The sequence below is a fragment of the Schaalia sp. ZJ405 genome (genome assembly GCF_011038885.2).
GTDB lineage: Bacteria > Actinomycetota > Actinomycetes > Actinomycetales > Actinomycetaceae > Pauljensenia.
On sequence record NZ_CP064952.1, the window covers coordinates 1,725,899 to 1,841,241 of the forward strand.

Consider the following 115,343-nt stretch of genomic DNA (forward strand, 5'->3'; position numbering starts at 1 on the left):
CAGGCTCCATCCTGAAGTCCAAGAATGGCAACGACCTGCCAATGCCGCCCCATTGCTTGAGCGGGGGTGAGCACCTCGACTCCGGGAGGACGAATACCGATTCTCGTTACCGTATCGACGGGGATATCGTCTGCGAGCTGTTCACGGGCAAAGGTCACCGCGTCCGCTGTGAGGTGACGCTGTTCCCAAATGTCCGCCACACGCATGAGGGCAACGACGGCATCCAACTGATCATCGCACCACGGAGCATCCTCTCCCCCACTCATGGCGCGATCCTGCCATTGGGCAGCGACCTGTGCCGCGTCCCAGAGATCCCACAGTGCACGTCGTGGACGGATGCCTGATCGTCCTCGTAAAGACCACAGCTTCGCCGCAGTTTCCAGCGCCTTGATCGTTGGGGGATCCGCATGTGGGTGGATCAGTTCCGGGTTTTCCACAACATCAACGAGGCTGATCCGCGATGGGCTGGAGGCGTTTTCCGCATCGGCAGATTCTGTATGTGTCTGAGCTGGCTCTTGGGGGCGGATTGATGCTGCTGACGAGGCTGAGGCGTGGCAGGCACGGAGTGTCCGATACATCGTCAGCGGGTCAACTCCGATAAGCGGAGAGGTCACGAGATCGGAAGCAAGCTCATTGAGCTGATCGGCCTGTGAGGAATCCACTGCGGACACTGGTGCGGCAAGGAGATCCAGGAGCACGCGTGTGACGGGCTGTCGAGCAAAAGCGAACGCCCGTGACGCTGTATCAACGGGGATGCCCGCGCGAACAAGGTATCGGGAGAATTCCTCAGCCATCGCCGCGGACCTGACGATGACCGCCTGGTCATGCCACGCCACGCCCTCGTGGAGGTGATGACTGCGGAGTTTCCGGGCGATCAGCGCCCCCAGTTGTGCATTCGTTGCCGTCACATGTACATCGACGGACCCTGGAAGATCTGAGTCGACGACTGAGGCTTCGCGCCTGGTCGAAGGTCCGGACTGAGTGATGGAACTGGCCAGACGCTGGATCAGACCGCGGATTTCACGAGGCTGACGAAAAACATCACCGAGTTCACCCATGCGACAGTTCAGAGCTGATTGCAGACGCAAATCAAGGTGTGGTTCGCCGCCACGATATGACGCAACGGCAACGTCGGAATCTGAAAATGCAACAATTCGGCAGCCCTGTGCATCAAGCGCCCGTAGAAGAGTGATCGTTGTGGGCGTGCAATCGTGGAGGTCGTCAACGACAACAACCCGAGGGATCGTTAGGTGACCATCCACGTGATGATCACCAGCATCACCGTGCCGTGAAGAGATGACCTGAGCTGCAAGTGACTGGATACGCGACAGATCAACGCGCAGAATGTCGGGATATTCAATCGAATGTTCTGCTCCATCGAGGTACTCCGTCAGAAGCGTCCCCGCAGCCTCCCACTGGGGCATTCCATAAGTCTTGCCCGCCGCAATGAGTTGGGGGCCGTCGATATCGGCTTCCCCTGCCCGAGCAAAAAGAGAGCGTAGCTCTGTTCGGAATCCCTGCATCTGTCGCATCTGTAGGGGAATCTGTTCTTCTGGCCAGGGCGCAGGCACTGTGGCGATGAGTTCGGCAAGAACCTGGTCTTGGCGTGCCCCCGTCATCAGTTCAACGGGACCACGAGGGTCACGTCGATGTGTTCTCCACTCAGAGACGATGTGGAATGCGAATGCGGCTGGCGTGCGCACAGGCCGAACCGTGGTTGGGGCCAGGGCCTGGGCACGTGCCATCAGCGCATCCGCGCGGGTTCGATCCGGAACGAGAAGAAGAGGGTCGAGGCCGCGCGTGTATGCATCGTGAAAGACGGCGAGGGCGGTCGTTGTCCGCCCGGAGGAAGGGGCACCGCGGACAACGAGATTTTCCTCGCGTGCGCCGTCAACCACGTTCTGCTGTTCGTTGCTCAGCTGTGGCAGCGCGAACCACCCCTCGGGTCGCGACTGAATCCGAACCTCTGTTTCGCTCATAGTGGAATGATGACAGAGACCATTGGCATTTGCGGCACGTAGCATAGGAACAGCGAGTTAACCATCGAGGAGGAAACGATGAAGGTTGTTATTGGTGTGCGAGATTCCGTCAGAGAAATCCCGCTGGACCTTGATCTGGATGCCAATGCGCTGCGTTCAACCGTAGAGAGGGCACTCCTGGACGGAGCGCTCATTGATCTCACCGACACCAAGGGGGACCGCGTCCTTATTCCCGCAGCATCAGTTGCATTCATCCAGATTTCGGAGCAGGAATCACGCCACGTCGGATTCCAGCTGAGTTAGCACGTGCGCAACCCGCACGTGCACACCCCACCAGACGCGCCGGCTATCCCTTGAGGGAAATCTCCGTCATCCGCTGACGATGCTGCTGTGTAATCCACTGAACGAGTTCGTCTTGGGCATCGGGGTCAGGGAGGAGATTCGGGTGGGTAAAAAGCGTTGACCGCACGAGGCCGAAGACCTCTCCGGCAACGCGCCGCGCCCACAGTGACAGGCGCGCCGCAAGTTGCTCATCCTCTAAGGTCTGAGGACCCAGGTGGTTTCGCGTCCACTCCCCCTGGTTGACGTCCCACCCCTTGCCTCCCAGCTGAGTCAGGTCGTGGTACTCCGCAATTTTCGACAGCATGTCCCCGAGGATTCCCACGGTGACGTAGGTTTTCACCAGGCGTTCAACCCAGGCGGTCGGTCGCGTTCGCGCATCAAGGTCGTCGTAGAGCCCGGAGAATTCTCCCGCGGCAGTCGCCAGATCGACACCGTGGGTTTGAGCCCATTTCTCCAGCTGCTCGAAGAGGCTGAATGCCTGCGCGGACATTCGCGCATTCTGCACGTGTGCCTCAATGGTGGGAGCCTGATCTCCGTCTTTCGCTAGGCGCGTCATCACGGCTAACGCAGAGTAGGCAACGAGTCCGAGGACTTCAGTATCGGCACCTGACAGTGGGTTGTGTTGAGAAGCCATAGAGCAACAGTAACGCTCAACGGCCTTTTGTGACACATGACCCACACGGTCATTTCTCATCACTGTGACCGGCTCCTCGCGAGCCGATCATGTGTTGACACGTAGAATGGCACTGACCACGGTTGACCGGTCGCTTGTGACTACTAGGCTTCGCGCCGGCACGGCGCTCAGATAATGCGCGATCGGCTGCCACCCCCACCCCGAGTGTTTTCGGGAGACAAGGCGATCGTCATGGCCACGATTTCTTCGGATGCTCCAGCGTCCACAGATACAGATTCTCAACGTCCCGTCAAACCCGTGGAGTATTCCGCAGGAGTCGTACGACTGGGCAATATCCGCGCGGTAACCACCGACGCAGATGCTACTCCCGATGTTACGAACACGGGAGACGAACATTTTGAGCAGAAGTCCTTCGCGGACTTTGGAGTCACCGATCCGATCGTTGACGCATTGGCAGAACGTGGGATCACGCATCCCTTCCCGATTCAAGCTCTGACGCTGGGCCCCGCCTTGGATCGTCACGACATCATCGGCCAGGCGAAAACCGGAACTGGAAAGACCCTAGGCTTCGGTATTCCCGTACTTGAGGACGTCATCGCCCCAGATGAGCCGGGTTTCGACGATTTGCTCAACCCGAATAATCCCCAAGCCTTGATTATTTTGCCGACCCGCGAATTATCCAAGCAGGTCGCTCAGGATCTGCGCGTCGCGGGGGCTAATCTCTCGACGCGCATCGTCGAGATTTACGGTGGTGTTGCTTTCGAGCCGCAGATCGACGCTCTTGAAAAAGGCGCAGACATCGTTGTTGGAACCCCCGGGCGCCTCATTGATCTGCTGCGCAAGGGCTATTTGCATCTGTCCGGCGTTGAAACCGTTGTTTTGGACGAGGCCGACGAGATGCTTGATCTCGGGTTCCTTCCCGACGTCGAGACGCTGCTCGCCCGCGTCCCGTCGAATCGCCACACGATGCTGTTCTCTGCAACGATGCCTGGACCTGTCGTCGCTTTGGCTCGGAAGTTCATGGAGCATCCAACTCATATCCGCGCGCAGGATCCGCAGGATCAGAATCAGACCGTTAACTCGGTCAAGCAGGTGATTTACCGTGCGCACGCGATGAATAAAATTGAGATTGTTGCGCGGATCCTTCAGTCCCAGGATCGAGGCCGCACGATTATTTTCTGCCGAACGAAGCGCACGGCCGCGCACCTGGGTGAGGATTTGACCGAACGCGGCTTTGCCGTGGGTTCACTCCACGGAGATCTCGGTCAGGGAGCTCGTGAGCAGGCGTTACGTGCCTTCCGCAAGGGAAAGGTGGACGTCCTCGTTGCCACGGATGTTGCGGCGCGCGGCATCGACGTTGACGATGTCACTCACGTCATCAATTACCAGTGTCCCGAGGATGAAAAGATTTATATTCACCGGATTGGCCGTACTGGTCGCGCAGGTCATTCCGGGACGGCGGTCACTTTCGTGGATTGGGATGATACGCCCAGATGGTCGCTCATTTCTAAGACGCTGGGGCTTGGCGTTCCCGAGCCCTTGGAGACCTATCACACCTCGCCCCACCTGTACACGGACTTAGATATTCCAGAAGGAACAACCGGGCGTCTCCCGCGATCGCGTCGTACCGCTGCAGGGCTTGGCGCTGAGGTTCTGGAGGACCTGGGTGGGCCTTCATCCAGGGGACGAGGACGAGCGCGCTCACCGCGCGCAGGCTCCCGGTCTGGTGGTCGTGGGAGCTCAGCTGGACGCTTCGGACGTGCCCGGTCTTCACGTGGTTCTTCGGGTGGTTCAGGGTCGGAACGTGCACATTATGGTGACCGTAACAGGACGTCGCGTGATGGCGATTCGAGTATTCAGCCGGGCACCCAGGGTCATTCTGATCGAGGGACGCGTGGCCGTGGTCGCGGCAACCACACATCCGCCGTGGATTCACCTCATGCATCGACCGGTCGGACTCGTCGACGCATCCGTAAGCGCGGCTCATCCGCTAGCGGATCGGAAGGCTAAACACGGTAGCCAGGTGTTCATGAGCGCCTGAATAGTGATCCAATGCTTCTGCCCTCAGTTTCTTGCGAAACTGAGGGCAGAACAAGCGGCTGGGAACCTTCGCAGCGAGATATTTCCAGCCGCCAAAAAGTGCAGCTGACACAGCCTCGTCCTGACGATCGGGGCTCCACAAGCACCCCGGCTCATCCACCGGTGTTTTACCGCAGCGAGGTCTTCCGGTTGATTGTTCGGGCACCCCACAGCGCCATGAAGAGTGTCCACAGCGGAAGAACGATGAAAAGACCAAGAGGCATCCAGCTGCCCTCACCCAGCCCGCTCGCACCGGGTCCAACGGTCATCATGAATATCGAGTCAAGTCGAAATTCGCGGGTCGTCATATTGATATTCATCGGGATGAAGAATGACGCAAGGGATATCACAAGTTGATTGGCGATGTAGGCAGCAATGATCGCGATGAATGCGGCTCCTGCTCCGAGGTGATTCCACCGTGCTTGTGCGCCGATAGTCATGGCCGCGGACATCGTGATCACCATGCATACAAGCCAGATGAAGGCAAGGAGGATCGCGAGGGACAAGGGGAGTGTGCCCGCATCTGTCAATGAGTCGACGACCGTTGTGATGATTGTCGAGACCTCTACTCCCCTATTCGTGGCGAATGCCCATGCATCGAAAAGCCCAAGAAGAATGGCGACAGCTGTCGAATAGATGCCGGCAATGATCGCGCGGAGAATTTTCACTGCAAATATCGTGTGCCCTTTGATGGGGAGGGTCATCGTGAAGTAGCCGCGTTCTCCGTACAGTTCCTGCCAGTAGTCGATCGCCGCCTCAACGAGAATGACAATGGGAATACAGAACGTGATCATGGCCATCAGCGGAAGTGCGATTGCCGCGAGCATCGGAACTTTCAGGGCGTGGATGCCACCGAGAACAAGGATGATCAGCGCGAGAGCACCCAGGTCCCGAAGGTCGCGTTTCCCTTGCTTGACCAGCTCATATCCGAAGTAGGTGCCAAACATCAGCGGTATTCCTTCCTGAAAATTGCGTCCAGAGACATTCCGTATTCGCTTCTGAGGTCATCTGCGTCACCGGTGAGCAAGATGGACCCGCCTCGAACGAAAACAACCTGATCAACAAAGCTTTCAATGTCCGTGATGATGTGAGTGGACATGACCATGAGAGCGTTGGGATCAAATTCGTGGAGGATTCCGTCGAGGAGAACCTCACGGGCCGCGGGGTCAACTCCCGAGATTGGTTCGTCAAGCAGGTAGACACGTGCGCGACGAGACATGACGAGGGCGATGCGCAGCTTCTCCCCCATGCCCTTAGACATTTCTTTGAGTGTTCGATCCTGAGGAAGCTTGAAGAATTCGACGAGATCACGAGCCTTTTCGGCGTCAAAGTCGGCAAAGAAGCGCTGGTAGAGATCGATCGCAGCGGGTGGAGTAAGTGCGGGATTGAGGAACTCCGCATCGGGAAGGTAGGAGACCATCGCCTTGGTTTCGGCTCCGGGAGCGCGGCCATCGATCGTGACGTCGCCGGTCCATTCAGCCAGGACACCGGCGAGGATCTTGAGCAAAGTGGTTTTCCCCGAGCCATTCTCACCGAGTAGTCCGACAATGTGCCCCGCCTCAAGGTCGAGAGAAACATCGGTCAGTGCCGGAATTTTTCTATAGCTTTTCGTTAGGTGAGAGATGGAAATAAGCGGTGTGGATGTCTGCATCATTGTGCGCCTCCTGTATCTGCGGTGTCGTCCCATCGGGTGGAAAGAAGTGCGAGAACTTCCGCTTGTTCAAGGCCGATTGCCGTGATTGCAGTAATGAACGTGTCGGTGGCTCCGACAGCGAGTTCATTGCGTGCCGCGGTGATTGCCTCTTCTTCACGGGTCACGAATCGGCCTGCGGTTCTTTCGGTTGTTGTCAGTCCTCGGGCGTCGATTGCTCCCAGGGCTCGCTGAACGGTGTTGGGATTGACTCCGGCTTCAAGTGCCAGGTCTCGGACACTGGGAATTTTGGATCCGATGGCCCATTCACCACTGACGATTCGACGAGTGAATTCTTCGGAGAGTTGAATCCAAATGGGCCTGGTGTCGTCGATTTTCACTTGTCCCCCCTTCCACCCACATCTGTATCACTGAACTAATACACTCATACAATGACACATCTCGCCCACTGTGTCAATCGATTAATACAATCAGCCGCCGATGACCACCCGTTAGAGTTGAGAATCCCAGGAATCGCGCAGGTGACCTGCGGCGATGCTCGTCCTCGTCAATGGGGAACGAGGACGAGGCGCCCGCCTTCAACACCCACTCTCGCCACATCACACACGTGCGGTGGCGCGAAGAACACCTTCACACCACCGCACTATTAGTCCCAGCAAGGGAACCCCACCGGAGAACTCTCGACCTCTAACGGCTCAGCTCATCGACCAACCGTCCGACGCGCACTCACTGACGAACGAGGTTGCGATTCTTCAATCGGAACACCACATCCGCTCTGTGTGCCAACTGCTTTGAGTGCGTCACCACGATCACACATTTGTCCTGTTCATGGGCGAGGCGCCGGAGAATCTCAATCATCTCCGCAGCCGTATCACCGTCGAGATTACCGGTCGGCTCATCAGCGAGAATCACAGGCGAATTCGACGCGAGCGCTCGAGCAATCGCCACACGCTGCTGTTGACCACCCGAGAGCTTCATGACATTACGTTTGGCTTCATCCTCAGAAAGACCAACATTGAGTAGGGAGTCGATTTTCGCCTTGGGATCAACCAATTTCACGTTTTCCAACGGCGTGAGGTAGTCAATGAGGTTGTAGTTCTGGAAAACCAGGGAAACATTGTGCTGGCGATGGTAGGCGTACCCACGCTCAGCCACGTCCTGACCATCGAGGAGAATCTTGCCTCGGGTCGGTTCGTCAAGACCGGCGAGTAGGCCCAGAAGCGTGGACTTCCCAGCCCCGGAATTACCAACGATGGCGTAGAAGGTTCCGGAGGTGAATTCCGCGTTGACGTTATTCAACACGCTTTTCTTCAGGCCGTGGTAGACGAAGCTGAGATTGTCGAGTTTCAGAGTGGTCATGATGATATTTCCTCTATTTCACGTATGAATGTACGAGCGCTTAGCTCATCTTGGAGAGAATCTGCTTCGGATGCAGACGTAGGATCGGAATCATCGCGATCAGCAGTGAAACCACGACAATTGCAAGGACTGCCACGAGAGAGAATGCAGCCGTGAGAACAAGGGCACCCCGTGAGACGCTCACATCACCAACGGCGGCAGTATTGACGGTATTGAGTACGTAACTGGATAAGGCATATCCAATACCTTCGCTGATGAACATCCCGATGACAAAGCTTGGGACCGCAAGCATCGTCAACTCAGTAACAAACTGAGCGAACAGCCGACGCTTGGAGTAGCCGATCGATAGGAGAACACCAACTTCGTGGATGCGCGAACGCGTCCAGAAAGTCAAGACCAGCACAAGGATTGCTGCGCCCGCAGCCAGTACCGCCCACAGAAGGCGCGAAATCAACGTTGTCACTCCAGCCACAGAGTCAAGGACAGCGGCCACACTTGAGTTGTTGTTCTTGAGCTCCAGTCCTTGCGCAAGATGCGCCTTGGCCTCTGTGATTGCCGCGTCAAGATGATGACGCGAGTCCGTGTAAAAGGTGGCAGTGCTCAGGGCATCTTTTCCGGCGAGTTTCTGCGCGCTCTTGAGGTCGGTGTAGATCGGCAGTTCACTATCGGAGGGCGCTGTTTCGGTGAGTGCATAGATCCCCACGATGCGACACGTGATGCTCTCATCGTCCCTGGTCAGTGTCAGTTCGTCACCGATTGTTAGCTTCTGTGCAGCGGCAAAGGGTTCAGCGATCACCGCGCCCGTACCGTCACGAAGTTGAGTGACGGCGTCGTCACCACCTTGTTTGAGTTCAGACTCTTTCTTTGTGAAGGTGGGGAGTTCTAAAAGATCACTGACTCCCAGTACCGATTGGAAATGCCCTTCGGCATTTTCTGCTGAGGTATCGAGCGTGAAGTTGTGGCCGGACACATGCGGGGTAGACAGCAGGGCGTCGACAGCTTTCTGCTGAAAATCCCCCGCTGGGGATGTCACCGTGAAACCAGGCCTGATCTGGTTTTCAGCGGCTTGAGTAATTGCGGTTAACGTACTTGTTATCACTCCTTGTAAGACAAACACCCCTGAAATGAGGATGATGATCAGAGCGAGGACGACGCTCTTCGTGCGTCGGCGCGTTACAGCGAAAAACGCTTGGTTCCAGAATGTCATGGACTATCCAATCTGCGTCAGGAGCTGCTTGGGCTCCTTGGTCAGCATCGGCAGAGAGGCGATGAGAGTAGCGATGACGATGAGGACCAAACCCGCGATACCCACGGTGATGAGGTAGCTCGGATCCACTGTGACATCCACGTGATCGATGGTCTTTTGGAAGGTCGACGTTGTGAAGTCCGCGCCGAGGTTATAGCCACCTCTTCCTCGTTCAGCAGCCTCTGCGGAGGCACGTGAAACGATGTTGTTTCCTAGGGCTTGAGCAACCAGCTTGGATGTTCCAAATGATGCGGCTAACGCCAGAACAAATATCATCACGTTCTCGGTGACGTACTGGGCAAAAATTTTGAGCTTGCTGACCCCGGTTGCCAAGAGAATTCCTGTCTCTTTGCGACGCTCATTGAGCCAGAGGAAGAGGACGAGGGCGAGTGCGGCAACCGCAAAAAGGGCCGTACCGATGAAAGTGGCTCGCAGCAGCGAGTGAATTCCTTCCAGCGCGGCGCCGATTCCACCGAACAGTTGAGAGTTCTTGTGGAGGAGGTATTTCTCCCAATCAAAGGGCAGCTTCTGCGCTTCCTGCATGACTGAGTCGAGATCACCCACGCTCTTCACAAAGAAGATGGCTTCGTGGTAGTACTCGGTCTCCGGATTTGTTCCGTTGATCGTGCGACCGGTGTCAAGATCAGTAAAAACCGCATTTTGGTACAGTTCCGTGCGCAGCGTCGCACTGGGGCTTCCTTGGCCAGAGAACATCCCCACGATTTCAGCATCGACAGAAGCCGTTGAATGGAAACGATTTTCCGCATCGTATTCATTGGCCTTAAACGTCAGGGAGTCGCCGATCTTCAAGTGATTTTTAGCGGCGAACTCCTCATGTACCAAGATTTTGTGGTGGTCTTTCTCAGTGAGGTGACGCCCTTTCGTCAGGGTGAATGTTCCTGCACGGAATGCGGTTGACAAGTCAGAGCGACTGACAGCGTTCATCGGTACCGCATTACCGTATTTCTCTTCTTCTGCCCTGGAATAATCCTCTGCCTGACCCGGGAGTCGGAAAATTTCAGCGTTGACAACGTCAGCAACCGCAGAGTTCATCGTCGCAACATAGGATTCCACCCCCGGAAGCTGAGCGATTGCGTCGATCTGGGCGCGCGTGACCGTGCCTCCTCCACGCGCCGTACCGAGGTTCGTCATCCGATTGTTCTCAAGCATGAAACCCGACAGGAGCTTGGAGCTGAGATCATCACCTGCATTCGCCGCTGACTCACGCACAGCGAAAGTTGAGAGCAGCAGCGTTGATGCGATGAGGAGGACTAAAAAGATGGTCAACGATTTGACCAATTTACGAGAAGTGTGAAGCCACGCTCGCCGAAAAAATGACATCTGAGAGGAATCTTTCGTACTAGTTTCAGTATCAATCGGCCTCATCGTATGAAGCACCTCTGTGAATTCGCTGTAAGACACCGGGGAGATCACCAGAAAGGCAACGGCCTACCGTTACGAACCTTCATCGGTGCCCGCTCGTGACGACGAACCGACTGGGCATCACCTCGGCAAGGATTCCTTCACCGCACGCACGGCAGGAGTACACGTCTGAACAAGAGGGACTTTAGTCTCACATTTCCTACCCTCTGAGCTTTTCCGTCCGTGAAATACACACATCTCACTGGAAAAGTCCTCACTTACACAAATTTTCAAGGAATTTTCTCAGAAATTCCCGTATGCTACGACGTGCATCTGTGGGCTCATCTAAGTGGCCGCGACCTGGCTTTTTACTGCTAGAGACCCCACGTGGATTGACCGGAGAATGTGCATGAACCACACCATCACTCATCGCTGCCGCCCCGCTGCGGCTGCGATCCTCACCTTGGGACTCCTCATATGGATCACACTCCCAAAATGGTGACATCATCGCCTCCGGATATTACGATCCCACGGAGCATCGAGCCGTTTACGTCTTGACAGACAAGGTCAATAGCCGCGAATCGATCACACTTCGCTTCCAATCCGGTGACACCCTCAATTATCAGAAGTTCACCAACAGCGGCACCTACACCTTCACCAATAATTTCGCAGGGACAGATTACAGCTACACCTACGATGTTCCTTTCGATGGGAACACCTACTACGCCGAAGATCGGATGAACGAGGGATACGGAATTTCCCCCTATCTCCCCGAGTACGATCCGCGTTCAGGTGACTACACCCAGCTCTTCCACCTCAAAACTCTCGCTGAGCCGAGGACAGGCGTAGATCTCAGCGTCAGAGCCCGTTCCCTCAGTGACAGCGGTCCTGCACCTGAGGTCTCAGTGTATGAAGTACCTGCCGGCTACACCTTCCCAGACAGTTTCAATGCCGACATCAGTGCACTCACAAACGTGACTGGAGAATTTACAGTTGCCGAACGCGGAAACGGTTTCTACACACTGCGCTCGACGTCAACAGCTGCCAGCGAATACTTCGTGGTGGTGCGAGGCCAGCAGAAGGGAGTCAACACGTCAACGTGGGAGCAGGTATCTCTGCGCGCCTCTTTCACAGGATCCGATGTTGAGACGCAAGCTAACTCCTCGGTGTTCTACAGGGGTGCCGAAGCTTTCGGCGAACTCAGTGACATCATCCCTGCGAAGTACATCACGGTCACCAAAGTGGATGCGAAGAACGGAACAGGACTTCCTGGCGCCGAGTTCGATATCCGCAAGAACGGACACGTTGTCGCTCACCTGGTCACAGATTCAGAGGGAAAGACCACAAGTCCGCTTCTTCCTCTCGGCGAGTACACGGTCGTAGAGACGAAAGCACCTGTCGGATACGTGCGCGCCCCCTCAACCAGTGATGTGAACCTCATTAACGAGGGCGATTCCCTCGTTAATAGGGTTGTGAAAAACGAGGCCGAACCCGCTCCGGAGCCAGAACCGACACCTCCACCGACACCGGAGCAACCGGTGGAGCCGAAGCCCACACCCAAGCCGACTCCTCCCAGCTCGAAAACTCCCCCACCTGCGACTAAGGCTCAGGCAAAATCCACCTTGGCGTCCACAGGTGTCTCGTCCGTCAATGGACGACTGGCGGGTGGAGCAGCTGCTGGCCTGATCACGGGCGCTCTCTTCCTCCGCTGGGCAGGCAGACGCAAACCCTAAAAACTCCCCACGACACGCCGCCAGACACATATTTTGTTCATTCCCCCTCGCTGAGAGCACGCGGGCCCTACAATTGGAAAGGGAACGAGAATTAGAAGTGCTTCCCGGAAGGTCGACTGGATGATCCAGTTCTTCCTTCTGGGAAGCACTTCGTTTTGCACTGAGGCTGCACTGCTGACTCAGTCTTATGTCGCAGGAAGTTCGCCCTCGCTGTCACCCTCAGCCACGAGGGTGGCCGAGCGCGGCTCGTAGCCGTCGGGGTTGTGACGGGTAACCTCGCGAACCTCGGCCACCGCCTCCACGTGGCGGCTCCAGTCCTTCGTCAGCTCAAGAGCGGTCTCGAACTCTTTCTCAACGATCGGGTTGGGCCGATAGATCAGCTTCGAGATGACGACCGTAACGACCAAGTTGACGACGAAGCCGGGCACAATTTCGTACAGGTCGAACATGCCACCTGCGATGTTGCCCCACACGGCGACGGTCACGGCGCCCATGACCATACCAGCGAGTGCTCCAAAGCCGGTGAGCTTGCGCCAGTAAAGAGCAAGGATGATTGTCGGACCGAAAGATGCGCCAAATCCAGCCCATGCGAAAGCAACTAGGCCCAGGATTGTGTCATTCGGATTGAGTGCCAAACCTCCGGCGAGGAGGGCGATACCCGCCACCGAGATGCGCGAGAGCAAGACGCCCGCCTTGGCAGAGAGCTTGCGCTTGGTGAACGTCATGTAGACATCTTCGATGAAGGCTGAGGAACTCACCAGGAGCTGGGAGGAAATCGTGGACATGATGGCCGCGAGGATGGCGGCGAGCATGAAGCCCGCAAACAGCGGGTGGAAGAGCATCTGACCAAGGACGATGAACACTTGCTCAGAGCTGGCCAGAGCGGACTTGTCATGCTTGAAGATCGCCACACCCACGAGCGCCGTTAAGAGCGCACCGAAGACGGCCAACAGCATCCAGCCAATGCCGATACGGCGGGCCGAGGTGGACTCTTTCGGATTGCGCAGCGCCATGAAACGCACGATGATGTGAGGCTGGCCAAAATAGCCCAGACCCCAGGCCACCGCGGAAATGAGGCCCATGACCGTTGCACCCTTGAGCGGTTCGAGGAGCCCGGGATCCACGCTGCGCACACCCTCAAGCATGTTGTCGAAGCCGCCGACGTAGATGATTCCCATGACCGGGACCATGACGAGGGCGAGCAACATGAGGAACCCCTGCATGGCGTCGGTATACGAGACCGCGAGGAAGCCACCGACCAGTGTGTAGAACACGGTGATTGCAGCGATGATGAGCATTCCGACCTTGTAGTTCACACCGAATGCGCCCTCGAAGAAGGTGCCGCCAGCCACCATGCCGGAGGAGACGTAGAAGGTGAAGTAGAACAGGATGATGAAGCCGGAAATAATACGCAGAGTGTGTGAAGAATCACGTAGGCGGGAATCCAGGAAGGATGGGACGGTGATCGAATTGTTCGACACCTCGGTGTAGGAGCGCAGGCGCGGGGCCACAAACTTCCAATTCAGCCATGCACCAACCGTCAGACCGATCGCGATCCAGAACTCGAATACGCCAGATAGGTAGAGGGCACCGGGTAGGCCCATGAGGAGCCATCCGGACATGTCAGAGGCTCCGGCGGAAAGCGCCGCAACCGCGGGGTTGAGCTGGCGTCCGCCAAGCATGTAGTCATCAACGTCGGAGGTGCGGCGATATGCCCACAACCCGATTCCGATCATGACGAGGAAGTAGATGATCATCGTGATGATCTGCCACGTGGTACCGCTCATCAATAACCTCCCTAAAGGTTGTTGGACTGTGTTGTATCGTTGCATCATTGCGTCATTGCCTCATTGCAATGTTGGGAACACAGTCGGTATAGTTGTCTCGTAACCTTACATCACAAGCTGCACCTTGCGATGTGAAACGAAGGCTTGCGAAAGCGAGGATACAGGAAAATCCCTCGATGTCGAGAGAGTTTCGAAAATTCGTTCTCAAGTCGACAAAAAGTGACCCTCTCGCCTTTTAGAATCGAACAACTGTGACGGCCCTAGCCGGACGCCACTGACTGCAAAGATGGAGAACCACGTGGCAACGTTGAAAAATGACGTCGATTTTTCGAAGGTGGCGAACAGCGCCATCACCCAAGCAAAGACGTGGGCACGCCGCTCCGCGTCTTTCCCAGAAGACCGCGCCGGGAACCTACTGTCTCAAGTCCTCAAAGATGAGGGCGGACTAGACTTCACCGTCCAGTTCGTTGACGGCGTGATCCGACCCGAAGATCCAAAGACCCGCGCAAAGAATCTGCGCAAGCTCACCACGAAGCCAGCACGATTCCTGCCTTCCTACCTCTCGCTGCCGGCGAAGGTCGGCGGAGTCCTTGCCCCGGCTTGCCCTTCGTTCATCACGGACGCCGCCTTTCGTGTCTTCCGTATGCTTGTGGGTAACCTCGTGCTCGATACAACGCCGAAGAAGCTCGGCCCGGCGGTCAAGAAGCTCCGCGCCGACGGCTCACGACTGAACCTCAATCTGCTCGGGGAAGCCGTGCTCGGAAAGAAAGAAGCCGCACACCGCCTCGCGGCCGTCACCGAGCTACTTGAGTACGACTTCGTTGACTACGTGTCGATCAAGGTTTCCTCGGTGCTTGGCGTTCACAATCCTTGGGGGTATCAGCAGGCCGTTGACCAAGCAATCGAGGCGCTCTTGCCGCTGTACCGCACCGCGAAGAAGGGCAATAAGTTCGTCAACCTCGACATGGAGGAATACCACGACCTCCATCTGACCATCGACGTCTTCACCGGGATCCTCAACCGCGAAGAGTTCAAGAACCTCAAAGCCGGCATCGTGCTACAGGCCTACCTGCCCGACGCCCTCGGCGCGATGGAGGAGATCCAGGACTGGGCTGCCAAACGCGTGGCTGACGGCGGTTCACCGGTCAAGGTACGCCTGGTTAAGGGTGCGAACCTGCCGATGGAACACGTCGACTCCGTCATGCACGGCTGGAAACTGGCCGTCCAGCCGTCCAAGGCCGCAACGGACGCCAACTACATGCGTGTTCTTGAGTTCGCGTTGCGCCCCGAGCATGTCAAGAACGTCAATCTCGGCATCGCCGGGCAGAACCTCTTCACTCTCGCTTTCGGCCTGAACCTCGCCAAGGAACGCGGCATCAGCGAAGGCTTCGAGGTGGAGATGCTCAAAGGCATGGCCACCAACCAAGCTCAGGCTATTCGCGAGGACGTCGGCCAGATTCTGTACTACGTGCCCGTGGTTGACCCATCCAACTACGACGTGGCGATCTCTTACCTGGTCCGCCGCCTAGAGGAGTCCGCGGCGCACGAGAACTTCATGTCCGGTGTCTTCGATATCGCCACGAACGATGCCATCTTCGCCCGCGAACGCAACCGCTTCGCCACCGGCGTTGTGGCAGCTTTCCCGGAGGCCGACCTGGCCGAGAAGATGAGCCCGGTCAACGAGGTGCCGCAGTTGAGCTTTGGCCCCAACCGCCGCCAGAACCGTTTGACGGACGAGGTGGAGCTCATGGACAGCTTTGCCAACACGGCCGATTCGGACCCGTCACTGCCGGCAAACGTCGAATGGGCAAACACAATTTTCGCCAAGATGGGCAATTCGCAGCTGGGCGTTGCCGAGGCAGATGCAGCGCGCGTGCGCACCGTTGCTCAGATGGAGGAGATCGTGGCCGAGGCCCGGCAGGCTGCGCCGGGATGGGCGGCCACCACGGGCGCTGAGCGTGCCAAGATTTTGCGCCGCGCAGCCCAGGTGTTAGGTGAGCGCCGCGCCGAGCTCATCGAGGTCGCTGCCTCCGAGTGCGGCAAAGTCGTCGGCGAGGCCGATATCGAGGTCTCCGAAGCGATCGACTTCGCCAACTACTACGCGGACTTGGCCGAGGAATTGGACGAAATCGAGGGTGTGCGCTTCTCCCCCGCCCCGGTCACCGCGGCGATCCCGCCGTGGAACTTCCCGCTCGCAATCCCGGCTGGTTCGGCGCTCGCGCCGCTGGCCACCGGTTCCGTGGTCCTGTTTAAGCCTGCCGAGCAGGCGCGCCGCTGCGGTGCCGTGGTTGCTCAAGCCCTGTGGGATGCGGGTGTGCCCAAGGATGCGTTGTATCTGGTAGATATCCATCCGGAGGAGATTGACGAGGTCGGTAAGTCCCTCGTGACAGCCTCTGATCAGGTGATTCTCACTGGATCAATCGACACAGCCAAGCTGTTCCGCTCCTGGGAGCCGGACCTGAAGATCTTTGCGGAGACCTCGGGGAAGAACGCCATCATCGTTACCCCGCAGGCCGACATCGACCTCGCAGCGAAAGACGTTGTTCAGTCCGCCTTCGGGCACGCCGGCCAGAAGTGTTCGGCCGCATCACTGTGCATCCTCGTGGGTGCGATGGGTAAGTCAGAGCGCTTCATCAACCAGGTGGTTGATGCTGCCGAGTCACTTGTGGTGGATTGGCCAACCAATCCCAGCACCGAAATGGGACCGATCATTGAGCCTGCAACAGGCAAGCTCAAGCGCGGCCTCACTGAGCTTGAGCCGGGTCAGACGTGGTTGCTCAAGCCCCGCCAGCTCGACGATTCAGGACGCCTGTGGTCTCCCGGTATTCGCGACGGCGTACGCCGCGGTCAAGACGCTCACCTGACGGAGTACTTTGGTCCAGTCCTAGGCATCATGCGTGCGGAAACCCTGGAGGAGGCCATCGCCTTGCAAAACGAGGTTCAGTTCGGCCTCACAGCCGGCCTGCATTCTCTTGACCCGGAGGAAATCACCCGGTGGCTGGCAAAGGTTAAGGCAGGAAACGTCTACGTCAACCGCGGGATCACGGGTGCGATCGTGCGTCGCCAGCCCTTCGGTGGATGGAAGCGTTCACAGGTGGGCACCGGCTCAAAGGCAGGAGGCCCGAACCACCTCATCGGCCTGTGCCGCGTTGAACCGGCCCCCGTGGGTCCTGCGGACGACAAGCTCACGGCGCTGACTTTCCCCGCCCTGGCCGGCTTCGACAAGGTCGCCGACAAGGTTCCTTCCGAGCATGTTGATGCCTATCGCAGTGCACTGCGCAGCGCAGAGAAAGCTCTGAAGGAGCACTACCTTGCCAGGCGCGATGTGTCGGCGCTGGGTGTGGAGAAGAATGTCTTCCGCTACATGCCTACTGCTGTCACGGTCCGTCTCGAAGACCCAGAGACATGGTGGGAGGTTGCCCCGATGGTCGCAGCATCCCTTACCGGTAAGACGAAGATCGAGCTCAGCGTAGGAGATGACCTGCGCGACACCATTGCCCAAGCTTTCCGCTCCGCGGGGGCTACGGTCAATGTCGAATCGACCGACCAATGGCTGGCGAACATCGCCCGTCGACCTGATGTGGGCCGCAAGATTCGTTACTTCGGCCCGAATCCGCACTCCGTGGCCGAAGCCGTGGGTGGCTCAGTGGACGTGACGATCTATTCCGATCCGGCCACCGGAAACGGCAGGGTGGACCTGCGTCCGTTCTTCCTTGAGCAAGCGGTTGCGGCCACAAACCACCGCTTCGGAGACCACACCAAGCTCCTTGATGGCGTGATCTAAGGCCGGCCCCGGCAGTCATGACATGCTCCCCGGAGGTTGGACTGATTGAATCAGTTCCTTCTTCCGGGGAGCATCCATGTCACGGCATTACACAACTTCAGCGACAACATCGTCATCCGCACCGATCCTGCCGGGAACGTCAAACCCGACGGAGAAAAGTCCACCGAGAAAATCAACGGCGTGGTGGCCACCATCATGGGACTTGGACTGCAATCACAACCGCAATTTCTGCCTGGAATTGGGAAGTAGCTGCTTCTACGATTGCACGAGCTTTGGGGCCGGCTTTCATCGAGAGATTTGGAAAAGCTACTGGAGGTCCGGCCCTCATCGCTGCTGCGCAAGCTTACGCAGCAGTATCCTGTACTCTTTAGTGCTAGAGGAGGTCCAATGCGCACAAAGACTATATTCACGCTAGGGTTTTTCTCCACTATTGTGCTCGTGCTTTGGGTGATCATCTCATTTGCTAGAGATTGGGAATTCTTTACTCCAGCATCAATTCTGGGTGCAATTTTAGGGGGTTTCTTGATCACTCTTGTCGCGAGAAAAGCACTTGAGAGTGACTCAAATTTCCCTAAAGGACCTAGTGCGTAAAGCATCACTGACATCTCTATCAGCAGCGCGAAGGAACACCTGGCGAGTCCGAGCGGGCGTTGAGTCATCCTTTGTATCGGGTGCTGCATGATGAGCCCAACAGCGAGATAACGTCCTTCGCATTCCGCGAAACGTTGATGACCCATTTGTTGTTGTGGGGTAACCGGACTTAAGACATGGGCATGTGATCGGGTGAACTGTCCACCCAAGACGAGGTGGGGTCGAACAGGAAGCTGTATCCGGCTGAGAGCTGCGTGTTGCTAATGGAATGGTGAGGACCATCGAGCAGCCATTGAGGGAACTTCATCAAACTCTCGAAAAGAAAAGGAGCTTCACTGAGGGACGCTCCTAGTGCGAGCACTTTTATATCTATGCGAGTAAACGTCCAGGATCGGGACACCTCGAGCGATCAGGTAATTGCCTATCCCATTCTCGATGTCATCGCGCGTCAGACATTTCGGGATCCCGATTAATGGGAACTTTAAGATGAATTGACGATTCCAGGACTTACCGAGAGAATGGACGATGATACCTGCGGTAGTCCGTTGACGAACATCCTCTTCTTCCTCTTCAGGAATATCGAAGTTGACATCGTTACTGGCTGCCACCACCCCCAGGAAGCCATCAGCGGTAAATTTCATCCAGACCAAGTCTTTTTTGCAAGACGCTCCTTTCTCAGGTAGAGCTGCATAAAGTTTTTCATTCAGATAACCGTAAAGCTCTTTATCTGTCATTCCTTCCGGAATTTCCAACTTAGGACCCTCTTCAGTCGTCATTCCGAACACTGCTAGAAATTCATTGACATAGAGACCAATTGTCTCTACTTTGACAGGAGGTTTTTCTGCTTGCCTGCGAGCCTCCTCGATTCGGTATGCTTTCGGATTAATTGTGACTGGTAATTCATCCCATGATTTGACAGTCGCTTCATCCTTATTAAGGTCCCAAGTATATTTTTTTATGAGCTCTTGAGCCTTTTCCTTAGTGAGGGGCTCATCTTCAGCCATCTGTGGTGGTAAACGCATGTTCCAATTATAGAACGCGTGGCCTCTTATTGTACGCCGAATGCGAGTGCGACTGATTGCCGTTCCTGATTACCCGGTCCAGGGCCATGATGGTAGCCACCACCCCGGCGTTCTTCTCAGCGCTCTTTTACTTGTCGGGTTTGACGTTGCCGGCAGGGTCAGTGCGGATGTGGATATTGTCGACCATGCAGCGTTCGAAAAGGCCCTAGCCAAACACCTGCGTACAGGCAAAGTACCCAAAACCCGTTGCGAACAAGCCCCGCCAAGGAACCTCACAAGCAACGAGAGTTAAAGGTCAAGGTCAGAGGATCCCAGGAGGCTTCGACGTTCAGTGGTCTGTGCTGCTTCCTCCGTTACTCGTACAGCTTGGTCTGCTTCTTGGTTTTCCACCTCACGCAAACTGCGTCCATCTCCCAGATGCCAATTCTCCGGTCCGCTCACAGATGCCCCTGTGACGAAGGCCGCCGCCGCGCTAGGTGACGAGAACAGTAAATGTCGTGTCGTTACCATCTGTTCATTGACTGCGTCGGCGTATTTCTCACGGTTACGAATCGCGGACTTGGGGCAGGAAGTTTTGATTTCCCCATCCAACTGACTTCCCGCATGCACGACAAATCCATCAGTTGTCTGGCTGCCTTGAGCTTCGAGATTCTTATAGCGCATGGTCAGTACCTCATCATCAGACCATCCATCTGTCATGACCCCAGGCTCGTTCGTCTTTGAGGGGACAGACAGTGGTGAGGTAGTTAAGGGCTCAAACACCTTGTAGCCGAGGGAGCCGATCACAATCTTGGCGTAGGCAATGAACTCATTGAGTTCGGCCTCTTTTTCTTCGGTTACTTTCCCGGCAGAGGGCTGATTGCCATTTGTTACTACGTATCGACCAGCATCGGTAGCCATCCGGTAGAAGGCGTTTTCTAGGTAACTGATTTCAGTTGGACCAAACGAGTCGTTCTGTGTTGTTACGGCGATGACATGGGTGAAGTAGTCCAGTTTCTCTTCGCCCACATGTTCGGCTACACGTCCCAGTATGCCTTTGCCATTACTGCGTTCGCGGGCTTGACCAACGTAAACCTGATCAGCTCCGGTCTCGTCATTTGTGCCGAAGAGAAGGTAAACACCGGTTTGGTTAAGGTCGGCGCGCGCTGGAGTCCAATCGAGGCAGGTTCGAGGCATGAGGTAGACCAGGCCAGTCCAGTTACTCAGTGTTGCCTTGATTCGATATTTAGGGTCACCATCGATTAAGAAGAGTTGGATGGTGCGCGCCGGGGTTCTCATGTGTTCTATTTTAGAACCAGCACACACCGTTCTCAGGAGGAAAGTGCCCGCGTTCTCCGCGTAATCATGCGGCAAAAACGGCCTCCCCCCACTCAGTGCTGAAAAGTGGGGGATCGCGCCGATGTATCGAAAGTGCTAGGACCTGGGAACGGGCCTGACGCTCAGGATTACTTCTTCCCACCGGATGCCAGGCCGCTACGGAATTCGCAGATGTCCCCGTCAGCCATGACGTAATCTTTCCCTTCCATGCGGACCTTGCCGGCCGCGCGCGCCTCGTGCATTCCACCCAACTCAACCAGGGTGTCGTAAGAGACGATTTCAGCTTTAATAAAGCCTTTCTCAAAATCAGTGTGGATCACACCGGCAGCTTTCGGAGCAGTATCACCCTTGTGGATAGTCCACGCGCGCGATTCCTTGGGACCGGCAGTGAAGAAAGTCTGTAAGCCGAGCGTATTGAATCCAACACGGGCGAGCTTATCCAATCCGGATTCGTCCTGACCGGATTCGGCGAGCATCTCGCGAGCGTCGTCCTCGTCAAGCTCAACGAGTTCGGACTCAAACTGCGCGTCAAGGAAAATTGCCTCAGCGGGCGCAACGAGAGAGCGTAACTCCGCCTGGAGGTCCTCATTCTCCATTCCATCCGCATCCATATTGAAAACGAAAATAAATGGCTTCGTTGTCATCAGCTGGAAGGACTTCAGCGCATCCTGATCAAGCTTCGCCCCCTCGGGCCCAGACAGCAACTCGCCTTTCTCCAACAGGGCAAGCGCCTGCGTTGCTGTCTCAAGAACAATAGGTTCGGTCTTCTTCGCACGAACCTCTTTTTCGAGCCGAGGAATCTGCTTATCCAATGTCTGCATGTCGGCAAGGATCAGCTCGGTTTTAATCGTCTCAATGTCGGATTCAGGGTCAACTTTGCCGTCAACATGAACAACATCGGGGTCAGCAAACGCGCGCGTTACCTGGCAAATCGCATCGGCCTCGCGAATGTTGGCAAGGAACTGATTTCCCAAGCCCTCACCCTCGGAAGCTCCCCGAACGATTCCGGCGATATCCACGAATGACACGGTGGCGGGGACAACCTTCTCCGAAGAGAACATCTTCGCCAACACACCGAGCCTGGGGTCAGGCAGCGGCACAACACCGACGTTCGGTTCAATCGTCGCGAAAGGATAGTTCGCAGCGAGGACGGTCGCGCGAGTGAGCGCGTTAAACAGGGTCGACTTACCGACGTTGGGCAGTCCGGCGATTCCAATAGTCAAAGACACGCTGCCAGTTTAATCGACGATCGCGCCACTCCCCACGCGAGCAGTCATTAGGCCGGTCACCTTCTACGTTCTTCTCTTGACGAGGACGAGGCGGGATCTCACACGGGATATATCAGACCCTGTGTCCACTACTGCGTGTGACCCGGTCCGGCCTTGCGGGGCGCATGGGGACGTGAATCCACAAGCCCCGACTGTGAGAGCTCGGTACGGAGGTTGCGCGGCAACGCGAAAGTTGTCGTCTCCGTTTGTGTTCGCACAACGTCGACGGTTGGGAACCCATTTGCTTGGAGCCACTCAATCACTTCGCGGACAAGGATTTCGGGAACAGAGGCACCCGACGTGAGTCCCACGGTTTGAGCTCCTTGAAACCACTGTGGGCAAAGCTCATCTGCCTTATCCACGCGGTGAGCGCTACCGGCGCCAGCCTCTATTGCAACCTCGACAAGGCGCACGGAATTCGAGGAGTTCGCCGATCCGACGACGATCATGACATCGACATCCGGTGCGATGTGTTTGACCGCGACCTGACGGTTCTGTGTGGCGTAGCAGATGTCATCAGAGGGTGGGTCGATGAGATTGGGGAAACGTTGACGAAGACGGTTGACGGTTTCGCGGGTTTCATCAACGGACAACGTGGTTTGAGAGATCCACACGACACGATCGGGGTCGCGCACCTTCACGGAATCAACCTCATCGGGAGTTCCCACAACCTGGATGTGATCGGGGGCTTCACCGAAAGTCCCTTCAACTTCTTCGTGTCCTTGGTGTCCCACGAGGATGATGTCGTAGTCGTCTTTGGCAAAGCGGACGGCTTCGCGATGAACCTTCGTCACCAGTGGGCACGTTGCATCAATGGTTGCCAGGTTACGTTGAGCGGCCGCTTCGCGGACCTGCGGTGACACTCCGTGAGCGGAGAACACCACTCGTGCGCCCTCGGGAACCTCATCAGTTTCCGAAACGAAAATTGCTCCGCGACGACTGAGGGATTCAACAACGAATTTGTTGTGAACGATTTCTTTGCGGACGTACACGGGCGCGCCGTAGAGATCCAGGGCCTTTTCAACGACGTCCACAGCACGATCCACGCCAGCACAGTATCCACGAGGTGCGGCCAGAAGTATTCTGCCGCCGCCTGAATGATCCGATCGACCGGAGACGGTTGATGCATCGAGTACTTCATCCGCTGTGGCGTGAAGATCCACGGGAACACGAGTCATGGGTTCTAACTTATCGGTGTTGGAGCCTCAATGCTGGGGAAGGCGACTGACTCCACACAATGTTTCCCAAACTTTGAGGCCGATAGGAGAAAGGGACAGCGGGAGAAACGGGAAGGACACTGCTGCGGCTAGTGTCAGTGCCTCCCCCTACAATGGTGTGGTGTCTGAAATGAAAGCGCCTCCGGCAGCGAAAGCTGCCGACACCACGCGGGACAATCCGTGGCCGCTGCGCCGCCTCACTGAGAACATTGCACTCTATGTTGACCGCATGTCTGCTCTGTGGGTCGAGGGGCAGGTCGTTGAGTACACGAAGCGTCCGGGCGCAAAAATGCACTTCCTGACCTTGCGCGACCTCGAAACGGACACGTCAATGACGGTGACCGCCTGGGCGGGCGTCATGGACAACGCAGGCCCCGGCCTTGAACAGGGATCACGGATCGTAACCCGGGTTAAACCCGTGTTTTGGGAAAGAAGCGGTCGCTTGAACCTCCAAGCCGCTGAAATTCACCTTCAAGGTCTTGGAGATCTACTCGCCCGAATTGAGCAACTCCGCCAGCAGCTTGCAGCGGAAGGATTGTTCTCGTCGGATCGGAAGAAGCGTCTTCCTTTTCTTCCTCGCACAATCGGCCTTGTTTGTGGGCGCAACGCGAAAGCCAAGGATGACGTCATTGTCAACGCAACAGATCGCTGGCCGACTGCGCATTTTGAGATCCGAGAGGTTGCTGTCCAGGGGGATCATGCGGTTGCCGAGGTCATCGCCGCTTTGCGCGACCTTGATGGGATCGACGATGTAGATGTCATCGTTGTTGCTCGCGGAGGTGGGGCCGTTGAGGATCTGCTTCCCTTTTCCGACGAGCGCCTCGTGCGCGTTGCCGCCGACATTCACACTCCCCTCGTCAGCGCAATCGGACACGAGGGGGACTCGCCCCTCCTCGACCTGGTCGCGGATTTCCGCGCGTCAACTCCCACGGATGCGGCACGGAACATCGTTCCCGATCGCGCCCAGGAATATGACGGACTCGCCCACGCGACAACGCGGATGCGCACCGCGATTTCCCAGAGAATCAGCCGCGAACGCGACACGCTCAGCCTCGTGATGACGCGACCGGTCATGCAAAGTCCCGCGGCCGTCCTCGTCAATCATCTTCAGGCCGTCGAAGCTCAGGTGACGGCGCTACGCCAGCGTGTTGAACGTCGGCTCTTTGCCGAGCAGGAACAGCTCACCCGAGCACAGGCAACGCTGAGGGCACTGTCACCTCAGGCAACGCTCGACCGGGGATATTCACTGCTCAAGCTCCCCGGCGGCGAACTCATTCGTTCAGCGGCCCAGGTTCCCAAGGGGACACTCATTGAGGGAATTCTCGCTCAGGGACGCATGGTCGCGCAGGTCGTGGGGTCTACCGCAGGAGGAACACCCCCGGAACCTGAGGATTCCCCCTCGTAACCGCTCTTAGCCACCGCGACGACTGACAACGCACCACACACTTAGACGAAGGAACTGAACTCATGGCCGATACCACCCCACTCCCCGATCCCTCGACTTTGGGATACGAGGCCGCACGCGACGAACTCGTGACTATCGTGCGTACTCTCGAATCGGGACAGTCCCCACTTGAAGACACTCTTGCGCTGTGGGAGCGCGGTGAAGCTCTCGCGCAGCGCTGCCGAGCGATTCTCTCCGGCGCCCAGGAACGTCTCGACAGTGTGACCGCCAAACAGGCTGGAACCTCTACGGATGCCTGATGAGGCCTCCTGGATGGACGGCGCGAGAATCTGTCACGAAAAATCTGCTTCGCCCAGTAAACTGGGATGAAAAGGCGCGTTGCGTCACCGGTGCCGCATCTTAGAAAGAGTTCTCATGGATCTGGAAAAAGACCCTCATGTCCTCGCGATCGGCGAGTCTCTCATCGATATTGTCTACCCCGCAGGCAAGCCTGAAGAAGCGGAGAAGCACCCCGGTGGGTCTCCCGCCAATGTTGCGATGACGCTCGGGCGTTTGGGGCGTCCCGTTGTGCTCCAGACGTGGTTTGGTCAAGATGAGCACGGTCGGATGATCAACGACCACTTCACAGCGTCGAACGTTGTCATCACCGCTGAGTCGCATGGGGCTCACCACACGACCACCGCAGCCGCCGAATTGGATGAGAAAGGTGCCGCAACGTACACCTTCGATTTCGATTGGAATCCAACAACACCGATTCACGTCGGCGCTGGTGCACGTATCATCCACGCCGGGTCGATCTCCGCTGCTCAGGAGCCTGGTGCTTCCGCTGTTCTTGAGGCACTTGAGCGTGGGCGTTCTCGCGCCCTGATCACCTACGATCCCAATGCCCGGCCCTCAATCATGGGGTCTCCTCACCAGGCTCTGGCGCTTGTTGAAAAGTTTGTTGCTCAGTCTGACCTGATCAAAGTGTCTGACGAAGACATCGCGTGGCTGACAGGATCGCATGACCTCGACACAACGATCGACCGGTGGCTGGGAATGGGACCGTCCGTAATCATTGTGACCCGCGGAAAAGAAGGCGGCCTTGCAGTGACGCGCTCGGGCATCCGGATGGCTCACACACCCAAGGATGTCACCGTCGTTGACACCGTCGGAGCTGGTGACTCGTTCATGGGGGGTATCCTCGATTCCCTGTGGAGTCTAGGGCTGACAGGAGCCGAGGCTCGCGAAGCTCTCAGCAGGATCAGTGAAGACACGGTGTCGCAGATCCTTGAACGTGCGTCCAGTGTTTCCGATGTGACGGTGTCACGCGCGGGAGCAAATCCGCCGTGGGCGCATGAGCTGAACTGATTCTGTACTGATTGTTCGCAGTCGCTGACGCAGTAGGTGGCGTCCGAGGCTTTCCTTAGCCTCGGAGGCCACCGTCATCGTCCTCGTCGACGCTCCCGTTGGGCGTAGGAACGGAGCGCACGAAGGAAGTCGATTCGGCGGAAATCAGGCCAGTAGGCCTCACAAAAATAGAACTCCGAATGAACAGACTGCCACAGCATGAACCCGGAGAGGCGTTGCTCACCCGATGTGCGGATCACTAAGTCGGGATCAGGTTGGTCCTTCGTGTACAGGTGGTCTGCGATGTCCCCATCCGTGAGCGACTGAGCAATATCGTTGAGAGTGCGCCCATCCGCTGCGGCCTCCCGTAGGAGAGAACGCACGGCCTCGGTAATTTCATGACGACCGCCGTAGCCAACTGCAACGTTGACTTGCAGCCCCTCGATTGTTTGAGTCGACGCAACGGCATCCCGCAGAGCAGCGGCAACTGGGTCGGGCAGGAGGCTGAGGTCGCCGACGATCCTCAAGTGCCATTTCTTCTGTTGCGCGAGCGCTTCAACGGCCTGCACGATGATCGCCAGGAGTTTGTCTAATTCTTCGGCGTTACGTTGGAGATTGTCGGTCGAAAGCAGCCAGAGGGTCACGATCGACACGCCTGCGTCCTCGGCCCATCCGAGGAATTCTGAGATTTTCCCCGCACCCGCGCGGTGTCCCTGCGACGCGGAGGCTCCCAGCGCTTTTGCCCACCGGCGGTTTCCGTCAAGGATGACGCCGATATGCTCGGGAACTTGGGCGCCGTGAAGTTCGGCGCGGAGCTGTCGTTCGTAGATGTCGTAGAGCACGTTCCACCGCGTCATCTATCGCTCCGTTCTGCTCGTCCCGTACACCCGGCTCATTCTGGTGACTCGCGCTCTCGCGCTTCAACGGCCATACTACTGGCTAGGGTAGCGCGGATCACCAGGGAGCGCGTCACACCGACGGTCGGTGTGCGTCGAAGAGGTCGCGGTTGTGTCTCGTATTAACCTACGATGGAGTAACTTACGATATCGTAGGTTGTAACATCGTCGGTTCAAGGGAAGACCTATGAAGAACGCTTCTTTGACTCCCAGATCATGGATCCCCGATCAGCTCGTGGCAATCAAGCCTCACCTGCGCGGATGGTTCCATCTCGTGACCGCACCCCTGTCTCTTGCGGCCTCGATCGTCCTCATTTGCCTGGCTCCCACGGCCGCAGAAAAATGGGCGTCCGCTGTCTACCTGACAACGTCGCTTGTTCTTTTTGGCGTGTCTGCGACCTACCATCGTTTCTACTGGGCCCCGAGGTGGGAGACCGTGTGGCGGCGCCTCGACCACTCAAATATCTTCCTCCTCATTGCCGGCACCTACACACCGCTGACGATTTCGCTTCTCAACCGGCACGACGCAACGGTCCTCCTCCTCATCGTGTGGATCGGCTCCATCATCGGCATCCTTCTCCAACTGTTCTGGCCAACCGCACCGCGACTGCTGTCAACGCTCGTTTACGTTGCTCTCGGATGGGTTGCCGTTGCCTACCTTCCGCAGCTGTGGATGGCTGGCGGGCCCGTCGTGGTCTGGTTGATCATCGCCGGCGGCCTCCTCTACACCCTCGGCGCCCTTGTGTACGGATTCAAGAAACCCGATCCGTGGCCCACATGGTTCGGATTCCACGAGATTTTCCATACATTCACCGTTTTGGCGTGGGCCTGTCACTGCGTGGCCGTCTACTTCGCAGTTCTGAGTTGAGTGTTAATTGACGAGGACGAACAGGCGCCTTGTCCGTCCTCGTCCCCTTCGCCCGTTGATGGGCGACAACACCCGCCGCGTTACAACTCCCAGGAAAATTGTGGCCAACCGGTTATAATAGTGTGGATTCTTACGCCGGCACCCCAGCGGTGCCGGTCCTTTTCTTTGGAGGAAACAGTGGCCGATACACAGTGGCTGACACAGGCGCAGTACGACCTGCTCAAGGCCGAACTCGCTGACCGCATTGTCAAGCGCGGCGAAATTGCACGCCTCATCGACGCTGCACGCCAAGAAGGTGATCTGCGCGAAAACGGCGGCTACCACGCTGCTCGCAACGAACAGTCGATGAATGAAACCCGCATCCAGGCTCTTGAGGAGATGCTCGAACACGCCGAAGTTGGGGAAACCCCCGCAGACGACGGCATCGTTGAGCCAGGCATGGTTGTTCGAGCGATTGTTGCCGGTCGTGAACAGGAGTTCCTCCTGGGCTCGCGCGACGCCGGCGGCGATCTTGGAGTTCAAGTATTCTCAGCTCAGGCTCCGCTTGGTGCAGCCGTCATCGGGCATAAACCCGGCGATAAGCTGAGCTATGAGGCCCCCAACGGTCGCGTCATCGAGGTTGAAATCCTCGCAGCCACGCCTTTCAAGGGCTGATGCCCGCCGTCATCCTCATCGCTCAACGCGGGCATTTGCCTTCGTGAGCGAGAGGTGAAAACCCCTGATCATATATACGTGTGGCCCTCGGACAGTGTCCGAGGGCCACAGTGCTTTCCGATTCACCGTCTAACGCGTCGGCGACTCAGGCTCATCTGATGGAGCGTCACTCGCAGCGCTGCTCGATCCCGTCGATGTCTCCCCCGTCGACTGTGAGGCCGATGAAGAAGCATCCGACGACGATCCCGGCTCAGCATCGTGGGATGCACCCGAACCCGAAGCGTCAGACGACGTCGAGGATTGAGTGTCAGCCGCGTTGTCTGCGTGTGCATTATTCGCGGACTCCGCTCCGTCGTGGGCCTCGCTCGCAGCCACCTGATGCTCTTTCGTGCCATAGGTGGCGCTCACCATTTCCTCAAGCAACCCCGGAGCCCCACCTGGGCGACGCTGATCTGTCTGAAGATCCGGCATCGGATCGTAGCCGTGCAGGTAGAGGAAGGTTGCGTTGATGAACGCCGCGATCGGCACACCGAAAATTGCACCCGGAATACCTGCGATTGATCCCCCGGCTGTGACAACCAGGAGCACCGCCATCGGGTGGAGGGACACGGCGTGGGACATGAGGAGGGGCTGAAGAATGTTCGATTCGACCTGCTGGACCGCCAGAATAATGACGAGCATGATGATGCCGGCTGTCAGCCCTTGGTCAACGAGGGCCACAAACACCACCATTGCACCGGAAACCAACGCACCAATGATCGGAATGAATGAGGCGAAGAAGACGACGACAACAATCGGAATGACCATCGGGAGACCCAGGAAGAACGCTCCCAGGCCAATGCCGATGGCGTCGATTGCTGCAACCTGGATCTGCGTGCGCACGTAGGACCCGAGAGTGACCCAGCCGCGAATCGCTGATTCGTGCAGCGGGACACGTGCCGGAGCCGGGAAGAGTCTGACAACCCACAGCCAGATACGGCGACCGTCTTTGAGGAAGAAAAACAGACAGAACAGGACAATAAGCGTCGAGGAGAGGACCCCGGCCACCGAAGACGTCACCGAGAGAGCACCCGAGGCCAGAGTGGAACTATTGGACTGCGCCCACTGCGTGATCTCCTCTTGGGCTGTTTTCAAGCCGTTGTCGATGAAACCGGAATCGAGTTTCAGAGGACCTTCTTGGATCCACGTGACGAACTTCTGAATACCGTCCGTTGTTCTGTTGAACAGGCGTGGCATCTGCTGGAAAATCTCGTTACCCGCCTGAGACAGCGCCGCAACGAGGAGGACGAGGGTGCTCAGAAGGCCGAGGACGGCAGCGAGCGTGCGCGGCAGGTGGAGTTTACGGACCATCCAGCCGACAAAGGGTTCAAGAAGAACCGCCAGGAGCAATGCCACTGCCACCGGCATGATGACCATCGAGAGCTGCATACCGGCCCATACGATGCCCACCGCGGCAACCGCAACGACAATGACCCGCCACGAGAAGGCTGCTGCAACCCTCAGTGTCCACGGGACCGCCGTGCCCGCATCACCGTGCGGAGTCTCCGGCCCCTCTCGGAAGGACACTTCTTCCTGAATTCCTTGGCTCCCACGATCTGAAAGCTGAGAAACGAAGCGGTCAAAAACCTGAACCAGGTTCCACTTCGCCCGAGCAGTTTCACCACTCATTGACTGTCTCCCTTCGGCAGTCGGTTACATCAGCCTAGCGGGGATGGAATACCCCCGCAGAAAAGCCCATCACCGTGGGAACCTCCCCCCGGAAACATCCGTTTCCGGGGCCGTCCTCGTCCTCGACAATACGGCGATGGAGCGTGAAAGCTACTCGGAAACTCCGATGATGTCGGTGACGAACACGAGAGTGTCACCGCCGCGAATCCCCGCCTGCGGGACTCCTCGGTCCCCGTAGCCGTACTCGGAAGGGATCGACAGAAGAACCCGTGATCCGACGCGCTGACCAACGAGGCCGTCATCCCATCCGCGAATCACCATGCCCACACCGATCTGGAAGGACAGTGCCTGGCCGCGGTCGTAGGAATTGTCGAAGACCTCGCCGTCAAAGACCTGACCGAGGTAGTGGCAGTGGATGGTGTCGCCGGCTTCAACGACCTGGCCATCACCCTCTAAGAGAACCTCAACGAGGAGCTCATCCGACGGGGAATTCTCGAAGGACAGCTCTGGTTTACGACCGAAATCACCGGTCACCGTAATGTTTTCCATTGTTCCTCACTTGTGAGACGACAAATTACTTTGCGAGTCACTCGCTGCGTAGATAGGACAGGATACGGAGAATTTCCACGTACATCCACACGATTGTCAGCATCAGACCGAAGGCACACGACCAGGCGTAGCTGCGGGGAACTGCGCGTTCGACGCCCTCGCGAACGTTATCGAAGTCCTGGATCAGGCAGACCGCACCGACGAAAACGGCGAAGACTCCGATGATTACTCCCAGCGGAATCCCGAGGATCGACATGGACTCGAAACCACCGATGAGCCCCGGGGCAACAAAAGACAGCACCCACGCGGCGAGCCGGTAGACGACGATGCCGATGAGCGAGATCAAGGCGAAACGTGCGAGCTTCGGAGAGTTACGGACCTTGCCGGAAGCAAAAAGCCCCAGCGTCACGAGGAAGACAACGAGCGTTGCGAGGACCGCTTGGATGACGATTCCGGGGAAGACTGCTTCCAACACCATCGAGATCGCACCCAGTGCAAGGCCCTCGAGGACGGCGTAGAGAAGAACCATCGCCGGACGAATTGTCTTCGAGAAGGTGTTGACCAGGGCGACAACGAGCGCGAGGATCGACCCTCCTGCCGCGAGGACCACAGCGAGGCCGGGGTTCGTCAGGCACAGCCACCCACCCACCGTTGCCCCGGCAAGGAGAAGCAGCAGAGAGATCCCTGTTTTGACAATGACGTCGTCGTAGGTCAGTGCACCGCGATCAACAGCATCGGCCGATGGGGCGCTCATCATGTGCTCGAAGGAACGCATGTCCTCAGCTGAGGTGGCGTTCCCCGGAACCGGAGCCCCGGCGTTTCCTTGCGGGTTTTGCGAGGCGTACTCAGGGACGTTCCCTGCGACGGCTCCCCCTGTGGAAGAGGGGTGTGCCTGACCTGGCTGGTATCCGGGCATCGTGGGGTACCCGTTGGGGGTACGTGATGGTGGTGTCGTACGTGCCCATTCGGTTTCAAGGCGGTCAAAAACGGGGTTTGCCATAGGCGTGCAGCCTCCTGGGGTTGCGTGATGATCTTGCGATACTGTGCTCTATCGTCGCACGTTGACACGTACTGGCGCACAACGAAAACTTCCTCGGCACATCACTCCGGGGAAAACCAGGGACGAAACCGCCCGCGCATCCTCACGTACCCCCGGCGGGATTCGAACCCGCAACACGCTGATTTTAAGTCAGCTGCCTCTGCCAATTGGGCTACGGGGGCAACGCCGGCAAGTCTAGCAAGCTGCGGCTTGATCTCCTCGACGTTCACATCATGGACAGAGCAATCCCGTCGAGAATGTCATGTTCCGACGTCACTGTGTGATCAATGACCGTGCCCTCAGTTGCGGCTTCGGCGACAACGCGTGCAACGATCCGACTCCAGATCAACGAGCCAGCGGCGATGACGTCCTCGCGTCCCTGCGGCATAAATCCCAGTGCTGCCTTGACTGGAATCGGTTGATCCACCATGAAACGCACGGCCTCGCTCACCGTGTCGAGGCTCAGACGCGCCCCGTGGATACGTTCAGGCTGATAGGAGGTCAGGCCCAGCGCCTGCGCCGTCACCGTTGTCACAGTTCCTGCCACTCCGACGAGGGTTTTGACTTTCGGGAAGTCAACGACCCGAGCCGCCGCATCTAACTGGCCATCAATCCATTCAATAGCTTGATGTTGAGCAGTTTCGGGGATTCCCTGATCCGGTGGGCACTGGGAGAAGAATTTCTCCGTGACTCGCACCCCTCCCATATCCACCGAGATTGCCTGCCGGACGCTTGTTGATCCGAGAACAAATTCCGTGGACCCACCGCCGATATCAACAACGAGCATCGGCATGGCAGCTCCATCGCTCAGACCCGTCACCGCTCCGGCGAAGGAGAGAGAGGCCTCTTCCGTTCCCTCAATGACTTCGGGTTCAACTCCAAGCACCTGGCGAATGGCCTGCACAAAGTCATCACGGTTGCGAGCATCCCTGCTAGCTGACGTTGCAACAAAGCGAATTTTTTCCGCTCCGAGCCTCTCAATCATTCGGCGATATTCGGTCGCCGCTTCCACGGTGCGTTCAATGGCCTGCGGATCAAGCACCCCCGTGCGGTCGACATCTTGTCCTAACCGCACGATCCGCATCTGACGCGTGAGGTCCGAAATGCGGGGACGACCATCGGGGTCTCCCGGTTCGACATCGGCAACAAGAAGCCGGATCGAATTTGTTCCACAGTCAATAGCAGCTACGCGAGTCACCCGAAGATTCTCCCACACGCTGCCCGAACCACGGATTCAATGTCACCGCATCGGCATGTGAGAAGACTCCAGTCACAGGTAGGTCACGTGCGGACATTGACTGCGCGAGGAGCATCTATTGGTCTATATATTGCGAGGTTCGTCATGATCGCACCAGATTGCGGCGTCGTCCTCGTTAATACCACGGCAGCACCGCGTCACCCGGCGCTCAGCACGAACACCTGTCGGGATGCCACAGTCCCCGCCTGACCATCTCGTCTAGCGCCCAGTCACCAATGGGATTGACGCCGCGCCCTGCGGCAAGCGCATGACCCACAAGCGCATGAAGACATTTGACGCGCGTCGGCATTCCTCCGGCAGAGATCCCGGCGATTTCCTCGACCTCACCAAGGGCTGAGCGCCGACGAAGATAATCTTCATGCGCCAGCGCGTAGCGTTCCCGAATTGACTCATCGCGAGCAAGCATCTCGTTGAGAAATTCCATCACCTGCTCAGCTTCCAAGGTCGAACATCCCTTCACCGCCCCCGGGTGCGTGAGGTAGAAAGTCGTGGGGAACGGAGAGCCGTCCTCAAGCCTCGGCGCGGTGGCAACAACCGTTGGCCGTCCACACACGCATCTCGCTGCGATGCCTACAACTCCTCGGGGGATGCGTCCCAGTTGTTCTTCAAGTACCTGGAGGTCAGCCTCCGTGAGCGTCCACGACGCATCGTGCGTGCCGGTGTCCTCGCTCGTCAATCCGTCAGCCGTTGTCACCGCAGTTTCCTCCCGCACTTCACCTGATCATTGACCCTTTTGAGGGGCCGAGGACGAGTCCGCCGACTGCCCCTCATTGAGTCCTGAAACAGGCTGAGCCGTCTCTTGAGGCTGATCCGCCTCGTGAAGAAGAATACCGACGACCTGGAGCCACGGGCGAGCGGGGCCGGCGTCAGGTGCGGCGTTGACCTGAGCCTCATCCTGGTAATCATCACCGGGGTCAACAACCGTGTACTGGGTTTCCCCCCTCTTGACATATCCCAGGCGTTCACGTGCCTGCGAGGCGATGTAGTCGGGATTTTTCCACAAATCAAGATCCCGTTCCATCTGTTTATTACGTTCCTGAGCGGCAGCAACACGCGCCTTGATGTCGCGTAAATCCTGCTCCTGATTCCACCACTGAACGAGGTTGGGAATCAGAAGAACTCCAAGCACAGCGGCAAGCATCCCCACAACAAGGAAACGCACAGAGATTTCAAGCCCGCCGACAAGGAAGGAACGCCCTTCTCGAACCCGACGGGAATTTTTTCGGTCGCGGCCCGCTGTGCGCTCGCGGCCTGATGTGTGCTTTTCTGGATCCGTTGTGTGCTCACCACCCGCCGTTCGCCCTTGGGAACGCAGGGCCTGGCGTTCCCTAAAACGCGCACGGTGCTGCTGACGAGACGACGCAGCTTCGCGGGTCTTGCGCCCCTGAGAGGACACAGCCTCACGGGGTTTGCGTTCATCAGAGGAACCGGATTCACGAGGTTTCCGCTCACGCGGAGTTTCCCTCTGAGAGGGCGTGAAAGTTCCCGTGCGGCGAGGACGCTTGGGGGCGTGCGGGCGTCCGCTTCGAGAACTTTCGGTCATGGTGAACATCGTGCCGCAGGAATGAGCCGATAGCGCGGCGACTCGCGGGAATCTCCCGGTCAGCGACTTTTCCCACGAGTTTTCCGCGTTGACGTTTTTAGTCAGCTTCGGTGGTTGACTCCGCGTCACCATCATCTGACCTGAGGCGATACCTAAACAAGCAGTGATCGTTTCCCATCATGATCGAGGGCGAGCGATCCAACACGATATCGTCGTCATATCCTTCGATGAACTCATAGTCACGCTGGCACGAAAGGATCGTCCCTAAGTCACGTAGACCCAGACGCTCGTACATGTCTGCGTAGGCGCAGTGAGTGACCTTGTAGTCGTAGTGCTCATCATCGGCGGTCAGCACATCGTGAGTCAGGGCGTTATCCGCGGTCCACAGGTCCTGAATGTCGATGAACGTCCGCATTGATGTCTGTCCATCCACCCGATCAGCGAACGCAGCTCCCTCGGCAATGGCAAGCTCCCGGACGGCCTCGGAGAGGATTGCTCGGGCACGTTCCTCGCCGAGTTCACGAACTATTGCGCGATACACCGGGGCGAGCGCACGCGCCTCAATCTCTCTTTTGACAAGGATCGGGACATCGCCGATGCCATTCGTGTGTGCAGACATTGGTGATCCTTTCATTTCGTTGCAACAGCGACACGCAGACGGTTCGCTGTGTTTTTCCCTTCGAGGCGGCGAACCACATGCATCAGAGGAATGCAGACGAACGCGTAGAGCACCCCGGCTGCTGACAGTGCGGGAAGGAAGTGAAAGGTCCGCGTTCCAATGTCGTACGCACGTGAGAGAAGCTCTGGGACTGAGAGTGCAAAAGCCAGCGACGTCGCCTGGAACATTTGGACGAGAAACCCAAGGAGAGGTGCTGCCGCCGTTGTGGCCGCTTGGGGGATTACGACATCGCAGAGCACGTGGCGACGACTCATTCCCAAGGCGCGTGCCGCCTCACGTTGTCGAATCGGCACTGCATCCATCGCTCCACGCAAAATCTCGGAGGAGTACGCCGCCGTCGTTGCGCTGAGCGCAACCCATGCAGCCGGCAGCGCGTCCAGAGTGAGTCCGGCCTGAGGGAGGCCAAAATACACCAGCTGGAGCATGACAATCACCGGTGTCCCTCTTCCAACTTCAACGAGAACCACGACAATTGCCGCGAGGATGCGCGAACGCGAACCCACCGCTAAGGCCGCAAGGAACCCAAGAATCACGCCAACGAGGGATGAGACGGCAGTCAGTTGGAGGGAGACAAGCAGTCCGTGGAGAAGATCTGGAAATACATCGACGAGGCTGAGGCTCATTGTTCTGACTCCTGGCGTGCAGGTGCGAGGGTCCGCGAGACAAGAGCAAGTGGGATCGATGCGATGAGATAACAGACCACGGCTGCAAGATAGGCATTCAGGGGGCTACCCGTTGTTCGTGCCACCTGGGTGGTGTGGAAAGAAATATCCATGACACCGATTACCGAAGGGATCGACGTGTCCTTGAGGAGAACCAACGCGAAGGTCGTTACGGATGGCAATGCGATTCGTGCTGCCTGTGGGGCAAGAACCCGCCAGAAGGTGTCTGATCGACTCAAGCCAAGTGCACGCGCGGATTCCCACTGGTGTGGAGGAACAGCCTCGAGGGCGACGCGTCCTGTTTCGGCAAGATGAGCACCTGAAGTCACGCCGAGAACCACAAGTGCTGCGGGCAGCGGATCAAAAACGAAGGTGCCGATCTTGACGCCGAAGTAGAGCAGGAAAAGCCACACGAGGATGGGAATGCCACGCAGAAGGTCAATGAGGATCCGAGCAATCCACCCGATCGGTGCGATTCGGGTGCGCTGCGCGAGGATGAGGATCAACGCGACCCCTATTCCCAGCGCGAATGAGACACCTGTCAGTAGCACTGTCAACGGCAGCCCCTGAATGATTGCGAAGAGAATCTCTTTCATGATCGGGCCGCGATTCGTTGAATGTAGGCCCGAGCGCGCAACCGCTGATCTCCACACTGCTCATGCTCCTGCGATCGATTCTCGATTGCCGGGGCCTCGGACAACAGTTCCTCCCGAGTGAAGAGCACGCCGTCAACCATCACCGTCAAACGGTCAGCAACGTCCCTGGCGAAGTCTTGATCATGAGTCACAACGAGCATCGTGCGTCCGTCTTTTGCGAGATCACGGATCACTGCACGAACCTCTGCTGAGAGTTCCGGATCAAGAGCCGATGTTGGCTCATCAAAAAGCAGGACCTCTGGATCAAGGGCCAGGGTCCGCGCAATGGCCACGCGCTGTTGCTGACCACCTGATAGCTCCCCGGGTGAGGAATCGGCTTTGTCAGCAAGACCGACCCGTTCAAGCAGCATCCGCGCACGTTCGGTTGCTTCCTGTGGGGTTCGTTTAAGGACGCGTCGCTGAGCCAGGGTCACATTATCGAGGACGCTGAGATGCCCGAAAAGCTCATAGCTTTGGAACACCATCCCTGTTTTTGCTCTGAGTTGACGTAGCTGAGCCTCGGGAATTCTCTCCCCTCCGCGGTGCACGCGCTCACCGATCGTCACGGTGCCACTGTCTGGCGTTTCCAAGAGGTTGATGCATCGAAGCAGAGTGGATTTTCCACCCCCGGATGGCCCGATGATCGCTGTCACTTGTCCTCTTGGAGCGTCAAAGTTCACACCATCGACAACGGTGACGTCCCCATATTTCTTCGTCAGGTGACGAATCGACAGGTGAATATCAGAGAGGTTTGACGTGGTCATCGTGCTAACTCCACAACTGTCTCAAAGAGGACCTCGGCTCCAGCGTGTGCCCACTCATCGGTGATGTCCTCAGCTTCCGCATGGGAGATGCCGCCAACACACGGAATGAAGATCATTCCCGTTGGAGCAATCGAACTGATCTGCATGGCATCATGGCCAGCGCCCGAATCGAGAACGGTCCCCGAAAGCCCCAGATGGTCGATTGCCCTCTGAATGATCTCGATGATGGATTCATCAAACGAGAGCGGAGCCTGATCGAGGACGTGGTGAACATCGACGGTGACTCCAGATTGTTCCGCTTCCTTACGCGCGCGCTCCACCAGCGTGTCAACCCACTGGCGCTGTGCACGCCGGTCGGGATGCCGCAGGTCGATGTGCAAGCTCGCCTGAGCGGGAACGACATTGCGCGCTCCGGGACGAACCGAAAGGTCTCCAACGGTCACCCGAAGTTTCGCGTCTTCACGCATCGCTTGATCTGCGGCAATGACGACACGTGATGCGACGACAAGCGCATCCCTTCGGAGCTCAACCGGAGTTGTTCCTGCGTGAGCTGCCTGCCCTGAGAAGATCAGATCGAACTGGCTGATCCCTTGAACACCACGGACCGCCGCGACGACCTGCCCACGACTTTCAAGAATTGGCCCCTGCTCGATGTGAAGCTCAACATAGGAGTGTGGGGCACGAGGCTCAGCCCCTGACGGTAGCTTTCGCCAGCTAGCAAGCGCCTCGGCGACGCTTAAACCATCGCCATTAACTGCGTTCTTCGCCGCTGATGATGCGAGCTGTCCGGCGTAAACTGCCGAACCCATCATTGACGGAGAGAACACTGCGCCCTCCTCGTTTGTCCAATCAACAACCGTCACTGGTCGCCGCGTGACAATTCCGCGCATCTCAAGGGTTTCAAGGACAAGCAGCCCAGCGATCACTCCGTACGATCCGTCAAATCGTCCACCGCCAGGTTGAGAATCCAGATGGGAACCAATGAACACGGGTGCAGCCTGGGGGTCGCTTCCCCATCGGGTGATGAAGATATTTCCCATTTCATCGATTCCCCATTCCCAGCTGTGACGCTGCGCGATTGACAACAGGTGATCACGCACCGCGAAGTCGTCTGTACTCAGGGCAGTACGGTTAAGCCCACCAGCGGGGGTCGAACCGAATGATGAAAACTCGTTGATGAGGGCTCGTAGGCGGTGGATGTCAACGTGATGGTCAACGCTCATAGGTGTCAACGGTGAATCGCTCATAGGAAGCTCGGTTCCCCAATGGTCGCGGCATCCGGATCGAGACCGGCATCTTTGAGAACCTTCGCGATAAAACCGTTGTCATGGAGCGTTGCGATTGCGGAGTTCAGTTTCTTGGCAAGCGCAGCATTGCCCTTGTGCAAAATAATCCCTGTTTGACCGGGGTTTGTTGACGCTTCGATCTCGTCATCTGGCTCAATGACTTTCACCACATAGTCCGAGCCTGCATAAAGGTAGAGGGCGGTGCCGTGAGAGTCGATCGCCGCATCCAAGCGGCCCGATTCAAGGTCGGCTTTGAGTTCAGCCGACGATGGATACTGTTTGAGGTCTCCGCCGAGGACCGTATTGACATCGTCCACCCAGTTGAAGCCCTGAACCGTACCGACCTTGACGTCAACGAGATCTCTGACCGAGGAATACCCTTCCCTCGAAATAATCGAGCCCGGTTCGATATAGATCGGGTCGCTGAAGTCCACCGATGCGGCACGCTCTTTCGTTCTAAACAACGACCCCATTCCAATATCAATACGCCCCTGTTGGACCGCCGGGATCAGGGCGGCAAAGTCATAGGGCTGTGCCTTAATGGTCCACCCATTAAGGGAGGCAATTTCGTTGAGAATTTTCCCTTCCGGTCCGGTGATTTCACCGTTGTCCAGGCCGATGAACGGCGGGAATGTGGGAACGCCGACGGCGAGAACACCATCGTCAATGAGTCCGTCTGCTGAAGTCCTCTCCCCATTCTTCGCCTCGGCTGACTCATTGGTCCCGCTACCTGAACCTGTGGAACATGCGGCAAGGCCGAGTGTCACGAAAAGTGCAGTGATGACAAAGATGGCTTGGCGTCGAAGGTTCATGGTTTCCTGCTTGAGGCATCGGGGCACCCGGTTAGTGCCCGTTCACCCAGCGACCCTACGTGGCATATCGCGTGGCTTCACGGCCAAACCCGTGATCTGAAACTCTGTGACAACCGGGCGTCAAACATCACATTTCCAGGGATTTTATTCGATACGCTCCATCAAAATCCGTGAAAATACAAAGGAAAGGCCTCTGGGGTTGCTTTAGCAACCCCAGAGGCCTTTCGCTCAAGCAGCCAGGTGTTCTCAGCTCTGAGCGATCACCGCATCAAGCTGATCGCAGGAGCCGAGCATCGAAAACTCAGGCCTTGAAACGCGGGAACGCGGAACGGCCCGCATACTTCGCAGCCTCACCGAGCATTTCCTCGATGCGGAGCAGCTGGTTGTACTTCGCGACGCGCTCGGAACGAGCCGGAGCACCGGTCTTAATCTGACCGGAGTTCGTGGCCACAGCGAGATCGGCAATCGTCGTGTCCTCGGTCTCACCGGAGCGGTGAGAGGTCATCGAACGGTAGCCGTTGCGGTGTGCTTCCTCAACGGCTTCAAGGGTCTCGGTGAGGGAACCAATCTGGTTGACCTTGACGAGCAGAGCGTTCGCTGCACCCAGTTCAATGCCCTTGGCCAGACGCTTCGGGTTCGTCACGAAGAAGTCGTCACCCACCAGCTGAACCTTGTCACCGATCTTGTCGGTGAGGGCCTTCCAGTCTTCCCATTCGTCCTCGGACAGCGGATCCTCGATGGACACGATCGGGAAGTCAGCGATGAGCTTCTCGTAGTAGGACACCATGAACGCGGTGTCGCGGTCTTCGCCCTCGAAGCGGTAGGTCTTCGTCTCGGCGTTAAAGAACTCGGTGGAGGCAACGTCCATCGCCAGAGCAACATCTTCGCCCGGCTTGTAGCCGGCCTTCTCGATGGCTTCGACAATGAGTTCAAGAGCTTCACGGTTAGAGTCAAGGTTCGGTGCGAAGCCGCCCTCGTCACCAAGACCCGTGGACAGGCCGCGCTCCTTGATCACGGACTTGAGGGTGTGGTACACCTCGGCGCCGCAACGCAGGGCCTCACGGAAGGAATCGAAGCCGATCGGCGCGATCATGAATTCCTGGATATCAACGTTGGTGTCCGCGTGGGATCCACCGTTGAGAATGTTCATCATCGGAACCGGCAGAACATGTGCGTTCGGTCCGCCGAGGTACTGGAACAGCTCAAGACCGGCCGAGGTCGCGGCAGCGCGAGCCACCGCCAGGGACACGCCGAGGATCGCGTTGGCTCCCAGCTTGCCCTTGTTGTCAGTGCCATCCAGGTCGATCATCAGCTGATCAATTGCACGCTGGTCAGCGGCGTCCTCGTCAATCAGTTCGGGAGCAATAATCTCTTCGATGTTGCTCACGGCGTTCTCAACGCCCTTGCCAAGGTAACGGCCCTTGTCGCCGTCGCGCAGCTCAACCGCCTCGAAAGCGCCGGTGGAGGCACCGGACGGAACCGATGCGCGTGCCACCACGCCGTCCTCAAGCAGCACCTCAACCTCAACGGTCGGGTTTCCGCGCGAGTCTAGAATCTCGCGAGCGCCAATAGCCTCAATCCTTGCCACGTCATTCTCCAATCGATCAATTGCGTGGACTGTATCCAGTCACAACGTTAGTACGGGCTTTGGGTTTGGGCATACCCAGGACGGGTATCCCCAACAATTTGCCCAGGGAGCATTCACGCACGTACTCATATGTGCGCTTCCCGGGGTAGGACGTAAGTCTTGCATGGGGGCGTGATGTCCCCTCATCGCCGGTTCTTCCGGTCACTCCCCTGTTTCAGGAGATTGAGAATTCCCGCTATCGGAGTCAGCTCCGTCACCCGGGTTCATTTCGTTGGCCTGCGAGCCGAAAGCCTGGAGGGACTTGACGTCACCGAAAGTTGGGGGAACAAGCTGACGTGTGATCTGATTGACGGTCCCATAGCGCGGGTTCATCGTCACGTCCTGCTGCTGAGCAATCTGCTTGAACTGCTCGGCGATTTGGTCGACCGCTGGGGAATTTCGCACCTGAGCAACCAAAAGCTGGTTACGCAAAAGCATGATCGTTGTTGGCGTCAGCTCCGATGTCGCTTTCTTGAGATTTCCCGCAGCGATGGCCTCGTCAACAGTTTTGACGACGTCCTCATCGGAAACCGACAGATCTGTCTGCGCCGCAGCCTCTTCGAGAGCAACAATCGACGGAAGGGCGGCAACAATTGCCGAGGGCGAGGCCGCTTTTCCGGTGAGTTCTGTGAACTGCGCAGCGGCGTAAGACACATCTGCGTCCGTGTAACGGGTTCCATTGATTTCAGCAGCGGTGCCAGGACGAGCCGAGCATGCGCCCACACCCAGAGCCACCGCCGCAACGGCGGCGACAAACGCCATTTTCTTCACACTGATCACGCGTGATCCTTCCGTTTTCACCCTCGTTGGCCACTGACAGTGTAAGGCAGTCACCCTGAGAAAGGCACCAACACCCGAGTGACCAGATGATCAACCCATTCCAAGAGAGCTTCATCGCTCACAGGTGTTCCCCCGATCTTCTGGGTGAGCGGAGCGGGAACAAGTACCTGACGAACCGCCGCCTTAATGACGGCACCTGGGAAGAGACGTTTGAGACGCATCACCTGGGAGTCGCGTAGTTCAACGGGCCCAACGCGAATGAACTTGCCTTGAGTGGCGACCTCCTCGATTCCCAGTCCGCGCACGGTTTCACGCAAACGAGCCACAGCGAAAAGCAGATCCACCTCGCGCGGAATCGGGCCGTAGCGATCCGTCAGTTCCTCGCGCACATCCGCTTCCTCTTGCGCAGTGGTCACTGCGGCGATCTTCCCGTACACCTCAAGACGCAGACGCTCACCCGTGACATAGTCCTCGGGGATGTGCGCATCCACGGCAAGATCAATGCGAACATCGGCTTTTTCTGCGGGTTTCTCACCCTTGAACAAGGCAACCGCATCCGCGACCATCCGCACGTACATATCGAAGCCAACCCCTTCGACATGACCGGACTGAGCGCCGCCCAGAAGATTACCCGCCCCACGAATCTCCAGGTCCTTTTGAGCAACAGCCAAACCCGATCCCAGATCCGTATTCGCCGCGATCGTTTTCAACCGCTCATGAGCCGTTTCTGTCAGCGTCTGATCAGCCGGGTAGAAGAAGTACGCGTAAGCGCGTTCTCGCCCTCGTCCCACGCGGCCTCTCAACTGGTGGAGCTGCGACAGTCCGAAACGATCCGCCCGATCAACAATGAGGGTGTTTGCGTTCGAGATATCCAGACCCGTCTCAACGATTGTTGTGCAGACAAGGACATCGAACTCGTGATTCCAAAAGTCAACGATCACGGCCTCAAGTTGATGTTCGCTCAGCTTGCCGTGTGCAACGCGGACACGAGCCTCCGGCACGAGGGTCTGGACATGTGTGGCAACCCGATTGATCGTGTCGACGCGATTGTGAACGAAGAACACCTGACCGTCACGCAGAAGTTCACGGCGAATCGCCGCAGAAATCTGTGCGTCCGTAGACGCCCCAACGAAAGTCAACACGGGTTGACGTTCCTCCGGTGGGGTCTGCAGGATCGACATTTCACGAATCCCCGACACCGCCATCTCCAGGGTCCGCGGAATTGGTGTGGCCGACATAGATAACACGTCAACGTCCGTGCGCATGGCCTTGAGCGTTTCCTTATGCTCAACACCGAAACGCTGTTCCTCGTCAATAACAACGAGCCCCAGATTCTTAAAAGACACCGCGCCCGTGAGCAGCGCGTGCGTGCCGATCACCAGGTCAACCCTGCCTGATGCCAACCCTTCCTTAACTTCCGCAGCTTCCTTCGCACTGGAGAAACGCGACAGCGTCCCGATCGTCACGGGGAAACCCGCGTAGCGCTCGGAAAAGGTCTCGTAGTGCTGCTGAACAAGCAGGGTCGTGGGCACAAGGATGGCGACTTGGCATCCGTCCTGGATGGCCTTGAAAGCTGCGCGCACCGCGATCTCTGTCTTCCCGTAACCAACGTCACCGGTGAGAAGACGATCCATCGGAACGGGTTTTTCCATGTCAGCTTTGACTTCGTCAATTGTCACCAGCTGATCGGGAGTTTCAACGTAGGGAAAGGCATCCTCTAGTTCACGTTGCCACGGGGTATCAGGAGCGAAAGCATGCCCTTTCGTTGCTTGACGAGCGGCGTAGAGGCGGATCAGTTCCTTCGCGATCTCGTTGACGGCCTGACGGGCCTTCGCTTTGCGTTTAGCCCAATCAGCACCCCCCATTTTCGTCAACACCGGCTGCTCCGAACCGGAATACTTCGAGATCTGATCAAGGGAATCCGTGGGAACATACAAGCGATCCCCCGGTTGACCGCGCTTGGACGGCGCGTATTCCAAAACGATGTAGTCGCGAGTTGTCTGGGAGTTTCCGCGTCCCATCGTTCGCGTCGCAAGCTCGATGAAGCGCCCAATGCCGTGCTGCTCATGGACAATGAAATCGCCCGGATGAAGAGCCAGCGGATCCACACCCTTGCGGCGTTTCGACGGCATACGGCGCATGTCGCGAGTCGTTGCACCTGCTCGTCCCGTGAGATCGCCCTCGGTAATGATCGCCAGGCGTAGATCTGAGGCAACGAAACCCGAACCGGCCTGCGCGGTTGTGATCGTCACCGCTCCAACGGGTGGCTGGCGTGAGATGTCGTCAACGACGCGCGCGCCGATCCCTGCTTCTGTGAAGATCGTCCGGATTCGACGGCCCGGGCCCGGACCTTCCGTTGTTACAACAAGCGTCCAGCCATCGCGTGATAGCGCCTTGAGATCACGGCACGCCAAGTCGAAATCCCCGCGATACGGATGAACATCACGCGTCCCGATCTGCATGAGCGTGGTCGATGCGATCACCGGTCGCGCGTCCACGGATGTTGCCGCCTCGTCCTCGTCCCCAGATCCCCTAAAAGACGCCAGCTCAGCCGGAGGTAGGGACGTCATCTCCCACCACGCGCGCTGCCCCAGCCCCCACAGCTCACTTAAGGGAATGAACGAGGCCGCGCCCGCTTCCAGAGGGACGTCACCCCCGCCGGCGGCCGCCGACCATGCTGCCTGGAGGAACTCTTCAGTCGTCGCGATAAGGTCGTCGGCCCGTGCGCGAATACGCTCAGGGTCGCATGCGATCACCGCAGAGGTCTCGGGCACGAGGTCGATGAGGCGTTCCATGCCGTCGGCAAGAAGTGGAGCAAGAGATTCAATGCCCGGAGCGGGAATTCCCTCGGTTGCCAACTCCAGCATTTCCGCTGCCCCGGGGAGTTGATCCACAAGGTCACGGGCCCGCGAGCGCACCGCCTGCGTCAACAGGAGTTCACGACATGCCGTTGCCCACAGTCCGTCCGGAGCCTTCCCCAATGCTCGTTGATCCTGAATGGAGAACGCTCGAATGTCGTCGACCTCGTCACCCCATAGCTCGACGCGCAGAGGATGCGGTTCCTGAGGGGGGAAAACATCGAGGATTCCGCCGCGCACGGAGAACTGACCGCGCCCCTCGACGATATCGGTGCGGGTGTATCCCAGGTCGCTGAGCTGTTGCGTGAGGGTCGGGAGGTCAACAATGTCGCCTTCGCGCACACGAATCGGTTCGCGTTCACCGAGGCCGGCGATCACCGGCTGCAAGAATGCGCGGATCGGAACAACCAGCACGCGCAGTGGGCCGGCGTGGGAGTCCCCGACAATTGGATGGGCGAGCCTGCGGAACACGGCGATACGTCGCGCCATTGTGTCGACCTGCGGGGACAGTCGCTCGTGTGGGAGGGTTTCCCACGCTGGGAGCATATCCACGCCATCACACCATGACTGGAGGGCAGCGGTCATCGCTTCAGCGTCACGGCCCGTTGCGGTGAGGACAACAACCGGATGCGTGGACATTGACGCCTGATCCGTGTTGATGTGGCGGGCGATTGACGCGATTGCTGCGGCTCGGATTCCCCCGGAAGCCACAACCGTGCCGCTGCGCCCGGCGTTCACCGAGTCAACGAACTGCATAAGTGCTGCGTCCGTTTCGATGAGTTCGGACAATCCGCTGAGTTTCACGCGCAGCGCCTTCCTTTTGTCACGGATTTCGTGTGGTCCACCGCTTGTCGGGCGCGGCCGACTGATCCGTGTGATCCACTGTTGTCTCAGGTGATGTTGGCCCCCACTTTAGCGTTCGTCCCGGTTGCCCAGAGGCGTGGAATGATCGAGGTCACCGGGAGTGCAGGCTCTGCTGAGCGGCAAGGAAACCGCTGAGGACAACGTCTTCAACAGCGTCAGCTGCCTGCTCGAATGTCACCTCCCAGTCGGGCCGATCTTTGACCGGGAAAGCTGAGAGCACATAGTCCGCGGGGTTTTGCCGACCCGGGGGACGCCCAATTCCGATGCGGAGACGATGGTAGTCCTTCGTTCCCAAGTTTTGGCTCAGCGATTTGAGGCCGTTGTGTCCGCCTTCGCCGCCGGAGAATTTCAGGCGCAGATCGTGGGCTTGAAGATCGAGGTCGTCGTGGATGACGAGGAGCTTTTGGGGGGGAATCCCAAGGAAAGACATCAGGCGCCCCACTGGCCCACCCGTTGTGTTCATGTACGAGTCCGAGCGGGCAAGGATCACGCGCGGCCCTGGGATCCCCCCGGGAAGCATTCCTAAGCGTCCATCGGCAATGTGTGTGCGCGACCGGTGACTTTTCAGGGACTCTCCCATGCGTGTGGCGAGGACGTCGACCGTCAGATATCCGACGTTGTGCCGCGTATTGGCATATTCGGGGCCGGGGTTTCCCAATCCAAGGACAACCCAGGGAGTGTTTTCAGGCATGGAGAAATTGTGCCATCACTTGGGCGCAGCTTCATTTTCCGCGTGTCAATGACTGCGCGTCGATATGCGTCGGTGATGTCCTCGACCGGTGATGCCCGCTCGTCCTCGTCACTCATCTTCCCGAGCGGCAGGACCACTTGGTCGCGCCTGGATGAAGCGAGGCGAGTGCCACCCGCGCGCATCGTAGGCGTCGGCGACGGCCCGAGTCACGCTTTGAGTGATCTCCGGTGTGACGAGGGCGAAGGCGGATCCCCCGAATCCTCCTCCTGTCATGCGGCTTCCGTATGCTCCGACAGCGCGTGCCGTATCGACGGCAACATCGAGCTGGGGGCAGGACACCTCGAAGTCATCTCGAAGAGAGTCATGTGAATCGTCAAGTAATAGACGCGCAACGTCTCTGCGGGTCCCCGTCAACGCCCCCGCGTCAAGGAGATCCCCGAAGGCACGAGTCCGAGCAATTTCGGAGAGGACGTGGCGGACACGGCGACGAAGCCGCTGAGAATCTAGCGCGCGCATCGCCGCCTCGACGTCGTCAACATCAACGAGCTGGTGAACGCCGAGGATCCGAGCGGCCTCTTCACAGTCAGCGCGTCTGGCGGCGTAGTGTCCGTCGGCGAGGGAATGGGAGACCTGAGTATCGATGATGAGGATTTCAAGGCCATCGGCTGCCAGGTCGAAGGGAACGTCTCGTGCGGAAAAATCTCGGCAGTCCAGCGCGAGGGCGTGGCCTTGACGGCAGCGCAGTGACGCGTTCTGGTCAAGCCCGCCGGTGCGTGCTCCCGCCACCTCATTTTCTGCGCGAATAGCGAAATGAGCGAGGTGTGTGCGGCCCGGGCCATTTGGGGATGCCGATGAACCGGCAAGTCCGATGCCCCACACCTCGTCAAGGGCCACAGCGAGTGAACATTCAATGGCCGCAGAGGAGGACAGGCCCCCGCCCTGTGGGACGCACGACCACAGGGCAGCGTCGAAACCTGGGTGGTCACGCCCGTACTCTTCTTCAAGAGCCCAGGCAACGCCTGCAAGATAGGCGCTCCACCCGGACACTTCCCCGGCACTCCTTTTCGGACCGATGTCATCGAGATCGAGAAGGGTCACAGCTGCCTGAGATTGGGCCGATACCAATCGGATCTTGCGGTCTGTGCGCGCAGACAATGCGAGATATGCCCGATGCGGGAGCGCAATAGGAAGGCACGGTCCACCGGAGTAGTCCACGTGCTCCCCGATGATGTTCAGTCGTCCCGGAGCTGACCACACTCCCGTCGCGTCCGAACCGAAGGCCTGACGGAATGTCTCGCGGGCATGCTGGACTCCGTCGGTGGGTACCGCTGCGCGCACGAAGAGAGGAGCGCTCATTGTGTGCCTCCTTGCACTGCTTCCAGGGGTTTCACGCACCCACCGTACCTGACGTGCGCCTGAGGGTGTCGTTGCTCGTGGCTCGTTGATGTACGAGGCCGACATGCAACGGCCGAACCCTCTACACTTGACCTTCGTCCCAGATTCCACGCAGATGCCGACGAGGTGTTGATGTTCCTCCCTCAGCTGTCCCCGGGCCAGGAATGGTTTGGCGTTGTCATTGCCATCCCCGAACCCTGGGTTACGGAGCTGACGGAACTACGCCTGCGACTTGGTGACCTTCAAGGATCGATCGTTCCCGCGCACATTACGTTGCTTCCCCCGATTCCGGTTCCCGCTGACGGGCGCGAACACATCATTCGTCACCTGCGTTCCGTTGCCAAAGCCCACCGGCCATTCCGTATCACGCTGCGCGGCACCGATTCATTCCGTCCCGTATCCCAAGTCGCCTTCATCAATGTTGCTGAGGGCGCTGACTCGTGTACGGCCCTCGAAGAAGACATCCGCAGCGGACCGCTGAACATTGATCTGCGTTTCCCCTACCATCCGCACGTCACCCTCGCCCAGGATATTCCCGATCCGGCAATGGACTTCGCTATGGATATCACTGACCAATTCGAGGCGTCATGGATGGTTCCGGGTTTTCGTCTTGATCGGGTTGACGCCAATGGAATGTACTCGTCAATGGCGATTTTCGACTTCGAGGCCGCCTCGTAGAATCACGCAACCTCTCCACCAGCTCATACTGTTCTCCACGTCTCAGTGATCGTCGCCGAGCATGATGGCTGCGGCCTCGTGAAGCTCATCGGGCATGACCTCACCGGAAATCGCATTGTGCGGCCACTGAAGAGTATGGGGTGCCGACAGGGACACATAGTTTGGGGTTTCCATGAAGTGAACCTGACGTGGGGTCGCAGGCGCGTGCGCTTTGGGTGGGTTGGCCATCCACGCGCATCCGGTAAGGACCACCCGTACTTGAAGATTAAGCCACAGCACCAGAGTGATCAGGGTTGCCGCGGTTGCCAGAAGAGGACCGGATACCGCTCCAACAACGCTGGTCCCGAGGTTACGCAACACGATGGAGATCAGAGCGATGATTGCCAGTCCCCAATACAGGTCATGCTTGGGGACACGCACCCTTGAGACAACGCGGATGAGCAACCATGTGACAAAGAAATACACCCCGAAGGAAATCACCTCGGTGAGGATCCGCAGAATAACCGCGGAAAAACCCGATCCGGCAAGGCCAACGAGGCCGAGCAACCAGTCTCCGGCAAAGGACACGAGAATACCCAAACCCGCGCTGGCGATCAGTCCGACTCCCAAGCCAAGAGCACCCAGAGCATTCATGAGGATTTTGATAACGGGATTTCCGGGGGTGATCCCGATGGAAAACATCGCGCGGATCGAGTTCCCCAGCTGTCCAACAACACCGATTGCCGACCATGCCATGATCGCTAAGGCGACGATGCCGGTCACCGACACGGCATTCGACATGATCAGGGCGTGCGGATCAACGAGACCATCAGGCGTCGTCGGCGTTTTCAAGAGGTTCGGCACCGCCGAATCGATTGTCTCGAAGAATGCCGTGCGCAGCTGTTCGTTATCGCCAAGGACAAGCATGAAGATCGTGATCGCCACGGTCAGCGCCGCTGTCAGCGAGGTCAGCGCGGTCAATGCCATGCCGCCGGTCAGCAGCGTTCCGTTCCGCTGGTTGTATCGAGTCAGGGCACGAGCAAGCCGCGTCGCTGCCCACCATTGTCCAAGGGCCGCGGCTTTCGCGGGGAACCCTTCGGCTCCCAACGCCTCTGTCAGGCGCGGGGCTTCGAGTCCGCAATCCTCGGGCGTTGTGTATAGACCAAGGTCATCGACTGTTTCACTGTCGCGAGACTGAGGCTGCGTCGTGGGAGAGTTCATGCTCTCACGATAGGGGGCACAGCCCGGTCACGCAGCGTGACCGCTCCCCGCTCGTCCTCGTCCCCAGGCTCAACGCGCCCAGTCGTAGTCAACGGTCACGGGAGCATGGTCAGAGAAACGCGCGTCATAGCTGTCGGCGCGTCCAATGAAAAATTCGCTCGCAGTGGCGCCAATCCCGGGGGTGGCGTACTGGTAGTCAATACGCCATCCTGCGTCGTTGACGAAGGCTTGGCCTCGCCACGACCACCACGAGTATGGCCCCTGGACATCTCCTGCTAGCTTCCGAACAACATCGACCCATCCGGCGTCAGCCCACGCGTTGAGGAACTCAATCTCTTCGTCGAGAACCCCGGCGCGCTTGTTATGGTTCGGTTTCCAGTTCTTGATGTCACGCTGAGATCGAACGATGTTGAAGTCACCGCAGACAATGCTCTCAACCGGGGAAACGCCACTGGCTTCGTCCAGAAGCACCCGCATACGCTCAGCGATCCTCGGCAAGTGAGCCATCTTCGCTTCCTGCTTGGGTGTGTCTTTCTCACCGGAATGGAAGTAGGCGGACACAACCCGAATGGGAGTGAGAGTATCAACGCCTCGAACCAGTGTTTCAAGCCATCGACCCGAGTCAACGTCACTTTCCTCATTGTCGAGGACGAGGCGCGCATCACCAACGAATTCTGCACGATCCTGATGAACAGCAACCGCCACACCTGCGCGGCCTTTGATCCTCGACGGAACAACTCGAAGGTCCCACGCATCAGGCAGAAGCGAACGCGTGATTGCTTCATCTGCCCTCACTTCCTGCATGAGGAGAACCGCGGGGGCATGGGATTCAAGCCACGAGGTCAGTCCGCGTTTGGAGGCGGCACGCACCCCATTGAGATTCACAGTGGAAATTCGTAGCGTCATCGTTCATTTACCTTGGTGTGTCCAGCGAAATAGCGGCGTCACCCGTATCGGCCTCGTCGAGAACAGGATCGGGAATGACCATCGTTCCATTTCCTTCGTCAGTCATCAGTTCGACAAGCACCGAATGCGGCATCCGTCCGTCGATGATGTGGACAGCTCCCACTCCCCCGGCGATTGCTTCCACACAGGCATCAACCTTGGGGATCATTCCCGAAGAAATGGACTCACCGAGTTCACGTAGGTGCGAGACCGTGATCTTCGTAATGAGTGACGACGGGTCGGGGTAGTTCGCGTAGATTCCCTCAACGTCAGTCAACATCAGGAGCTTAGGCGCGTGCAACGCCGCCGCAATTGCCGAAGCAGCAGCGTCAGCATTGATATTGAGGACCTGCGTGGGATCCTCATCATCCAAGGCGATTGAGGAAATCACGGGGATACGACCGGCTTCCAGGAGATCAATGACAGCTCCCGTGTCAACCCCGCAGATATCACCCACAAGGCCAAAATCCCTGGCGGATCCGTCGCTGCCAATTCGCCTCCGCTGGGCGCGCAGCAGAGCTCCGTCCTCGCCGGAAATCCCGATGGCGAGGTTGTCGCGACGGTTGAGTAAGCCAATGAGTCGACGCTGCACGGACCCCGTGAGGACCATCCGGACAATCTCCATAGCTTCGGGGGTGGTCACCCGCACCCCGTCAACGAAGGGAGTCTCAATCCCTAGGCGGGTGAGCATCGCCGACACCTGGGGTCCCCCTCCGTGGACGACGACGGGAAACATCCCGGCCTGGTGGAGGAATTGGACATCGGCAGCAAAGGAGAGCTGAGCGTCCGGATCGGTCATCGCGTGACCGCCGTACTTGATGACGACGATGGATCCGCGTAGTTCCCGCATCCATGAGAGTGCTTCAACGAGGACTTCTGCTCGCCGTGGGGCGCTCAGTGAGGCGATAGCTTCGTGCATTGCCGAGGGCGTGTCAGTCATGCTGTGCTCTTTTCACTTGCCGTCGGAGAAATCACCCAGGGTTGCCACCATGACGGCTTTGATCGTGTGCATCCGGTTTTCCGCCTGATCGAACACAATGGACGCAGGCCCCTCGAAGATCTCGTTCGTCACTTCGATCCCGTCCATCCCCGTGGCCTGGTACATCTGCTCGCCGATCACCGTATTGCGGTCATGGTAGGCGGGCAGGCAGTGCATGAACTTCGCCTGCGGCCCAGCCGTGCTCATCAGGGACGCATTGACTTGGTAGTCACGTAGCAGTGCGATCCGTTCGTTCCACACATCCGCAGATTCCCCCATCGACACCCAGATGTCGGTGTGGACGAAGTCAACTCCGGCCACGCCCTCGGCAACAGATTCCGTGAGGGTCATACGAGCCCCGGTTTGCTCGGCGATCGTCCGCGCGGCGTTAATACATTCGTCATCGGGCCACAGCTGCTTGGGGGCAACGATTCGCACGTCCGCTCCGATGAGCGCCCCGTTGACCAACAGGGATCGCCCCATATTGAATCGGGCATCACCAACATAGGCATAGGACACGTCAGACAGCGGCTTTCCCGCGTGTTCACGCATCGTCAGGGAATCACAGAGCATCTGCGTGGGATGCCAGTCATCGGTGAGTCCATTCCACACGGGAACGCCGGAGAGCTGAGCAAGCGTGTCAACCTTCGCTTGGTCGTCACCGCGGTATTCAATGCCGTCAAACATCCGTCCGAGAACACGCGCCGTGTCCGCCACGGATTCCTTGTGTCCGATCTGCGAACCGGTCGGATCCAGGTAGGTCGTATGCGCCCCCTGGTCGGCGGCAGCCACCTCGAAAGAGCAGCGCGTCCTCGTTGATGTTTTCTCGAAAATCAGCGCGATGTTCTTCCCCACGAGACGCTGTCTTTCACATCCGTTTTTCTTGTCGTCTTTCAGCTGCGCCGCCAGGTCAATGAGCGACATCCACTGCGCGGGAGTGAAATCGAGTTCGCGCAGAAAGTGGCATCCGTGAAGCGGGTGGGTCATATGCGTCGTGCCTTCCATTCGTTCTGGCGTTGCTATTTCCTTATGCGGCGCGTGCCCAATTCATTTTATGGGGACGAGGACGGGGCCGCTGCGCGGCCCACCACCGGGTCCTGTCTCTTCAATCGTCACAGCACATTCGCGCCTGATGAGTTTTTTCGCTGTCACACTCATGATCCAAGAGCACCTGTGGGTACACCCCGCGCGGGGTGTACCCACAGGTCAACAACACACAGCGGTATTGTGGTCTGTTCCAGCGTCAGGCGCTTCGCTCAGCGGCCTCGACAACATTCGTCACAAGGAGCGCACGCGTCATCGGGCCAACCCCTCCGGGGTTGGGTGACAGCCAGGAAGCCACCTGGTCAACGCCGTCAGCAACGTCACCCATGAGGCGCGTCTTCCCGTTCTCCAGCTGCACGCGAGAAACACCGACGTCGAGGACAACTGCACCCGGCTTCACCATGTCTTTCGTGATGAGCCCAGCGAAACCAGCCGCCGCAACAACGACATCCGCACGTTTGACATGCTCTGCGAGGTCACGGGTTCCCGTATGGCATACGTCAACCGTCGCATTGACCTCCTTACGAGTGAGCAGCAGCCCAATCGAACGACCAACGGTGACGCCGCGGCCAACAACGCACACGTCCTGACCCGCAAGGGAAATTCCGTGACGCTCAATGAGTTCAATGACGGCGCGCGGAGTGCACGGCAGCGGTGAGTCAATCGGCCCGTTCCCTCGCAGGACCAGGCGACCAAGATTCATCGGATGCAAGCCGTCTGCGTCTTTCGCCGGGTCAATGCGTTCCAGCACAGCATTCGTGTCGATGCCACGCGGAAGCGGCAGCTGAACGATGTAGCCGGTGCATGCGGGATCGGCATTGAGCTGGTCAATAGCCGCTTCGACCTCGTCCTGTGTGGCACTCTCAGGCAAATCAACTCGGATTGATTCGATCCCCACTTCCGCGCAGTCTCGGTGCTTACCGGCAACGTAGGCAACCGACCCCGGGTCTTGGCCAACAAGAACGGTACCCAAACCGGGAACAACGCCGCGAGCGCGCAACGCGGTCACACGTTCACGCAGCTCATCTTTGATGGCTTGAGCGGTGGCTTGACCGTCGAGGACCTGCGCCGGTCCCTCCCAGGGGGCCCTCACTGCTCAAGTCCTGCGTACAGGGGGTGACGATCCGTGAGGGCACGCACGCGAGCACGCAAGCCCTCGACATCAACGCTCCCACCGTCGGCTCCCTGAACAAGGGTTGTGCCGATGATGTCGGCAACTTCGCGGAAATCTTCCGCATCGAAGCCGCGGGTGGCCAGAGCCGGGGTTCCAATGCGCAGACCCGACGTGACTTTCGGGGGACGCGGGTCAAAGGGAACGGCGTTGCGGTTAACGGTGATGCCAACGTCGTGGAGGAGATCTTCTGCTTGCTGTCCGTCAAGCTTGGAGTCCACAAGGTCAACGAGGACGAGGTGGACATCTGTTCCACCGGTAACGAGTTTGACACCGGCTTTCTTCGCGTCATCCGCTCCGAGGCGTTCGGCGAGGATTTGCGCGCCTTCGAGTGTGCGGCGCTGACGCTCCTTGAATTCCTCCGTCTGAGCGACCTTCATTGCGATGGCTTTCGCGGCGATGACGTGCATCAGGGGGCCGCCCTGCTGTCCGGGGAACACTGCGGAGTTGATCTTCTTGCCCCACTGCTCGCCACGCGAGGACAGAATCATGCCCGAGCGCGGGCCGCCGAGGGTTTTGTGGACGGTGGTCGTCACGATATCGGCGTGAGGGACGGGACTGGGGTGTAGTCCGGCAGCAACAAGTCCCGCGAAGTGCGCCATGTCGACCCACAGGGCAGCACCGACCTCGTCAGCAATCTCGCGGAATGCCTGGAAGTCCAGGTGACGGGGGTAGGCGGACCATCCGGCGATGATGACTTTCGGGCGTTCCTTGAGAGCAGCCTCCCGGACCTGCTCGGGTTCGATTCTCATGGTCTCGCGCGACACCTCGTAGGCGACGGCGTTGTAGTTCTTTCCGGAGAAGTTGATCCGCATACCGTGGGTCAGGTGACCACCGTGGGCCAGCGACAAGCCAAGAATGGTGTCACCCACATCTGCCATAGCCATGAGGGCTGCGGCGTTTGCCTGAGCACCGGCATGAGGCTGGACGTTCACATAGTCCGCGCCGAACACCTGCTGAGCGCGTTCAATCGCCAGGCTCTCTGCAACGTCAACGAATTCGCAGCCACCGTAGTAGCGGCGCCCAGGGTAGCCTTCAGCGTACTTATTTGTCAGGACCGACCCCTGTGCTTGAAGGACCGCACGGGGAACGAAGTTCTCCGACGCAATCATTTCCAGGGTGTGGCGTTGACGGTCAAGCTCAGAATCCAGGATGGATTGAATTTCCGGATCGAGCTGCGCCAGAGTCATGTCATTGAGGGAATCCACGGGTTCTCCTGTTCGTCCGAACTCTCCGCGTATGCGGTCGACATCCGAGCCCAGGCGGGCGGCTAGAAATGTCTGGTCATCGCTTCCCGGTGGTTTCCCACCTGTTCGCCAGTCACGACGCGTACAGTTTAGCGTCTCATCCACGACCGTGGCGCCCGAGCACAACAACCGGACAGCGATCTTCGATGACCTCTTCCGAAAATAAAGCGACCCCCGAATACGGGGGTCATAGGCCAGGCGCGTCTCCCAGCCAAGCGTTGCGAAAGCCGGCGTCGTCCTCGTCCCCAGGCGATACTGGCGAACAGGCGAAGGCGACGGGCCAACTCCACGAAAAGCGGAGAAAACCGGGGCGGCTACTTGGAGAAGACGACCGTGCGAGTGCCGTCCATGAGGACGCGACGCTCAACGTGCCAACGTACCGCCTGGGCGAGAACTCGACGCTCAACATCCTGCCCAAGAGCCACCATATCGGGGGTTGAATCGGCGTGGGTTACGCGGGTGACGTCCTGTTCAATAATCGGCCCCTCGTCAAGATCAGCGGTGACATAGTGGGCGGTTGCCCCGATGAGTTTGACTCCGCGGTCGTGGGCCTGGGCGTAGGGGCGCGCCCCCTTAAAGGACGGAAGGAAAGAGTGATGGATGTTGATCACCCGTCCCTTCATTTCGCGACAGACCTTGTCGGAAAGGATCTGCATGTAGCGGGCGAGGACGACGAGCTCAACATTTTCAGAACGCACGAGGTCGAGGAGCTGGCGCTCCGCCTCGTCCTTCGTGTCCTTCGTTACCGGAATGTTGAGGAAGGGAACGCCGTAGAACTGGGCAACGGGAGCCAAGTCTGGATGATTGCCCACCACAGCAACAACATCAATCGGAAGCCCCTGCGAACGCTGACGGTACAGCAAATCCGTCAGGCAATGACCTTCACGAGACACCATGATGATGGTGCGCAGGGGGCGTCCAAGCAGATCAATGTTCCATGTTGCACCAAAGCGCTCAGCGACCTTCCCCAGCCCCTCTTCGACGGGGTCGCGCCCGGCCGGTGAGTCAACCTCGACTCGCATGAAGAACAGACCCGTATCCGGATCGCCGAATTGTTGAGACTGAATGATGTTGCCACCAACTTCACCGATAACGCCCGTGACAGCGTGAACAATGCCCGGCTGATCCGGGCATGACAGGGTGATGACAAGTTTCTTCGAGGTCACAACATCTACAGCCATGCCTCTAAGGGTACTTCGTTGCGACCTATGGGCGAATTCGATGCCCATCCTCAGGGCGTCTGAGACAGGATCGCCTCGGCAGTGACCTCATCGGCCACAACAATCGACGCAAGCCCAATCGACAGGGCAATCCACATGGGGAGAACCTTTTGCGGACCCGATCCGACAAGCATCTTGCGCTTCGCCCGACGAACAGCATCAAGGGACACCCCGATTGTCCGAGCTTCCAGCTCCTGCGACACCGGGTTGCCTTCCCTATCGACGAAGTGGGAGAACAGGTCAGTCGCCGCTCCCATGTTCCGCAGTTTGTCCATTCCCGCAGGAGAGAGAAAACCCGAGCGCACAAGCACGGACTCGTTCTCTAAGACACCCGGAGAGTAGAGGAGGAGATCAGATTTCGGCCCAGCTGTCAGGGTCTTCGCCACCGACGGCTCCCGGCGCAACCTGCGGCCGAGCTCCGCGTCCGTCACAATTGCGGGGGCGGGAAGCATATGGCCGATGCCGCGAGCTTTGCGTGCCATGAGGCCAATAGAATCAGCAACCTCGTCATCGTTGGAGCGGACCAAACCACCATATGTCTGATAGATGTCAACACCCGAAGCCCAGTCGTCCGGCATCGCGTGTGACACCTGAGTAATCGTCCGACCCCACGCAACCCCTATGGACTGCGGACGCGGGCGGATCGCGGTAATGAAGTCAGCGCTGGCCTGCGCGACAAGACGTTTCGTTGCACCCACCGAATCCTGCTCGCGGACAATGATGGCATCGGTGATGTCGAATGCGTCAAGGAAACGCTTCTCCAGGGAACGCACGCGGGCCTGAGGGTGGGCAATCGTGATGCGCACGATGCCGGCTTCGCGGGCTTCCTCCAGGAGACGCCCAACAGTCCACCGGGTGCAGTGCATGCGCTCTGCGATAGCCCCCTGCGTGAGATTTTCGTAGTAGTAGAGCTGCGCAGCACGCAGCGCAAGCATCTCGCGATCGCCTTCCACAGCTACTTCCTCCTGAAATCTGTCGTCCTGCACATCTGTTCCACGGGGATATCCCCCGCCACGTGCGAACACGTGGCGGGGCTGGTGTGTTGTGCGCACGGATGAGCTAACGGCCGCGTGAACACCGAGACATCCCCGGAGTCATGGAACCGCGCTCACCCGACGAAGCGGATTCGTTAGCGGTGAGATTCAATTCCCTCCGTACGCAACTGACGAAGCTCATGCATCATGTCACCCTGACCGAAGAGATCGTAAAGCGCCTTGTACTGCGCGTAGAGACGGTCGTAACGCTCGCTCGCGTGAGCATTCGGGGTGTACACCGTCTGAGAAACTCCGGCCATTGACTGAGCAGCCTCGGGAACATCCGCATACTCTCCCGCAGCCACAGCCGCAAAGATCGCGCTCCCGTGAGCACCGGCCTGCCCTGTTCGCGCGATCCTCAACGTACGCTTGGTGACATCCGCATAAATCTGCATGAGGAATGCGTCCTTAATGAGGCCACCCGCAATAAAGATCTCATCAACCGGCACTCCGTGTTCCTCGAAGTTCTCAATGATCACGCGCGCCCCGAAGGCCGTGGATTCCAGCAGCGCACGGTACTGATCCTCGGGTCGGCTCGTCAGCGTCTGACCCACAATGAGACCGCTGAGACGTGAATCCACCAGTGTCGAACGGTTACCGTTCCACCAGTCGAGGGCAACCAGCCCGTGCTCACCAACCTCCTGTTTCTCAGCAAGACCGCCGAGGATCCGGTGAATGGACACTCCCTGTTTCTTGGCCTCGTCGAAGTACTCCTGTGGAACGCAGTTGTCAATGAACCAGGCGAAGGAATCACCGACGGCGCTCTGACCTGCCTCGTACGCCCACGCACCCTCACAGACGCCACCATCAACAACACCGAAAACACCCGGAACTTCTTCGAGGGTGGTCGACGGAAGAATCCAGCACGTTGAGGTTCCGAGAATACCCGTGAGTTGGCCGGGCTTGACTGCTCCAACCGACACGCACTGAACATGGGCATCAATGTTGCCGGCGGCGATGGCGATGCCCTCGGGAAGGCCAAAGACCTCAGCCCATTCCTTTGTCAATCCACCAACCTTTGAGCCGAGCGGAACGATCGGGTGACTCATCTTCTCCTCGAAGATGTTCTCAAAACCGGGCGCAAGCTCCCTGAGATACTCGCGGGAAGGATAGGTCCCGTCCTGATACATCCGCTTGTAGCCAGAGTCCCCCGCCGCATACACGAGCGTTCCCGACAGTTGCCATGTCAACCAGTCAACGATGTCGAGGATCTCAGCGGTTTCGGTGTAGAGTTCAGGGGCCGTCTGAAAAAGTTCAAGGGCCTTTGGCATGAGCATTTCGGAGGAAAGAATCCCACCGTAACGAGAAAGCCATTTCTCTGCGCGTTCTTTTGCCAGCGCAACGATCCGGTCGGTCTGTTCCTGAGCTCCGTGATGCTTCCAGAGTTTGAGGTATGCCTGAGGTTCGTTGACATACTTCGGGTTTTCACACATTGGTGAACCCTGAGCATCCGTGATGACAACCGACGCGGATGTGCAGTCCAACCCCATGCCGATGACCTGATCAGCCGGGATACCCGCATTCTTCAATGCCTCGGGGACAACACGTGCGAGAGCAACCAGGTAGTCTCCGGGAACTTGCAGGGCAAACTCCGGGGGCAGTGCGCGCCCATCCCCCGCAGTCAGGGTCCGATCCATAATCGGCGTCGCATATTCACTCACCGCATCGGCCACCAACTCGCCATCGCTGACGCGAACAACGGCGGCACGAACGGACAGAGTTCCAAAATCCAGACCAATGACGTACGTCTGATCGTCGTTGACCATGATGTCTTTCCTTCTTTGTCGTGTGTAATTAACGAGGACGGACCCGCTTCGCGGGCCTGGCGCCTCACCGAGGATCACTGCGGACATTCCGGGGGCGCACAGACAGTCACACCCCTGATGATGGTCGCCGCGGCGGACCGGCTGCCACGGACCGCCGCTCGTCCTCGTCAATGGAATGATCACGCACTCTGATGCGGGTGACGGCCCCAGTAGCCGTCGGGAGCGAAGAGAGCGTCGATAACGGAATCCAGCAGTCCCAGGTCCATCAGCAGGTCGAGCACCGTGTAGCGGGCACGAATCATCTGGGCCTTGATGTGGGTCGTGCGGAAACGCTCCATGTCGATGCCGATCATCTCAGGGTGGAACGGTGCCCCAACTTTCTCAAGGCGCTCGGCAGCTTCCTCGGGACTAATGAGCTGGGGGCGCACGCGTTCAACGATCCTCGGCCACGCAGCCTGAATCGCTTCGATGCGTTGACGCAGCTCATCGCCCTGAAGATTCTTGAACACGGAATGTTTAACTGCTTCGTCGGCGATGCGCGGAATGAGGAGTTCGCGAACGGACTTCTCAACTTCCTCGTCAGTGCGAGCAGCGGCAACAATGGCGTCGACGTCCAGCGCGTTCATATCGATCGCGAGGGCTTCCTCCCAGATCGCACAGGATGCGACGGTGCCCACACCAACTTTCATGCCATGAGACAACGGCGGTTCCCAGTCGAGGCCGTGGCCTTCCATTTCCCACACGTGGGAGAATTGGTGGCCCGCACCCGAAGCTGGGCGCGACGATTGGGCAGCCTGCATGGCCAACCCCGACATGATGTTGCCTTCTGCTAATCCGGTGATTGCTTCGACGTCGCCCTCGCCAATTTTCTCGGGATCGGCAAGTGCTCCGCGCAACGGACCCTGAACCAAGGACCAGACGTAGTCGTCAATCGCTTCGATTCCCAGTTCGTCGGCAAGGATCCAGTCGGCACCCGCTGGGATTTTCTCAATGAGGTCACCGTAACCCGTGGCGATGAGGCGCTGCGGTGAGGCGGCGATGACGCGCAGGTCCGCGACAAGGGCAGTCGGCGCGGGGCAATTGCGGGTGATCTTGAATCCGTCTTTCGAGATCGAGGCGCCGAAGGCAGCGTAGCCGTCAACCGAGGGGGCGGTGCACACATTCATGTAGGGACGTCCCAGCTCACCGGAGGCAAGTTTCGCAATGTCGTTGAGTGTGCCCGCCGCGATTGAGCAGACAACGGTGTTGTCGAGGGGACGAATGTATTCGCGGAGCTTTTCGACGTTGTCGTACCCGGCGTAGAGGGTTGGGGTTCCGGGGAATACGTAGGGTTCCTCGGCGAATTCGGCACCCGCGGACTTCAAGGAAGCAACAACGGCTTCACCGGCGGCAGCGAAGGTATTTCCATCAGCAACGACAAGCACGTGACTTCCGGGAAACATCCGGGTAAAAAGATCACCCGTCTGGTCGAGGACATCCGTCCCGAAGACAATGTCTTTCGTCTCCGTGGCGGTTGTCAGAGCTTGTTCGATGAGTTCGTTCGACATGATTCCTTGTTTTCCTCCTGATCACACAAGGTGATCAACCATTTCGTGGGAGAGGTCCTGCAAACGCGGGTACGTCTCCATGTACTTCGTGAAGTAGAACTGGTATTCCTCGTGGATGTCGGCGCGAGGTTCGATACGGTCGGCTTCGCGCACCATGTAGCGGGCTGCGTCCTGGATCGACTGATACTGGCCGGAGCCAACTGCCGCGAGCATACAGGAGCCCAGGACCACGGCGTCACCGACTTCTGTGAGGGTGACGGGAAGACCTGTGACGTCGGAATGCATCTGCATCCAGTCACGAGATTTCGTTGCACCACCGCAGGCAACGAGCTCGGTTGAGGTGAAACCTGAATCCTCGAAAGCCTTCAGGACGTGGGCTGTGCCGAAGCAGACGGCTTCTTCAATCGCGTGGTACACCTGCTCAGGCGACGTTCCCAGAGTCAATCCCCACATGATGCCACGCGCCTTGGAATCCGTGTACGGAGTGCGGTTGCCTTGGAAGTACTCGTTAATGATGAGGCCGTTGGACCCCGGAGGCATGTGTGAGACGCGCTCATCGAGCACCGCGTACGGATTCAGGCCGAGGCGTTCGGCGGCACCCGTGAGGTCACGGCAGAAGTTGTCTTTGAACCACTTGAGTGTCGAACCAGACGAGACCAAGCCACCTTCACAGGTGTACTGACCGGGGATGACGCCATCGGTGTATCCGCCGAAGAAGCCCTCACCGTGAAGCGGGTTCCCGGACTGACCCGTGATGACGTGAGAAGACCCCGTGATCACTGCGGTCTTCCCGGGGGACACAACGCCCAGGCCGATTTGTCCGGCCCATGCGTCCGCACACCCCTGAGCAACCGGGGTTCCAGGCAGAAGGCCGAGCTCGTTCGCAGCGCTGACGGAAAGTCCACCAACGGGGGTGCCGAGGTCGAGGATCCGCTCGGGGATCTTGTCGAAGACATCACCGCAGCCGATGTGTTCGTAGAACTCAACGGGCCATCCGCCCTCGTCACGGTTGTAGTACATGCGCAGTGCGGCGGAGTTGATGTTCAACGTCCACTCCCCCGTGAGCTTGTATGTCAGCCATTCGGGAGCATCAACAAGACGGTAGGCCTCGCGATAGATGTCCGGCTCGTTTTCTTTGAGCCATGCGGCCTTAAAGGGATACCATTCGGCAGTCGCGGGCATCGTACCGCCGCCGTTGTACAGGCGCGCCCAGTGATCGATGGTTTCGGCGCGGGCCGACTGTTCGGTGGCGCGCACGTCCATCCACATGATCGCGTTGCGCAGCTCGCGCCCGTTCTTATCCATCGCAACAACGGTCATTGTTGTTGCGTCGTAGGAGATTCCGGCGATATGACGAGCCGGAATTCCCGTTTCGTCGAGGACCCGACGGGTCGAGGCCACGATTGCGTTCCACCAGTCCTGCGGGTTCTGTTCGGCTTGGCCCGGACGAGGGTGAGAGGTCTTATACGGTGTCGCCGCGAAGGCAATGGGGTGTCCGTGCAGGTCAAAAATTGCCGCGCGGCACGATTCGGTTCCGTAGTCGAAACCCATGACAAAGGGGCCTTCGTATCCAGGAGCAACCATGATCTTTTTCTTCTTTCTTCACACGTCTTTGTGGATTTAGTGGGTGAGGTTCAGGGCCTGAAATGGCCCAGTTTGAGGTAATGCTTCGCCCAGCGACCTCGACTCAATACCGTCGAGATCGCACGATGTATTCATTGTCGGTGCGGTGTCTGCTAGTTCACGGGATCGTTGTCTTCGGTCCAGCCGTTCTCTTCCCAGATCGCCTGGGGAATGAGTCGGTCAACGCGGTCGAGGACGAATGTGGGGCGTTCCTTGGGGTCGCGGGCAAGGGCTCCTTCGAGTGTCGATTCCCCCGTCAGAGGCATTGCTGAAAACATCCCGGTGTTGACGGCCATCTGAATGTCGGTACCCAGGCGATCACCAACCATCATGCAGTTGGCTGGATCAACATCGAGATCCCCGAGGGCTTCCTCAGCCATCGCTGGGTTCGGCTTGCCAATGACCATTTCGCATGTCGTGCCGGTGCACGCTTCGATCGCCGCGATCATCGCTGCACAGTCGGGCTCTCCGCGCCCACCCGGGAACGGGCAGAAACGATCGGGGTTGGTTGCAACAAGAATCGCGCGCTTGTGGAACCAGATCGCGTCAAAAGCAATCTGGAGCTTGCGGTAATCGAAGGTGCGATCGTAGGAGGCAACGACGATATCGATCTTTTCGGGATCGTCACTCATCGGAATCCCCGCCTCGCGGAACGCACGAATCAGGGGGTCTTCCGCAATCGGAAAGACGGTGGCTCCGGGCTTATTTTCTTTGAGCCACCGCGTCATTGTGACAACGGTATTCGCAATCTCATCAATGGGAGTTGGAAGCCCCATTTTTTCGAGCTTCTCCACATACTGACCGGGGTCCTTCGTGGGGTTGTTCGAGAGGAATCGCACCGGGATGTTGCGCCGGCGAAGCTCCTCAACGAGGCGTTTGGCACCGGGGAGGAAGTTGTCACCCAGGTAAATGGTTCCATCCATGTCGAAGACGTACGCGTCGTAGAGCGTGGTGGGCCACTGCGTGAGTTCCTCAGCTGAATCCATGATGCTTTTCCTTGTGAAATCGCGAGTATCGGTATCGTTAATGTCGGTGGGAAACGGGGACAACAGCTCCGTGTCAGACATGGACGCCTCGCACGTCCGTGTCCCCGTTTCCGAGCACCTGACTTAGGCAAACAATGCCGCCGAACCAACTGCCAGTGTATTCATGAACCAGATGACACCGGCCGGTGGATCAATGTGAGTGTCGCCGTGGGCGTAGGTCCAACGTGCGAAATACTCCCCAGCGAAGGCCGCAACGATTCCGAAAACTGTACCGATGAGGACAGCAACGAGGCCGGAGCCGACGATCGGGAAGTAGATGGATGCGGCAAGCGCAGCGGTGATCGTCATGTGGTGCGTCACCGGGAAGCGCCACCCCATTGCAACGAAGAAAATGCACAGAGCAGAGATCGCAAAGGGGATGACCTGGACATTCGCTGCAACTGCATCGGGATTGGCCGAGGCCGGAGCAATGTAGCCGCGGAGCATGACGGCAGCGCCTGCGGCGAGCATCGACGCGAACAGGCCAACCGTTGTCAGCTGAGCGGGCTTCTCCTGCCAGTCGAGCCAGCGGGCGTCGTCAGTTGGGGCTGTGATCTTGTGGAACACCGAAGACTTGCCGAAAATGATGCGGGCAAGAATGCCCGAGCAGACCACTGTAAAGGCAACGGAGTCCGTGTGAGTCCCGAACCACGGGATCATGACGATGAGTTTGTGGAAGACGTATCCACCAAGACCAAAGAGGGCGCCTACCCAGAGGACATCTGGGCGTCCAACTCCCGCAAGCGGGCTGTTGACGTCCTTACCGCCTCCGTCGAGCACGTTCTTTCGAGCCGCGTAGGCAGCAGCTGCAACACCACCGGCGAAGGCAATGTGCGGGCCGAACACCGGGCCGAAAGACACGTAGTCAAGGAATGCGCTTGATCCTGTTGTCACGAGAACTGCGAAACCAACAAGGATTGTCACGCCGGTAAAGGCAAAGGCAAAGTTCGCGCCAATCATGGCACCGAAGGCTCCCCCTGCAAGCGCAAGGATCAGCCAAAAAAGATCCATGTTGGCGAAGGTAAATACTGCATCAGGTGTCATATCTTCGTCCTTGAAGAGGGGATCTCAAAGGATCCATTGGGATGGACGAGCTTTAAGGGGATGCGCTCGTGAACCGAGCTTTCGGGTGCCGCCCCAGCTCGCATAAGGGCGGCACCCACGTCGTTGTGTCAGCAGCCGACGGATTCGACCGAATGTTCTCGGTCGTATTCGTCGAGGGCGGCGACCTTAGGGGCCGAGTGCGAGCTCGGGTCGAATTCGTATCCGAGCCATTCGTTCGTCAGCTTCCGGGCAAGCTCAAGGCCGATGACGCGCTGCCCGAAGGTCAGGACCTGCGCGTTATTCGATTTGACGAGGCGTTCAACGGAGAAGGAATCGTGCGCAACGGAGGCACGAATCCCGGGAACCTTGTTTGCCGCCATCGCAACGCCCATTCCGGTACCGCAGACGAACAGCCCGCGATCAGCTTTTCCGCCGGCGATGATTCGTGCGGCTTCGACGGCGACATGCGGGTAGTCAACGTCTTCACCGGATGAAAGCCCAGCGTCGATCACTTCGTCGACTCGGGGGTCAGCTTCGAGGTCTTTCTTGAGAATCTCTTTGTAGTCAACGCCAGCTGAGTCTGCGGCAACAACGATCCTGAATCCCATGATGCCTCCTTGCGTCGTCACGATGACCGAGGGCCAACCCCTCGCTATCCAGGTCGCCTCAATTGTTTCTCCCCGAAATTTTTCCCGTGCAAAATGCACCCAGGTGCGAGCTGTTGAGGTGTGCACTTTTGTTGCTTATCGAGGAATTTCCGCAAATTCTGACGACCTGTTTGACCAGACATCGGCGTCATAGGACAACGAGAGAGCGACTGTTTTCGCACGACTTTTCGGGCGACATACCAGCCCAAGGACATGAATCTTTGAGTACGCAATCAGGACAGCACGTGCGTGGACATACCGGGTCCTCGATCATCCAAGGCCCACTGCCCTATCGCCCCCACAGACGAAAATCGGGGCATGCCGGTCAAGCGGCATGCCCCGATCCACGTGAGATTCAATTTATCCGTCGTACACTGCGGCCTTTGGACCTGTGTCACCATTCTCTGCGTCGCGCCAGGCCTCAAGCATCCTCAAAAACGCGGTCGCTCCCGGATCTTGAAGTCCAATACTCCGATCCTGTAGCCACGATGCTCGGCCTCGTTTTGACTGAAGATCGCGCGTGCGAATCACCGCATCTGCGGCCGCTTCGATTGCCGCATCGATCGGTGACTGAGGAGACGCTGCGAGCGCATCAGCAGCCGGAACGATCGCATCAAGAATTGTCTTGTCGCCGACCTGGCTCTTTCCTCGATGCGAAATGCTGTCGGCAGCCGACCGTATGAACAATTCGGCATCAGCAACAGTAATTTCATCTTTTCCAGACCATGCTTTCGATCCCTGAAGCAGTCCGCCAGCGACAAGCGCCGCCATTGTTGACGGATTTGCATTTGCGAATGCCTTCGCGCACGCCCTCGTCAAATCGGAAGGAGCAGAATCATCCGCTACGTCATCGAGAGCCTCGATAACGGCCTTTGCTCCTGCGGAGATCGTGATGCCAAGATCTCCGTCTCCGAGCACCTGATCGAGGTCGCGCAGTTCGTCGGCAGCTCCGATTAATAGAGCCATCGACTGACGGACCTGATTCTTCAATTCCTGAGTTTTCATGCTCACTCATGCTCCTCGAAAAATGGCGACTGTGCCGGTGCGTCCAGAAGTTCCACAATTTCATCGTCGAGTGCGAGGAGCGAAATTGATGCCCCCGCCATCTCCAGACTCGTTGCGTATTCACCGATGTATTTCCTGTCGATGGACACTCCCTGCTCACTCAGCCGCTGGTGCACCCGTCGGTAAAGAACATAGAGTTCTTCCAGTGGAGTTGCGCCAAGACCGTTGACCAACACCGCAACTCGATCCCCTGATGTCACGTCAAGATCCGCGACAATCGCATCGAGGATCGTATCGGCGATGTCGTCAGCGCACACGAGCTCTCCGCGATGGATTCCAGGCTCCCCGTGAATACCGATACCGATTTCCATTTCGCCGTCAGGTAGCTCAAAACTTGGGGCTCCCGTTGTTGGAAGAATCGTCGGCGAGAGGCCAACACCCATCGTCGCAGTCCGGTCGATGACTTTTTCAGCGATAGCCGCAACTTCGTCAAGGGAGTCGCCACGTTCTGCTGCTGCACCCGCTGCCTTGTATGCGAAGAAAATTCCGGCGACGCCGCGGCGATCTAGCTTTCGGTCTTTTCCTTGTGACGCGACATCATCGCGTCCGAGGACGGTGCGAATCTCGATTCCCTCAAGCTCCGCCATGTCAGCAGCGAGGTCGAAGTTAAAAACATCCCCACCATAGTTGCCGTAGAGGAAGAGAACGCCTGCGCCCCCGTCAACAGCTTGGGCTGCTTCGAAGCACTGTTGGACACTCGGCGATGAGAAGACATTGCCGATTGCGACGCCGGAACACAAACCTTTTCCAACGTATCCCTTAAATAGTGGGAGGTGTCCGGATCCGCCGCCGGTGACGATACCGACTTTCCCCTTCACCGGCGCATCTGCGCGCACGAGAATACGAGGATCGTCACCGGGTGTTTTCACCTGATCCGGATGAGCCAAGAGAATTCCTTCGATCATTTCATCGACGAAGCGATCTGGCTGATTGATGATTTTCTTCATGGGAAACCTTTCGGTTGATTGGTGGAGAACTTGATGCGGTGTGTGTATCCGCTATCTTTTACGCCCGACTGGTGCGCCGATTTCGGCGAAAAACTTTCGACCAGTTCACTTGATCAACAATGAGCACGGTGATGAGAATTGCTCCCTGTGCTATTGAGTACTGGAATGTCGACAGACGTAACGCCGTGAAACCGGATTGAACAACCTGTAGCGTCATCGCCGCAAGGAATACGCCGGCAACCGTGGCGAAACCACCGTTTGGGTTCGTCCCACCAAGCACAGCGATCACGATGACCAGCAGCACATAGGACGCTCCGTAGTCCGCGGATGCTGTTGGATTACGTGCAATGAAGACGATACCTGCAACAGCACCCAGAAGACCTGTGAGCAGATAGCTACGCATCAAGAGAGACCTGGAGTTAATCCCGGAATAGCGGGAAGCTACTGGGTTCGCGCCTTCAAGCGTCAAGCCAAGCCCCAGTGGAGTACGTCCAATCAAGAAAGCAACAACACCAGCGATCGCGATGAATACGAGAAATAGCGCGGGAATAACCCAGATTGCAGTCTTTCCAAAGAGCGTCAACCCGCTTGGCGATCCGTAGAGGGTCTTGCCTCCTGTCCACACCACCGCAAGGCCGTTAAAGATCTGCATTGTGCCAAGTGTCGCGAGAATTGGAGTCACACCGACATAGGCGATGAGGAAACCATTGACTGCGCCGGCTGCAAGCCCAACAAGAAGGGCCAGCAGAATCAGAGCGGGACCGAGATTTTCTGCCAGCGCTTTGTCGTGCGCCGCAAGTGCTGTGAACGATGTGGAGATCGTGATCGCTGCAAGATTGGCAATCGACACCAGTGATAGATCAATACCTCCGGTCAGCATCGCGACCATCATGGCAACGGCGAGGATACCGATTTCTGGAACAGCCAGGAGCATGTTCTGCATGTTGAGACCCGTCAGAAAGACCCGAGGGGAGAGCAACGCGAACAATCCGAATGCGACGACGACCAGAATCATCATCCGCAGGATCGAGTGATTCGAATGTACACGAGCAAGAATGTGCTTCGTCCACTCATCAACACGATGATTCGTCTGCTTGAGAGTTAATTGAGAGTCGCTCATGCTGCCGCCACTCCTTCCACATTGATGCTCGTCCGTTGTGCCGCTTTCTTCGCTGACAAAGCCTGAATACCTACACCGACGATGAGCAGCACACCGACTGCCGTACGCTGCCAAGCGCTGGGAACGCCAATCAAGATCAAGCTGTTGTTAATGATCTGAACCAAAAGAACACCAAGAACAGTTCCACGTACCGTTCCTCGGCCACCGAAAATGGATGCCCCTCCAAGAACAACAGCAGCGATAATGTCGAGTTCTGAGCCAACAATTTCTTGTGGATTCGCAGATCTGCCCATAATCATGTAGATGACCCCAGCTGTCGCAGCCATCGCACCCACAAGCACATACACAAGGATCTGCGTTCGTTTCACCCGGATTCCCGCACGACTTGCTGACTCAATATCGCCGCCGATTGCGTAGACCGATCGCCCGAACATTGTGCGAGAAAGTAGCCACGCAACAACAACGGCCAGCACAACTGCGGGAATAGTCATGACATGAAGGAGAGCAACTCCCGTTTCGGTTTTCGTCGTCCAAATGTTCACGGTCGAGGCGCTCGCCATTCCTGACGGCAGTTCAGCGATGTACCGTGACCCGACATACGCCAGAAGTACACCCATGAACATCCCTTGAGTTCCAAGGGTGACGATCAGAGTTGGGAGCCGCCATTTGGAAATAATGAATCCGTTAATTCCGCCGAGAATAATTCCCATAGCAATCGCGCAGGCGAAAGAGCCAAATAATCCGAGATCAATTCCCGTCTGGAGCTGGAGAACGATCGTCGCATAACCAGCGAAGGACGCAATCGCCGCGAACGACACATCGATGCCACCTGAAATAATGACGAGGAGAACACCAAGTGCGTAGATTAACGGAACGATCGATGACCTGATGATTGCGAACAACGTTGAGAGCGTGAAGAAAGCCGGGCTCGCAATCGACATCCCAATGATCAGCGCGAGAAGTACTAACAGCAAAACGCCCTCATTATTCGGACCTTTAATTGCGTGCACCACCGTTTCAACACGCCTATTTTTCGCCGTGCTCATGCGACCACCAGCTCTCGAATAGTGTCTGCTTCCATTTGATCGCCGGCGAGTTCAGCTTCGATACGGCCATTGCGCGTCACGAGGACACGATGACAGCAGGAGACCAATTCAGGAGCATCATCGGAGATGACAATGACGCTCATTCCTTGACGTGCTTGCTCTCGCAAAATGTCAAGAATCTCCGCTTTAGAGCCAACATCTACGCCAACAGTCGGCCCATTCAAGATGAGAATCTTCGGATTCCGTGCAAGCCATTTAGCGAGGACGACACGCTGCGCATTTCCGCCAGACAACGTCCGAACGGCTGCCTGAACATCGGGCGCTTTGATTCTCAATTCAGAAAAATACCGACCAATTGTTACTTTGATCTTTCCCGTCCGAAGCGTGTGCATCTTCGACGTATGCTGATCAATCGACGCCGCAACGACGTTGTGTGCAATAGATTGGTCCAAGAACAGGCCTTCCGTGAGGCGATCTTCTGGGACATATCCGATGCCAGCTGCAATCGCGTCTGTGATTCCGCGAATGTTCACAACTTTCCCGTGGACCTCTATAGTCCCGGAATCCTTTGGCAGGAGACCGAACAGGGCTTCGGCAATTTCACTTCGTCCAGATCCCAACAGACCTGTCAGTCCGACAATCTCACCGGCCTGAACCGAGAAGTTCACGTCCTTCAATGCTGTCCCGGCATTAAGACCGGTCACTCGGAGCATGACCGGGGCTTCGGGCTGAAGTTCTGGGACACGTCGCGTCTGATCGAGTTGTTTTCCCGTCATATGGACGGCAATGGACTCCCGATCAAGTTCACTTGCCGGTGCGTCGAGAACATTGCGGCCTGATCGCATAATGGCCACCCGCTGAGAAATCCTCATGACCTCGTCAAGCTTGTGTGACACGAAGACCAAGGCAACGCCTTCTGCGCGCAGTTTTTCAACGACCGCGAAGAGGCGTTCAACTTCGTGATGTGTCAGAGCTGTTGTCGGCTCATCCATAATGAGCAAGCGGGCATCATTGGCCAGTGCACGACAAATCGCCGTGAGTTGCTTATCTGCCACGGACAGCTTCTCAACATCCACATCGAGGGGAAGTTTCACGCCGAGGCGTTCAACAACTTCCCGCGCGAGCGATGTACTCTCTTTGCGACGATACAGGGCTTGCCGCTGTGAGATCGCTCCTGTCAGCGCAATGTTCTCAGCAACTGTCAAATTCGGGAAAAGGGAGAAATCCTGGTAGATCACTTGGATTCCTGCCTTCATCGCAGCGAGGGGGCTGATGCCGTCCATCGTGTCCCCGTTGATTTCGATGGTGCCTGAATCCGGCTTGTGGACTCCGGAAATAACTTTGATCAGCGTGGATTTTCCGCAGCCGTTTTCACCAGCGAGACACAGAACTTCTCCGGGGTAAACACTGAGCGAGACTCCGTCGAGAGCGAGAACCCCATCAAAGTTCTTCACGACATCTTTCACCGTAAGAAACGGTGTTCGCGAGTCAGTCATAGGTAACTCCTTTGACCGGGTTGGGGATGCGTCGACCACATCCCCAACCCGTGTCTATGAGCGTCAGAAATCGTAGCTCTTGGCTTGTTCTGCATCGGCAGCGATTTGTGCTTGCCCGACCCAGACGTTGTCGTAGCCATCAAGTTTCTTCAAGCTGTTGTAGCCTTCGATCCCCAGATCAGTTCCTTCAGTGATCTCTCCACCTTCAGAGAGAATCTTGGCGATCTGGAGCTGGGCGCGTCCGGCAAGCGCCGGATCCCAGAAGAAGATCTTGTCAATCGATCCGGTCGCGAGGTACTTCGCAGCGGCCGATGGAATCGACGTGCCCATCACGCAGACGTCATTTTCCAGTCCGGCCTCTTCAATCGCGCGAGCGATACCGGGGACATCGTTTCCGGCAGATCCCTGGAAGGCTTTGATATCCGGGTACTTCCCCAGAACTTCTTTTGCCTTTTCGTATGCAGCGGTCTCGTTATCGGTCGATTCGATCGGTGTCTCGACGCGTTCCATCTCAGGGAAGTTCTTCTGCTGGTACTTGTAGGCCGCTTCAACCCACTCCATGTGAGTCTTTGCCGTGAGACCACCGACAAACTGAACGTACTTGCCTTTTCCACCGGTGCACTCACCGATGTTCTTCATGATGTCTTCACCGTAGCTCGCATTATCAAATGCCTCGATATCGATATCGACGTTTTCAATGCCCGTTGCCTCGTGAGCAACGACCTTGATTCCCTGTGCGCGAGCTTGTTCAAGCACTGCCGAGAGCGCTTCGGGAGAGTTGGGAACCACAGTGATCGCCGCAGGCTTTTGCGCGATGAGATCCTGGATGATCTGGATCTGCTTCTCAGGACTCACGTCGTCACCGCCTTCGGTGCGGGTGTCGAAGCCGTTTTCTTTGCCCCACTCGACAACACCGACATCCATGCGATCGAACCACGCGATGCCCTTGACTTTAACGACGGTGACCATCGTCTGCGCATCGGTACCTGCTTCTTTCGAGCCTGAATCGCCAGTAGTGCTCGAACCACCGCCGACCGTGCTACATGCACCCAGAGTCAGTGCAGACGCAGCGGCAATAGCTGCCATTGAATAACGCACCTTCATGTCATCACTCCTTCGTGACTATGTGAATGATCACGGCACATCATCAGCGCGCCTTCGCGCTCGGACTTCCAAATCCGCGCCGCGATCACCCATCATACTCACGATTCCGCGCACTACAATCCCTTTTTTATGCGCGTTTTCGCGCAGTATGCACGAGAATCACGACATTTCCACGGGAGATCAGGACAATTACCCCCGATCTTTCCCTGATATCACGCAGACTCGTTACTCAATCGTTACCATTTACTCGAGACGCGACACAATGCGCGTTTTCGCGCAATACATGCTTGCTAGCGAACTAGAATTCGTTATGATGATCTTTATACTGACGCGACGAGGCGTCGATGAGTAGATCCCATACCCTCAAGCTCTAAAACCGCGATTTGAGGAAAACATGAATCGGCAGGAACGCATACTCGCACTGCTGGAGGAAACCGGATTTGTCACCGTCTCCTCCCTCGCAGCCCAGCTTCGGGTGAATGTCTCGACAATCAGACGCGACCTTGCACAGATGGCTCATCAAGGGCTGCTTCAACGAACGCACGGCGGGGCAATCCCCCTGAAGGAACGCACGCTTTCCACGGTAACTGAAGTCCCGCACCTTCAGGAAAAACGCGCAATCGGCCCAGCGATGGCCGAAAGGATTCTCGAAGATCAAACGGTGTTCCTTGATACGGGAACTACCTGCCTCGAGGTTGCGCGTGCCCTCAACCAAGAACACGTGACAATCGTGACCCATGATCTATTGATCGCGATGGAAGTGCTCCGTCACCCCTCACTCAACCTCGTATTCGTCGGCGGGGAGCTTCTTCCCACATCCACTCACATGTGGGGACCAACAGCGATTGATCAGATCGACAAGATCCGAGTCAATGTGGCAATTTTCGGAGCAAGTTCGATCATGCAGGACGGGATCTACGGAAACGGCGGTTACTCCCTTGAACTTCAACGAAAAGTTCGCTCGATCGCGTCTGAAGCGTTCTTCGTTGCCGACTCAACGAAATTTGGCCGTCAAGCAATGTACAAGATCCTCGGAATCGAAGACTTCACGGCAGGAATCACGGACTCACTTCTGACACCGATGACAGCAGCTTCGTATCCGATTCCCCTCATTCGCGCTCACGTCGAATTTCCCCCGGGTGACACACACGCCTAAGTGCGGCGGTCGAGCCAACACCGGACGAGGTCCGACAACTGCGCCGGCACGATCAACAGAAATTCCTCCGGCGCCTGAACGTGCTCGCCAGAAGACGACGGGCGAAAAACCCTGAGGGGGTTCGCGATCGTCACAGATCGCGAACCCCCTCAGTCCTCGTTCATTCACGTCCCCAGGATGACCTGGACAACGTGATGATCAACGGGATGTCACTTGATGAAGCCGAGTTCCTTCACCGTGTCGTACTCTTCCTGGAGAGCCTTGACGTTGTGCTCAATGCCGGCGCGCGTTGCGTCGGTGATCTCGAGGCCGTCAACGATCTGCCATTCGCCACCGTCGGACGTTGCGGGGAATCCGAAGCACAGGCCTGCGGGAACGCCGTAGTGCGTGCCGTCAGACATGACACCCGCGGTCACCCACTCGCCTGCCGGTGTGCCGTTGACCCACGACGACATGTGGTCAATGGCTGCGTTCGCAGCAGAAGCCGCGGATGATGCGCCACGAGCCTCGATGATTGCGGCGCCACGCTTGGCAACGGTCGGGCGGTAGTAGTCGGCCAGCCATGCCTCGTCAACGAGTTCGGTTGCAGGCTTGCCAGCAACCTTCGCGAAGGAAATGTCGGGGTACTGGTCGGCGGAGTGGTTACCCCACACGATGACGTCTTTGATATCGGCGTTCGCGGCGCCGGTCTTGTGGGCGAGCTGTGCAACCGCACGGTTGTGATCCAGGCGCATCATCGCGGTGAAACGAGAAGCCGGGACATCCGGTGCGGCATTCTGGGCAATTGTTGCGTTGGTGTTCGCGGGGTTGCCAACAACGAGGACGCGCACATCGTCAGCAGCACCGTCGTTGATCGCCTTGCCCTGAGGACCGAAGATACCGGCGTTGGCCTCAAGAAGGTCAGCGCGTTCCATTCCCTGGCGACGCGGCATCGCGCCAACGAGGAATGCGGCATTCGTGCCGTTGAAAGCCTTGGTTGCGTCGTCGAAAATCTCCACGCCAGCGAGCGTGGGGAACGCACAGTCGTCAAGCTCCATCGCGGTGCCCTCGGCAGCCTTCACGCCCTGGGGGATCTCAAGGAGGTGGAGTTTAACGGGGACATCGGGACCGAACAGCTGACCGGAAGCGATACGGAACAGCAGGGCGTAGCCAATATTTCCGGCTGCGCCGGTGACGGTAACGATGCGGGGCTGAGCCATGAGTGAGTACTCCTTCTCATAGGTACGAGGACGACGCTAGTTCTAACGCCGTTGGGTGGCTTCGGCACCGCTTCATGGGCACCGATGCTCACACTGCTCCCAGTCTACGGTGCTTCGTAGGCATTTGAGAGGCCCCCCGGTCCTAATTCCCTATTTTTCTCACGTCGGGGCAAGCACAACGACTCTGTCGGCACAGGCATCAACCAGTTCCGCATCGTGGGTGATGACAACAACGACGTGTCCAGCGTTCGCCAGTTGGCGCATCGTCTGCGCAATCGATTCGAGGTGTCTCAGATCAACTCCGGATGTTGGCTCGTCAAAAATCGTCACTCGGCGGCCAGAGGCAACTGCTCCAACGATGGCCGCGCGCTGACGTTGACCACCTGACACTGCGAGCGGATGCCGGTCAGCAACGTCACCTAGGTCAAAGTCGTCGAGCAGCCGGTCAATCTCCTCGGCTCTGTCCCGTCCCTCAATCCCCAGGCTGACGTCCCGTCGAATCGTCTCGGCAAAAAGCTGACGACCAACATCCTGCATCACAAAGGAACAGGAACGGATGAGATCGTTTCTGCTCATCGCCTCTCCATCCACACGGATCTTCGAGCCGCGTTCAGGTTGAGCAAGCCCACAGAGCACACGAGCGAGCGTTGATTTCCCCGCTCCGTTTTCCCCGAGGACCGCGGTAATCACGCCCGCCGGAAACTCAAGCCGCTCAATGTCGAGGACACGTCGTTTCCCATAGGAAAATCGCAGATTCTCAATTTCCACGCCACGCCCGAGGACGTGCTCACCCAGCGTCGAGGGGGAAAGGTCGACCTCGTCCTCGTTCATGACCACGGCACCGGACGGGGCGCTACCTGGTTCACCCTCGTGACTGCCCGCGTCGAGGAGAGGAAAAGACGGCTCAACGAGGGAGCGTAAGCCCACGTCACGGCGCTGCTGAGGAGTCATCGCGAAGAAGTCACGTCCCTGCCACGATTGGGTGACGCGACCATCGGACAGGAGGATCACTCGATCGGCGATATCCCTGAGGAACCACAGGCGATGCTCCGCAATGAGTACCGCCATTTCGCGATCCCGGAGGATTCGGATGACCTCGGCGAGGGCGTGAATCCCCTCGGGAGACAGGTTAGATGTCGGCTCATCGAGGAGGACAACGGGCGTGCCGCCAACGAGAGCTTGGGCGCACGCAACCCTCTGCAATTGTCCACCGGAGAGCTCAGACAACGCGCGATCACGCAGGTCACGAATCCCGAGGTCGCTGAGCGCCTCATCGCAGCGGCGACGGAGGTCACCCGGGTCTTCCCCGGAGTTTTCCCCGCGGAAAGCCAGTTCGGTGAGAACTTCCGAGGTGAAGAACTGGGTGCGTGGATTCTGAAAAACCGTTGTCGTCAGTTCCGCAGTTGCCACGAGCCCTTCGGCGCCGATGTCGCGGCCGCACACCCGTAGAACGCCGCTGAGTGTCCCCGGGTAGAACTCCGGGGCAAGACCGTTGACCATCCGCAGAATCGTCGATTTCCCACAGCCCGATGGGCCGCATAAAAGGACGACCTCTCCCGGTTTGACAGTCAGCGACACATCGCGCACGGCAACGGGAAGTTCCGCGGCAGGGAGTTCGGTGGCAGGACGTTCCGCAGCAAGACGCGGATTCTCTGACGTTTCCGCCCTCGGAGAATCACTCATCCACGAGTCTCGCGCATGAAGATGCCCATAGGAAAATCCCGCGCGGTCAAGAAAAATTCGAGTGCTGTCGATCACCGTGGCCACTCCCATCCGCTCACGCGCAGAGCGCACAGCCCCACGATCACCACCAGAATGACCGCGTCAACCCGCGAGAATCCCAGTCGAATAACCGATGTCCGAGGACGACGCCGATTCACTGGCCGCCCCAGACCTCGCAGGAGCGCCGAAGCTGAGAGATCGTCGGTCATCCGCATCATGGCGGCGATCAACGGCATGACAGCGTATTCGGCGGCTTTCACCGGATGACGCATGAGGGAACCCCCGCTGGGGATCACTCCGCGCACTCGCATGGCATCAACAATCGCCCGCAGCTCCGCAACAACGAGGGGAATGAAACGCAGCATCACCGTCAACGGGATGACGATGACGCGGGGGACGCGCAGCCGGTCAAGGGCAGCCGATAGCTCCCCTGTGCTGGTCGTCATAAGGAACCAGAAGGCGGCTCCACCGGCCACAGCGAAACGTGTTGCCCAGAAACCCAGACCCGCGATGAGGGCCGACACCGGGCCGGGTGCCAGACGAGGAAGACCGAGGTACAGAGCCGAGCCAACGAGAAGGAATGTGGAGATCACGCCGAGGCTCCGCCAGAAACGATTCGTCGCCAGGAGAATCATGACGACACCCGCACAGGCGAGCGCGCAGATGAATGGTCCGCGTCCCAGAGCGACGACGTTCATCGTCAGCAGGAAAGCCAGTTTCGTTCGTGGATCCGCTTGTCTCGTGTTCCGAGGGCGTTGAGAGTGCCCCTCAGCTGCCGGCGATGCGCCGAGGGTGACCCCAAGCGAACTCACAAGACCGAGGTCTTCTCGAAGTAGCGTTTGAGGGCGCGCGTTGCCAAGAACGCCATGAGGACACCGAAGAGGGCGTTGACGACGTGGAAGATCACGAGGGTTGAGGGAGTGAACAGTGCCTGCATGACCTCAACGTATGCTTCACCGCGGCGCTTGACGATCCGGCTAAAGAAAGCGTCGGGAGTGAGGAAGACCGGCATGAGAGGGCCAATGAGCCACAGTTGGAGCACACCGTAGGACCAGATTGCGGCGATTCGTGACCGGTGACGTCCCGCAACATTGACGAGGTCGGCGAGGAGACCGAAACCTGCACCGAAGAACACGGCCCCCCAGAACTGTCCCATGAGGACAATGACTCCGCTGACGAGGGTGCCCAGGATCGTCATTGTTCCAAAGTACGGGCTACGCGCTTGGAGAGCCATGATGACGAATGCGTTGATCAGAGTTGACGCTGAGATCCCCAGGAGATGGAACACCGGGGAGATCATTCCCATCATCGAGGTTGCCCCGAGGATCACGAAGTAGACCGCGGAGAAAATACCGATGGCGATCAGCGACTTGATGGACAGGTGGTGGCGGGGCGACTGGGTGAGAGTCTCGCGGGTTTCGGGGACTTCGGACGTCGCTTCGGGCGTCGATAGTGACATGGACACTCCTCGGATGGGAATCTCAGGGTGGTCTGACCCCTAGAGAGTAGAGCGACCCGATTCAACGACACGCGCATTGCGCCCTTCGTGACTGACTTGTCAGGAAAAGAGTGACCGAATAAGGCGTGGACAAAGATGCCCCGGGTGCCGCTGCTTCGCGGCACCCGGGGCGGTGTCATCAGCCAGTGCCCGTCAGTTGGCGCTGATCAATCAGTGACGGTTCGTCCGATAGAACTCAATGAGTCCGCGGGTTGACGAATCCTGAGCTGCGAGAGCCTCGCCATCGCCCTCGATCGCCGGGAGGATCTGCTTGGCCAGAACCTTGCCCAGTTCCACGCCCCACTGGTCAAAAGAGTCCAGACCCCAGATCGCGCCTTCAACGAAGGTGATGTGTTCATACAGCGCGATGAGTTCGCCGAGGATCTTCGGGGTCAGTGATGCCGCCATGATTGACGTTGTTGGCCTGTTACCTGTGAAGACGCGCGCCGACACGAGGTCCTCGGGGTTTCCCTCCTCGCGAACCTCGTCCGCGGTCTTACCGAAAGCCAGGGCCTTGGTTTGGGCGAAGAAGTTCGACAGGAATAGCTCGTGCATGTCCGAGCCTGCCTGCGTGTCGCGCAGGGGCCACGTCGGATTTGCGAATGCGATGAAGTCCGCGGGGATCAGGCGGGTGCCCTGGTGGATCAGCTGGTAGAACGCGTGCTGTCCGTTTGTTCCCGGTTCCCCCCAGAAAACTTCCCCCGTGTCGTAGGTGGTGTGGCAGCCGTCGCGGCGCACCGACTTTCCGTTGGATTCCATTGTCAACTGCTGAAGATACGCGGGGAAACGATGGAGGTACTGCGAATATGGCAGCACCGCGTGGGTGTCAGCGCCCAGGAAATTTGAGTACCAGACGTTGAGCAGTCCCATGAGCAGCGGAACGTTGTCCTGTGGTGCCGCTTCGGCGAAGTGGCGGTCCATTGCGTGGAATCCTTCGAGGAATTCAGCGAACGATTCGGGACCGATGGCGATGGCCAGGGATGTGCCCACCGCGGAATCCACCGAGTAGCGGCCTCCCACCCACGACCAGAAACCAAAGGCATTGTTCGGGTCGATACCGAATTCTGCGACCTTATCCAAAGCCGTTGACACGGCAACGAAGTGTTTGGCAATCGCTTCGCGCGTTGTCGCCTCGTCCTGAGCGATGCCACGTTCGCGCAGCGCCGAGAGGAACCATTCGCGGACAACCTTGGCATTCGTGATGGTCTCAAGGGTGGTGAAGGTCTTCGACGCAACGATGACGAGAGTTGTCTCCGGGTCCAGGTCTTTCGTGGTTTCCCCAGCATCGGTGGGATCAATGTTGGAAATAAAGCGGCACTCAAGGCCCTCGGCGACGAAGGGTTTGAGGGCTTCGTAGGCCATGACCGGCCCCAGATCCGACCCGCCGATCCCGATGTTGACAACGGTTGTCACAGGTTTGCCTGTGATACCAACCCACTGGCCCGAGCGCACGCGCTCAGCGAAGTCGTAGACCTTTGCGAGGACGTCGTGGACATCTGCGATCGCGTCTTGACCGTCAACGATCAGCGTGTCCGTTGACGGGCGACGCAGCGCCGTGTGGAGGACCGCACGATCCTCGGTGGTGTTGATGTGTTCGCCCGAGTACATGCGGTCACGAAGGTCAAAGACTCCGCACTGATCTGCCAGGGCAAGAAGGTCCTTGAGGATCCCCTGGTCGATGAGATTCTTCGACAGGTCGACGTGAAGATCAGCGGCGCTTCGTGTCCACGAGGCCGCACGGTTTGGATCCGCGTCGAACCAGGACCGAAGGTCGGGGCTGAAAGAGTCGGCACGGTCATCCAGCGCCTCCCACGCGGGGGTCACCGTCGGGTCAATCACCGGGATCTGCGTCATTTTTCCTCCTGCATGATCAGGACGTCTGGGTCTGTGAATCCTGGAACTGTCACGGGTGGGGGTACTCAGCGCTCGTCCTCGTCCCCATCGGGTCCGGCGATGGGAACCAGTTCGGGGCAAACACCCGCGTCCTGAAGAGACACAATACGCTGAACAGGCGTCAGCGCGAGCCACCACTGGTCGTATGGACGACGATTCTTGATGTCAAGGTCGTCGAACATGTTCTTCACGAGGCGCGCCTCGACGGTGTTCCCCACCTGGCCGATGTAGTACGCCTCACCTTTGTTCTTTGCGAAAAGGTCTTCAAGCTGATCGAGCGCGCGATAGATCAGGCGCGTGGCGAGGATCCTGTCGTAGGGGCTGGGCGCACCCCCTTGCTGGAGGTGGCCGAGCGCGGAGTGACGAACGTCGTATTTGCCTTGAGATTCCGCGTCAAAAACGGAAGCGAGGAAGCTGCGGTTATAGAAGGTGCTCGTTGCTTCATTGACGAGGACGAGGAAGAGTCTGCGCCCCTTGTCGAAGGACGCGAGCATCCGATCGGCATCCTGAGCGATCTCCTGTAGCGTCGGCGCCTGCTCGTTGAGGTACATGTACTCCGCACCTGAAGTCAACGACGACATCATCGTCAGGTAGCCGCATCGACGCCCCATGATTTCAGCAACGAAGCAGCGTTTGGTGGCAGCCGCGGATTCCTTGATACGGTCAAGCGCCCACGCAGCGTTATTCAACGCCGTGTCCGCGCCGATGGCGAGCTCCGATCCCGGAAGGTTATTGTCGATTGACGCGGGAACAAGGATCATCGGGATCTCGAAAGCGGGGTAGCGATCGCGTTCTCCGATCATCGCATGGACGGCGAGGTAGGCGTTCAAGCCGCCGATGACGATGAGTGCGTCGATGGCGTTTTTCTCAATTGCGCGGCCCAACCCGTAATACTGGGCAACGTCGGGAACATCGCGGCGGGTCCCCAGCTCCGCTCCCCCGTCGAACGCCCATCCTTCGACATCTTTCCACGACAGCTCACGCACTCGGTTGTCCTGGAGTCCAGACCAGGAGCCCTCAACCCCCAGCATCGTCCATCCCCGAGCCAAGCCCAGGCGAACAGCGACGCGGGTCGCCGTGTTCATCCCCGGGGCCAAGCCACCCGCATGCAAAATCGCCACACGCTTGGGCCTGCCCGTTGGATCCGGTGACAGCTGAGGCGGCGTGGACAAAATGCGGTTGATCTCCACCATCGTCGAGAAAGAGGTTCCGCGAGCGTGCTGTGCTCCGGCGAAGTCGCCCGCGGCGATGAGGTCCTTGACCGCTCGCGTATCCTGAACGGCCTTCATCAGCGGGACCCGGGTGACGCGGTTGTGTCGCACGCCGAGAATGCACGGAATATCGTCTTGCGTGCGGGTGAGAATTTCCTGCACCGCTGCGTAACCGAGCAGCGTCGACATCCATCGGTCATAGGCCGAGGGCGAGCCACCGCGCTGCACATGCCCAAGGATCGTCACTCGCGCGTCCTCGCCCGTGCGCTGCGTGATCGTGTCAGCGATATGCTGCGTGGTCACAAGATTCCCGTCGCGGTCGGTCGCGCCCTCGGCAACAAGAACAATGGATTCGCGACGCCCGGCTTCACGTCCCAGTCGCAGGTGTTCGCACAGGTCATCCTCCCACCCGGGACCCACGGGATCCTCGGGGGTGAAGACGTAGTCGGCGCCACCGGCGACCGCTGCCATGAGGGGAAGGTAACCGCAGTGGCGTCCCATGACTTCGACAACGAAGGTGCGCTGATGGGAAGCTGCGGTGCTCGTCAACTGGTCAATGGCGTCGACGATGCGGTGGAGCGCGGTGTCAGCTCCGATCGTCATGTCAGTGCCCACCATGTCGTTGTCGATGGACCCAACGAGTCCAACAACGATGAGCGCGGGATGCTGATCTGCTTCTTCCTGGGAGATCACGCCCTCGTCAACAAGTTCCTGCACATGCTGGGGCCATTCCCGACGGAATTCGTCGGTACCTGATAGAGATCCGTCTCCACCGACGGCAACAAGACGGTCAATTCCGTGCTCAAGGAGGTGTTTGGCTGCGGCGTGCCGTCCGGAATACTCACGGAATTCGGGGCAGCGGGCGGTGCCGATGACGGTCCCTCCCTCGGCAAGGATGCTCGAGACATCCGACCACTGCATCTCCTGGATGGCGTCTCCCCCGGAAACCGCTCCCGACCAGCCTTCTTTAATGGCGAAGGGGCGTGCGCCTGAGGCCAGAGCGGTCCGCACGACGGCCCTCACAGCCGCGTTCATGCCCTGCGCATCACCACCTGACGTGAGGACACCAATCCGAACATTTTGTCCGTTTGTCAGTTGGCCACCGTTTTCCATGCTGAATCTCCACGGCTCGTCGGGTGCGCAAGGACGCACAGTTGCATGACCAGTTTATGGGTCCGCCCCCCGTTCTGTCGCCTCTACGTTTCGGGTGGCGGATAGTTTCCGCGCGCTGGAGCCCGCGTGTGTCCTCACCCAGCAACGGCGTCGCAGATACGGTGAAGCGCCCGCGGAGCAGCGTGTTTAGCTGGCCGCGAGCGCCTCATCTCGTGTCATTCAGTGCGTCTGCGTCGATGAGTTAAGTGCGCCGGATTCGGCGAGTTCCTCGGGGGAGACAACTCCGTCAACGGATACCTTGTCGAGGTAGGCCATGCCGTCAAATGCCAGCTCGCGGGCATTTTCAGGGTCGGCCTCGGCCCCAATTCTTCCGCCGGTCAGTTTGTCGATGAGGATGGCGATCGCTCCGTCGCCCGTGACGTTCGTTGCCGTACCGAAGGAATCGAGGGCGATGTACGTGGCGATCATCAGGCCAACCTGAGCGTCGTTGAATCCGAGCATTGACGACAGCAAGCCCGTAGCCGCCATGATTGCGCCACCGGGGACGCCGGGGGCCGCAACCATCGTGATCCCCAGCATGAAGATGAATCCCACCCATTGCATCGGGCTGATGTCGAGTCCCTGTGTCAGAGCGATGGCGAAAGCGAAGGCGAAAATTTTCGAGGTCGACCCGGCCAGGTGGATTGTTGCGCACAGCGGCACCGTGAACGATGCGACCGCATCGGAGACCCCGTTCTTCTTCGCCTGGCGAAGTGTCACGGGGATCGTCGCCGCCGAGGACGAGGTGCCGAGCGCAGTGAGGTATGCGGGCATCATCGTGCCGAGGGCTCTGAAGGGATTCTTCCCCGCGCTGATACCGGCAATGACGAATTGCGTGACCAGGATGACGACTTCGAGCAGGAGAACAACCACAACGACTCGCAGGAGTGTGGCCATGATGGCCCATGCTTCACCCGTGTACGTGAGGTTGAGGAAGATCCCGAAGATATGCAGCGGCAGCAGCGGGATGATGATTTTTTCAATGAGCTTCGTGATGATCGCACGGAATTCAATGAAGCCCTTGCGCAGGACGCCGCGAGGAACCATCGAGAGGCCAATACCGACAACGAAGGACAGCAGGAGAGCCGTCATCACCTGTGTCACGGGTGGCATTTCGATGGTGAAGTAGGAGGTGAGCGTTGAACCGGGTTCTTCGACGTTTGCCAGATGAGATCCGGTGAGGATGTTGGGGAAGACCAGCACGCAGACGAGGTACGTGAGGAACCCGGAGAAAAGGGTTGATCCGTAGGCGATGGCCGCGGTGATCCCCAGCCACTTTCCTGCGCCCTTGCCCAGGTCAGCGATCGCGGGTGTCACCAAGCCGATGATGATCAACGGGATCGCGAAGCTGAGGAACTGTCCGAAGATGTCAGAGAACGTGGCGAAGATCCGTCCAATTCCCATTGGCACCAGGTGATTTTCCCCGATCCGGACAGATCCGAGGATGAGTGCGAGGATGATCGCGGCGATCACCCACACGAGGATTCCGCTCTTTTTTAAGAATTCACGCATCTGTTCCACCTTGCTTCGCTCAGTGTTGAGTCTGGAATAACAGCTCCAAGCATCGCTGTTTTTGTGCTTCTCGGGTGACATGCCCATACTCCGGACCGCTGAGTGTGACGCATGTTAAAGGAACGGTGCCGCTCGGTCCACACAGGACGACACCCACCACTCTTGCGAAGCGCGAGCTGCTGAGACGAACAGACGTTTCCTTCGCTATTGAATAATCAATCACATTTGCCCAAAGGTGCCTACTATCTACAGATCCTTGATAATCTTCACTGAAACCAGTTTCGCTGAAAACTCGTTTCAGGACACACTTGCTCTAGGAGATTTTGATGAGTCGTCACTCCACTCGCTCAAGGACGCTCCCCGTCTTCGTAGCGGCGTTGACAGCACTAGCCCTCACGCTCCCAGTGACCGGGGCGATGGCCGAAACCGCAGAAGACTCCCTCCGCGCACCAACGGAGCATTCCGCTAGCGCTCAGCCAACAGATCTTCCCGGCGAACCAGCCGCTGCCCCAACAGGTGCTGATGGCGTGGATTCCTCCCCAACTGGCCTTAATGAGGCACCCCCCCCCGCTGCGAATAGTTCCGATGTCCCACAGGCCGGAGATTTAGCGCCCTCCGCAGAGGATGAGTCCCGATCGGCGCGAATGACCACATCCACTGAAGACAATCCCGAGGATGCGGCAACGGTTCCTACGGCCCCCACCGAACTATGGGTGAGCTCAACGGGCGATGACGGTAACAACGGTTCGTCAGCCGAAACAGCCTTCGCAACGATGCAGAAGGCATTGGATGTCGTGACAACGAACACCAACATCACAACGATTCATCTCTCAGGCACTTTCTCCAACTGGCCCAAAGCGACAATTCCTTCCGGTGTGACCCTGAAGATCGAGGGCGACACCACCCTGTCGGGCACTCAGATCGGCATCGCGCTCGCCAATGGTGCCACACTCACCACCGGGGCTCATACGCTGACCATGACGAGCTTCGACACCGGTATCGAGATGACGACCGGGGCAACTCTCACTGACGGAAAGTACGTCATCAGCGGTGGCAACCGGGCTTTCACCCTCGGTGGCGGAACTATCGAAGGGTCCGCCGATCGCTCAAGCGTCGTTATTGACGCAACGGGCTCCACCGGCGCAGACATTCAGAAGGGTTTGATCACGAACGCGACGGTCACCGCAACGGCAACGAAGGGAACCGAACACTACGGGCTCGCCTCACTCACGAATGCCTCGGTGACGACAACGCAGACCTGGTTCTACTTCAACCCGGGTGTGCCCTTCTCCCTGGACCACTCCGATCTCTATGTCAACAAAGCAACGACAAGTACCGCCTACCGCCAGGCAATGACCTTTCAGAACAATCCGGTCATCGCCAACGGATCAACGTTGACGGCTGATGGTGGCCGTATTTCCGTGGCGCAAGGCTCGACCTCGTTCACCGTCACCGGAGGATCGAAGATCCTCATCAAGAACAGCATCGGCAAAGACTGGGCAGGACGCGACGGCGGCGGCCTGAACATCAACGGAGACGGCGTAAATGTTCACTTCGTTGACTCCATTCTCGAAACAACGAATATCGACACGGCTCCGTCCTATGGGGTGCGCGGCTCCTCGACAATCACCTTCAGTGGCGACAGCCAGGTTATTACCGACCATAAGAACAAGACTTTCGACAACGGTGGTGCCGAGTCCGGTGGCTCCTATGTGGTCACCGGCGGTTCCTTCTACGTTGCTTACGATCCGAACTTCAACACATCCGTCACCACACCGACGAACGGCGAAGCGAATGGGAATGAGTCACTCTCGTATTTCACGCTCGCCGATTCCACGATGAATTCCTTCAATCCGTTGAACTCGCGGGGCGAACGCTACGAGTACCGGGTGGCACATGCGTCGCCCGATGGTAAGAAGCATGTCTTCGCTCCGAAAGCCACGGTCACCTTTAAGCTCAACAACCTCAACGCAAAGTTCGCCGACGGGACGACGCAGAACAAGGTGCACAGCACCGTGCGCGGCTACACCTTGGGCTTCGTTGAAGGCACGACTGAGGTCGCTGCCCCAACAGATTCCACCGGCATCGCTTTCCTCGGGTGGTTCTCTAAAGACGCCACCGGCACGGAACACGCTTTCGACTTCGCAACGGCCACGGTGAATTCCGATACGGAGGTCTACGCCAAGTGGGACGCGAAGACGGTGATCTACCACAACGGGAACGGAACCGACTACGTTCAGTCCGTTGCCGCCTCCGAATCCTCAACAACGGCCCTGTCGTATGGTGACGTTGTCAAGGCCCTGCCCGCGTTCGCAGTCCCTGGCAAAACCTTCGAGAAATGGACCACCACCCAGGATGCAGCAAGTTCGCCGGTAGCTCCCGGGTCTGTCCTGACATTCCCGGATGGCGAACAGCAGATCGATGTGTACGCGCAGTTCTCAGACGTTTTGTCCACGGTGGCCTTCTCTGCCAATGGTGGAACCTTCGGAGCTGACAGTGTCTTTCGGAAGAACCCGGAGATCTTCACCATCATGCAGGATCCGACCCTCGGTGGAGATATCGCCGTGGTCAAGAAGCAAGCGAAGTACAAGATGAAGCTCTCGGAGCTTCTCGGCAGCTTCGCTCGTGGACAGATCACTCCCACTTCTGCTGCTGCAACGAAGACCGGATTCACTCTCGCCGACCCAAACCAGTGGAATACGGAAAACACCGGAAGCGGACAGAATCTCCGCTTTAACGACACTTCACTGATCATTTTTACATTACCCGGTGCCGACCCGGTGATCACCGGTGACACCATCTACTACCTCAAGTGGAAGGAAGACGCGAACACGCCGTTGTTAGAATACGGCACCGAAATTCCCTCCGACCTGTGGGGTTCCTCCGATCTGGGGCAGAAAGACAGCACGTCGGTCCTCAAAATGGAAGCTACGGAAGGCGCAACATTCAGCCTGACCGGAGCGGTGGATGTGTCAACGATCAAGAAACAGATGGTGGCGATCGAGAGCCAGTTCCCGAACGCACAGCTTTCAGACATTAAGCTCACCGGCACGACCTCGACATTCACCGCAACACTCACCCTCCCCCAAGGGGTCGTTGTTCCCACGAATCCCACCCCTGATCAGGTTGAGACCACCGGGCTGGGTGACCTCTTCACCGTCACCTCCGTGGCAGTCAACGGCCAGAGAGTCGCGGTAACTTTCGGCCTGAAGCAGGCATACTCAACCTACGAGGCACTCAAGGCGGCGGTCTACGCCACGGGAACTCAGTCCGCTATGCGCATGTCCGGCGCGAATCCAATTGCTGACGCAATCACGTTGACGGTTCCCGGTTTCAGCCTCGACAATCAGGCGGTGAACAACGGTGACGAACTCACCGTCACCGGTACTGTCGCAGGTGTTTTCTCGGCGGTCGCCAACTCAACCGACTCGAACGCGCGGCGTTTCTCCATCACGTGGAATGGCACGCAGGCCGCGGGCGGTAAGGATGTTCGGGCGGCAGACGACACCACCATCCAACAGACGCTCCTGGTGAAGAAACCTCACGAGGTCGAGCTTCCCGCCGACATGCTCGTGGCCGTCTACCCATCTACTCCGAGTCCCGACGAGGCACGGCGTGCCGGCACCGACTCCACAGCGCATACGCCGGCTGGAGTTCAGGCAGGCAATACAGTCAACCTCACGGGCACGATCGATGCCAGTGTGATCAAACGACAGATGGTCGCGATTGAGGGACAGTTCGGTAACCCCACTGACCTGGCGTCAATTGCTCTATCGGACCTCTCGTCCTCGTTCACGGCCACATTCACGGTCCCTAAGGGGATGACGCTGCCGGCGGGTCTGACGACGAACACGGTGATCCCTGAAGGCTTCGCCGACACCTTTACGGTCTCTGAGGTCACTCCCTCGGCTGATGGCCGATCCGTCTCCATCACCTTCACCGTGAAGAAAGGGATCACCAACTACCAGCAGCTTAAGGACGCGGTTTTCGCGGTGAGCGACACGATGAAAGTCACTGTCCCTGGGATTTCCATTGACAAGGACGTCGCCGACGGCACGGCCTTGACAACTGTAGGAACGGTCACAGGAACTTTCGACGCGATCGCGACCTCGGCAGCTGGAACAGAAAAGGATTTCGCCTTTACGTGGACGGGTGTGCAAACTGAGGCGGGCGCAGATTCTCTGCCCCACGAGCAGGGAAAGATCCAGCTGTCACTGGCAACCCCACTCCCGATCGATCAGGAGCTGCCCGCCGATATGCTCTCGGGCAAGGATACGGAGCACACGGCCACGTACCCGGTATTTGCTGGACACACCGTTGATCTCACGGGCGCCGTCGACATTCGGCCCATCAAGAAGCAGATGGCGCTGATTGAACAGCAGTTCGGCAACCCGGATGCCTCGTCAATTGGGATTGGCGTCAAGAGCTTCGGCTTCACCGCCACGTTCACTGTTCCCGAGGGAATGACTCTTCCTGAGAATCTTCAGCCCTCAGACATGGTCCCGGCCGATTTCGGTCCAGGTTTTACAGTGACGAAGGTGACGACCGCTGGGAGAACTGTCACGGTCGATTTCGGTCTGACAGATCAGGCTGGGATCACCGACTACAAGAAACTCAAAGACGTCGTCAACGGTGCCGGAACAACCGATGGGTGGATGTCGTTGACTGTTCCGGGAATCCTCGTTGATTCCACGGTCCCCGCAGATACCCGGCTGACAACGGTCGGATCCGTGAAGGGCACCTTTAAGGCAATCGCCACTTCGCAAACGGGAACCGTCAAAGCATTCTCTTTCCGTTGGGTTGGCACCCAATGGGATGAGGGCAAGGATTTCGCAACGCCCGCCGATGATCAACGGATCACGTTCACTGTGGAAACACCCCAGCGCAAAGATCTGGCGATCCCCGGTGACCTGCTGACCGATGGGGACACGACACATGAAGCGACCCCCGAGGTTGTCATGGGTTCGACGATTCCCCTGACCGGCGCCATCAGTGTCGCGGAAATAAAGAATCTCATGCGTATGCTCGAAAATCATTTCGGGGTCAATGGTGCTGCACAGCTTGAGTCCATCGGCATCGACATCATGAACTTCGGTTTCACCGCGACACTCACGCTGCCTGAAGGGATGTCTTACCCGGAGGGCTTCGGTATGGCCAATGTGTCAACGGATCACACTTTCGGGGATGCGTTCACCGTTGAGAAGGTTGAGGTCAAGGGCCAGGTTGCAACCGTTAAGTTCGGCCTTAAGGATGCTGGAAGCATCAGGAATTACAAGCAACTCAAAGACGCGGTGGATGCCGCCGGTCAATCCGATGATTGGATGCGGTTGACTTTCTCGGGCATTGAGATTGCCAACACCCTCAACCACGGCCAGCAGCTGACCGCGGTTGGGACCGTCACTGGAAACTTCGGGGCGATCGCCACCTCCGCATCCGGCAAGCGTGAAACTTTCAACTTCGCCTGGACCGCCGAGCAGTGGGCTGACGGTAAGGACCTGCCTGCTACGGACGACACAACCATCCAGCTCACCGTGAAGGTCATTCGGGGTGCCGGTGCGGACGTCACCGTCACATACGTTGACGAGGACGGCGCTGCTATCGCCACCGATGACATCCTCAAGGGTGATAAGGGAACGACCTACACCGCCGTTGAGAAGGCGATTGACGGCTATACCTTCAAGGGGCTGGCCGAGGGTTCCGCCCCGATGACCGGAACATTCGGCGACACCCCTCTAACGGTGACGCTGGTGTACACCAAGGACGCTCCCACACCGGACAATCCCGATACACCGGATCAGCCTGACACGCCGGATCAGCCCGACGAGCCGGACCAGCCTGACACGCCGGATCAGCCCGACGAGCCGGACCAGCCTGATACACCAGATCAGCCCGACATGCCAGAAAACCCCGATAATCCGGACAATCCTGGCACGCCAGATCAGCCTGACGAGCCCGGAAATCCGAGCGAACCTGGCACACCGGATCATCCTGAGAAGCCGACTAAGCCAGGTAAGACTCCGCAAACGCCAGGTAAGACTCCGTCTACTCCCGGTAAGACCGTGAATAAGAGCGCCAAGACCTTGGCATCGACAGGTTCACAAGCGAAGATCCTCATGGTCAGCGCCGGCGTGGTCCTCATTCTCGGAGCTGGAGCGCTTTACCTTCGACACCGCAACAAATAGTATGCAGGTGTGGTCGTGGGAGCGGGAAGCTGCTCCCACGACCACCTCCTCGGACAACCACATGCGGTAGGTAGGTCCTGAACACACCGAGGGCCCGGATGGATGATGAACTGCTCCCCATTGGTTGGACTGAGAAATCAGTTTTGGCTAGTGGGGGGTAGTTTTTTGAGAGCACGAAGTTCTCTGGGTCGGTTGCAGCGTGAACAGCTTGTTGAGTTGTTTGAGCAGGGTGTGGGTTACACCGCAGCAGCTCATTGGTTGGGAGTTGGTTTGTATCCGGTTAGGAAGCTTGAGCGTAGGTTTAAGCTTCATGGCAGGCTATGTCTTGTGGAGAAACCAACCAGGCAACAGTATTCCTTCGAGGTGAAGAAGGAAGTTGTTGAGCGTTTTCTAGCTGGTGAGACGAAAATGAATCTCGCGCGTGAGTTCGGACTGTCATCTGCTCAAATCATCCAGAGGTGGGTTCGCGCCTGGCGTGAAGGTGGTGACGATGCGCTTCGCCCCAAGCCGAAAGGCCGTCCGAAAGGATCTGCCAGGCCGAAGGTAGTCACTACAGAAGACAAGCTTCACCGTGAAGTGGAACGGCTACGGGCTGAAAATGCGTATCTAAAAAAATTGCGGGACTTGAGGAACCAAAGGCGCGGCTGAAGACGCAAGTTGTTGCCATCCTCAAGTCAGACCACTCGCTCAACGATCTTCTACAAGCTGCGGGCCTTGCCCGGTCGACGTACTTTTACCATCAGGCACGACTTGACCGGCCCGATCCACATGCCAAGCTTAAGAAGACCATTATGTTGATCTTTGAGAAGATGAAGCGCCGTTATGGCTACCGTCGGGTGCTGAGCGAACTGCGTAACCAAGGGTGGAAGGTCAATCACAAGCTGGTCTACAAACTCATGGATCAGATGGGACTGAAATCCAAGGTTCGCCCACGCAAGAAGTACAACTCCTTCAAAGGCCAGACCAGCCACATCGCCGAGAATCTCTTGAACCGTAACTTCATGCCCGATAAACCCAACACTGTCTGGGCCAGCGATGTCACCGAGTTTCGTGTCTGTGGCACCAAGGTCTATCTCTCACCGGTCATGGACTTATACGACCGCAGTATCCTGGCGCACGAGTTGTCTACCTCGCCGTCCACTAAGTTCACCTCAACATCGTTGAAGAATGCGATTGCTTGGCACCAACCTGGTGAAGGATTGATGGTACATACCGATCAGGGCTTCCAGTACCAGCATTCAAGCTGGCGTCAACTGATTCACTCTATCGATGGCACACAGTCGATGTCGCGCAAGGGCAATTGTTATGACAATGCGACCATAGAAAATTTCTTCGGGCATCTGAAGACCGAGATGTATCACGGCGAGCACTTCGCCAGTGTCGACGAATTTTGCCAGGCCGTTGATGACTACATCTTGTGGTACAACAACGACCGACTCCAACAACGATTTAAGGGTCTGACCCCGATGCAATACCGGAATCAGACCCTTAAAGCCCCAACCCCCTAGAATAAAACCAGTCCAACTTTCGGGGGCTAGTTCATGATCCATCCGGGTCCTCAGTTGTCCCACGAAAATGTCACGTCGTGTCGCGACAGTCAGCTCAGCGGGCACGTGCGCGCTCGTCCTCGTTAATGGAAGAAAACTCCCCCGTGGGTCAGGCGACGAGGATGCTCACAAACGCCCTAGCTCAGACTCTTCTGCAGGTTCTCATCAAGAGCTGCGAGGAACTCATCGGTGGTCAGCCACGGATGATCGGGGTCAATTAAGCGGGCGAGGTCCTTTGTCATCTGACCGCCTTCGACGGTATCGATGACAACCTTCTCCAGAGCCTCAGCGAAGCCCCGAACTTCAGGAGTCGAATCCAGCATGCCTCGGTGGGCCAGGCCGCGGGTCCACGCGAAAATCGAGGCGATCGGGTTCGTTGACGTCTTCTCACCACGCATGTAGCGACGATAGTGGCGCGTCACAGTGCCGTGGGCGGCCTCGGCTTCCATTGTTCGCCCATCTGGCGTCATGAGAACTGAGGTCATGAGGCCGAGCGAACCGAATCCCTGAGCCACGGTGTCGGACTGAACATCGCCGTCGTAGTTCTTGCATGCCCACACGTAGCCACCCGACCATTTGAGGGAGGAGGCGACCATGTCGTCGATGAGACGATGCTCATAACGCAGGCCCGCTGCCTCGAAACGGTCCCTGTATTCGCGCTCATAAATGTCGGCGAAAATATCCTTGAACGCGCCGTCGTAGGCCTTGAGAATCGTGTTCTTCGTTGACAGGAAGACCGGGTAGTTACGCTTGAGTCCGTACTCGAAGGATGCGCGCGCAAAATCCTCAATGGATTTGTTGAAGTTGTACATTCCCATGAGGACGCCGCCGCTTTCGGGAAGACGGACAACCTCGTGTTCGATGGGTTCTGAGCCGTCGTCAGGCGTGTACGTGATCGTCACAGTTCCCGCTCCCGGGGCCTTGAAGTCGGTGGCCCGGTACTGGTCACCAAAGGCGTGGCGTCCAACCACGATTGGCTTGGTCCACCCGGGAACGAGGCGGGGAACATTGGAAATGATGATGGGTTCGCGGAAGATGACACCACCGAGGATGTTGCGGATTGTCCCGTTGGGGCTCTTCCACATCTTCTTCAGGCCGAATTCCTCAACGCGTGCTTCGTCGGGCGTGATCGTGGCGCATTTGACGCCGACGCCGTGTTCTTTGATGGCGTTCGCCGCGTCAATGGTGACCTGGTCATCCGTTGCGTCACGGTTTTGGATGGATAGGTCGTAGTAGCGCAGGTCGACGTCCAGGTACGGGTGGATCAGTCGGTCTTTGATGAACTGCCACATGATGCGTGTCATTTCGTCGCCGTCGAGTTCAATGACTGGCCCGTGGACTTTGATCTTCGACATTTGTCCTCCAACAGGGGTACGAGGGTGATCCGCGAGCTCGAACGCCGAGTGTCCGAACCGCACGATTTATCTCGACATCAAGATTACTTGATATCGAGATAAAAATCGTCGGATTGCACAAGTCGTGATCGTGGATGATGTCACTGTGGGGGAAGTGGGTGCGCAGAAGCCGACCGAGCGCGGAGCGTTTAGCCCAGTCCCATCGTCGCCGTGTAGGGCGCCAGGTACCACAGCAGCGCCCCCAAAAAACCGTAGACGATCGCATCAACCCAGCGATTGCGGGAAGCAAACCACGGACGTCCCGGGACGAGGAGGCGAAAGAGGGCGGTGCCGATGAGTGTCCAGGACAACACAAGAACCGCGCGATGCGGATGATTCAAGGCAGCGAAAAGAACGCTGGTAACGACCCCGCCGACAACCCACAGCAGCGTCCCCCAATGGGTCACGCGTTCTCGCACACGCGCGCGATGATCGTCTTTCACACGACCACTGTACCGAAACTCGGTCCCAAACCGTCAGGATGCACGTGGAAAGCAGACGCAACTGAGGTCAGGGAAGAGGCGAAGGAACGATGACGATACAAACGGGTCTAGTATTACTAGGAAAGCTCTGTGCGTATTACTCAAAAACTCTATGCGCACAGCACTCACGTGACATAAAGGAGTATCCGTGACTTCCCGCTACATCGTTGTAGGCCCCCATTCAGCTGATAGTGCTGCACTGATTGTTGACGAACTCTCCGCAGCCCTGAGTCAGCGTGGCACCCTCACCCGCCTGGATGCGTTCGCCGGAACCGATGCCGCTACTGCCTACTCACAGAGGCTTGATGCCCTCAAGGGTGCGCTGGAGACTGTGCGAGCCGCAACAACGGATGCAGTCCTCATCGAAGGAGCGTCCGAGGTTTCGGCTCGCAGCTTTGACACTGACGGATGGAATTATGATCTCGCTGCATCGACGCAGTCCGGAGTTGTCCTGACTTTTGACGTCGAGGGGGTGAGCCCTGAGCTTGTGTCCGCGGAGATTGAGGTGGCGATCGCTCGCGCACAGTCGCATCACGCCACGGTGGTTGCGGTGATTCTTCCTCGTCAAGCCGCCGATCAGGTGTCGGCATCCGTCCCAGTGTTCACCACTGCAATGTCCGAGGCCGACGTTGACGCTCTTCTTGCTCTCCCTGTCCCAACGATCACGACTCCTCTGTCTTTCCAGGCCGGTCTCATTGATCGCGCGCGGTCGAATCGTCAGCGCATCGTCTTGCCTGAGCCCGATGATGATCGCGTTCTGATGGCTGCCGCCGAGGTATTGTCCTCAGGTATTGCAGACATTATTTTCGTTGGCGAGGACGAGGCCGTGGCCTCCCGGGCACGCGAGCTGGGGATCGACGTTTCAGCCGCAACTGTTGTCTCGGTGAATGACCCGGCGTATGTGGAGAAGTATGCGCAGGAGTTCGCGCGTCTGCGCGCAAAGAAGGGCGTGACGGTTGAGCAGGCACGCGAGAAGATCACGGATGTGTCGTATTTCGCCACGATGATGGTCCACATGGGTGACGCCGACGGCATGGTGTCAGGGGCTGCCCACACAACCGCTCACACGATCGTGCCGTCTTTCCAGATCATTAAGACAGCTCCTGGTGTGTCCATCGTGTCTTCCGTGTTCCTCATGCTGCTCAAGGACCGGGTCTGGGTCTTCGGAGATTGCGCTGTCAACCCGAATCCGACTCCGGAGCAGCTGGCAGACATTGCTATTTCGTCGGCGAAGACGGCGGCTCAGTTCGGTCTGGATCCCAAGGTGGCGATGCTGTCGTATTCCACCGGAGCTTCGGGCTCTGGCCCAGATGTTGATGCCGTCGTTGAGGCAACGCGAATTGTTCGCGAGAAAGCTCCGGATCTGGCAGTTGAAGGGCCAATCCAGTTCGACGCAGCTGTTGACGAGGCCGTGGCATCGAAGAAACTTCCGGGATCTGCCGTGGCGGGCCATGCGAACGTCTTCATCTTCCCCTCGCTGTCTGCGGGGAACATTGGATACAAGGCTGTTCAGCGCAGCGCCAACGCCGTTGCCGTTGGCCCCGCACTCCAGGGACTGAATAAACCTGTCAATGATCTCTCGCGCGGCGCACTTGTTGAAGACATTGTCAATACAATTGCCATGACAGCGGTTCAGTCTCAGGGCTGAGGGATCCTGAATCGCCAGCCGGAAGTCTTCCGTCAACATCCCACTCGTTGTTTATTGCAAATTGTGAAAGGCCACAGCGTGTCCAAGACCGTCCTTGTTATCAACTCCGGATCCTCGTCAATTAAGTATGCCCTGCTCGACCCCGACTCCGGTGAGTCGTTGGCGTCGGGCATTGTCGAGAAGATCGGTAACCCCGTCGGCACCATCACCCACAAACACGACGGTGAGAAGTTCGTCGTCGAGGAGCCCGTTCCTGACCACGGGCATGGACTCAAAGAGGTTCTTCGGCTTTTCGAGGAGAAAGGCCCGTCTCTTCATGAGGCAAATGTCGTTGCCGTTGGCCACCGTGTTGTTCAGGGTGGACGATTCTTCTCCGGTCCGGCTCTCATTGATGATTCCGTTGTTCAGACCATTTCGGACCTCATTCCGTTGGGGCCGCTGCACAACCCCGCTCACCTCAAGGGCATCAACGTTGCCCGCGAGCTCCTTTCCGAGGTGCCGCACGTTGCCGTGTTTGACACTGCGTTCTTCCAGGATCTTCCCGAGGAGGCTGCGCGTTATGCCCTCAATCGCGAGGTCGCGGACAAGTATTCGATCCGCCGATATGGTGCTCACGGAACATCTCACCAGTTTGTTTCGCAGGAAATTGCGAAACTCACCGGCCGTGATGACCTCAAGCAGATTGTTTTGCACCTGGGGAACGGCGCGTCTGTTTCCGCTGTTGTCAATGGTCACGCTGTTGACACGTCGATGGGGCTGACTCCTCTTGAGGGTCTGATGATGGGGTCACGCACGGGCGACATCGACCCGGCCGCCGTGTTCCATCTGGCGCGCGTCGGCGGCATGGACATCGAGCAGATTGATCAGCTGTTTAACCGCGAATCCGGGTTCAAGGGTCTCGTCGGTGACAACGACATGCGTGAGGTGTGGAAGAAGTGCGAGGCCGGCGATCAGAACGCGATTGATGCCATTGACATCTATATCCACCGCCTCCTGAAGTATGTGGGCGCATACACCGCAGTCATGGGTGGTCTGGACGCTCTGACCTTCACCGCAGGAATCGGCGAGAACGACTCCCTCGTGCGTCAGCGTCTGCTCGACCGTTTGGCGTACATGGGGATCGTCTACGACCCGAAGATCAACGAGATTATCCGCGATCCGCATCCGCGCAAGATCTCAACTGATGATTCGTCTGTCGAGGTCTTCGTGTACCCAACGAACGAGGAACTCGCGATTGCTCGCCAGGCGGTGACTTTCGCCTGATGTCCAGGTCGCGGCTGTTCCCTAACGTCTGAACCGTCGTTTTTGCCTGACAGGATCTCAGCGTCCGATCCGCTGCGCGGATCGGATGGCGGTGTCCCCTTGGGGCCCGGTTCCACACGGAACCGGGCCCGTCCTCGTCCCCGAACAATTCACGAGAACACTCCGGCTCCTGTCATGAGAGAAGATCTCATGGCAACAGCCTGATTGACCAGGCGTATGAACGTTTCTGTCAGTGGCTGTGACGTTTGAGAGATTGACGTTCGTATGAAAAAGTGACACTGTAATATCTCATTGACGACATACTTGGTTGGAAGGAGCGCGAAGGAATGGACCTCTACGGACTCTTAGACGACGATCCAAACAGCCCAGAAAACCAGCTAGCGCGCGCTCTTGTCGAAGCAGATGACCAACTCATCATCGAGCTCGTCACGCTACGCGAGTCCAAAGGGCTCACTCAGAAGGACGTTGCACAACTTATTGGAACCACTCAAGGTTCAATCTCACGCTTCGAGTCTGGACAGTCAGATGTACATCTGTCGACGGTGCGTCGCTACGCACAAGCCATCGGCGTGTTGATCAAACACCAGATCATCCCATTCACTGCGACAGAAAGTTCACCTGACCTCCCACCGTACGAGTGGGAGAAGCGCACGGTCATTACACCTGCCCGCAGTAAAGACTGATTCGATGATGAAAAGCAAAATGAGCCAACGGGCCAAGAGGAATGCCTGCCCGAGGACAGTGCAGGAGGACCAGTGAATTTCCACTCCATCTATGACCAGGGTTTTGCGCGAGTTGCAGCAGCCACTATCCCCGTGCATCCGGCGCAGCCACACGAGAACGCCAAGGAAATTCTTTCCGTCGCTGAGGAATGTTCACAAGCGGGTGCGGCACTTGTTGTTTTCCCCGAACTGAGCGTGTCCGGCTACTGCATTGACGACCTTCTCCTCCAAGATGTCCTCCTTGACAATGTCATCGGGGCAATCCGTACCATCGTCGATGCGTCGCGCACGCTGATGCCTGTGATCATCGTGGGCGCCCCGATCATGCACGGGAACCGCCTGTACAACTGCGCAGTCAGTATCCACCGAGGTCAGATCCTGGGGATCACCCCGAAGCAGCATCTTGCGAACTACCGTGAATTCTACGAACGTCGCCACTTTGCTGTGCCCACTAAGGCAACACCGGCGATCATCGACACAACGACGTGGGGAATTTCGCCCGACCCGTTCTCAGCGTGCGTTCCCTTTGGCCCTCAGATCATTGACGTCGAGGACGTCCCCGGGCTGCACATCTCACCGGAACTCTGCGAAGACATGTGGGTGCCTGTCACGCCCTCGTCCCTTGCGGCACTGTCTGGCGCGACCGTAATCTGCAATCTTTCGGCCTCGCCGATCACCGTGGGGCGAGCACAGGATCGGAAGCTGCTGGTGCAGTCCGCGTCAGCGCGTCTGGGGGCGGCCTACCTGTACACCGCCGCGGGCCGTGGTGAATCCACAACGGATTTGTCGTGGGATGGGCACACGATGATTTACGAGTGCGGTGATCTCCTTGCCGAGGGCGAGCGCTTCGCCCACAGTGGCCGCGTCATCACGATGTCGGACATTGATCTGGATCGACTGCGATCTGAACGCATCCGTCAGGGATCATTCCACGACAACGCCGAGCGCCTCGCAGGTCAGGAGTCCTCACCGGCTGGCGTGGCGGAGATCAATCATGCGCTCATCAGCTTGGAGCCGCCCCGAACAGACCTGGGTCTGCGACGACAGGTTGAACGTTTCCCCTTTGTTCCCACTGATCCGGCATCCCTTGAACAGGACTGCTACGAGGCTTACAACATCCAGGTGTCGGGTCTTGTTCAACGTCTGCGGTCAATCGGCAATCCGAAAGTGGTGATCGGGGTTTCCGGTGGGTTGGATTCCACTCACGCGCTCATCGTTGCCGCGCGGGCGATGGATCTTCTTGGTCGTCCTCGTACCGACATCCTCGCGTACACGATGCCCGGTTTTGCCACGTCGGATCACACGAAGAATAATGCGATGGCTCTGGCTCAGTCGCTCGGTGTGTCCTTCGATGAGATCGATATTCGGCCCGCTGCCGAGCAGATGTTGACGGACATGGGACATCCCTATGCCGCAGGTGAGGGCACTTACGATGTGACCTTTGAGAATGTCCAGGCCGGTCTGCGCACCGACTATCTGTTCCGCCTGGCCAATCATCACGCGGGGATTGTTCTGGGAACCGGTGACCTGTCCGAGCTTGCTCTGGGGTGGTGCACGTATGGAGTTGGCGATCAGATGAGCCACTACGCCGTCAACACCGGTGTTCCTAAGACGATGATCCAGCATCTGATCCGCTGGGTTGTGGCCTCCGGGCAGTTTTCTGAGAACACCGGAAAGATCCTCACGTCGATCCTTGGCACAGAGATTTCACCTGAGCTTGTTCCCTCCCGGGACGGGGAAAAGATGCAGTCAACACAGGACATTATCGGCCCCTATGCTCTCCAAGATTTCACGCTCTTCTACATGCTTCGCCGCGGTGCTCGTCCCTCGAAAATCGCCTTCCTCGCCGAAAAAGCCTGGTCTGACGCATCTGAGGGGCTGTGGCCAGCCGGTTTCCCCGAGTCCGAGAAAGTTGAGTATTCGCTCGGAGAGATCGTCAAGTGGGAGACCCTCTTCCTGCGGCGTTTCTTCTCTCAGCAGTTCAAGCGTTCCGCTCTGCCAAACGGTCCGAAGGTCATGGCCGGCGGGTCACTGTCTCCACGAGGTGACTGGCGGATGCCATCAGATGTCTCGGGTGCTGACTGGGTGTCGCAGCTCGAATCGTCAGTTGCGGGTGTGCAAGGTTCCGGCATCCCCGCCTCTCGCGCTTCGCTTCCGTCCACGCAGGTCGGGGATGTTCAATGAGTGTGCTTGCAGTTGCCGCAGCCGTCGTATTTTTTATCTGTTCCTTTGTTTTCGGGGTGATAGCTGCGAGGGCGCGATCAGGTTCGCTGATGCGCGGGTCACGCCTAGGGTTACGTAAGAAAGAACTCCGCGTTTCCGATGAGGCGTGGACCAAGGGGCATCGCGCAGCGTGGCCAATCCTTGCGATGGGTGCCGCGGTCTGTCTTTTTCACGGGCTGGGAGTTCTCATCGCCGGCCTACTCATGGGAACTGACGGCGTCGCCTTCCTCCAGGTTCTCACCGTGTCCGGTGTATTCATGGCCTGTGCTCTGTGGATCGTGGCCTCGGCCGCTGCGGTTTCCGCGGTCTCACGCAGGTAACTCTCCCCTCTCTTTCACCAACGCGCCTATACCGCTCAATATCCTCATTTACGAGGGCGAGTACGGCGACACAACGACCTGGACTTTCTGGAGGTCCTTAACCTCAACGAACCCCGTTGATGCCATTGTTCGCTTCAGAGCACCAACAAAGTTCAATGATCCGTCTGCACGCGTCGAAGGCCCGTAGAGGATCTGTTCGAGCGTACCGGTGGTTCCCACATGAACGCGTCGTCCTCGTGGCATATCAGGATGCGTGGCTTCCGATCCCCAGTGCCATCCGCGTCCGGGAGCTTCTTCTGCGCGAGCCAGTGCCGCTCCCAGCATCACGGCATCTGCCCCACAGGCGATTGCTCGCGTGAGATCACCCGAGCGTCCGATTCCTCCGTCAGCAATGACATGCACGTAGCGTCCGCCCGATTCATCCATGTAGTCACGTCGAGCCGCCGCCACGTCAGCGATTGCCGTGGCCATAGGGGCGTGCACCCCAAGGGAACGTCGCGTCGAATGTGCAGCTCCCCCTCCGAATCCCACGAGAACACCCGCAGCTCCGGTGCGCATGAGATGAAGCGCGGCTGTGTCGGTGCAGACTCCGCCAACGATGACGGGAACGTCAAGCTCGTAGATAAAGCGCTTGAGGTTGAGGGGTTCTTGCCGCGATGACACGTGTTCAGCAGAGACAGCGGATCCACGAATCACAAAGAGATCAACCCCGGCATCGACAACGGCACGCCAATACTTTTGTGTGCGTTGGGGTGAGAGCTTTCCGGCGACAACCACTCCGGCTTCGCGCAGCTGCGTGAGTCGCGCGGTGATGAGTTCCGGTTTGATCGGTTCGGAATAGATGTGTTGGAGCCGAGCAATTGCTTCTTCTTCAGTGAAGTTGGCGATGTCGTCAAGGATTGACTGCGGGTCCTCATATCGTGTCCACAGGCCGTCGAGGTCAAGAACGCCGATGCCCCCAAGCTTGCCGAATTGGATTGCGGTTTCCGGGCTCATCACGGAATCCATAGGCGCAGCCATAATCGGGATATCAACGTGATAGGCGTCGATTTGCCAGCCGACGTTAACGTCTTCGGGGTCGCGTGTGCGGCGTGCGGGGAGGAGGGCGATATCGTCAAGAGAATAGGCTCGTCGTCCGCGTTTTCCTCGACCGATTTCTACTGCGTCACTCATTGGATAATTTTATCGTGTGTCAGTGTCAGGATCGGTTGTTTCCACATATCATCCTCGCTTCATCGGAGCATTGACCCGTGGAAGCGGACGCAAATGCCGGTGGGAGACGGCACACTAGGGGTATCGAGAGAGGAAGAAATATGTGGACACAGGATCCGTGGCTTGGTTTTGACACTGAAACAACTGGCATTTCCGTTCGCAGTGACCGGATCGTCACAGCCGCCCTCATTCTCCGTATCGGTGGGGCTCAACCGGTTGGACCGGATCAGGAACGAACGTGGTTGGCTGATCCGGGAGTTGAGATTCCGGCCCAGGCAACGGCTGTTCACGGCATCACCACCGAACATGCTCGCACGCACGGTCGTCCCATCGACGAAGTACTCGAACAGGTGACCGCCGCCTTGGTCACGCATTGGACGAAAGGGTTCCCCGTCGTTGCTTTCAACGGCTCCTATGACGTCTCAATTCTTGATGCTGAGCTTCGCCGTCACGGCCTGGCATCCCTCGCCCAACGCCTCAACGGGGCTCCGATGCTTCTCATTGATCCTCTTGTTCTTGATCGCAGCGTCGACCGGTACCGCAAGGGGAAACGGACGCTGACGTCAATGGCTCCGGTCTACGGGGTGAGGGCATCCGACAACGCTCACACCGCGGAAGTCGATGTTGCGATGACCCTTGATGTGCTCGCCGCTATGGTGGACAAGCACCCGAAACTTGCGGCGATGACAGCCGAGGAGCTTCACTCATTCCAAGTCATTGAACACCGCAAATGGGCTGAGAACTTCATGGAGTTCCTGCGTCGAAACGGCAAGGAAGCACACATCGATCCGAATTGGCCGATGAGTGAGCAATAGCAGCGGGTGTGGCGGTCAGACGCAGATCTGCCTGACCACCACACCCAGTGGATGATTCACGCGTTCACTGTTGGTGCGGTTTCGGTCAGCGAAAACCCACTCACTGTTCGTTAATTAGCTCCAACCACGAACGCTTCTCGCCGATGAGCGAACGGAAGTCCCTGTTCTGATCGGCAATTGCCGCGTCCGTTGCCGGATTCTTAATGAGCGCCGCCAAGACGTCAGGCGCTGCCGTGATCGCCCCAACGCCCTGGCGGACCAATTCGAGGACCTGCTCGGAATTCTTGAAGCTGGCCGCAAGAACGTCAGTGGTCATGCCGTAGCTCTTGAGCGTCCGGTGAATCTCCGTTGCAACGCGCACGCCGTCAATACCGTAGTTATCCATGCGGTTAACGTAGGGAGCCACGTAACGAGCACCCGCCTTCGCCGCAATAAAGCCCTGCATCGATGAGTGAATACCCGTAGCCGTTACCTGCATGCCTTCGCGAACGATCCGCGGAATCGCTGCGAAACCGTCACGGGTAACGGGAAGTTTAATGAACAGGTTGCCTCCGATTTCCCCTCGAAGAGCCCGCGCCTCGGCAACCATGTCATCTGCCCGCTCGGAGACAATCTGGACGTGAAGCTGTGCGCCTTCAGGAATCACGCTTTTGATCGCGTGAAGCACCTCAAGCGGTTGCTTGCCCTCGCGGTAGAGGATCGTCGGATTCGTTGTCACGCCATCAATAGGCATGTATTCCAGAGTCCGTTCAATAGATTCAACGTTTGCGTGATCGATGAGAATAAGCATGGACGACGTCCCTTTCCCCGTTTAACAGACGGGATCATGAGATTGATTTCACCATCACTCAGACTACTGGCGATCTGCGCAGACAATATGGGACCCTCGATCACTATTGTTGAATACAATAACGATCGAGGGTCCTCACATCGACAAGCGGTGGGCGTAGGGCGCGCCTCGTCCTCGTCCCTGGCGAATGAACGCGCAGAATAACCGCGGGAAAACGGGAGAACTACTTGCTATTGGCTCCAGATGAGTGGTAGTTCGGTGCTTCACTGGTCATCTGCACATCGTGCGGGTGTGATTCGCGCAGACCCGCAGAGGTGATGCGAACAAAACGACCGTTGGCCTTGAGTTCTGAGATTGTTGACGCCCCCAGGTAGAACATTGTCTGGTGCAGTCCGCCCACAAGCTGGTAGATCACGGCAGCCAACTGGCCGGTGTAAGGAACCTGTCCCTCGATCCCCTCGGGAACGATCTTGTCATCGCTCTTGACGTCAGCCTGGAAGTAGCGGTCCTTCGAGTAGGACTTGCGTCCACGCGAACTCATGGCACCTAGGGACCCCATGCCGCGGTAGCGTTTGTACTGTTTGCCGTTCGTGAAAACAACTTCACCGGGAGACTCCTCACAGCCTGCCAGGAGCGAACCGAGCATCACTGTGTCGGCACCGGCAACGAGGGCCTTACCGATGTCTCCGGAATACTGGAGGCCACCGTCTGCGATGAGGGGAATCCCCGCGGGGCCGCACGCCTTCGCCGCGAGATGAATCGCGGTAATCTGCGGGACACCGACACCGGCAACAACACGCGTTGTGCAGATCGATCCCGGTCCGACACCAACTTTCACCGCGTCAACACCAGCATCGATGAGTGCCTGGGCACCCTCGGTTGTTGCCACATTTCCACCAATAATTTCGACACCGTCAAATACGGGATCGGCTTTGATGCGGCGAATCATGTCAAGGGCGAGGGCAGCTCCGCCGTTGGCGGTATCCACAACGAGGACGTCGACGCCGGCCTCGGCAAGGGCTGTGGCACGCTCCCAGGTGTCCCCCCAATAGCCCACAGCCGCTCCGACAACGAGGCGCCCGCGGCTGTCTTTCGTGGCATTCGGATACTGTTCGGTCTTGACGAAGTCCTTAACGGTGATCAGACCGGTCAGGCAGTCACTGTCGTCAACGATCGGAAGTTTTTCAATGCGATGCTCAGCGAGAAGAGCTTTCGCTTCCTCACGGGAAACACCGACTTGCCCAACGACAAGGCGTTCCCGAGGAGTCATGCAGTCACGAACACGCAGTGTTGCCCATTGACTCTCAGGGACGAAACGCAGATCGCGGTTCGTAATGATGCCCAGGAGCTTGTTGTTCGCATCCACGACGGGAAGTCCTGAGACGCGGTAGTGACCGCAGAGATCATCGAGCTGCTCAATCGTTGCGTCAGGTCCCACGGTGACGGGATCTTCCACCATTCCCGACTCGGAGCGCTTGACTTGGCGAACCTGAGCCGCTTGTTCCTCGATCGACAGGTTGCGATGCAGGATTCCGATGCCGCCTTGGCGAGCCATCGCAATCGCCATACGCGCCTCAGTCACCGTGTCCATCGCCGCAGATAGCAGCGGTGTGCGCAAGGTAATTTTTTGCGTCAGACGAGACGTGGTGTCAACGGAGGAAGGAACAACGTCCGTTAGCTCAGGGAGCAGGAGAACGTCATCGTAGGTCAGGCCGGTCAGTCCAAATGGATCGTTCGCGTAAGTGTCACCCATAGGGTGAGTCTAGATCGAATCGTCTGCTCGGCTCGATCAAAAGCCCGGTGAAAAGGTCTCGAGTGGGGTGTCTCACGGGTGGTCGTGACTGCCTGCCTGGAGCGTGTCCGCACCGGGGGCCAAGAGCGCAACGACCTCTTCAACACAGGCCGCAACAGTGCGCACACGAAGCACTCGATCCCGCACAATATCCGGGCTATCGGCGCCGACGAGGACAGTCTGGAGATCGAACTCATTCGTCAGCGACATGAGCATCGTTTCGCAGGCATCACCCGCACCCATGAGGATCGCAACATCAGGGTTTCTCTGATGAATGTGCTCACCGATGCGCGCACGAGTGTCGAAGCCCTCCACATCTTCAGACGACACCATTCTCACGTCCATGCCGTACCACGCCAGCGCAACACCGATGACCTGCATCGGAAGCGAATGCGCTCGGTCAGTCAGGAGCATGACACGCGGAGCTGGCTCCACGTGAGGGGGAGGACAATGGTCAAGAACCTCCCCGAGGACGTCCACAAATCGCGCTTTGAGACGCGAAATCTCACCCGCACCGGGGAGGACTCCTTCCGGGGATGACCGCAAGAGGCGAAGTGCCGGGGAGACTAAGCGGCTCCACGTGTGGACGAGACCATGTTCACGCACTGCCGCTTCAAGGGATTCCATGACGATGTCATGTTTACGGTCACGAGCAATCTCAATGAGTTCGGCAACCGAAGCCGGAGCCTCGACATCGCTGTAATGTTCATGCCTCTTCGGAAAACTTGCAATCACTGTTGCCGCGGCATCCGACGTGGCCACGCCTGATCGGATGAGTTCGACCATGCGGGCGAGCCGCGCAACGTCTTCGGGTAGATACCGCCGATGGCTGCCAGCTTGCCTCTCTCCGGGTCCGAGGCCATATCGCCGTTCCCATGTGCGCAACGTTGATGCGGAGATACCGAGTTTGACGGAAACCGCCGTTACGGAGAGCGGGGTATCAGGAGTATCCGTGAAGAGCTGTGCTCGTGGCATGTCCCGTCCTTCGTTTCGACGCGTACAAATATCTCCTTCATTATCTTTCGTCTCAGACGGTTCGGCGACTTTTGGAGTCGTCTTTGCGCAAGTTGAGGACACCACCAACCTCAAACTTGTTCACTAGTTGTTCACCCCATGTGGATAATTCCACAGAAAATCCGCACATTTTTCAGCAACTCCCCTCTTTCCTGGGAAAACGCTGGCAATTCTTGAAAGGGCATTGAATAACTAGTGCATAAGTCAGTAGACTGGAGCACGTTAGTCCTGAGGGCCACCCCTCAGTTCACCAACAGATCCGAAGGGAGGGATCCGCATGACCGATGTTTCGCGACTTCCAGGCCCAATGATTGATGCATGGGATTGGCAATATCAGGGCGCATGCCGTGACCTCGACACTGAACTTTTCTTTCACCCTGAAGGCGAACGCGGGTCCACACGCCGCCGCAGGGCAGCCAACGCTAAGGCAATCTGCGCGACCTGCCCAGTTATCGAGCAGTGCCGTGAATACGCACTCTCAGCCCAGGAGCCCTACGGCATCTGGGGTGGAATGACCGAAGAAGAACGCCGAGAGTACGTGAAGTCCACTGCTCGGATGCGCCGCGCTTCCTGACCGGCAGGGCGCCTGTCCATTCATACGGGGTCGCTTCGGCGGCCCCGTCTTTTGTCTCCCACATTCACCAAACACTCACCCCAACATTCAGCCCGCAATATGCAGCGCAGCATACGGTCTGGCTCCGACGGTGACCACTGTCAGTATTCAACCCGCAGTGGTTGCACCGCACGCTCAACATCATGTGCGCCGGTCATCTGAGCGCGAGCGAAGTCGTCCTCGTCAATACATGATTGAGTGCTAGCCGCCCTCGTGCCACACTAGGGCAACAGAGGTAAACCTAACCCAGCGAGAAACATCCGACCGAGGAAGACCACCCAGAAACGATGACAGAGAATCACACACCCGTCCCACCGGCTAGCGATGCCCCCGTACGGCAGCGATCAGCGCGAACGATGACAACACTCCTGCTTGCGCTCATTGCCGTGATTGCCGTTGCCGTCGTCATCGCCGTCTCTGTCCTCAATTCTTCAACAATGACAGCGTCCGAGTCCGGTGACAGCGCGGCCACCAATTCCGCCCCCAGTGACGGCGGATCAGCGCCAGCAACGAATAACGCACAATCCGACAACTCATCACCGGATGCGGTCGCGAGCTCGGGCACTCCCGCTCCCACGCAAACCGACCCGCAACTTCTCGAATTTATTCGCTCCGAAGCGCATCGCGACCCCGAGGACGGACAGGCACGCGGAAAGGTCGACGCACCGGTTGTCATGGTCATTTACTCGGATTTCTCCTGCCCGTACTGCATACTTTTCGCTCAGAAAGTCGCGCCAGGACTTGAAGATCTCGTCACCGATGGAACGCTCCGCGTCGAATGGCGCGATCTCGCACAGGTTTCACCGACGTCACCCTTGGCAGCTCAAGCCGGCATTGCCGCAGCCAAACAGGGGAAGTTCTGGGAATTCCACGATGCGCTCTACGGCCCGGCAGACCCAAACACTCACCCCGAATACACCCAGGATCTGCTCATTGACGCAGCAAAGACAGCCGGAGTTCCCGACATTGATGCCTTCACGCGCACAATGAATGCTCAGGACACCGTCAGCGCCGTAGCCGCATCCAAGCAGCACGCCTACTCCATTGGCGTCACCGGCACCCCGTTCCTCATCATCGGCGACAGCTTCATCTCCGGTTACAAGGAGCTACCCGATGTACGTGCAACCGTTCTCGACCAGGCCGCCCGTGCGAAAAACCGCTGACACGACGAGGCCCGCTCCCCCTCGCGAGACCCTCAGGCCACTGACTCCGGACCACAGACCAGGCGCTCACTGATGATCGACACGATTGCACCTCTTGCAGCATTTCTCGGCGGAGTATTCACACTCTTCGCTCCGTGCTCCATCATGCTGCTCCCCGCATTCTTTGCCTACGCCTTCACCTCGAAGACCACACTTCTGGCACGCACCGGAATCTTCTGGCTTGGACTGCTGACCGTGCTTGTCCCAATGGGAGCAGCCGCCGGAACCGCCGGAGCATTCCTGCGTGACCACATGACAGTGATCATGCGGGTCGGCGGAGTGTGTGTCGCCGTCTTCGGCATCCTTCAGATCCTTGCTGTCGAAATCACGCCCCGCAGACGCAAGGCCCGAGGTTTCGCGCGAAACGACACCGCTCACCCGCTGTCGATCTACATCCTCGGCATGACCTACGGAGTTGCGGGGGTCGGATGCGCAGGACCGATCCTCGGTGCTGTGCTCCTCGTTGCGGGATTCTCCGGAGATCCCCTCTCCGCCGGATTCCACATGGTTCTTTATGCCACCGGCATGGCGGCACCGCTCGGCCTCCTCGCTGCGCTCTGGACAGGAGCCAACCTCTCCCAACGCGCATGGCTGCGTCCTCGTCCCGTGACGCTGCTTGGCCGTCACACAACGCTGCTCAACATTGTTTCCGGTGGCATCTTCTTTGCACTGGGCGCCGCACTTGTATTCTTCGGCGTCTCAAACCCACTCGGCGGCCTCGTCGGATCAGAACGCCTCGCCGCATGGGAGCAACACATTATCGCCGTGGCCAACGGTATTCCCGCATGGGTGGTCATTGTTGGCCTCGGGACTCTTGGCGCCGGTGGGGTACTGGTTTTTCTCTCTCGACGCCGGAATGCCCAAAAGGCAAACTCTGAAGGCTCCGGCACCGATCCAGACAACCCACCCGTTACGAAATGATCGCCAGAATCCTCCGAGCCGAATCAATCATCGCAGCGTCGATGAATGAGCCATCGGAAAGAACTGCGACGCCCTCGCCCACGTGATTCGCTCCCTCAAGACGCTCAAGTACTTCCCGCGCTCGTTCTACCTCATCATCTGAGGGGGTAAACACCTGACGAATCGGTTCCAGCTGACGTGGGTGAATGGCAGCTCGACCAAGCATTCCCAGCTCTGCGCCGCATCGACATGAGCTCATAAGCCCATCGATGTTAGAGATATTGGGGAACACTGACATCGCCACGGGTCGCAATTGCGCCGCGCGAGCAGCGATTACCACTCGCGATCGCACCCAGTTCATTGCCTGTTCGGAACGAATCCCCGTGTCGGATCTCAGATCAGATTCCCCGAGACCTATAGCAACAATGCTGGGTGATGACGTAGCGAGCTCGAACGCCCGCTCAACCCCGACCGCGCTTTCGAGAAGCAAAGTGAGATCCCGCGGGCCACCGGATAGGGAATCCACCTGTTCGCTCAGATACCGAATACTCTGAGGAGATTCAGCCTTGGGAAGACGCACCCCCACATTCCTCGGGAGCGCAGACACTGCCTGAACGTCGGCATCGTGCCACGGAGTACCGTTCGCGTTAATGCGCACCTCGACGGCTCGGTCCTCCACTTCCTCAAGTAATTCAAGGTTGCGGCGTGCCTCACTCTTAAATGCCGGGGCAACCGCATCTTCGAGGTCGACGATGACAACATCGGCAGGAGAATCCAGTGCCTTCTGCATCCGATCAGGACGGCTCGCGGGCACGTAGAGCCACGTCAACGGAATCTGATTCTCATTCATTTGATGATCTCCGCCCGACGAAAGGCATCTTCCTCTTCGACGGAATATCCAAGTTCATCCAACAGTGCACTCGTGTCGCATCCATGTGGACGTCCGGTGAACGCAATCGTTGCCGGTGCATTCGAGAAGCGGAAGAGCGGACCTTGCATCGCCATCTCACCGAAGTCTGGATCGTTGATGGTGTGAATTGTCCCCAGCGCATTGAACTGTGGATCCCCAACGATATCTTCAGCATCATAGATGGGAGCGATTGCTGCTTGCGCTCGGGTAAACGCCTCAATAACGTCGCTTTGTGTGCGCTGCGAAATCCACTGCCCCACATACTGATCAAGAAGGTCCGCGTGTTCAGCCCGTCCCTTCCCCGTTGCAAACCACGGCTCGTCAATGACCTCTGGGTGCCCAACAAGAGTCAGTACTCGCTCCGCAATTGATTGCGCTGATGTTGAGACCGCAACCCACTGATCATCAGCCGTGGGATAAATATTCCGCGGCGCATTATTCGTCGACCGATTCCCCGTGCGAGGCTGGACTTCGCGCAGCTGATCCCATCGAGTGATCTGTGGGCCGAGCATGGCAAGAATCGGTTCGATGATCGCCATATCGATGTCACCACCACGCCCGGTGACATCACGGTGACGAAGCGCAACCATGACAGCGTAGGCGACGGCAAGCGAGGCAATACCATCGGCAAGTCCAAATGGGGGCAGCGTTGGGCTTCCGTGAGCTTCACCTGTCATCGCGGCAAATCCGCTCATTGATTCCGCGAGGGTACCGAAGCCGGGACGACGCCGATATGGTCCAATCTGGCCGAATCCTGTCACTCGTGCCACCACAAGACCGGGATTGACTTCACGCAAAGTGTCAGGAGCAAGGTTCCACCGTTCAAGGGTATCGGGCCGAAAATTTTCAATGAGCACATCGGCCTTTTCAACCAACCGAAGCATGATTTCACGGCCTTCAAGCGAATTGAGGTTAATGGTCATGCATTCTTTGTTGCGTCCGAGGGTCTTCCACCACAGGTTGATTCCGTTTTTAGCCGCTCCGTGACCGCGAGAAGGGTCTGGTTTGCGGGGATGTTCAACCTTAATCACGCGTGCCCCCATGTCCCCTAAGTGCATTGCTGCCATAGGTCCAGCAAAGAGGGTGGACGCGTCGATAACTGTGAGCCCGTGCAGCGGGCCTTCCTCCTGATGACGTGAAACAGTCATGAATTCTTTCCATCAAATGCGACTCTGAAACCAATGCTGCGTGAACGCGAAAGACCCAACCCTGGGATGAGATATTTCGCGGAAAATCTCGAATCCCGCACTCCTCCATCGAAGTACCACTCAGATTCGGAAAGTGAGAAGTCGCAACCGCCCTTGAGAATGCAATAGCGAGTACGTCCGTCACTTCGTTCCGACTCGGTCCAGTTCCAAACGGCGGGAGTAAGCCGAGCAAAATCTCGATTCTCCCCAGCGAGCTGCCACTCATCTTCCGTGGGAAGACGTCCTCCTTTCCACCGACAATATGCGCGGGCATCATCGAGTGACACATAGGTCACTGGAGCATCAGGATCAACGTCGCCGCGCATCGAGGCTTCCCGCAGGTGCGGGACAAAACGATGTTCGACCATCGGCTGATATCCGCTGTCTTTGAGGAACTCAGAAAATTCTCTATTCGACACTTCCCTGCGTGAGACATAGACCTCGTGATCCGCTTCATACGCTCGTTCGAGGGTTCTCGGATCGTGCAGTCGCGGAACCAGAGGTTTCCATTCATCAACATACGGTGCTTCGTCGTAGATTCCGGTTTCTCGAGCCCGATATCGAACCGTTAAGCGGTGCGTCCCGGCGTCGATTTTCACCGTTTCTTCATCAGTCACGGTGTTGGTATCCGCTGCATTGAGGGTGGGTGATGCAGGGCTAACTCTCCGAGCCGGCCTATAGGGGAAACGGTCGTTCGCAGTGTAAGGAATGCGCGCAACGTCCTCGGCAAGGCGTATGAACCGTTCCGTGGAAGCTTCACGCGGTAGTTCGATAACAGCGCCGATGGAGCGTGCGGGAATCGTCACTGTGACTTGGGAGGCCACCTCGCCTGTCACCATATCGATCTGCCGGTGTCCATCCTTTACCTCAACCGGTGCGAGGGTGACATCTTCTTTGCTCCGATTGACGAGGGCGAACAGCATGTTTTCTCCCAGGTCATATCGGAATGCATACACCTGAGAAGCCTCTGCCTCGTCACTTAACGTCACCAGAGGAGTCATCTCGCCGTCAAGAAGAAAATCTGACAATCCACGCTGGAGGGCAAGCATGCATTTCACTGTGGAGCAGTCTCGCGGATTCCACCCAACCCACACTCCGAACACCACTTCCCACACCATCATGCCCACGCCATTGAGCCATGCCGATTGGAGTTCTTCACTGTGATCGCGGTGCCAGCGCCGGATATGGTGAAGCATGTGGCGACGCTCAAAGTAGTGTGTTTTGACCACTCCGGGTACGTGGGAATCAGCAAAGAACTGAGCCCATGAGGACGAGTGGTCTGTCACTCGCTCAAGAAGGACACGGGATTCTCCTTCGAGGACAATCCCCGGGTTCGCGCGTTCCAATGATTGAACAAGTACAGAATCAGCGGTTTTGAGAGTATCGAGAAACACCGAATCGATTCCGAAGTCCCGGATGACTGCCGCGAGTTCTTCGTGGTCTGGTCCGCCGCGTCGGGTCTGTGTGTCCCACGGATTATAGTCAACGGCAACTTTCACACCTCGGGAATGAAAGTGATCGACAAGTTCGTCAAATCCAGGGATATCCCGGTAGTAGTCCCACTGATTTCTCTCATCCAGTCCGATAATCGGATAGGCATGCCACAGAACTACAGCGTCGAGCCCTCCAAATTTTTCAATCGCATCATCGATGAAACGATCAGGAGTGAAGCGCTGCTCCTCAAAGTCGAACAGAAGTTCATCCCATATCCACACCTGGGAAACAGCAAAAGCCGAGTGAGCCCACTGAGCACCGGGACGTTCGTAAAACTCCCCCGAATATCCGAGTCGCTCTCGCGCTTCCTCACGCCATGTGCGCAGCTGGGAGCGCCACCGATCACGATCCGCTGCATGGTCAGGGGCAGCAAGGATTTTTGCCTCGTCAAGGATCGATAAGTCTGCTTCCTCGGCAAGAGGAACCGGAGTCGGCATATCGATTGGCCGAGGGATCAGAGAATTAAAACTATATGAATCAGCCATAATGTTCAGCTTCCTGGAACGTCAGTGAGATGAGGAATGGGTGGTTATGCGCCGTATTGCGTCGTCGCTAAAGATCCGGCGATCGAGGCAACCTGCGCAGCCCGCACTGAATGTTCCCCGGGCGAGCTCTGCATCGGAGCCCCTTTCACCTGGTCTTGGCGTACGAGAAACTGGGGCGGAGCATCGAGGTTCCCATGTGCAACCACGAAAACATCAGTCATTATTCGCCCTCGCTAATGCCACGGTTCTGGCAATAACGTCGTCGATGCTGCACCCATTTTTTCCTGGGAGCGATGTTGCGATTGAATTATTCAGCGGAGCCGTGTACTCGTCTCCAATTCCATTGAGTCCACAGAAGGCACCGATCACTCCGCCGATTGTGGCTCCAACCGAATCGGTATCCCATCCCGCTGCGACACCCGCGTGGATCCCCTTCCAGAAGTCCCCGCCTGAGAATTCCAGTGCAAACGCGATAGTCGCCGCATTGTTGAGAACATGGACCCAGTGATGGTGACCGTATCTGTCATGCAGTGCGTCAAGCCCCGCCTCGCAATCAGTAGTTGATGCAGCGCATTCACGGCCAAAAGTCACCGCCTCGTGCAGCGCGCTTGTTGAGGAGATAACGGTGAGTGATACGTCGAGTGCTTCACTTATCGTTGACTCACTCATCGCGGCCGAGCAGAGCGCCGCGGCCCACATCTCGCCATAAATTCCATTGCGCGAATGCGAAATTCGTGCGTCTTTCCACGCAAGGTAAGCAGCCCGATGAGGTTTGCCCGGATTGGTCCACCCAAAGACATCAGCACGAATAAGCGCCCCGATCCATTCGCGGAAGGGATTCAGTCGGTGTCCGCATTCGGGTACGGGCCGCGCATCAAGAAGGTTGCGATACGCAGCGCGTTCAGCGGTGAATACTCGTCCCGCCGGTAGGTTATCGAGCCACAGTTGGGCAACATCATCCGAGGTAAATTCAGGCCCTTTCGTCTCTAAAAGTTCAAGGGCAAGCAGCGGATAGTTGATGTCGTCATCCTCTGGGGTGCCGTTGATGTTTTCAACTAGCGAATTCACTCGTGAGCGACGATTCCACGGCCATCTCTCCGCTATATCACCGGGGAGTCCCTCTTGAGTGAAGTAGCCGTGAATGGGCCAATTTCCCGTTGCTTGAGCAATAGCTCGGATCCCCTGCCGAGGAATCTTTTCAACAGGTTTACCGCTGACGCATCCGACGAGTCGGCCATACCACGCACCCCGGACTCGCACCATATAGGTATCCCACTGGTTTTCTCGTAACTTCACACCGTCCTTGAAATCGGGAGCATCGAACACCGCTTCGATACGCGCCGGATTATCGAGGGTATCCAGCTCATGCAAAATCGTCCGAGCAAGTTCGCGTAAGTGGCAATCTGCCCCTATCGGACTTGCTCCAGAGACCTGTGCAATGAGTGATCCTCCAGCGTCGCGCCACGCGTTGATGATGTTCTCCGGGACAATCCCCTCGTCACCGAGTGCCACCAGTTCGTGAGCAACGAGGTCTTCCGGCTGAGCCCAGGTAATTCTCATCGGGCACCACCCGTGCGGATGGTATCTTTCATTTTCACGATATTCACCAAACGTTGGTGGTCATCACGCATGATGTTCTCAGCTGCCTCGCCAAGTGTCTTCCCGAGCCCACGCAGATCAAGATTCGAGGCGAGAGAAATGTCGTTGATCCATTGATCGGGTACCTGTTCGATTCCGCCCAGCGCTGCGCAAATTGCTCCTGCCATGACTGCGATGGAATCGGCATCGCGTCCATAGTTGATTGCTGAGAGAACGCAATTCTTATAGTCCCCATCGAACGCCGCGACAAGACCTAATGCGATAGGGAGTTCCTCGATGGCCTTCGTACGGGAAGGACGACGAGCATCCATACTCATCTCACGATAAGTATCCCCCACCGTATCGAAAGGCTTCACCGCCTCACGAAGTGCATTATTGAGCTGAATGATGTCCTCGTCTTTTGTTACCTTTCCACGCCATTTCAGCCCTTCGGCAACGACCGCTTCAATCGCGGTCTTCGTCCCGTCGTGCGCGAGGTAAATCGCCGTTGCGAGGACGCCATCCGCATTGGCAGATGGGATGAGCGCATGAGCGACAGCGCCCGCGTAAACACCCGCCGCCTCGCGTCCATAGGATGACTGATGGGCACCGGCCATATCGATGGCTTCGTTATAAGCGCCTTGCGGGTCCCCGGCGTTGACCACGCCGACGGGAGCCATGTACATGGCAGCCCCGCAGTTCACGATGTTGCCAACTCCGGCTTCCCTCGGGTCAACATGCCCATAATGGAGTCGCGCAACAATCCATTTTTCCGCGAGAAATATGCGCTGTAAAAGGAGTTTCTCACTTTCAAGTTCGGGAATCCACATTGGGTTTCCGATCAGGCGTGGAGTTACCTCGCTTGCCATGTCATATGCAGTGAGGTGGCGACGGGTCTTCGCGTACACGTCGATGATGACGGAGGTCATCAGGGTATCGTCGGTGACGTGACCGTCCCCTTTGTGATACGGCGCGATCGGACGAGCGTGTTCCCAATCTAGGTAATAGGGTTCAACAATTCCCTTGACAAGACCTCCCCACCGTTCGCGAATCTGCTGTGGCGTCCATCCCTCTGTAGCTCCTCCAAGCGCGTCACCAACGGCCGCACCCGCAATGACCGCCTGTGCTCGTTCGTGAATGTAGGTCGTCATATTGTCCTTCTCCTCGAAATGATGTGCTCGTCGGGGTGTGCCCGGCGCGGACCGGGCACACCTCGGAGTGGGGAAATCTTGGAAACTCTATTGTCCTGAGATGTCGTTCCATCCAGACGTCAGTTGCTGTTGGAGCTGATCACGTTCGATTTCCTGCGCGAAGTACTGCTGGAATGCCGGTGTGGCTACTGTGTCTTTCCACTGTCCGTAGAAATCGGCGAATAGGTAGGGCGCATCAGTCATATATTTGCCCGACTTCAGGATTGTCTCCCAGGCAGGTTGATCCGAAAGATTCTTCGCCATGATGTCCTGTGCAGCGGCTGATGCCGGAATAAGAGCATCGGCCTCATTGATTTTTGCAAGGTTTTCGGCCTGGACGAAGTAGTTGATGAACTTTGCGGCTTCTTCAGCATGTTTCGAGTCGACATTCACTGAGAGCGTTTGAGGATTCGCTGCTTGTTTTGCTCCCGCCGACCCTTCGAGCGGAGGAAGAACCACCCATTCGAATCCTTCGGGAGCATCTTTGGCAATGTTCGCTGCTTGGTAGGATCCCTGGATCGTCATGGCAACCTGTCCCGCATAGAACGAGGCAAGAACCTCCGACCCCGATTGCGTCAGCGACAGTGGCTGTAGTGTCTGATCCTTGAATGCCATATCGTGAACAATTTGGGGCAGCGAGAGTTCTCCATCTGCAACCTTAATCGTTGCTTCTCGTCCGGTTCCTTCGAAGAAGGTACCGTCAAATTGCGGCCCCATCGCCATCATCGCGGCCGTGGGGCTCTTGAGTCCCCAGCCCAACCCAAAGACATCGCCCTTTGTCGTTGCCTTTGCGATTTCCTGAAGTTCACTCCACTTCATTGTGTCGCCGGTTGGAATTGTGACACCCGCTTGATCAAGAAGGGTTTTGTTGGCAAAGACGACATAGGACTGGAGTTCCGTCGGGGCAGCAACGATCTTGTCATCAACCGTGACTGAGCCCATGACTCCTTTCGGAACATCTGAGACGAATTTCGAGTCAAGAAGTTCGGTGAGGTCTGCGAGATATCCGTCTCGAGCAAAGGCAACGATGGAGGCTGCCTCGTAGTGAATAATATCTGGCGCTGCCCCGGCATTGAATTGGGTAATCAGCTTGTCGTAGATGCCGTCCCAACCGGCGGGAACGATCTTGACCTGAACATTCGGGTGTTCTTTATTCCACGAATCAACGATTTCTTTGGTGACCTCGATTGCACCACTTTGGTCCGAAAGTGACTGAAAGGTCAGTTCGACGGGGTCAGAAGGAGAGGAAGCCTCATTGCTTGCTCCTGCTGAACACGCGGCCATCGCGAAGGCGGACGCTGCCGCTATCGCAAATACCTTGAGATGACGCATGGTGGTTCCTTTCATTGGGTATTACTCAATCTGTCGAGAGATATGAACGTGTGAGAGTTTCAGCCTTTGACAGCGCCGGCCATCATTCCGGAGATGAGTTTTCGTTGCATGATGGTGAAGAAAA

The 115,343-nt window shown here is 57.8% G+C and carries 94 protein-coding genes, 1 tRNA gene, 3 pseudogenes and 1 riboswitch (2 of these 99 running past the window's edge); of the genes and pseudogenes, 24 read left to right on the top strand and 74 right to left on the bottom strand.

Annotated features, from left to right (window positions below; genetic code table 11):
* Positions 1-1,979 carry the 5' portion of a PD-(D/E)XK nuclease family protein gene (locus tag G7Y41_RS07260; RefSeq protein ID WP_165315867.1) on the bottom strand. The gene continues 1,219 nt to the left of window position 1, outside the view, so 1,979 of the gene's 3,198 nt are visible here — the first part of the coding sequence; it begins with the start codon at positions 1,977-1,979; its stop codon lies off the left edge, out of view.
* 78 nt (positions 1,980-2,057) lie between these two features.
* Between G7Y41_RS07260 and G7Y41_RS07265 the strand changes: the two genes are divergently transcribed.
* The gene (locus tag G7Y41_RS07265; protein WP_165216145.1) at positions 2,058-2,282 is read left to right on the top strand and encodes a DUF3107 domain-containing protein; all 225 of its coding nucleotides are present in this window, start codon (positions 2,058-2,060) and stop codon (positions 2,280-2,282) included.
* A 43-nt stretch (positions 2,283-2,325) separates the two neighbouring features.
* On the opposite strand, the gene G7Y41_RS07270 is transcribed toward G7Y41_RS07265, so the two are convergent.
* Positions 2,326-2,955: a ferritin-like fold-containing protein gene (locus G7Y41_RS07270; RefSeq protein ID WP_165216148.1), complete on the bottom strand. Its 630-nt coding sequence runs from the start codon at positions 2,953-2,955 to the stop codon at positions 2,326-2,328.
* A 231-nt stretch (positions 2,956-3,186) separates the two neighbouring features.
* Between G7Y41_RS07270 and G7Y41_RS07275 the strand changes: the two genes are divergently transcribed.
* Entirely contained in the window at positions 3,187-4,965 is a 1,779-nt protein-coding gene (locus G7Y41_RS07275) for a DEAD/DEAH box helicase (RefSeq protein ID WP_165315868.1), read from the top strand.
* A gap of 197 nt (positions 4,966-5,162) precedes the next feature.
* Here G7Y41_RS07275 and G7Y41_RS07280 read toward each other — a convergent pair whose 3' ends face one another.
* From G7Y41_RS07280 to G7Y41_RS07305, 6 genes are all read right to left on the bottom strand, one after another.
* Positions 5,163-5,981, bottom strand: coding sequence for a hypothetical protein (locus tag G7Y41_RS07280; RefSeq protein WP_165315869.1), 819 nt, complete (start codon positions 5,979-5,981; stop codon positions 5,163-5,165).
* Complete coding sequence (locus G7Y41_RS07285) at positions 5,981-6,721, bottom strand: ABC transporter ATP-binding protein (RefSeq protein ID WP_442984211.1); 741 nt, start codon at positions 6,719-6,721, stop codon at positions 5,981-5,983. Before G7Y41_RS07285 ends, G7Y41_RS07280 begins: the two co-directional genes overlap by 1 nt.
* Positions 6,685-7,065: a GntR family transcriptional regulator gene (locus G7Y41_RS07290; RefSeq protein ID WP_165216157.1), complete on the bottom strand. Its 381-nt coding sequence runs from the start codon at positions 7,063-7,065 to the stop codon at positions 6,685-6,687. Before G7Y41_RS07290 ends, G7Y41_RS07285 begins: the two co-directional genes overlap by 37 nt.
* A 346-nt stretch (positions 7,066-7,411) precedes the next feature.
* Positions 7,412-8,044, bottom strand: coding sequence for an ABC transporter ATP-binding protein (locus G7Y41_RS07295; RefSeq protein ID WP_165315870.1), 633 nt, complete (start codon positions 8,042-8,044; stop codon positions 7,412-7,414).
* A 40-nt stretch (positions 8,045-8,084) separates the two neighbouring features.
* A complete protein-coding gene (locus tag G7Y41_RS07300; protein WP_165315871.1) occupies positions 8,085-9,251 on the bottom strand; it encodes an ABC transporter permease in 1,167 nt (388 codons plus the stop codon).
* Positions 9,252-9,254: 3 nt separating this feature from the next.
* Entirely contained in the window at positions 9,255-10,577 is a 1,323-nt protein-coding gene (locus G7Y41_RS07305) for an ABC transporter permease (RefSeq protein WP_165315872.1), read from the bottom strand.
* A 629-nt stretch (positions 10,578-11,206) separates the two neighbouring features.
* Here G7Y41_RS07305 and G7Y41_RS07310 point away from each other — a divergent pair.
* Positions 11,207-12,385 carry a SpaA isopeptide-forming pilin-related protein gene (locus G7Y41_RS07310; protein ID WP_196819488.1) on the top strand — a complete coding sequence of 393 codons (1,179 nt, stop codon included), beginning with the start codon at positions 11,207-11,209 and terminating at the stop codon, positions 12,383-12,385.
* Between the two features lie 185 nt (positions 12,386-12,570).
* Here G7Y41_RS07310 and putP read toward each other — a convergent pair whose 3' ends face one another.
* A complete protein-coding gene (gene putP / locus G7Y41_RS07315; protein ID WP_165315873.1) occupies positions 12,571-14,172 on the bottom strand; it encodes a sodium/proline symporter PutP in 1,602 nt (533 codons plus the stop codon).
* Between the two features lie 298 nt (positions 14,173-14,470).
* On the opposite strand from putP, the gene G7Y41_RS07320 reads away from it, so the two are divergent.
* From G7Y41_RS07320 to G7Y41_RS07330, 3 genes and pseudogenes are all read left to right on the top strand, one after another.
* Positions 14,471-17,956 carry a proline dehydrogenase family protein gene (locus G7Y41_RS07320; RefSeq protein ID WP_231367268.1) on the top strand — a complete coding sequence of 1,162 codons (3,486 nt, stop codon included), beginning with the start codon at positions 14,471-14,473 and terminating at the stop codon, positions 17,954-17,956.
* Positions 17,957-18,001: 45 nt separating this feature from the next.
* Positions 18,002-18,205, top strand: a complete 204-nt coding sequence (locus tag G7Y41_RS07325) for a hypothetical protein (protein ID WP_165315830.1) — start codon at positions 18,002-18,004, stop codon at positions 18,203-18,205.
* A 365-nt stretch (positions 18,206-18,570) separates the two neighbouring features.
* Positions 18,571-18,720, top strand: a pseudogene (locus tag G7Y41_RS07330) (phage portal protein); the annotation flags it as partial.
* Positions 18,721-18,879: 159 nt separating this feature from the next.
* Here the strand turns inward: G7Y41_RS07330 and G7Y41_RS07335 are convergent.
* The 5 genes and pseudogenes from G7Y41_RS07335 to G7Y41_RS07350 all read right to left on the bottom strand — a co-directional run bounded on the left by G7Y41_RS07335 (position 18,880) and on the right by G7Y41_RS07350 (position 23,332).
* Positions 18,880-19,569, bottom strand: coding sequence for a hypothetical protein (locus tag G7Y41_RS07335; RefSeq protein WP_165315875.1), 690 nt, complete (start codon positions 19,567-19,569; stop codon positions 18,880-18,882).
* Between the two features lie 7 nt (positions 19,570-19,576).
* Positions 19,577-19,756 (bottom strand): annotated as a pseudogene (locus G7Y41_RS10180) (terminase large subunit); the annotation flags it as partial.
* Positions 19,757-19,857: 101 nt separating this feature from the next.
* Positions 19,858-20,847 carry a GIY-YIG nuclease family protein gene (locus G7Y41_RS07340; protein WP_165315876.1) on the bottom strand — a complete coding sequence of 330 codons (990 nt, stop codon included), beginning with the start codon at positions 20,845-20,847 and terminating at the stop codon, positions 19,858-19,860.
* Positions 20,848-21,014: 167 nt separating this feature from the next.
* Positions 21,015-22,115 carry a redox-regulated ATPase YchF gene (gene ychF, locus G7Y41_RS07345; RefSeq protein WP_165315877.1) on the bottom strand — a complete coding sequence of 367 codons (1,101 nt, stop codon included), beginning with the start codon at positions 22,113-22,115 and terminating at the stop codon, positions 21,015-21,017.
* 128 nt (positions 22,116-22,243) lie between these two features.
* Entirely contained in the window at positions 22,244-23,332 is a 1,089-nt protein-coding gene (locus G7Y41_RS07350) for a 4-hydroxy-3-methylbut-2-enyl diphosphate reductase (protein WP_165315878.1), read from the bottom strand.
* A 169-nt stretch (positions 23,333-23,501) separates the two neighbouring features.
* On the opposite strand from G7Y41_RS07350, the gene xseA reads away from it, so the two are divergent.
* The 3 genes from xseA to G7Y41_RS07365 all read left to right on the top strand — a co-directional run bounded on the left by xseA (position 23,502) and on the right by G7Y41_RS07365 (position 26,126).
* Positions 23,502-24,776, top strand: a complete 1,275-nt coding sequence (xseA, locus tag G7Y41_RS07355; RefSeq protein WP_165315914.1) for an exodeoxyribonuclease VII large subunit — start codon at positions 23,502-23,504, stop codon at positions 24,774-24,776.
* 62 nt (positions 24,777-24,838) lie between these two features.
* Complete coding sequence (locus G7Y41_RS07360) at positions 24,839-25,075, top strand: exodeoxyribonuclease VII small subunit (protein WP_165216194.1); 237 nt, start codon at positions 24,839-24,841, stop codon at positions 25,073-25,075.
* A gap of 115 nt (positions 25,076-25,190) precedes the next feature.
* Positions 25,191-26,126, top strand: a complete 936-nt coding sequence (locus G7Y41_RS07365) for a carbohydrate kinase family protein (protein ID WP_165315879.1) — start codon at positions 25,191-25,193, stop codon at positions 26,124-26,126.
* Between the two features lie 74 nt (positions 26,127-26,200).
* On the opposite strand, the gene G7Y41_RS07370 is transcribed toward G7Y41_RS07365, so the two are convergent.
* A complete protein-coding gene (locus tag G7Y41_RS07370; RefSeq protein ID WP_165216200.1) occupies positions 26,201-26,962 on the bottom strand; it encodes an isoprenyl transferase in 762 nt (253 codons plus the stop codon).
* Between the two features lie 226 nt (positions 26,963-27,188).
* Between G7Y41_RS07370 and trhA the strand changes: the two genes are divergently transcribed.
* Positions 27,189-27,869 carry a PAQR family membrane homeostasis protein TrhA gene (trhA, locus tag G7Y41_RS07375; RefSeq protein ID WP_165315880.1) on the top strand — a complete coding sequence of 227 codons (681 nt, stop codon included), beginning with the start codon at positions 27,189-27,191 and terminating at the stop codon, positions 27,867-27,869.
* Positions 27,870-28,046: 177 nt separating this feature from the next.
* The gene (greA, locus tag G7Y41_RS07380; RefSeq protein WP_165216205.1) at positions 28,047-28,523 is read left to right on the top strand and encodes a transcription elongation factor GreA; all 477 of its coding nucleotides are present in this window, start codon (positions 28,047-28,049) and stop codon (positions 28,521-28,523) included.
* Positions 28,524-28,652: 129 nt separating this feature from the next.
* Here greA and G7Y41_RS07385 read toward each other — a convergent pair whose 3' ends face one another.
* The 18 genes from G7Y41_RS07385 to galK form a co-directional block, all read right to left on the bottom strand.
* A complete protein-coding gene (locus tag G7Y41_RS07385) occupies positions 28,653-30,191 on the bottom strand; it encodes an AI-2E family transporter (protein ID WP_165315881.1) in 1,539 nt (512 codons plus the stop codon).
* 150 nt (positions 30,192-30,341) lie between these two features.
* Positions 30,342-30,740, bottom strand: a complete 399-nt coding sequence (locus G7Y41_RS07390; RefSeq protein ID WP_165315882.1) for an FKBP-type peptidyl-prolyl cis-trans isomerase — start codon at positions 30,738-30,740, stop codon at positions 30,342-30,344.
* A gap of 37 nt (positions 30,741-30,777) precedes the next feature.
* Entirely contained in the window at positions 30,778-31,740 is a 963-nt protein-coding gene (locus G7Y41_RS07395) for a Bax inhibitor-1/YccA family protein (protein WP_165216208.1), read from the bottom strand.
* 147 nt (positions 31,741-31,887) lie between these two features.
* Positions 31,888-31,961: transfer RNA gene (locus tag G7Y41_RS07400), tRNA-Leu, on the bottom strand.
* Between the two features lie 44 nt (positions 31,962-32,005).
* Complete coding sequence (locus G7Y41_RS07405; protein WP_165315883.1) at positions 32,006-32,977, bottom strand: Ppx/GppA phosphatase family protein; 972 nt, start codon at positions 32,975-32,977, stop codon at positions 32,006-32,008.
* A gap of 208 nt (positions 32,978-33,185) precedes the next feature.
* Entirely contained in the window at positions 33,186-33,713 is a 528-nt protein-coding gene (locus tag G7Y41_RS07410) for a DUF501 domain-containing protein (protein WP_165315915.1), read from the bottom strand.
* A 45-nt stretch (positions 33,714-33,758) separates the two neighbouring features.
* Entirely contained in the window at positions 33,759-34,580 is an 822-nt protein-coding gene (locus G7Y41_RS07415) for an FtsB family cell division protein (protein WP_165315884.1), read from the bottom strand.
* A 97-nt stretch (positions 34,581-34,677) separates the two neighbouring features.
* Positions 34,678-35,199, bottom strand: a complete 522-nt coding sequence (locus G7Y41_RS07420; protein ID WP_165315885.1) for an L-2-amino-thiazoline-4-carboxylic acid hydrolase — start codon at positions 35,197-35,199, stop codon at positions 34,678-34,680.
* Positions 35,200-35,210: 11 nt separating this feature from the next.
* On the bottom strand, positions 35,211-35,882 hold the full coding sequence (locus G7Y41_RS07425) for an amino acid ABC transporter permease (RefSeq protein WP_165315886.1): 672 nt from the start codon (positions 35,880-35,882) through the stop codon (positions 35,211-35,213).
* The gene (locus G7Y41_RS07430) at positions 35,879-36,517 is read right to left on the bottom strand and encodes an amino acid ABC transporter permease (protein WP_165216219.1); all 639 of its coding nucleotides are present in this window, start codon (positions 36,515-36,517) and stop codon (positions 35,879-35,881) included. Before G7Y41_RS07430 ends, G7Y41_RS07425 begins: the two co-directional genes overlap by 4 nt.
* Complete coding sequence (locus G7Y41_RS07435; protein ID WP_165315887.1) at positions 36,514-37,320, bottom strand: amino acid ABC transporter ATP-binding protein; 807 nt, start codon at positions 37,318-37,320, stop codon at positions 36,514-36,516. The genes G7Y41_RS07430 and G7Y41_RS07435 overlap by 4 nt, the downstream gene beginning before the upstream one ends.
* Positions 37,317-38,567, bottom strand: a complete 1,251-nt coding sequence (locus G7Y41_RS07440) for a M20 family metallo-hydrolase (RefSeq protein ID WP_165315888.1) — start codon at positions 38,565-38,567, stop codon at positions 37,317-37,319. Before G7Y41_RS07440 ends, G7Y41_RS07435 begins: the two co-directional genes overlap by 4 nt.
* On the bottom strand, positions 38,564-39,418 hold the full coding sequence (locus tag G7Y41_RS07445) for an ABC transporter substrate-binding protein (protein WP_165315889.1): 855 nt from the start codon (positions 39,416-39,418) through the stop codon (positions 38,564-38,566). The genes G7Y41_RS07440 and G7Y41_RS07445 overlap by 4 nt, the downstream gene beginning before the upstream one ends.
* Before the next feature lie 301 nt (positions 39,419-39,719).
* A complete protein-coding gene (eno, locus tag G7Y41_RS07450; RefSeq protein WP_165216231.1) occupies positions 39,720-41,006 on the bottom strand; it encodes a phosphopyruvate hydratase in 1,287 nt (428 codons plus the stop codon).
* Between the two features lie 201 nt (positions 41,007-41,207).
* Positions 41,208-41,825, bottom strand: a complete 618-nt coding sequence (locus tag G7Y41_RS07455) for a hypothetical protein (protein WP_165315890.1) — start codon at positions 41,823-41,825, stop codon at positions 41,208-41,210.
* 50 nt (positions 41,826-41,875) lie between these two features.
* Positions 41,876-45,487: a transcription-repair coupling factor gene (gene mfd / locus G7Y41_RS07460; protein ID WP_165315891.1), complete on the bottom strand. Its 3,612-nt coding sequence runs from the start codon at positions 45,485-45,487 to the stop codon at positions 41,876-41,878.
* A 151-nt stretch (positions 45,488-45,638) separates the two neighbouring features.
* Positions 45,639-46,238, bottom strand: coding sequence for an aminoacyl-tRNA hydrolase (gene pth, locus G7Y41_RS07465; RefSeq protein ID WP_165315892.1), 600 nt, complete (start codon positions 46,236-46,238; stop codon positions 45,639-45,641).
* A 108-nt stretch (positions 46,239-46,346) separates the two neighbouring features.
* Entirely contained in the window at positions 46,347-47,594 is a 1,248-nt protein-coding gene (galK, locus tag G7Y41_RS07470; protein WP_165315893.1) for a galactokinase, read from the bottom strand.
* 171 nt (positions 47,595-47,765) lie between these two features.
* Here galK and G7Y41_RS07475 point away from each other — a divergent pair, with 171 nt between their 5' ends.
* Complete coding sequence (locus G7Y41_RS07475) at positions 47,766-48,311, top strand: 2'-5' RNA ligase family protein (RefSeq protein WP_165216245.1); 546 nt, start codon at positions 47,766-47,768, stop codon at positions 48,309-48,311.
* A gap of 42 nt (positions 48,312-48,353) precedes the next feature.
* Here G7Y41_RS07475 and G7Y41_RS07480 read toward each other — a convergent pair whose 3' ends face one another.
* The 20 genes from G7Y41_RS07480 to G7Y41_RS07575 all read right to left on the bottom strand — a co-directional run bounded on the left by G7Y41_RS07480 (position 48,354) and on the right by G7Y41_RS07575 (position 71,581).
* A complete protein-coding gene (locus G7Y41_RS07480; RefSeq protein WP_165216248.1) occupies positions 48,354-49,511 on the bottom strand; it encodes a YhjD/YihY/BrkB family envelope integrity protein in 1,158 nt (385 codons plus the stop codon).
* A gap of 69 nt (positions 49,512-49,580) precedes the next feature.
* Positions 49,581-50,417 (bottom strand): exodeoxyribonuclease III, encoded by an 837-nt coding sequence (locus G7Y41_RS07485; protein ID WP_165315894.1) that lies wholly within the window; start codon positions 50,415-50,417, stop codon positions 49,581-49,583.
* Positions 50,418-50,424: 7 nt separating this feature from the next.
* Positions 50,425-51,396, bottom strand: coding sequence for an acetylglutamate kinase (argB, locus tag G7Y41_RS07490; RefSeq protein ID WP_231367269.1), 972 nt, complete (start codon positions 51,394-51,396; stop codon positions 50,425-50,427).
* A 12-nt stretch (positions 51,397-51,408) separates the two neighbouring features.
* Positions 51,409-52,422: an ornithine carbamoyltransferase gene (gene argF / locus G7Y41_RS07495; protein WP_165315895.1), complete on the bottom strand. Its 1,014-nt coding sequence runs from the start codon at positions 52,420-52,422 to the stop codon at positions 51,409-51,411.
* Positions 52,423-52,678: 256 nt separating this feature from the next.
* Positions 52,679-53,572, bottom strand: a complete 894-nt coding sequence (locus G7Y41_RS07500) for a bifunctional methylenetetrahydrofolate dehydrogenase/methenyltetrahydrofolate cyclohydrolase (RefSeq protein ID WP_165315896.1) — start codon at positions 53,570-53,572, stop codon at positions 52,679-52,681.
* A complete protein-coding gene (gene glyA, locus G7Y41_RS07505; protein ID WP_165216259.1) occupies positions 53,569-54,858 on the bottom strand; it encodes a serine hydroxymethyltransferase in 1,290 nt (429 codons plus the stop codon). The genes G7Y41_RS07500 and glyA overlap by 4 nt, the downstream gene beginning before the upstream one ends.
* Positions 54,859-54,899: 41 nt before the next feature.
* Positions 54,900-54,984: riboswitch (ZMP/ZTP riboswitch) on the bottom strand.
* Positions 54,985-55,211: 227 nt separating this feature from the next.
* On the bottom strand, positions 55,212-56,078 hold the full coding sequence (gene purU, locus G7Y41_RS07510; RefSeq protein WP_165315897.1) for a formyltetrahydrofolate deformylase: 867 nt from the start codon (positions 56,076-56,078) through the stop codon (positions 55,212-55,214).
* 50 nt (positions 56,079-56,128) lie between these two features.
* The gene (locus G7Y41_RS07515; protein WP_165216265.1) at positions 56,129-57,070 is read right to left on the bottom strand and encodes a sugar-binding transcriptional regulator; all 942 of its coding nucleotides are present in this window, start codon (positions 57,068-57,070) and stop codon (positions 56,129-56,131) included.
* A 176-nt stretch (positions 57,071-57,246) separates the two neighbouring features.
* Positions 57,247-58,917, bottom strand: coding sequence for a ribulokinase (locus G7Y41_RS07520; protein ID WP_165315898.1), 1,671 nt, complete (start codon positions 58,915-58,917; stop codon positions 57,247-57,249).
* Positions 58,918-59,096: 179 nt separating this feature from the next.
* Complete coding sequence (locus tag G7Y41_RS07525) at positions 59,097-60,464, bottom strand: sn-glycerol-1-phosphate dehydrogenase (protein WP_165315899.1); 1,368 nt, start codon at positions 60,462-60,464, stop codon at positions 59,097-59,099.
* Positions 60,465-60,485: 21 nt separating this feature from the next.
* Positions 60,486-62,048 carry an FGGY-family carbohydrate kinase gene (locus G7Y41_RS07530; RefSeq protein WP_165315900.1) on the bottom strand — a complete coding sequence of 521 codons (1,563 nt, stop codon included), beginning with the start codon at positions 62,046-62,048 and terminating at the stop codon, positions 60,486-60,488.
* A gap of 152 nt (positions 62,049-62,200) precedes the next feature.
* Positions 62,201-63,073: an HAD-IIA family hydrolase gene (locus G7Y41_RS07535; RefSeq protein ID WP_165315901.1), complete on the bottom strand. Its 873-nt coding sequence runs from the start codon at positions 63,071-63,073 to the stop codon at positions 62,201-62,203.
* Positions 63,074-63,196: 123 nt separating this feature from the next.
* Positions 63,197-64,156: a DUF7973 family transport facilitator gene (locus tag G7Y41_RS07540; RefSeq protein WP_165216275.1), complete on the bottom strand. Its 960-nt coding sequence runs from the start codon at positions 64,154-64,156 to the stop codon at positions 63,197-63,199.
* Between the two features lie 128 nt (positions 64,157-64,284).
* Positions 64,285-64,764 carry a ribose-5-phosphate isomerase gene (locus tag G7Y41_RS07545; RefSeq protein ID WP_165216276.1) on the bottom strand — a complete coding sequence of 160 codons (480 nt, stop codon included), beginning with the start codon at positions 64,762-64,764 and terminating at the stop codon, positions 64,285-64,287.
* Positions 64,765-65,163: 399 nt separating this feature from the next.
* Positions 65,164-65,808 carry a DAK2 domain-containing protein gene (locus G7Y41_RS07550; RefSeq protein ID WP_231367414.1) on the bottom strand — a complete coding sequence of 215 codons (645 nt, stop codon included), beginning with the start codon at positions 65,806-65,808 and terminating at the stop codon, positions 65,164-65,166.
* 2 nt (positions 65,809-65,810) lie between these two features.
* Entirely contained in the window at positions 65,811-66,815 is a 1,005-nt protein-coding gene (locus G7Y41_RS07555) for a dihydroxyacetone kinase subunit DhaK (RefSeq protein WP_165216278.1), read from the bottom strand.
* Positions 66,816-66,873: 58 nt separating this feature from the next.
* Positions 66,874-67,935 (bottom strand): ABC transporter permease, encoded by a 1,062-nt coding sequence (locus G7Y41_RS07560; protein WP_196819489.1) that lies wholly within the window; start codon positions 67,933-67,935, stop codon positions 66,874-66,876.
* Positions 67,932-68,981, bottom strand: coding sequence for an ABC transporter permease (locus tag G7Y41_RS07565; RefSeq protein WP_165216279.1), 1,050 nt, complete (start codon positions 68,979-68,981; stop codon positions 67,932-67,934). The genes G7Y41_RS07560 and G7Y41_RS07565 overlap by 4 nt, the downstream gene beginning before the upstream one ends.
* A complete protein-coding gene (locus G7Y41_RS07570) occupies positions 68,978-70,477 on the bottom strand; it encodes a sugar ABC transporter ATP-binding protein (RefSeq protein WP_165315902.1) in 1,500 nt (499 codons plus the stop codon). Before G7Y41_RS07570 ends, G7Y41_RS07565 begins: the two co-directional genes overlap by 4 nt.
* A gap of 63 nt (positions 70,478-70,540) precedes the next feature.
* The gene (locus G7Y41_RS07575) at positions 70,541-71,581 is read right to left on the bottom strand and encodes a substrate-binding domain-containing protein (RefSeq protein WP_165315903.1); all 1,041 of its coding nucleotides are present in this window, start codon (positions 71,579-71,581) and stop codon (positions 70,541-70,543) included.
* A gap of 394 nt (positions 71,582-71,975) precedes the next feature.
* On the opposite strand from G7Y41_RS07575, the gene G7Y41_RS07580 reads away from it, so the two are divergent.
* Positions 71,976-72,737 carry a DeoR/GlpR family DNA-binding transcription regulator gene (locus tag G7Y41_RS07580; protein WP_165216281.1) on the top strand — a complete coding sequence of 254 codons (762 nt, stop codon included), beginning with the start codon at positions 71,976-71,978 and terminating at the stop codon, positions 72,735-72,737.
* Positions 72,738-72,946: 209 nt separating this feature from the next.
* Here the strand turns inward: G7Y41_RS07580 and G7Y41_RS07585 are convergent, their stop codons facing one another.
* The 7 genes from G7Y41_RS07585 to G7Y41_RS07615 all read right to left on the bottom strand — a co-directional run bounded on the left by G7Y41_RS07585 (position 72,947) and on the right by G7Y41_RS07615 (position 82,924).
* On the bottom strand, positions 72,947-73,936 hold the full coding sequence (locus tag G7Y41_RS07585; RefSeq protein WP_165216283.1) for a malate dehydrogenase: 990 nt from the start codon (positions 73,934-73,936) through the stop codon (positions 72,947-72,949).
* A gap of 159 nt (positions 73,937-74,095) precedes the next feature.
* A complete protein-coding gene (locus G7Y41_RS07590; protein ID WP_165315904.1) occupies positions 74,096-75,694 on the bottom strand; it encodes an ABC transporter ATP-binding protein in 1,599 nt (532 codons plus the stop codon).
* Entirely contained in the window at positions 75,691-76,470 is a 780-nt protein-coding gene (locus tag G7Y41_RS07595; RefSeq protein ID WP_165315905.1) for an energy-coupling factor transporter transmembrane component T, read from the bottom strand. The genes G7Y41_RS07590 and G7Y41_RS07595 overlap by 4 nt, the downstream gene beginning before the upstream one ends.
* The gene (locus G7Y41_RS07600; protein ID WP_165315906.1) at positions 76,467-77,117 is read right to left on the bottom strand and encodes an MptD family putative ECF transporter S component; all 651 of its coding nucleotides are present in this window, start codon (positions 77,115-77,117) and stop codon (positions 76,467-76,469) included. The genes G7Y41_RS07595 and G7Y41_RS07600 overlap by 4 nt, the downstream gene beginning before the upstream one ends.
* A 210-nt stretch (positions 77,118-77,327) precedes the next feature.
* Entirely contained in the window at positions 77,328-79,010 is a 1,683-nt protein-coding gene (gene pgi, locus G7Y41_RS07605; RefSeq protein WP_165315907.1) for a glucose-6-phosphate isomerase, read from the bottom strand.
* A gap of 65 nt (positions 79,011-79,075) precedes the next feature.
* A complete protein-coding gene (locus tag G7Y41_RS07610) occupies positions 79,076-81,373 on the bottom strand; it encodes a 6-phosphofructokinase (protein ID WP_165315908.1) in 2,298 nt (765 codons plus the stop codon).
* Positions 81,374-81,592: 219 nt separating this feature from the next.
* Positions 81,593-82,924 carry a dicarboxylate/amino acid:cation symporter gene (locus G7Y41_RS07615; protein WP_165315909.1) on the bottom strand — a complete coding sequence of 444 codons (1,332 nt, stop codon included), beginning with the start codon at positions 82,922-82,924 and terminating at the stop codon, positions 81,593-81,595.
* A gap of 326 nt (positions 82,925-83,250) precedes the next feature.
* Here G7Y41_RS07615 and G7Y41_RS07620 point away from each other — a divergent pair, with 326 nt between their 5' ends.
* Both G7Y41_RS07620 and G7Y41_RS07625 read left to right on the top strand, forming a co-directional pair.
* Entirely contained in the window at positions 83,251-89,106 is a 5,856-nt protein-coding gene (locus G7Y41_RS07620) for a MucBP domain-containing protein (protein WP_165315910.1), read from the top strand.
* Between the two features lie 211 nt (positions 89,107-89,317).
* Positions 89,318-90,614: pseudogene (locus G7Y41_RS07625) on the top strand (IS3 family transposase).
* 176 nt (positions 90,615-90,790) lie between these two features.
* Here the strand turns inward: G7Y41_RS07625 and G7Y41_RS07630 are convergent.
* Together G7Y41_RS07630 and G7Y41_RS07635 are read right to left on the bottom strand one after the other, a co-directional pair.
* Complete coding sequence (locus tag G7Y41_RS07630) at positions 90,791-92,008, bottom strand: NADP-dependent isocitrate dehydrogenase (RefSeq protein WP_165316103.1); 1,218 nt, start codon at positions 92,006-92,008, stop codon at positions 90,791-90,793.
* A 188-nt stretch (positions 92,009-92,196) separates the two neighbouring features.
* Positions 92,197-92,490, bottom strand: a complete 294-nt coding sequence (locus G7Y41_RS07635; RefSeq protein WP_231367270.1) for a DUF3017 domain-containing protein — start codon at positions 92,488-92,490, stop codon at positions 92,197-92,199.
* A 187-nt stretch (positions 92,491-92,677) separates the two neighbouring features.
* Between G7Y41_RS07635 and pta the strand changes: the two genes are divergently transcribed.
* From pta to G7Y41_RS07660, 5 genes are all read left to right on the top strand, one after another.
* A complete protein-coding gene (pta, locus tag G7Y41_RS07640; protein ID WP_165316102.1) occupies positions 92,678-94,177 on the top strand; it encodes a phosphate acetyltransferase in 1,500 nt (499 codons plus the stop codon).
* Positions 94,178-94,255: 78 nt separating this feature from the next.
* Positions 94,256-95,440 (top strand): acetate/propionate family kinase, encoded by a 1,185-nt coding sequence (locus G7Y41_RS07645; RefSeq protein ID WP_231367271.1) that lies wholly within the window; start codon positions 94,256-94,258, stop codon positions 95,438-95,440.
* A gap of 326 nt (positions 95,441-95,766) precedes the next feature.
* Positions 95,767-96,123: a helix-turn-helix domain-containing protein gene (locus G7Y41_RS07650; protein ID WP_165316100.1), complete on the top strand. Its 357-nt coding sequence runs from the start codon at positions 95,767-95,769 to the stop codon at positions 96,121-96,123.
* A gap of 72 nt (positions 96,124-96,195) precedes the next feature.
* Entirely contained in the window at positions 96,196-98,346 is a 2,151-nt protein-coding gene (locus tag G7Y41_RS07655; RefSeq protein WP_165316099.1) for an NAD(+) synthase, read from the top strand.
* Positions 98,343-98,705 carry a hypothetical protein gene (locus G7Y41_RS07660; protein ID WP_165216325.1) on the top strand — a complete coding sequence of 121 codons (363 nt, stop codon included), beginning with the start codon at positions 98,343-98,345 and terminating at the stop codon, positions 98,703-98,705. The genes G7Y41_RS07655 and G7Y41_RS07660 overlap by 4 nt, the downstream gene beginning before the upstream one ends.
* 48 nt (positions 98,706-98,753) lie before the next feature.
* On the opposite strand, the gene G7Y41_RS07665 is transcribed toward G7Y41_RS07660, so the two are convergent.
* Positions 98,754-99,878, bottom strand: a complete 1,125-nt coding sequence (locus G7Y41_RS07665; protein ID WP_165316098.1) for a GuaB3 family IMP dehydrogenase-related protein — start codon at positions 99,876-99,878, stop codon at positions 98,754-98,756.
* Positions 99,879-100,018: 140 nt separating this feature from the next.
* Here G7Y41_RS07665 and G7Y41_RS07670 point away from each other — a divergent pair, with 140 nt between their 5' ends.
* Positions 100,019-100,732, top strand: a complete 714-nt coding sequence (locus tag G7Y41_RS07670) for an exonuclease domain-containing protein (RefSeq protein ID WP_165316097.1) — start codon at positions 100,019-100,021, stop codon at positions 100,730-100,732.
* Positions 100,733-100,832: 100 nt separating this feature from the next.
* Here G7Y41_RS07670 and G7Y41_RS07675 read toward each other — a convergent pair whose 3' ends face one another.
* The 3 genes from G7Y41_RS07675 to G7Y41_RS07685 all read right to left on the bottom strand — a co-directional run bounded on the left by G7Y41_RS07675 (position 100,833) and on the right by G7Y41_RS07685 (position 104,289).
* On the bottom strand, positions 100,833-101,522 hold the full coding sequence (locus G7Y41_RS07675; protein WP_165216335.1) for a transaldolase family protein: 690 nt from the start codon (positions 101,520-101,522) through the stop codon (positions 100,833-100,835).
* Between the two features lie 223 nt (positions 101,523-101,745).
* Positions 101,746-103,275: an IMP dehydrogenase gene (gene guaB / locus G7Y41_RS07680; RefSeq protein ID WP_165216340.1), complete on the bottom strand. Its 1,530-nt coding sequence runs from the start codon at positions 103,273-103,275 to the stop codon at positions 101,746-101,748.
* A gap of 72 nt (positions 103,276-103,347) precedes the next feature.
* Positions 103,348-104,289 (bottom strand): MerR family transcriptional regulator, encoded by a 942-nt coding sequence (locus G7Y41_RS07685; protein ID WP_165216342.1) that lies wholly within the window; start codon positions 104,287-104,289, stop codon positions 103,348-103,350.
* A 316-nt stretch (positions 104,290-104,605) separates the two neighbouring features.
* Between G7Y41_RS07685 and G7Y41_RS07690 the strand changes: the two genes are divergently transcribed.
* The 3 genes from G7Y41_RS07690 (at position 104,606) to G7Y41_RS07700 (ending at position 107,064) form a co-directional block, all read left to right on the top strand.
* Positions 104,606-104,902 (top strand): WhiB family transcriptional regulator, encoded by a 297-nt coding sequence (locus G7Y41_RS07690; protein ID WP_165216343.1) that lies wholly within the window; start codon positions 104,606-104,608, stop codon positions 104,900-104,902.
* Positions 104,903-105,228: 326 nt separating this feature from the next.
* Positions 105,229-106,104, top strand: a complete 876-nt coding sequence (locus tag G7Y41_RS07695; RefSeq protein WP_165316096.1) for a DsbA family protein — start codon at positions 105,229-105,231, stop codon at positions 106,102-106,104.
* A gap of 72 nt (positions 106,105-106,176) precedes the next feature.
* Positions 106,177-107,064 (top strand): cytochrome c biogenesis CcdA family protein, encoded by an 888-nt coding sequence (locus tag G7Y41_RS07700; protein ID WP_165316095.1) that lies wholly within the window; start codon positions 106,177-106,179, stop codon positions 107,062-107,064.
* Here G7Y41_RS07700 and G7Y41_RS07705 read toward each other — a convergent pair.
* The 8 genes from G7Y41_RS07705 to G7Y41_RS07740 form a co-directional block, all read right to left on the bottom strand.
* Entirely contained in the window at positions 107,054-107,893 is an 840-nt protein-coding gene (locus tag G7Y41_RS07705) for an HpcH/HpaI aldolase/citrate lyase family protein (protein WP_165316094.1), read from the bottom strand. The genes G7Y41_RS07700 and G7Y41_RS07705 overlap by 11 nt on opposite strands.
* Positions 107,890-109,101 carry a CaiB/BaiF CoA transferase family protein gene (locus tag G7Y41_RS07710; RefSeq protein ID WP_165316093.1) on the bottom strand — a complete coding sequence of 404 codons (1,212 nt, stop codon included), beginning with the start codon at positions 109,099-109,101 and terminating at the stop codon, positions 107,890-107,892. The genes G7Y41_RS07705 and G7Y41_RS07710 overlap by 4 nt, the downstream gene beginning before the upstream one ends.
* A complete protein-coding gene (locus tag G7Y41_RS07715) occupies positions 109,098-111,119 on the bottom strand; it encodes a formylglycine-generating enzyme family protein (RefSeq protein ID WP_165316092.1) in 2,022 nt (673 codons plus the stop codon). The genes G7Y41_RS07710 and G7Y41_RS07715 overlap by 4 nt, the downstream gene beginning before the upstream one ends.
* Before the next feature lie 44 nt (positions 111,120-111,163).
* Positions 111,164-111,340 (bottom strand): hypothetical protein, encoded by a 177-nt coding sequence (locus tag G7Y41_RS07720; RefSeq protein WP_165316091.1) that lies wholly within the window; start codon positions 111,338-111,340, stop codon positions 111,164-111,166.
* On the bottom strand, positions 111,333-112,679 hold the full coding sequence (locus G7Y41_RS07725) for an ADP-ribosylglycohydrolase family protein (protein ID WP_165316090.1): 1,347 nt from the start codon (positions 112,677-112,679) through the stop codon (positions 111,333-111,335). Before G7Y41_RS07725 ends, G7Y41_RS07720 begins: the two co-directional genes overlap by 8 nt.
* Complete coding sequence (locus tag G7Y41_RS07730) at positions 112,676-113,848, bottom strand: ADP-ribosylglycohydrolase family protein (RefSeq protein ID WP_165316089.1); 1,173 nt, start codon at positions 113,846-113,848, stop codon at positions 112,676-112,678. Before G7Y41_RS07730 ends, G7Y41_RS07725 begins: the two co-directional genes overlap by 4 nt.
* An 87-nt stretch (positions 113,849-113,935) precedes the next feature.
* Positions 113,936-115,219, bottom strand: coding sequence for an ABC transporter substrate-binding protein (locus G7Y41_RS07735; protein ID WP_196819490.1), 1,284 nt, complete (start codon positions 115,217-115,219; stop codon positions 113,936-113,938).
* 59 nt (positions 115,220-115,278) lie between these two features.
* Positions 115,279-115,343 carry the end of a carbohydrate ABC transporter permease gene (locus G7Y41_RS07740; protein WP_165316087.1) on the bottom strand. The gene runs 766 nt beyond the window's last position, so 65 of the gene's 831 nt are visible here — the last part of the coding sequence; its start codon lies beyond the right edge, outside the window; its stop codon occupies positions 115,279-115,281.

Bases quoted from the DNA above. Each gene is read 5' to 3' on its own strand.
- G7Y41_RS07265 (WP_165216145.1), top strand. From the start codon at position 2,058: ATGAAGGTTGTTATTGGTGTGCGAGATTCCGTCAGAGAAATCCCGCTG.
- G7Y41_RS07270 (WP_165216148.1), bottom strand. From the start codon at position 2,955: ATGGCTTCTCAACACAACCCACTGTCAGGTGCCGATACTGAAGTCCTC.
- G7Y41_RS07275 (WP_165315868.1), top strand. From the start codon at position 3,187: ATGGCCACGATTTCTTCGGATGCTCCAGCGTCCACAGATACAGATTCT.
- G7Y41_RS07280 (WP_165315869.1), bottom strand. From the start codon at position 5,981: ATGTTTGGCACCTACTTCGGATATGAGCTGGTCAAGCAAGGGAAACGC.
- G7Y41_RS07285 (WP_442984211.1), bottom strand. From the start codon at position 6,721: ATGGGACGACACCGCAGATACAGGAGGCGCACAATGATGCAGACATCC.
- G7Y41_RS07295 (WP_165315870.1), bottom strand. From the start codon at position 8,044: ATGACCACTCTGAAACTCGACAATCTCAGCTTCGTCTACCACGGCCTG.
- G7Y41_RS07300 (WP_165315871.1), bottom strand. From the start codon at position 9,251: ATGACATTCTGGAACCAAGCGTTTTTCGCTGTAACGCGCCGACGCACG.
- putP (WP_165315873.1), bottom strand. From the start codon at position 14,172: ATGAGCGGTACCACGTGGCAGATCATCACGATGATCATCTACTTCCTC.
- G7Y41_RS07335 (WP_165315875.1), bottom strand. From the start codon at position 19,569: ATGCGTTTACCACCACAGATGGCTGAAGATGAGCCCCTCACTAAGGAA.
- G7Y41_RS07340 (WP_165315876.1), bottom strand. From the start codon at position 20,847: ATGAGAACCCCGGCGCGCACCATCCAACTCTTCTTAATCGATGGTGAC.
- G7Y41_RS07350 (WP_165315878.1), bottom strand. From the start codon at position 23,332: ATGACTCGTGTTCCCGTGGATCTTCACGCCACAGCGGATGAAGTACTC.
- xseA (WP_165315914.1), top strand. From the start codon at position 23,502: ATGAAAGCGCCTCCGGCAGCGAAAGCTGCCGACACCACGCGGGACAAT.
- G7Y41_RS07360 (WP_165216194.1), top strand. From the start codon at position 24,839: ATGGCCGATACCACCCCACTCCCCGATCCCTCGACTTTGGGATACGAG.
- G7Y41_RS07365 (WP_165315879.1), top strand. From the start codon at position 25,191: ATGGATCTGGAAAAAGACCCTCATGTCCTCGCGATCGGCGAGTCTCTC.
- G7Y41_RS07370 (WP_165216200.1), bottom strand. From the start codon at position 26,962: ATGACGCGGTGGAACGTGCTCTACGACATCTACGAACGACAGCTCCGC.
- trhA (WP_165315880.1), top strand. From the start codon at position 27,189: ATGAAGAACGCTTCTTTGACTCCCAGATCATGGATCCCCGATCAGCTC.
- G7Y41_RS07385 (WP_165315881.1), bottom strand. From the start codon at position 30,191: ATGAGTGGTGAAACTGCTCGGGCGAAGTGGAACCTGGTTCAGGTTTTT.
- G7Y41_RS07390 (WP_165315882.1), bottom strand. From the start codon at position 30,740: ATGGAAAACATTACGGTGACCGGTGATTTCGGTCGTAAACCAGAGCTG.
- G7Y41_RS07395 (WP_165216208.1), bottom strand. From the start codon at position 31,740: ATGGCAAACCCCGTTTTTGACCGCCTTGAAACCGAATGGGCACGTACG.
- G7Y41_RS07415 (WP_165315884.1), bottom strand. From the start codon at position 34,580: ATGACCGAAAGTTCTCGAAGCGGACGCCCGCACGCCCCCAAGCGTCCT.
- G7Y41_RS07420 (WP_165315885.1), bottom strand. From the start codon at position 35,199: ATGTCTGCACACACGAATGGCATCGGCGATGTCCCGATCCTTGTCAAA.
- G7Y41_RS07425 (WP_165315886.1), bottom strand. From the start codon at position 35,882: ATGAGCCTCAGCCTCGTCGATGTATTTCCAGATCTTCTCCACGGACTG.
- G7Y41_RS07430 (WP_165216219.1), bottom strand. From the start codon at position 36,517: ATGAAAGAGATTCTCTTCGCAATCATTCAGGGGCTGCCGTTGACAGTG.
- G7Y41_RS07435 (WP_165315887.1), bottom strand. From the start codon at position 37,320: ATGACCACGTCAAACCTCTCTGATATTCACCTGTCGATTCGTCACCTG.
- G7Y41_RS07440 (WP_165315888.1), bottom strand. From the start codon at position 38,567: ATGAGCGATTCACCGTTGACACCTATGAGCGTTGACCATCACGTTGAC.
- G7Y41_RS07445 (WP_165315889.1), bottom strand. From the start codon at position 39,418: ATGAACCTTCGACGCCAAGCCATCTTTGTCATCACTGCACTTTTCGTG.
- pth (WP_165315892.1), bottom strand. From the start codon at position 46,238: ATGCCTGAAAACACTCCCTGGGTTGTCCTTGGATTGGGAAACCCCGGC.
- galK (WP_165315893.1), bottom strand. From the start codon at position 47,594: ATGAGCGCTCCTCTCTTCGTGCGCGCAGCGGTACCCACCGACGGAGTC.
- G7Y41_RS07475 (WP_165216245.1), top strand. From the start codon at position 47,766: ATGTTCCTCCCTCAGCTGTCCCCGGGCCAGGAATGGTTTGGCGTTGTC.
- G7Y41_RS07480 (WP_165216248.1), bottom strand. From the start codon at position 49,511: ATGAACTCTCCCACGACGCAGCCTCAGTCTCGCGACAGTGAAACAGTC.
- G7Y41_RS07485 (WP_165315894.1), bottom strand. From the start codon at position 50,417: ATGACGCTACGAATTTCCACTGTGAATCTCAATGGGGTGCGTGCCGCC.
- argB (WP_231367269.1), bottom strand. From the start codon at position 51,396: ATGACTGACACGCCCTCGGCAATGCACGAAGCTATCGCCTCACTGAGC.
- argF (WP_165315895.1), bottom strand. From the start codon at position 52,422: ATGACCCACCCGCTTCACGGATGCCACTTTCTGCGCGAACTCGATTTC.
- purU (WP_165315897.1), bottom strand. From the start codon at position 56,078: ATGGCTGTAGATGTTGTGACCTCGAAGAAACTTGTCATCACCCTGTCA.
- G7Y41_RS07520 (WP_165315898.1), bottom strand. From the start codon at position 58,917: ATGGTCAACGACGATCAGACGTACGTCATTGGTCTGGATTTTGGAACT.
- G7Y41_RS07525 (WP_165315899.1), bottom strand. From the start codon at position 60,464: ATGTCGAACGAACTCATCGAACAAGCTCTGACAACCGCCACGGAGACG.
- G7Y41_RS07530 (WP_165315900.1), bottom strand. From the start codon at position 62,048: ATGGTTGCTCCTGGATACGAAGGCCCCTTTGTCATGGGTTTCGACTAC.
- G7Y41_RS07535 (WP_165315901.1), bottom strand. From the start codon at position 63,073: ATGGATTCAGCTGAGGAACTCACGCAGTGGCCCACCACGCTCTACGAC.
- G7Y41_RS07540 (WP_165216275.1), bottom strand. From the start codon at position 64,156: ATGACACCTGATGCAGTATTTACCTTCGCCAACATGGATCTTTTTTGG.
- G7Y41_RS07545 (WP_165216276.1), bottom strand. From the start codon at position 64,764: ATGGGATTCAGGATCGTTGTTGCCGCAGACTCAGCTGGCGTTGACTAC.
- G7Y41_RS07550 (WP_231367414.1), bottom strand. From the start codon at position 65,808: ATGAAAACTCAGGAATTGAAGAATCAGGTCCGTCAGTCGATGGCTCTA.
- G7Y41_RS07555 (WP_165216278.1), bottom strand. From the start codon at position 66,815: ATGAAGAAAATCATCAATCAGCCAGATCGCTTCGTCGATGAAATGATC.
- G7Y41_RS07560 (WP_196819489.1), bottom strand. From the start codon at position 67,935: ATGAGCGACTCTCAATTAACTCTCAAGCAGACGAATCATCGTGTTGAT.
- G7Y41_RS07565 (WP_165216279.1), bottom strand. From the start codon at position 68,981: ATGAGCACGGCGAAAAATAGGCGTGTTGAAACGGTGGTGCACGCAATT.
- G7Y41_RS07570 (WP_165315902.1), bottom strand. From the start codon at position 70,477: ATGACTGACTCGCGAACACCGTTTCTTACGGTGAAAGATGTCGTGAAG.
- G7Y41_RS07575 (WP_165315903.1), bottom strand. From the start codon at position 71,581: ATGAAGGTGCGTTATTCAATGGCAGCTATTGCCGCTGCGTCTGCACTG.
- G7Y41_RS07580 (WP_165216281.1), top strand. From the start codon at position 71,976: ATGAATCGGCAGGAACGCATACTCGCACTGCTGGAGGAAACCGGATTT.
- G7Y41_RS07585 (WP_165216283.1), bottom strand. From the start codon at position 73,936: ATGGCTCAGCCCCGCATCGTTACCGTCACCGGCGCAGCCGGAAATATT.
- G7Y41_RS07600 (WP_165315906.1), bottom strand. From the start codon at position 77,117: ATGTCACTATCGACGCCCGAAGCGACGTCCGAAGTCCCCGAAACCCGC.
- pgi (WP_165315907.1), bottom strand. From the start codon at position 79,010: ATGACGCAGATCCCGGTGATTGACCCGACGGTGACCCCCGCGTGGGAG.
- G7Y41_RS07610 (WP_165315908.1), bottom strand. From the start codon at position 81,373: ATGGAAAACGGTGGCCAACTGACAAACGGACAAAATGTTCGGATTGGT.
- G7Y41_RS07615 (WP_165315909.1), bottom strand. From the start codon at position 82,924: ATGCGTGAATTCTTAAAAAAGAGCGGAATCCTCGTGTGGGTGATCGCC.
- G7Y41_RS07620 (WP_165315910.1), top strand. From the start codon at position 83,251: ATGAGTCGTCACTCCACTCGCTCAAGGACGCTCCCCGTCTTCGTAGCG.
- G7Y41_RS07630 (WP_165316103.1), bottom strand. From the start codon at position 92,008: ATGTCGAAGATCAAAGTCCACGGGCCAGTCATTGAACTCGACGGCGAC.
- G7Y41_RS07650 (WP_165316100.1), top strand. From the start codon at position 95,767: ATGGACCTCTACGGACTCTTAGACGACGATCCAAACAGCCCAGAAAAC.
- G7Y41_RS07660 (WP_165216325.1), top strand. From the start codon at position 98,343: ATGAGTGTGCTTGCAGTTGCCGCAGCCGTCGTATTTTTTATCTGTTCC.
- G7Y41_RS07665 (WP_165316098.1), bottom strand. From the start codon at position 99,878: ATGAGTGACGCAGTAGAAATCGGTCGAGGAAAACGCGGACGACGAGCC.
- G7Y41_RS07670 (WP_165316097.1), top strand. From the start codon at position 100,019: ATGTGGACACAGGATCCGTGGCTTGGTTTTGACACTGAAACAACTGGC.
- G7Y41_RS07675 (WP_165216335.1), bottom strand. From the start codon at position 101,522: ATGCTTATTCTCATCGATCACGCAAACGTTGAATCTATTGAACGGACT.
- guaB (WP_165216340.1), bottom strand. From the start codon at position 103,275: ATGGGTGACACTTACGCGAACGATCCATTTGGACTGACCGGCCTGACC.
- G7Y41_RS07685 (WP_165216342.1), bottom strand. From the start codon at position 104,289: ATGCCACGAGCACAGCTCTTCACGGATACTCCTGATACCCCGCTCTCC.
- G7Y41_RS07690 (WP_165216343.1), top strand. From the start codon at position 104,606: ATGACCGATGTTTCGCGACTTCCAGGCCCAATGATTGATGCATGGGAT.
- G7Y41_RS07695 (WP_165316096.1), top strand. From the start codon at position 105,229: ATGACAGAGAATCACACACCCGTCCCACCGGCTAGCGATGCCCCCGTA.
- G7Y41_RS07700 (WP_165316095.1), top strand. From the start codon at position 106,177: ATGATCGACACGATTGCACCTCTTGCAGCATTTCTCGGCGGAGTATTC.
- G7Y41_RS07705 (WP_165316094.1), bottom strand. From the start codon at position 107,893: ATGAATGAGAATCAGATTCCGTTGACGTGGCTCTACGTGCCCGCGAGC.
- G7Y41_RS07710 (WP_165316093.1), bottom strand. From the start codon at position 109,101: ATGACTGTTTCACGTCATCAGGAGGAAGGCCCGCTGCACGGGCTCACA.
- G7Y41_RS07715 (WP_165316092.1), bottom strand. From the start codon at position 111,119: ATGGCTGATTCATATAGTTTTAATTCTCTGATCCCTCGGCCAATCGAT.
- G7Y41_RS07720 (WP_165316091.1), bottom strand. From the start codon at position 111,340: ATGACTGATGTTTTCGTGGTTGCACATGGGAACCTCGATGCTCCGCCC.
- G7Y41_RS07725 (WP_165316090.1), bottom strand. From the start codon at position 112,679: ATGAGAATTACCTGGGCTCAGCCGGAAGACCTCGTTGCTCACGAACTG.
- G7Y41_RS07730 (WP_165316089.1), bottom strand. From the start codon at position 113,848: ATGACGACCTACATTCACGAACGAGCACAGGCGGTCATTGCGGGTGCG.
- G7Y41_RS07735 (WP_196819490.1), bottom strand. From the start codon at position 115,219: ATGCGTCATCTCAAGGTATTTGCGATAGCGGCAGCGTCCGCCTTCGCG.